General features: G+C 69.2%; 115 protein-coding genes and 1 riboswitch (2 of these 116 only partly in view). Of the genes, 53 read left to right on the top strand and 62 right to left on the bottom strand.

Annotated features, from left to right (window positions below; all coding sequences use genetic code 11):
• On the top strand, positions 1-708 hold the 3' portion of the coding sequence (locus ACFRAQ_RS09955) for a flavin monoamine oxidase family protein (RefSeq protein ID WP_379096827.1). Its footprint begins 687 nt before the window's first position; 708 of the gene's 1,395 nt are visible here — the last part of the coding sequence; its start codon lies beyond the left edge, outside the window; its stop codon occupies positions 706-708.
• A 12-nt stretch (positions 709-720) separates the two neighbouring features.
• Here the strand turns inward: ACFRAQ_RS09955 and ACFRAQ_RS09950 are convergent, their stop codons facing one another.
• Positions 721-954 (bottom strand): DUF3039 domain-containing protein, encoded by a 234-nt coding sequence (locus tag ACFRAQ_RS09950; protein WP_357283025.1) that lies wholly within the window; start codon positions 952-954, stop codon positions 721-723.
• 79 nt (positions 955-1,033) lie between these two features.
• Between ACFRAQ_RS09950 and ACFRAQ_RS09945 the strand changes: the two genes are divergently transcribed.
• Entirely contained in the window at positions 1,034-1,501 is a 468-nt protein-coding gene (locus ACFRAQ_RS09945; protein WP_379096824.1) for a DUF3099 domain-containing protein, read from the top strand.
• Here the strand turns inward: ACFRAQ_RS09945 and ACFRAQ_RS09940 are convergent.
• A complete protein-coding gene (locus tag ACFRAQ_RS09940; protein WP_379100185.1) occupies positions 1,482-2,759 on the bottom strand; it encodes an MFS transporter in 1,278 nt (425 codons plus the stop codon). The genes ACFRAQ_RS09945 and ACFRAQ_RS09940 overlap by 20 nt on opposite strands.
• A 224-nt stretch (positions 2,760-2,983) precedes the next feature.
• Here ACFRAQ_RS09940 and ACFRAQ_RS09935 point away from each other — a divergent pair, with 224 nt between their 5' ends.
• Both ACFRAQ_RS09935 and ACFRAQ_RS09930 read left to right on the top strand, forming a co-directional pair.
• Positions 2,984-3,967: a GlxA family transcriptional regulator gene (locus ACFRAQ_RS09935; protein ID WP_379096821.1), complete on the top strand. Its 984-nt coding sequence runs from the start codon at positions 2,984-2,986 to the stop codon at positions 3,965-3,967.
• Positions 3,964-4,707 (top strand): VOC family protein, encoded by a 744-nt coding sequence (locus ACFRAQ_RS09930; protein WP_379096818.1) that lies wholly within the window; start codon positions 3,964-3,966, stop codon positions 4,705-4,707. The genes ACFRAQ_RS09935 and ACFRAQ_RS09930 overlap by 4 nt, the downstream gene beginning before the upstream one ends.
• A gap of 91 nt (positions 4,708-4,798) precedes the next feature.
• Here ACFRAQ_RS09930 and ACFRAQ_RS09925 read toward each other — a convergent pair whose 3' ends face one another.
• The 7 genes from ACFRAQ_RS09925 to ACFRAQ_RS09895 form a co-directional block, all read right to left on the bottom strand.
• Positions 4,799-5,371 carry a hypothetical protein gene (locus ACFRAQ_RS09925; protein WP_379096815.1) on the bottom strand — a complete coding sequence of 191 codons (573 nt, stop codon included), beginning with the start codon at positions 5,369-5,371 and terminating at the stop codon, positions 4,799-4,801.
• A complete protein-coding gene (locus ACFRAQ_RS09920; RefSeq protein ID WP_357093465.1) occupies positions 5,368-5,874 on the bottom strand; it encodes a F0F1 ATP synthase subunit B in 507 nt (168 codons plus the stop codon). The genes ACFRAQ_RS09925 and ACFRAQ_RS09920 overlap by 4 nt, the downstream gene beginning before the upstream one ends.
• Positions 5,875-5,882: 8 nt before the next feature.
• Positions 5,883-6,140 (bottom strand): F0F1 ATP synthase subunit C, encoded by a 258-nt coding sequence (locus tag ACFRAQ_RS09915; protein ID WP_040810042.1) that lies wholly within the window; start codon positions 6,138-6,140, stop codon positions 5,883-5,885.
• A 68-nt stretch (positions 6,141-6,208) separates the two neighbouring features.
• Positions 6,209-6,973: a F0F1 ATP synthase subunit A gene (gene atpB, locus ACFRAQ_RS09910; protein WP_379096811.1), complete on the bottom strand. Its 765-nt coding sequence runs from the start codon at positions 6,971-6,973 to the stop codon at positions 6,209-6,211.
• Complete coding sequence (locus ACFRAQ_RS09905; RefSeq protein ID WP_213561291.1) at positions 6,970-7,329, bottom strand: hypothetical protein; 360 nt, start codon at positions 7,327-7,329, stop codon at positions 6,970-6,972. Before ACFRAQ_RS09905 ends, atpB begins: the two co-directional genes overlap by 4 nt.
• A 184-nt stretch (positions 7,330-7,513) precedes the next feature.
• A complete protein-coding gene (locus tag ACFRAQ_RS09900; protein WP_379096808.1) occupies positions 7,514-9,145 on the bottom strand; it encodes a cation acetate symporter in 1,632 nt (543 codons plus the stop codon).
• On the bottom strand, positions 9,142-9,480 hold the full coding sequence (locus ACFRAQ_RS09895) for a DUF485 domain-containing protein (RefSeq protein ID WP_357093453.1): 339 nt from the start codon (positions 9,478-9,480) through the stop codon (positions 9,142-9,144). Before ACFRAQ_RS09895 ends, ACFRAQ_RS09900 begins: the two co-directional genes overlap by 4 nt.
• A 234-nt stretch (positions 9,481-9,714) precedes the next feature.
• Here ACFRAQ_RS09895 and ACFRAQ_RS09890 point away from each other — a divergent pair, with 234 nt between their 5' ends.
• From ACFRAQ_RS09890 to ACFRAQ_RS09880, 3 genes are all read left to right on the top strand, one after another.
• Entirely contained in the window at positions 9,715-11,232 is a 1,518-nt protein-coding gene (locus ACFRAQ_RS09890) for a methyltransferase (RefSeq protein WP_379096804.1), read from the top strand.
• A gap of 439 nt (positions 11,233-11,671) precedes the next feature.
• Positions 11,672-12,640, top strand: a complete 969-nt coding sequence (locus ACFRAQ_RS09885; RefSeq protein WP_357093448.1) for a sigma-70 family RNA polymerase sigma factor — start codon at positions 11,672-11,674, stop codon at positions 12,638-12,640.
• A 223-nt stretch (positions 12,641-12,863) separates the two neighbouring features.
• Positions 12,864-13,238 (top strand): hypothetical protein, encoded by a 375-nt coding sequence (locus tag ACFRAQ_RS09880; protein ID WP_379096800.1) that lies wholly within the window; start codon positions 12,864-12,866, stop codon positions 13,236-13,238.
• Position 13,239: 1 nt separating this feature from the next.
• On the opposite strand, the gene ACFRAQ_RS09875 is transcribed toward ACFRAQ_RS09880, so the two are convergent.
• Positions 13,240-14,052 carry a helix-turn-helix domain-containing protein gene (locus ACFRAQ_RS09875; RefSeq protein WP_379096797.1) on the bottom strand — a complete coding sequence of 271 codons (813 nt, stop codon included), beginning with the start codon at positions 14,050-14,052 and terminating at the stop codon, positions 13,240-13,242.
• 86 nt (positions 14,053-14,138) lie between these two features.
• On the opposite strand from ACFRAQ_RS09875, the gene ACFRAQ_RS09870 reads away from it, so the two are divergent.
• Entirely contained in the window at positions 14,139-14,990 is an 852-nt protein-coding gene (locus tag ACFRAQ_RS09870; RefSeq protein WP_379096794.1) for an NAD(P)H-binding protein, read from the top strand.
• 7 nt (positions 14,991-14,997) lie between these two features.
• On the opposite strand, the gene ACFRAQ_RS09865 is transcribed toward ACFRAQ_RS09870, so the two are convergent.
• The 6 genes from ACFRAQ_RS09865 to ACFRAQ_RS09840 form a co-directional block, all read right to left on the bottom strand.
• Positions 14,998-15,441, bottom strand: a complete 444-nt coding sequence (locus ACFRAQ_RS09865; RefSeq protein WP_379096790.1) for an SRPBCC domain-containing protein — start codon at positions 15,439-15,441, stop codon at positions 14,998-15,000.
• Positions 15,438-15,806: an ArsR/SmtB family transcription factor gene (locus tag ACFRAQ_RS09860; RefSeq protein ID WP_379096787.1), complete on the bottom strand. Its 369-nt coding sequence runs from the start codon at positions 15,804-15,806 to the stop codon at positions 15,438-15,440. Before ACFRAQ_RS09860 ends, ACFRAQ_RS09865 begins: the two co-directional genes overlap by 4 nt.
• A 45-nt stretch (positions 15,807-15,851) precedes the next feature.
• A complete protein-coding gene (locus ACFRAQ_RS09855; RefSeq protein ID WP_379096784.1) occupies positions 15,852-15,989 on the bottom strand; it encodes a hypothetical protein in 138 nt (45 codons plus the stop codon).
• Between the two features lie 123 nt (positions 15,990-16,112).
• Positions 16,113-18,875 (bottom strand): phosphoenolpyruvate carboxylase, encoded by a 2,763-nt coding sequence (gene ppc / locus ACFRAQ_RS09850; RefSeq protein ID WP_379096781.1) that lies wholly within the window; start codon positions 18,873-18,875, stop codon positions 16,113-16,115.
• A gap of 30 nt (positions 18,876-18,905) precedes the next feature.
• Entirely contained in the window at positions 18,906-21,608 is a 2,703-nt protein-coding gene (locus tag ACFRAQ_RS09845; RefSeq protein ID WP_379100183.1) for a GNAT family N-acetyltransferase, read from the bottom strand.
• A gap of 46 nt (positions 21,609-21,654) precedes the next feature.
• Positions 21,655-22,911, bottom strand: a complete 1,257-nt coding sequence (locus tag ACFRAQ_RS09840) for an acetoin utilization protein AcuC (RefSeq protein ID WP_379096778.1) — start codon at positions 22,909-22,911, stop codon at positions 21,655-21,657.
• Positions 22,912-23,124: 213 nt separating this feature from the next.
• Between ACFRAQ_RS09840 and ACFRAQ_RS09835 the strand changes: the two genes are divergently transcribed.
• Positions 23,125-23,811, top strand: a complete 687-nt coding sequence (locus ACFRAQ_RS09835; protein ID WP_357093423.1) for an iron dependent repressor, metal binding and dimerization domain protein — start codon at positions 23,125-23,127, stop codon at positions 23,809-23,811.
• 3 nt (positions 23,812-23,814) lie between these two features.
• Positions 23,815-24,795, top strand: a complete 981-nt coding sequence (gene galE / locus ACFRAQ_RS09830) for a UDP-glucose 4-epimerase GalE (RefSeq protein ID WP_379096774.1) — start codon at positions 23,815-23,817, stop codon at positions 24,793-24,795.
• A 34-nt stretch (positions 24,796-24,829) separates the two neighbouring features.
• Here galE and ACFRAQ_RS09825 read toward each other — a convergent pair whose 3' ends face one another.
• Positions 24,830-26,119, bottom strand: coding sequence for a DUF4192 domain-containing protein (locus ACFRAQ_RS09825; protein ID WP_379096771.1), 1,290 nt, complete (start codon positions 26,117-26,119; stop codon positions 24,830-24,832).
• A gap of 326 nt (positions 26,120-26,445) precedes the next feature.
• Entirely contained in the window at positions 26,446-26,853 is a 408-nt protein-coding gene (locus ACFRAQ_RS09820; protein WP_379096768.1) for a VOC family protein, read from the bottom strand.
• Between the two features lie 94 nt (positions 26,854-26,947).
• Between ACFRAQ_RS09820 and ACFRAQ_RS09815 the strand changes: the two genes are divergently transcribed.
• Complete coding sequence (locus ACFRAQ_RS09815) at positions 26,948-27,895, top strand: helix-turn-helix transcriptional regulator (RefSeq protein WP_379096765.1); 948 nt, start codon at positions 26,948-26,950, stop codon at positions 27,893-27,895.
• Positions 27,896-28,018: 123 nt separating this feature from the next.
• Complete coding sequence (locus ACFRAQ_RS09810) at positions 28,019-28,573, top strand: hypothetical protein (protein WP_379096763.1); 555 nt, start codon at positions 28,019-28,021, stop codon at positions 28,571-28,573.
• Between the two features lie 67 nt (positions 28,574-28,640).
• Here ACFRAQ_RS09810 and ACFRAQ_RS09805 read toward each other — a convergent pair whose 3' ends face one another.
• Positions 28,641-29,366 (bottom strand): sensor domain-containing protein, encoded by a 726-nt coding sequence (locus tag ACFRAQ_RS09805; protein WP_379096760.1) that lies wholly within the window; start codon positions 29,364-29,366, stop codon positions 28,641-28,643.
• 181 nt (positions 29,367-29,547) lie between these two features.
• Here ACFRAQ_RS09805 and ACFRAQ_RS09800 point away from each other — a divergent pair, with 181 nt between their 5' ends.
• From ACFRAQ_RS09800 to speD, 4 genes are all read left to right on the top strand, one after another.
• Positions 29,548-30,501 (top strand): proteasome assembly chaperone family protein, encoded by a 954-nt coding sequence (locus ACFRAQ_RS09800; RefSeq protein WP_379096757.1) that lies wholly within the window; start codon positions 29,548-29,550, stop codon positions 30,499-30,501.
• 88 nt (positions 30,502-30,589) lie between these two features.
• Entirely contained in the window at positions 30,590-33,058 is a 2,469-nt protein-coding gene (locus ACFRAQ_RS09795) for a DEAD/DEAH box helicase (protein WP_379100181.1), read from the top strand.
• 222 nt (positions 33,059-33,280) lie between these two features.
• Positions 33,281-34,381, top strand: coding sequence for a type III PLP-dependent enzyme (locus tag ACFRAQ_RS09790; RefSeq protein WP_379100179.1), 1,101 nt, complete (start codon positions 33,281-33,283; stop codon positions 34,379-34,381).
• A gap of 12 nt (positions 34,382-34,393) precedes the next feature.
• A complete protein-coding gene (gene speD, locus ACFRAQ_RS09785) occupies positions 34,394-35,608 on the top strand; it encodes an adenosylmethionine decarboxylase (RefSeq protein ID WP_379100177.1) in 1,215 nt (404 codons plus the stop codon).
• Between the two features lie 102 nt (positions 35,609-35,710).
• Here the strand turns inward: speD and ACFRAQ_RS09780 are convergent, their stop codons facing one another.
• A complete protein-coding gene (locus tag ACFRAQ_RS09780; RefSeq protein WP_379096753.1) occupies positions 35,711-36,748 on the bottom strand; it encodes a beta-ketoacyl-ACP synthase III in 1,038 nt (345 codons plus the stop codon).
• 97 nt (positions 36,749-36,845) lie between these two features.
• Here ACFRAQ_RS09780 and ACFRAQ_RS09775 point away from each other — a divergent pair, with 97 nt between their 5' ends.
• The 3 genes from ACFRAQ_RS09775 to ACFRAQ_RS09765 all read left to right on the top strand — a co-directional run bounded on the left by ACFRAQ_RS09775 (position 36,846) and on the right by ACFRAQ_RS09765 (position 38,991).
• On the top strand, positions 36,846-37,430 hold the full coding sequence (locus ACFRAQ_RS09775; protein WP_379096750.1) for a TetR/AcrR family transcriptional regulator: 585 nt from the start codon (positions 36,846-36,848) through the stop codon (positions 37,428-37,430).
• A gap of 100 nt (positions 37,431-37,530) precedes the next feature.
• Positions 37,531-38,514, top strand: coding sequence for an aldo/keto reductase (locus ACFRAQ_RS09770; RefSeq protein ID WP_379096747.1), 984 nt, complete (start codon positions 37,531-37,533; stop codon positions 38,512-38,514).
• Positions 38,515-38,553: 39 nt separating this feature from the next.
• Positions 38,554-38,991: an RpiB/LacA/LacB family sugar-phosphate isomerase gene (locus tag ACFRAQ_RS09765; protein WP_379096744.1), complete on the top strand. Its 438-nt coding sequence runs from the start codon at positions 38,554-38,556 to the stop codon at positions 38,989-38,991.
• Here the strand turns inward: ACFRAQ_RS09765 and ACFRAQ_RS09760 are convergent, their stop codons facing one another.
• From ACFRAQ_RS09760 to ACFRAQ_RS09745, 4 genes are all read right to left on the bottom strand, one after another.
• Positions 38,992-40,587 carry an acyl-CoA synthetase gene (locus ACFRAQ_RS09760; protein ID WP_379096741.1) on the bottom strand — a complete coding sequence of 532 codons (1,596 nt, stop codon included), beginning with the start codon at positions 40,585-40,587 and terminating at the stop codon, positions 38,992-38,994.
• Positions 40,588-40,621: 34 nt separating this feature from the next.
• The gene (locus ACFRAQ_RS09755) at positions 40,622-41,080 is read right to left on the bottom strand and encodes a gamma-glutamylcyclotransferase family protein (protein ID WP_379096738.1); all 459 of its coding nucleotides are present in this window, start codon (positions 41,078-41,080) and stop codon (positions 40,622-40,624) included.
• Positions 41,077-41,853 carry an MBL fold metallo-hydrolase gene (locus ACFRAQ_RS09750; protein WP_379096735.1) on the bottom strand — a complete coding sequence of 259 codons (777 nt, stop codon included), beginning with the start codon at positions 41,851-41,853 and terminating at the stop codon, positions 41,077-41,079. The genes ACFRAQ_RS09755 and ACFRAQ_RS09750 overlap by 4 nt, the downstream gene beginning before the upstream one ends.
• A 91-nt stretch (positions 41,854-41,944) precedes the next feature.
• On the bottom strand, positions 41,945-42,853 hold the full coding sequence (locus ACFRAQ_RS09745) for a LysR substrate-binding domain-containing protein (protein ID WP_379096732.1): 909 nt from the start codon (positions 42,851-42,853) through the stop codon (positions 41,945-41,947).
• 107 nt (positions 42,854-42,960) lie between these two features.
• Between ACFRAQ_RS09745 and ACFRAQ_RS09740 the strand changes: the two genes are divergently transcribed.
• The 4 genes from ACFRAQ_RS09740 (at position 42,961) to ACFRAQ_RS09725 (ending at position 45,739) form a co-directional block, all read left to right on the top strand.
• Positions 42,961-43,548 carry a peroxiredoxin gene (locus ACFRAQ_RS09740; RefSeq protein WP_213556646.1) on the top strand — a complete coding sequence of 196 codons (588 nt, stop codon included), beginning with the start codon at positions 42,961-42,963 and terminating at the stop codon, positions 43,546-43,548.
• Positions 43,549-43,572: 24 nt separating this feature from the next.
• Positions 43,573-44,112 (top strand): carboxymuconolactone decarboxylase family protein, encoded by a 540-nt coding sequence (locus tag ACFRAQ_RS09735; RefSeq protein WP_379096728.1) that lies wholly within the window; start codon positions 43,573-43,575, stop codon positions 44,110-44,112.
• 163 nt (positions 44,113-44,275) lie between these two features.
• Positions 44,276-45,025, top strand: coding sequence for an HNH endonuclease family protein (locus ACFRAQ_RS09730; RefSeq protein ID WP_379096725.1), 750 nt, complete (start codon positions 44,276-44,278; stop codon positions 45,023-45,025).
• Between the two features lie 21 nt (positions 45,026-45,046).
• Positions 45,047-45,739 (top strand): PhzF family phenazine biosynthesis protein, encoded by a 693-nt coding sequence (locus tag ACFRAQ_RS09725; RefSeq protein ID WP_379096722.1) that lies wholly within the window; start codon positions 45,047-45,049, stop codon positions 45,737-45,739.
• Between the two features lie 4 nt (positions 45,740-45,743).
• On the opposite strand, the gene ACFRAQ_RS09720 is transcribed toward ACFRAQ_RS09725, so the two are convergent.
• On the bottom strand, positions 45,744-46,103 hold the full coding sequence (locus ACFRAQ_RS09720; protein ID WP_379096719.1) for a VOC family protein: 360 nt from the start codon (positions 46,101-46,103) through the stop codon (positions 45,744-45,746).
• Positions 46,104-46,225: 122 nt separating this feature from the next.
• Here ACFRAQ_RS09720 and ACFRAQ_RS09715 point away from each other — a divergent pair, with 122 nt between their 5' ends.
• Entirely contained in the window at positions 46,226-47,782 is a 1,557-nt protein-coding gene (locus tag ACFRAQ_RS09715; RefSeq protein WP_379096716.1) for an MFS transporter, read from the top strand.
• 12 nt (positions 47,783-47,794) lie between these two features.
• On the opposite strand, the gene ACFRAQ_RS09710 is transcribed toward ACFRAQ_RS09715, so the two are convergent.
• A complete protein-coding gene (locus tag ACFRAQ_RS09710) occupies positions 47,795-49,021 on the bottom strand; it encodes an aspartate aminotransferase family protein (RefSeq protein WP_379096713.1) in 1,227 nt (408 codons plus the stop codon).
• A 127-nt stretch (positions 49,022-49,148) separates the two neighbouring features.
• Positions 49,149-49,763, bottom strand: a complete 615-nt coding sequence (locus ACFRAQ_RS09705; RefSeq protein ID WP_379096710.1) for a DUF5134 domain-containing protein — start codon at positions 49,761-49,763, stop codon at positions 49,149-49,151.
• A 189-nt stretch (positions 49,764-49,952) separates the two neighbouring features.
• Between ACFRAQ_RS09705 and ACFRAQ_RS09700 the strand changes: the two genes are divergently transcribed.
• The gene (locus ACFRAQ_RS09700) at positions 49,953-50,147 is read left to right on the top strand and encodes a hypothetical protein (protein WP_379096707.1); all 195 of its coding nucleotides are present in this window, start codon (positions 49,953-49,955) and stop codon (positions 50,145-50,147) included.
• Between the two features lie 345 nt (positions 50,148-50,492).
• Complete coding sequence (locus ACFRAQ_RS09695) at positions 50,493-50,948, top strand: GNAT family N-acetyltransferase (protein ID WP_379096704.1); 456 nt, start codon at positions 50,493-50,495, stop codon at positions 50,946-50,948.
• A gap of 10 nt (positions 50,949-50,958) precedes the next feature.
• Here the strand turns inward: ACFRAQ_RS09695 and ACFRAQ_RS09690 are convergent, their stop codons facing one another.
• The gene (locus ACFRAQ_RS09690; RefSeq protein ID WP_379096701.1) at positions 50,959-51,588 is read right to left on the bottom strand and encodes a Pr6Pr family membrane protein; all 630 of its coding nucleotides are present in this window, start codon (positions 51,586-51,588) and stop codon (positions 50,959-50,961) included.
• A gap of 138 nt (positions 51,589-51,726) precedes the next feature.
• Here ACFRAQ_RS09690 and hrpA point away from each other — a divergent pair, with 138 nt between their 5' ends.
• Positions 51,727-56,070 (top strand): ATP-dependent RNA helicase HrpA, encoded by a 4,344-nt coding sequence (gene hrpA, locus ACFRAQ_RS09685; RefSeq protein ID WP_379096698.1) that lies wholly within the window; start codon positions 51,727-51,729, stop codon positions 56,068-56,070.
• 112 nt (positions 56,071-56,182) lie between these two features.
• On the opposite strand, the gene nrdR is transcribed toward hrpA, so the two are convergent.
• The 3 genes from nrdR to ACFRAQ_RS09670 form a co-directional block, all read right to left on the bottom strand.
• Positions 56,183-56,659, bottom strand: a complete 477-nt coding sequence (gene nrdR / locus ACFRAQ_RS09680) for a transcriptional regulator NrdR (RefSeq protein ID WP_357282979.1) — start codon at positions 56,657-56,659, stop codon at positions 56,183-56,185.
• Positions 56,660-56,764: 105 nt separating this feature from the next.
• Entirely contained in the window at positions 56,765-57,988 is a 1,224-nt protein-coding gene (locus tag ACFRAQ_RS09675) for a hypothetical protein (protein WP_379096695.1), read from the bottom strand.
• A 178-nt stretch (positions 57,989-58,166) separates the two neighbouring features.
• Complete coding sequence (locus ACFRAQ_RS09670) at positions 58,167-58,376, bottom strand: hypothetical protein (RefSeq protein ID WP_379096692.1); 210 nt, start codon at positions 58,374-58,376, stop codon at positions 58,167-58,169.
• A gap of 513 nt (positions 58,377-58,889) precedes the next feature.
• On the opposite strand from ACFRAQ_RS09670, the gene lexA reads away from it, so the two are divergent.
• Entirely contained in the window at positions 58,890-59,582 is a 693-nt protein-coding gene (gene lexA, locus ACFRAQ_RS09665) for a transcriptional repressor LexA (RefSeq protein WP_379100175.1), read from the top strand.
• A 68-nt stretch (positions 59,583-59,650) separates the two neighbouring features.
• On the opposite strand, the gene ACFRAQ_RS09660 is transcribed toward lexA, so the two are convergent.
• The 5 genes from ACFRAQ_RS09660 to ACFRAQ_RS09640 all read right to left on the bottom strand — a co-directional run bounded on the left by ACFRAQ_RS09660 (position 59,651) and on the right by ACFRAQ_RS09640 (position 64,299).
• Positions 59,651-60,115: a DUF2231 domain-containing protein gene (locus ACFRAQ_RS09660; RefSeq protein WP_379096689.1), complete on the bottom strand. Its 465-nt coding sequence runs from the start codon at positions 60,113-60,115 to the stop codon at positions 59,651-59,653.
• 87 nt (positions 60,116-60,202) lie between these two features.
• On the bottom strand, positions 60,203-60,982 hold the full coding sequence (locus ACFRAQ_RS09655) for a hypothetical protein (protein ID WP_379096686.1): 780 nt from the start codon (positions 60,980-60,982) through the stop codon (positions 60,203-60,205).
• 162 nt (positions 60,983-61,144) lie between these two features.
• Positions 61,145-62,818, bottom strand: coding sequence for an alpha/beta hydrolase (locus ACFRAQ_RS09650; RefSeq protein ID WP_379096683.1), 1,674 nt, complete (start codon positions 62,816-62,818; stop codon positions 61,145-61,147).
• Between the two features lie 80 nt (positions 62,819-62,898).
• Positions 62,899-63,207 carry a hypothetical protein gene (locus ACFRAQ_RS09645; RefSeq protein ID WP_379096680.1) on the bottom strand — a complete coding sequence of 103 codons (309 nt, stop codon included), beginning with the start codon at positions 63,205-63,207 and terminating at the stop codon, positions 62,899-62,901.
• 111 nt (positions 63,208-63,318) lie between these two features.
• Positions 63,319-64,299, bottom strand: coding sequence for an acyl-ACP desaturase (locus tag ACFRAQ_RS09640; protein WP_379096677.1), 981 nt, complete (start codon positions 64,297-64,299; stop codon positions 63,319-63,321).
• Between the two features lie 221 nt (positions 64,300-64,520).
• On the opposite strand from ACFRAQ_RS09640, the gene ACFRAQ_RS09635 reads away from it, so the two are divergent.
• Entirely contained in the window at positions 64,521-65,558 is a 1,038-nt protein-coding gene (locus tag ACFRAQ_RS09635; protein ID WP_379096674.1) for a YbhN family protein, read from the top strand.
• Between the two features lie 16 nt (positions 65,559-65,574).
• On the opposite strand, the gene ACFRAQ_RS09630 is transcribed toward ACFRAQ_RS09635, so the two are convergent.
• The gene (locus tag ACFRAQ_RS09630) at positions 65,575-65,829 is read right to left on the bottom strand and encodes a hypothetical protein (RefSeq protein WP_379096671.1); all 255 of its coding nucleotides are present in this window, start codon (positions 65,827-65,829) and stop codon (positions 65,575-65,577) included.
• 173 nt (positions 65,830-66,002) lie between these two features.
• Here ACFRAQ_RS09630 and ACFRAQ_RS09625 point away from each other — a divergent pair, with 173 nt between their 5' ends.
• Both ACFRAQ_RS09625 and ACFRAQ_RS09620 read left to right on the top strand, forming a co-directional pair.
• Complete coding sequence (locus ACFRAQ_RS09625) at positions 66,003-66,278, top strand: YggT family protein (protein WP_379096668.1); 276 nt, start codon at positions 66,003-66,005, stop codon at positions 66,276-66,278.
• Between the two features lie 43 nt (positions 66,279-66,321).
• Positions 66,322-66,834, top strand: a complete 513-nt coding sequence (locus ACFRAQ_RS09620) for a DinB family protein (RefSeq protein ID WP_379096665.1) — start codon at positions 66,322-66,324, stop codon at positions 66,832-66,834.
• A gap of 89 nt (positions 66,835-66,923) precedes the next feature.
• On the opposite strand, the gene ACFRAQ_RS09615 is transcribed toward ACFRAQ_RS09620, so the two are convergent.
• Positions 66,924-67,898, bottom strand: a complete 975-nt coding sequence (locus tag ACFRAQ_RS09615; RefSeq protein ID WP_379096662.1) for an oxidoreductase — start codon at positions 67,896-67,898, stop codon at positions 66,924-66,926.
• Between the two features lie 248 nt (positions 67,899-68,146).
• Between ACFRAQ_RS09615 and ACFRAQ_RS09610 the strand changes: the two genes are divergently transcribed.
• On the top strand, positions 68,147-69,406 hold the full coding sequence (locus ACFRAQ_RS09610) for a KasA/KasB family beta-ketoacyl-ACP synthase (RefSeq protein ID WP_379096660.1): 1,260 nt from the start codon (positions 68,147-68,149) through the stop codon (positions 69,404-69,406).
• 387 nt (positions 69,407-69,793) lie between these two features.
• Here ACFRAQ_RS09610 and ACFRAQ_RS09605 read toward each other — a convergent pair whose 3' ends face one another.
• Positions 69,794-70,570 carry a winged helix-turn-helix domain-containing protein gene (locus ACFRAQ_RS09605; RefSeq protein ID WP_379096657.1) on the bottom strand — a complete coding sequence of 259 codons (777 nt, stop codon included), beginning with the start codon at positions 70,568-70,570 and terminating at the stop codon, positions 69,794-69,796.
• 142 nt (positions 70,571-70,712) lie between these two features.
• Here ACFRAQ_RS09605 and ACFRAQ_RS09600 point away from each other — a divergent pair, with 142 nt between their 5' ends.
• The 8 genes from ACFRAQ_RS09600 (at position 70,713) to ACFRAQ_RS09565 (ending at position 78,358) form a co-directional block, all read left to right on the top strand.
• A complete protein-coding gene (locus ACFRAQ_RS09600; RefSeq protein WP_379096656.1) occupies positions 70,713-72,161 on the top strand; it encodes an ABC1 kinase family protein in 1,449 nt (482 codons plus the stop codon).
• A gap of 75 nt (positions 72,162-72,236) precedes the next feature.
• On the top strand, positions 72,237-72,803 hold the full coding sequence (locus tag ACFRAQ_RS09595; RefSeq protein WP_379096653.1) for a DJ-1/PfpI family protein: 567 nt from the start codon (positions 72,237-72,239) through the stop codon (positions 72,801-72,803).
• An 80-nt stretch (positions 72,804-72,883) separates the two neighbouring features.
• On the top strand, positions 72,884-74,029 hold the full coding sequence (locus tag ACFRAQ_RS09590) for a TDT family transporter (protein ID WP_379096650.1): 1,146 nt from the start codon (positions 72,884-72,886) through the stop codon (positions 74,027-74,029).
• Positions 74,030-74,153: 124 nt separating this feature from the next.
• Positions 74,154-74,726 carry an RNA polymerase sigma factor gene (locus ACFRAQ_RS09585; RefSeq protein ID WP_379096647.1) on the top strand — a complete coding sequence of 191 codons (573 nt, stop codon included), beginning with the start codon at positions 74,154-74,156 and terminating at the stop codon, positions 74,724-74,726.
• Positions 74,723-75,418, top strand: a complete 696-nt coding sequence (locus tag ACFRAQ_RS09580) for a Rieske (2Fe-2S) protein (protein ID WP_379096644.1) — start codon at positions 74,723-74,725, stop codon at positions 75,416-75,418. The genes ACFRAQ_RS09585 and ACFRAQ_RS09580 overlap by 4 nt, the downstream gene beginning before the upstream one ends.
• Before the next feature lie 108 nt (positions 75,419-75,526).
• Positions 75,527-76,024 carry a cupredoxin family copper-binding protein gene (locus tag ACFRAQ_RS09575; RefSeq protein ID WP_379096641.1) on the top strand — a complete coding sequence of 166 codons (498 nt, stop codon included), beginning with the start codon at positions 75,527-75,529 and terminating at the stop codon, positions 76,022-76,024.
• A gap of 53 nt (positions 76,025-76,077) precedes the next feature.
• Positions 76,078-76,980: a metallophosphoesterase family protein gene (locus ACFRAQ_RS09570; RefSeq protein WP_379100173.1), complete on the top strand. Its 903-nt coding sequence runs from the start codon at positions 76,078-76,080 to the stop codon at positions 76,978-76,980.
• 160 nt (positions 76,981-77,140) lie between these two features.
• Positions 77,141-78,358: an Ig-like domain-containing protein gene (locus tag ACFRAQ_RS09565; RefSeq protein ID WP_379096638.1), complete on the top strand. Its 1,218-nt coding sequence runs from the start codon at positions 77,141-77,143 to the stop codon at positions 78,356-78,358.
• On the opposite strand, the gene ACFRAQ_RS09560 is transcribed toward ACFRAQ_RS09565, so the two are convergent.
• Complete coding sequence (locus ACFRAQ_RS09560) at positions 78,331-79,626, bottom strand: lipopolysaccharide biosynthesis protein (RefSeq protein WP_379096635.1); 1,296 nt, start codon at positions 79,624-79,626, stop codon at positions 78,331-78,333. The two genes, ACFRAQ_RS09565 and ACFRAQ_RS09560, sit on opposite strands and share 28 nt — an antisense overlap.
• Before the next feature lie 199 nt (positions 79,627-79,825).
• On the opposite strand from ACFRAQ_RS09560, the gene ACFRAQ_RS09555 reads away from it, so the two are divergent.
• Positions 79,826-80,437, top strand: coding sequence for a DUF4126 domain-containing protein (locus ACFRAQ_RS09555; protein ID WP_379096632.1), 612 nt, complete (start codon positions 79,826-79,828; stop codon positions 80,435-80,437).
• A gap of 11 nt (positions 80,438-80,448) precedes the next feature.
• Here the strand turns inward: ACFRAQ_RS09555 and ACFRAQ_RS09550 are convergent, their stop codons facing one another.
• The 4 genes from ACFRAQ_RS09550 to ACFRAQ_RS09535 all read right to left on the bottom strand — a co-directional run bounded on the left by ACFRAQ_RS09550 (position 80,449) and on the right by ACFRAQ_RS09535 (position 84,289).
• On the bottom strand, positions 80,449-81,414 hold the full coding sequence (locus ACFRAQ_RS09550) for a DUF1152 domain-containing protein (RefSeq protein ID WP_379096629.1): 966 nt from the start codon (positions 81,412-81,414) through the stop codon (positions 80,449-80,451).
• A gap of 40 nt (positions 81,415-81,454) precedes the next feature.
• Positions 81,455-82,165 carry an alpha/beta fold hydrolase gene (locus tag ACFRAQ_RS09545; protein ID WP_379096626.1) on the bottom strand — a complete coding sequence of 237 codons (711 nt, stop codon included), beginning with the start codon at positions 82,163-82,165 and terminating at the stop codon, positions 81,455-81,457.
• Between the two features lie 29 nt (positions 82,166-82,194).
• Positions 82,195-83,160 (bottom strand): alpha/beta hydrolase, encoded by a 966-nt coding sequence (locus ACFRAQ_RS09540; RefSeq protein ID WP_379100171.1) that lies wholly within the window; start codon positions 83,158-83,160, stop codon positions 82,195-82,197.
• A gap of 106 nt (positions 83,161-83,266) precedes the next feature.
• Positions 83,267-84,289 (bottom strand): GlxA family transcriptional regulator, encoded by a 1,023-nt coding sequence (locus tag ACFRAQ_RS09535; RefSeq protein WP_379096623.1) that lies wholly within the window; start codon positions 84,287-84,289, stop codon positions 83,267-83,269.
• Positions 84,290-84,369: 80 nt separating this feature from the next.
• On the opposite strand from ACFRAQ_RS09535, the gene ACFRAQ_RS09530 reads away from it, so the two are divergent.
• Complete coding sequence (locus ACFRAQ_RS09530) at positions 84,370-84,972, top strand: TetR/AcrR family transcriptional regulator (protein WP_379096620.1); 603 nt, start codon at positions 84,370-84,372, stop codon at positions 84,970-84,972.
• A 57-nt stretch (positions 84,973-85,029) separates the two neighbouring features.
• Here the strand turns inward: ACFRAQ_RS09530 and ACFRAQ_RS09525 are convergent, their stop codons facing one another.
• Positions 85,030-85,725: a DUF2993 domain-containing protein gene (locus tag ACFRAQ_RS09525; protein WP_379096617.1), complete on the bottom strand. Its 696-nt coding sequence runs from the start codon at positions 85,723-85,725 to the stop codon at positions 85,030-85,032.
• A gap of 108 nt (positions 85,726-85,833) precedes the next feature.
• On the opposite strand from ACFRAQ_RS09525, the gene ACFRAQ_RS09520 reads away from it, so the two are divergent.
• A complete protein-coding gene (locus ACFRAQ_RS09520) occupies positions 85,834-86,847 on the top strand; it encodes an NADP-dependent oxidoreductase (protein WP_379096614.1) in 1,014 nt (337 codons plus the stop codon).
• Positions 86,848-86,850: 3 nt separating this feature from the next.
• Here the strand turns inward: ACFRAQ_RS09520 and ACFRAQ_RS09515 are convergent, their stop codons facing one another.
• Positions 86,851-87,507 (bottom strand): hypothetical protein, encoded by a 657-nt coding sequence (locus ACFRAQ_RS09515; RefSeq protein WP_357282939.1) that lies wholly within the window; start codon positions 87,505-87,507, stop codon positions 86,851-86,853.
• Between the two features lie 76 nt (positions 87,508-87,583).
• Positions 87,584-88,246 (bottom strand): hypothetical protein, encoded by a 663-nt coding sequence (locus tag ACFRAQ_RS09510; protein ID WP_379096611.1) that lies wholly within the window; start codon positions 88,244-88,246, stop codon positions 87,584-87,586.
• A gap of 144 nt (positions 88,247-88,390) precedes the next feature.
• On the opposite strand from ACFRAQ_RS09510, the gene ACFRAQ_RS09505 reads away from it, so the two are divergent.
• On the top strand, positions 88,391-88,816 hold the full coding sequence (locus tag ACFRAQ_RS09505) for a hypothetical protein (RefSeq protein WP_379096608.1): 426 nt from the start codon (positions 88,391-88,393) through the stop codon (positions 88,814-88,816).
• Positions 88,817-88,822: 6 nt separating this feature from the next.
• Here the strand turns inward: ACFRAQ_RS09505 and ACFRAQ_RS09500 are convergent, their stop codons facing one another.
• From ACFRAQ_RS09500 to ACFRAQ_RS09480, 5 genes are all read right to left on the bottom strand, one after another.
• Positions 88,823-89,668, bottom strand: coding sequence for a hypothetical protein (locus ACFRAQ_RS09500; protein WP_379096605.1), 846 nt, complete (start codon positions 89,666-89,668; stop codon positions 88,823-88,825).
• Positions 89,662-90,381, bottom strand: coding sequence for an HAD family hydrolase (locus tag ACFRAQ_RS09495; RefSeq protein WP_379096603.1), 720 nt, complete (start codon positions 90,379-90,381; stop codon positions 89,662-89,664). Before ACFRAQ_RS09495 ends, ACFRAQ_RS09500 begins: the two co-directional genes overlap by 7 nt.
• A complete protein-coding gene (locus tag ACFRAQ_RS09490; protein WP_379096600.1) occupies positions 90,378-91,166 on the bottom strand; it encodes an AfsA-related hotdog domain-containing protein in 789 nt (262 codons plus the stop codon). The genes ACFRAQ_RS09495 and ACFRAQ_RS09490 overlap by 4 nt, the downstream gene beginning before the upstream one ends.
• Positions 91,167-91,179: 13 nt before the next feature.
• Positions 91,180-91,289, bottom strand: a riboswitch (SAM riboswitch).
• Between the two features lie 38 nt (positions 91,290-91,327).
• The gene (locus ACFRAQ_RS09485) at positions 91,328-92,551 is read right to left on the bottom strand and encodes an MFS transporter (protein WP_379096597.1); all 1,224 of its coding nucleotides are present in this window, start codon (positions 92,549-92,551) and stop codon (positions 91,328-91,330) included.
• A gap of 142 nt (positions 92,552-92,693) precedes the next feature.
• Positions 92,694-93,260 carry a hypothetical protein gene (locus ACFRAQ_RS09480; RefSeq protein ID WP_379096594.1) on the bottom strand — a complete coding sequence of 189 codons (567 nt, stop codon included), beginning with the start codon at positions 93,258-93,260 and terminating at the stop codon, positions 92,694-92,696.
• A 165-nt stretch (positions 93,261-93,425) separates the two neighbouring features.
• Here ACFRAQ_RS09480 and ACFRAQ_RS09475 point away from each other — a divergent pair, with 165 nt between their 5' ends.
• The 3 genes from ACFRAQ_RS09475 (at position 93,426) to ACFRAQ_RS09465 (ending at position 95,328) form a co-directional block, all read left to right on the top strand.
• Complete coding sequence (locus ACFRAQ_RS09475; RefSeq protein WP_379096591.1) at positions 93,426-94,340, top strand: hypothetical protein; 915 nt, start codon at positions 93,426-93,428, stop codon at positions 94,338-94,340.
• Between the two features lie 85 nt (positions 94,341-94,425).
• Positions 94,426-94,758: a DUF732 domain-containing protein gene (locus ACFRAQ_RS09470; RefSeq protein WP_379096588.1), complete on the top strand. Its 333-nt coding sequence runs from the start codon at positions 94,426-94,428 to the stop codon at positions 94,756-94,758.
• A gap of 198 nt (positions 94,759-94,956) precedes the next feature.
• Positions 94,957-95,328 carry a hypothetical protein gene (locus tag ACFRAQ_RS09465; protein WP_379096585.1) on the top strand — a complete coding sequence of 124 codons (372 nt, stop codon included), beginning with the start codon at positions 94,957-94,959 and terminating at the stop codon, positions 95,326-95,328.
• A gap of 27 nt (positions 95,329-95,355) precedes the next feature.
• On the opposite strand, the gene ACFRAQ_RS09460 is transcribed toward ACFRAQ_RS09465, so the two are convergent.
• The 7 genes from ACFRAQ_RS09460 to ACFRAQ_RS09430 form a co-directional block, all read right to left on the bottom strand.
• Positions 95,356-96,084, bottom strand: a complete 729-nt coding sequence (locus ACFRAQ_RS09460; protein WP_379096582.1) for an enoyl-CoA hydratase/isomerase family protein — start codon at positions 96,082-96,084, stop codon at positions 95,356-95,358.
• Between the two features lie 49 nt (positions 96,085-96,133).
• Positions 96,134-96,331 carry an AMP-binding protein gene (locus ACFRAQ_RS09455; RefSeq protein ID WP_379096580.1) on the bottom strand — a complete coding sequence of 66 codons (198 nt, stop codon included), beginning with the start codon at positions 96,329-96,331 and terminating at the stop codon, positions 96,134-96,136.
• A gap of 308 nt (positions 96,332-96,639) precedes the next feature.
• Positions 96,640-97,785 carry an acyl-CoA dehydrogenase family protein gene (locus tag ACFRAQ_RS09450; protein ID WP_379096577.1) on the bottom strand — a complete coding sequence of 382 codons (1,146 nt, stop codon included), beginning with the start codon at positions 97,783-97,785 and terminating at the stop codon, positions 96,640-96,642.
• Positions 97,786-97,966: 181 nt separating this feature from the next.
• Positions 97,967-98,842 (bottom strand): lysophospholipid acyltransferase family protein, encoded by an 876-nt coding sequence (locus tag ACFRAQ_RS09445; RefSeq protein ID WP_379096574.1) that lies wholly within the window; start codon positions 98,840-98,842, stop codon positions 97,967-97,969.
• A 70-nt stretch (positions 98,843-98,912) separates the two neighbouring features.
• Positions 98,913-100,604 (bottom strand): AMP-binding protein, encoded by a 1,692-nt coding sequence (locus tag ACFRAQ_RS09440; protein ID WP_379096571.1) that lies wholly within the window; start codon positions 100,602-100,604, stop codon positions 98,913-98,915.
• Positions 100,605-100,641: 37 nt separating this feature from the next.
• Complete coding sequence (locus ACFRAQ_RS09435; RefSeq protein ID WP_379096568.1) at positions 100,642-101,193, bottom strand: nuclear transport factor 2 family protein; 552 nt, start codon at positions 101,191-101,193, stop codon at positions 100,642-100,644.
• 96 nt (positions 101,194-101,289) lie between these two features.
• A complete protein-coding gene (locus tag ACFRAQ_RS09430; protein WP_379096565.1) occupies positions 101,290-102,816 on the bottom strand; it encodes a PucR family transcriptional regulator in 1,527 nt (508 codons plus the stop codon).
• Between the two features lie 172 nt (positions 102,817-102,988).
• Here ACFRAQ_RS09430 and ACFRAQ_RS09425 point away from each other — a divergent pair, with 172 nt between their 5' ends.
• Positions 102,989-103,357 (top strand): hypothetical protein, encoded by a 369-nt coding sequence (locus ACFRAQ_RS09425; protein WP_379096562.1) that lies wholly within the window; start codon positions 102,989-102,991, stop codon positions 103,355-103,357.
• Positions 103,315-103,629, top strand: coding sequence for a hypothetical protein (locus ACFRAQ_RS09420; protein WP_379096559.1), 315 nt, complete (start codon positions 103,315-103,317; stop codon positions 103,627-103,629). The genes ACFRAQ_RS09425 and ACFRAQ_RS09420 overlap by 43 nt, the downstream gene beginning before the upstream one ends.
• Positions 103,630-103,658: 29 nt before the next feature.
• Here the strand turns inward: ACFRAQ_RS09420 and ACFRAQ_RS09415 are convergent, their stop codons facing one another.
• The gene (locus tag ACFRAQ_RS09415; protein WP_379096556.1) at positions 103,659-104,285 is read right to left on the bottom strand and encodes a TetR/AcrR family transcriptional regulator; all 627 of its coding nucleotides are present in this window, start codon (positions 104,283-104,285) and stop codon (positions 103,659-103,661) included.
• Positions 104,286-104,383: 98 nt separating this feature from the next.
• Between ACFRAQ_RS09415 and ACFRAQ_RS09410 the strand changes: the two genes are divergently transcribed.
• Complete coding sequence (locus ACFRAQ_RS09410; RefSeq protein WP_379096553.1) at positions 104,384-105,181, top strand: thioesterase family protein; 798 nt, start codon at positions 104,384-104,386, stop codon at positions 105,179-105,181.
• A 6-nt stretch (positions 105,182-105,187) separates the two neighbouring features.
• Here ACFRAQ_RS09410 and ACFRAQ_RS09405 read toward each other — a convergent pair whose 3' ends face one another.
• On the bottom strand, positions 105,188-105,973 hold the full coding sequence (locus ACFRAQ_RS09405; RefSeq protein ID WP_379096550.1) for an alpha/beta fold hydrolase: 786 nt from the start codon (positions 105,971-105,973) through the stop codon (positions 105,188-105,190).
• 653 nt (positions 105,974-106,626) lie between these two features.
• Between ACFRAQ_RS09405 and ACFRAQ_RS09400 the strand changes: the two genes are divergently transcribed.
• Positions 106,627-107,511: a helix-turn-helix domain-containing protein gene (locus ACFRAQ_RS09400; RefSeq protein WP_379096547.1), complete on the top strand. Its 885-nt coding sequence runs from the start codon at positions 106,627-106,629 to the stop codon at positions 107,509-107,511.
• A gap of 276 nt (positions 107,512-107,787) precedes the next feature.
• Here the strand turns inward: ACFRAQ_RS09400 and ACFRAQ_RS09395 are convergent, their stop codons facing one another.
• The gene (locus tag ACFRAQ_RS09395) at positions 107,788-108,678 is read right to left on the bottom strand and encodes a DUF1254 domain-containing protein (protein WP_379100169.1); all 891 of its coding nucleotides are present in this window, start codon (positions 108,676-108,678) and stop codon (positions 107,788-107,790) included.
• A 303-nt stretch (positions 108,679-108,981) separates the two neighbouring features.
• Here ACFRAQ_RS09395 and ACFRAQ_RS09390 point away from each other — a divergent pair, with 303 nt between their 5' ends.
• Together ACFRAQ_RS09390 and ACFRAQ_RS09385 are read left to right on the top strand one after the other, a co-directional pair.
• Positions 108,982-110,493, top strand: coding sequence for a DUF1214 domain-containing protein (locus ACFRAQ_RS09390; protein ID WP_379096544.1), 1,512 nt, complete (start codon positions 108,982-108,984; stop codon positions 110,491-110,493).
• Positions 110,494-110,605: 112 nt separating this feature from the next.
• Positions 110,606-111,335, top strand: partial view of a DUF222 domain-containing protein gene (locus ACFRAQ_RS09385; protein ID WP_379096541.1) — the start only. Its footprint extends 743 nt past the window's final position; the window shows 730 of its 1,473 coding nt (coding positions 1-730); the start codon lies at positions 110,606-110,608; its stop codon lies off the right edge, out of view.

Raw genomic sequence — 111,335 nt, 5'->3', positions numbered from 1 at the left:
CTCGACGCACCTGTCACCGACATCGATTGGGACGCAACGGGAGTCGTCGTCACAGCACGCGGGATGACGGTGCGCGCCCGCCGCGCCGTGGTCGCGGTGCCGCCGCCCCTGGCGGCCCGCATCCGCTACACCCCCGGCCTGCCGGGTGATCGCGACCAGCTCGTCCAGCGTATGCCGATGGGCCGCGTCATCAAGTTCAATGTCGTCTACGACGAGCCCTTCTGGCGCCGTGCGGGTCTGAGCGGCCAGGCCAACAGCGATCAGCGACCGCTGGGCACCGTCTTCGACAACACCCTGCCCGGAGACTCCCCCGCCGTGCTGGTCGGCTTCCTCGAAGGCCGCCACGCCGACCTCGGCGCCCGCCTCGACCCCGCCGCGCGCCGCACCCAGGTCCTCGACGACCTCGCCGGATACTTCGGCCCCCAGGCCCGCAACCCCATTGCCTTCATCGAACGCGATTGGGCCGACGAGGAATACAGCCGCGGCTGCTACGGCGCCTTCACCACCCCCGGCACGCTCACCCGCTTCGGCCCCGCCCTCCGAGCCCCCATCGGCCCACTGCACTGGGCAGGCACCGAAACCGCGACCCGATGGGCCGGCTACATGGACGGCGCCGCCGAATCCGGCCACCGCGTCGCCCGCGAGATCGGCGCGCGCCTGGCGCCCGCCGAAGCCGGGCTCGATCACCAGCCGGCCGCGCGCCGCTGAAGCGAGGAGAAGCTAGTCCTTCTTCATCTGCTCGTAGATGCGCTTGCACTCCTGGCAGACAGGGGAGCCGGGCTTGGCGGACTTGGTCACCGGGAAGACCTCGCCGCAGAGGGCCACGACGTGGGTGCCCATGACGGCGCTCTCGGCGATCTTGTTCTTCTTGACGTAGTGGAAGACCTTGGGGGTGTCGTTGTCGGTCGAGTTGTCGGTGGTCTCTTCCGGACGGACCAGGGTGTCAGTGCTCACGGGTTCAATGATGCCAGGTCGGCTTGCCACCGGGCGGGCGGCGTGTGCATCCGACGCGCTGTAGTGGAAGACTCGGGGTATGCAGCGTGACGGCGAATCCCAGGCCGACGGCGGTATCGGCGCGGGTCGCCCGGACGCCGAGTTCCACCCCGCCGGTTCGATCCCGAAACCGCCCCGGCCCTCCCAGGGGTACTTCCCGGGCGAGGGGAAACAGCATCCTGCCCTGATCACCGAGGCGCAGACCTCGCTCGAACAGCAGCATCGGGACCGGGTGCGGCGGTACATCACCATCATGGCGTTCCGCATCCCGTGCCTGATCGGCGCGGCGGCCGCCTACGGGCTGTGGCACAGCTGGTGGATCTCGCTGCTGATCATCGGCGTCTCGGTGCCGCTGCCGTGGATCGCGGTCCTGATCGCCAACGACCGGCCGCCCCGCCGCAGCGACGAGCCGAGCCGCTGGGACGGACGGCGCGATCAGACCGCCCTGGAATCAGGACCGCACAAGTCCATCGACGGAACGCCGACCCCTAAGGGCTTCCAGGGGTGAGCCCCGGCTCCCCCGCCGCCGTCCGGCGAGCGGGTATGGCCGCGGACAGCAGTGCCGCGATACCGCACAGGGCACCCGCTACGAACCACGCCGTCGTGTAACTGCCCTGCACGTCCCGGATCACGCCCGCGCCGAAAGCCGCCAGCGCCGAACCGATCTGGTGTGAGGCGAACACCCAGCCGAACGCCACCGGACCGTCCTCACCGAAGTGCTTGCGGCACAACGCGACCGTCGGCGGCACGGTGGCGATCCAGTCCAGGCCGTAGAAGATGATGAACGCCCACATGCTCGGCTGCACGTCCGGCCCGAACAGCACCGGCAGGAACAGCAGCGAGACCCCGCGCAACGTGTAGTAGGCGACCAGCAGGTAGCGCGAGTCCAGGCGGTCGGTGAGCCAGCCCGAGGCGATGGTGCCCGCGACATCGAACGCGCCCACCACGGCCAGCAGCCCGGCGGCCGTGGTCGCGGGCATGCCGTGATCGTGGGCGGCGCTCACGAAATGCGTGCCGATCAGGCCGTTGGTCGACGCCCCGCAGATGGCGAAACCGCCCGCCAGCATCCAGAACACGGGCTTGCGGACGATGGCGGCCAGCACCGTGAGCGCCCGCGCCGCACCACCGGGAGCCGTGGTCCGCACCCCGACCGCGCTGCCCGGCTCCGCGCCGTAGGCGCGCACCCCGACATCACCGGGGAAGTCGCGAATGAACAGCAACACCAGCGGAACCACCGCCAAGGCCGCCACCGACACCACGATCGACGGGGTGCGCCAGCCGTGATCGCGAGCCAGGCTCGCGATCAACGGCAGGAAGATCAGCTGCCCGGTCGCTCCCGCCGCGGTCAGCACACCGGTGACCAGGCCGCGCTGCTTCACGAACCAGCGGCCGGTGATGGTGGCCACGAACGGCATGGACATCGACCCGACCCCGACGCCCACCAGTAGGCCCCAGGTCGCCATGAGCTGCCACGGCCGGGTCATGAACACCGTGAGCCCCGCCCCGGCCGCGATCAGCACCAGCGCGCACGCCACCACCCGGCGGATGCCGAACCGGTCCATGAGCGCCGCCGCGAACGGCGAGATCAGGCCGTACAGCAGCACATTCACCGAGACCGCTGCCCCGATGGTGCCGTGCGACCAGCCGAATTCCTGGTGCAGCGGATCCATGAGCACGCCGGGCACCGAGCGGAATCCGGCCGCGCCCAGCAGCGCGATGAAGCCGACCGCGGCGACGATCCAGGCCGGGTGCAATCCCCCGCGCATCGGGAGGTCGCCTGTCTCGCCCGCCGCGCCTGTGCCCGAGCGGGATCCCGCCCGATCAACGGTGGACTCCGCCTCGGCCCAGACCGTGCCGCCGTCCGGCGATTCCCGGTCTAGGTCATCCTTCAGTTCGCTCACCGATCGAGCGTGACCGAAATCCCCTACCGGCACGAGTGGCCTGAATGCCACAATGCGTCAAGATCTAGCCAACCGTGAGGGAAGACACCGTGCAGGCACCCCACCTCGTCGCCGTCCTGGTCCTGGAACCCACCGTCGGCTTCGACATGACCATTCCGTCCATGGTGCTCGGCGCGGCCACCGGCGAGGACGGCGAACCGCTCTACGACGTGCGCATCTGCGGTCTCGGCAGCGGCGGCATCACAGCGGTCGGCGGATACACGGTCATCCCCGGGCACGGACCGGAACTGCTCGCGCTCGCCGACACCGTGATCGTGCCCGGCACCCGCATCCCAGGGCCGCGGCAGGACGGCACGCTGCCACCCGAGCTCGCCGACGCCCTCGCCACCATCCGCCACGGCGCGCGCATTGTGTCCATCTGCACGGGAGCGTTCGTGCTGGGCGCGGCCGGACTGCTCGACGGCCACCGCGCCACCACGCACTGGCGGTTCGCCGACCAGTTCCGCGCCCTGTATCCGCGGGTCGCCCTCGACGAGAACCAATTGTTCGTGCAGGACGGCAACCTCTGGTCCTCCGCCGGACTTGCGGCCGGAATCGACCTGTGCCTGCACCTGATCCGCACCGACCACGGCACCGCCGCCGCCAATGGCGCGGCCCGCTACTGCGTGGTGCCGCCGTGGCGGGAAGGCGGCCAATCGCAGTTCATCGAACGGCAGGTCCCCGAGGCCGGCAGCGACGGCACCGCGCCCACCCGCCGCTGGGCGCTGCACCACCTCGACGACGAACTCGATCTGAACGCCCTTGCCGCGCACGCCCATATGAGCGTGCGCACCTTCACCCGCCGCTTCAAGGCCGAGACCGGCATGGCGCCGGGCGCCTGGATCCTGCAGCAGCGCGTCCGGCACGCCCGGCATCTGCTCGAGACCACCGACCTGCCCGTCGACGAGGTGGCGCGCAACGCGGGCCTGGGCACCTCCGCCTCACTGCGCCATCACATGCGTTCCGAACTGGGCGTGCCGCCGTTGACCTACCGTAAGACCTTCCGCAAGCGCGAAACTCTGGAGACAGCATGACCATTCGCTGGGTATGGGCCTTTCTCGACCGGCCCGCCGCGGAATTCGACGACTGCGCCGAATTCTGGACCCGAGTCACCGCCACCACCCGGTCGGCGCCGCGCGGTGAACACGACGAATTCCTCACGCTGCTCCCGGACTCCGGCGCACCCACGCTCAAGATGCAGTCCACCGGCGGGCCCGGCCGCATCCACCTCGACCTCGATGTCGACAATGTCGTGGCCGCCACCGAACGCGCCGAACAGCTCGGCGCCACCCTCGACGGCGACTACATCCTCACCGAGCGCATCGGCTACGCCGTGCTGCGCTCCCCCGCCGGAATGCCGTTCTGTTTCACGCCGTTCCGCGACGCCACCGGCCCGCTCACGCCCACCGTCACCGGGCCGTCCGGCGATCGCAGCCGGCTGGATCAGATCTGCCTCGACATCGGGGCGAGCGACTACGACACCGAATCCCGCTTCTGGACCGAGCTGACCGGGTGGGCCTGGAAACCGGCCAGCCTGCCGGAGTTCTCCCGCCTCTCGGCCCGCCCCGGACTCCCCCTCGAACTCCTGCTGCAGCGCCTCGGCGAGGACCGGCCCACCTCCGCACACCCCGATATCGCCTGCACCGATATCGAAGCCACCGCCACCTGGCACGAGGGTTTGGGCGCGCGCCGCGTCGAGCAGGGCAAGCACTGGCTCGTCATGGCCGACCCGTCGGGCCTGCCCTACTGCCTGACCGGTCGCCAACCGGCATGAGCGAGCCCGGCGCCCCGGATCGGATCCGGGGTGCCGGGCTCGAGCTCGGGCAGGGCTCGGGAATCCCCGAGAGCCCCACCGAGGGTTGGTGTTACTTCCGTTCGGTCTGCGGCTGGCGCCGCGCCTCACCGGAATTGGCCAGTGCCTCCAGATCTTCGAGGAATCTCTCGATACTGTCGGCGCGGGACTGCGGTGATCCGATCTGCTCGCGCACCTTCTCCTCGGTGAGCGCGAGCATGGCGGCCGCCAGATCCTGTTCCAGGTCCCGGATCATCTGCCTGCGGTACTGCAGGATCTGATCGCGGCCCTGCTTGCGGACCCGCTCCACCTCCGCCGCGGCGGCCTCGCGCATCTGGAGAATGATGCGGTCGGCGTCGGCGCGGGCCTCCTCGCGCATACGCTCGAGTTCGGCCTGGGCCTCGGCGACGGCATTGTCGTAGGCGGCTTTGGCGGTGGCCAGCCGATCGGCCGCCGCCTCGCTCTCCTCGAGTTGCCTGCGGATCTGGTCCTGAGCGTTGTTCATGATCTTCTTCACCGGTGGCACAACGTATTTCATGATGAACCACACGATGACGGCGAAGCCGAACAGCTGACTGAGGAAGACGGGCCAATCGAAGGTGATGTGGTAAATACCCTCGGCGAGATGGGTATCGGTGAGGATCATGCAGACCCCCGTCCTCTCTGCTGGCCCGCACTGGTCCGGGCACGATCGTTCCCGCCCAGGACCCGGCCGGCCAGGTCCTGAGCGAGTGGTTCGACGGCTTCGCGTAGTTCGGCGGCGACCTGGTCGGCCTCGGCGCGCAGGTGCGCCGTGGACTCGGCCACGATCTGGTCGGCCTCTTTCTGGGCCTCGCCGCGCATTCCCTCGAGGATTGCCCGCCCCTCGGCCCGGGCCTGGTTGCGGATGTCGGCCGCTTCCAGTCGGGCCTTCTCGAGGGCTGCCTCGTAGCGCGCTTCGGCTTCGGCGAAGGTTTCGCTGGCTTCCTTGGCGGTCGCCGTCGTGACCTCGACACGTGCCTCCCGTTCCGCCAGCACCTTTCGGATCGGCGGAACCACGAAGAACCAGATGACTGCGAGCACGATCAGGAAGATCAATAACTCGGCGACGAAGGTGCCGTTGGGAACCAGAAAGTTCCCCGCGGCCTCCACATCCGTTCTGGGAGACATGATGACTTCTACTTACCGGGAGTAGCGAATACGAACAGTGCCATGAACGCTAGATTGATGAAGTAGGCCGCTTCGACCAGACCGACGGTCAGGAAGAAGTTCACGCGCAAGCGGCCTTCCGCCTCCGGCTGCCGGGTGACGCCGTTGATCAACGCCGCGCCGGCCAGACCGTCACCGATGCCCGCACCGATGGCACCGCCCGCCAGAATGATGCCGCCGCCGATGAGGGCGCCTTGAACGATACTCGCGGTTGCTGGGTCTGCCATTGTTCACTTCCTTGGTTTGAAAAATAGATGCAACCCAAATGGGCGCAACGCCGAACGGCCGAAGCCGCTCAGTGGTTTTCACTCTCCAGCGACATCGACTGGCTGAAGTACAGAATGGTCAGCAGGGCGAAGATGAACGCCTGAATCGCCCCGACGAACAGGTCGAAGAGTTTCCATACGGCATTCGGCCCCCAGCTGATCCAGAACGGGAACAACGTGATCACCGAAACCATGACGCCGCCCGCAAACATGTTGCCGAAAAGTCGCAAGGAGAGCGACAGCGGCTTGGCGATTTCCTCGACCACATTGATGAAAACCATGGGACCCCAGCCGGTGTGGCCCTTGAGCAACTGTTTCGCGTGCCCGCCCGCCCCGCGCCGCCACGCGCCCGCGGCGTGATAGAGCAGGAACACGAACAGCGCGAGCGCCAGCGTGAAGTTGAAGTCGGACGCCGGCGGCGCGATCAATTCGCCCGAACCGTACTGAACGGGCAGGACCGACAACCAGTTCGACAGCAGGATGAACGTGAACAGCGTGACCGCCAGCGGCAGCACGAACGGCGCGACCGTCATCCCGATGGCGGTCTCCACCTGGGAGCGCATCTGGACCGTGATGGTCTCGAAGAACAGCTGCACCCCGTTGGGCACGCCCGAGGTGATCTTCGCCCGCAGATAGAAGGCCAGGCCCAGCACGATCAGCGCGGCCACCGCGGTGGAGACGATGGTGTCGACATTGAAGGTCATGCCCAGCAGGTGCGCCTGGGCGTGATCGCCGACGTGGATCTTGGCCTCACCCGAGGGTTCCTCGGCGGCCAGTATGGCGTAGATGCTCATGACTGCTGTCGAAGCCCTTTCACCTCGGGCAGAGCCGTATGGAGAACCAGAATCAGCTGAAAGACCGCCAGCCCGAAGAAGATTCCGACGCCGTAGGGACGGGTCAGGAATGCCACCAGAATCGACAGCCCGGTCAGAATGATCAATCGAGACGCCGAGGACAGCGCCAATTTCTGTTTGCTAGGAGTTTCCGCATCAGTGATGCGCACGATGGACATCCACGTGAGCCGGGCATTAACCCAGCCGAGCGTCAGACCGGTAGCCATGAAAACACCCAGCAACAATCGATCCAACGCACCAGTGACCATCAATGCCAGTACGCCGAAAGCGATCGCAATTGCAGTCGCTCTCCGCATCCGGAGCCTGTTGAGGTCCAATACGACACCGCCTCGCCGTCATCCCACCTCGTAGTGGGGCCGTGCATGATCAATAGCATACACAGCCCAACCTCGTTGCGGGGCAGTATTTTTGATCTTCAAATTGTTGATCTTGAAATTCTGAAACGCTTTTCAGCGAACTTTCCGCCAATTAATTCGGACATCAGTGTTGTACAGCCTTTTCCGCTCCGATGCCGGTCAGCGACCGCACCTGCATCTCGGCGTACTTGCCGTCGTCGTGCTCCTTGGACAGCACGGTTCCCAGCCAGCCCAGAGCGAACGAAACCGGGATGGACACCAGGCCCGGGTTGGCGAGCGGGAACCAGTGGAAGTCATGGGATTTGATCATGGCGGTGGGCGCTCCGGAGACCGCCGGGGAGAACACGATCAGCACGATGGTGACGGCCAGTCCGCCGTAGATGCTCCACAGCGCGCCGGCGGTATTGAAGCGCCGCCAGAACAATGAATACAAAATGGTCGGTAGGTTTGCTGAGGCGGCCACCGCGAACGCCAGCGCCACCAGGAACGCCACATTCTGATTCTTCGCCAGAATTCCGCCCACGATCGCCAGCGCGCCGATCACCACCGCGGTGATCCGCGCGACCCGCACCTCGCCGTCCTTGCCCTCCCCCAGATCCGTGCCCTCACCACGGCCACGCCTGAGCACATTGGCGTACACGTCGTGCGCGAACGACGCCGACGCGGTGATGGTCAGCCCCGCGACCACCGCCAGAATCGTCGCGAACGCCACGGCCGCAACGAATCCCAGCAGCACCGGCCCGCCCAGCTCCAACGCCAGCAGCGGCGCGGCGGCATTCTCCTTGCCCGGCGCCTTGGCGATCTTCTCCGGCCCCACCAGCGCGCCCGCGCCGTAGCCGAGCACCAGGGTGAACAGATAGAAGACGCCGATCAGCCCGATCGCCCACACCACCGAACGGCGCGCCTCCTTGGCCGTCGGCACCGTGTAGAACCGCATCAGCACGTGCGGCAGCCCGGCGGTGCCCAGCACCAGAGCCAGTGCGAGCGAGAGGAAGTCGAGCTTGCTGGTACCGGTCTTGCCGTACTTCGCGCCCGGCTCGAGCAGCTTCGCGCCGGTCTTGCCACCGTGGTTCACCGCGTCCTGCAACAGGCTGGAGAAGTTGAAGTCGTAGCGGCCCAGCACCCACACGGTCATGGCGGCGGCCGCGCCGATGAGCAGCACCGCCTTCACGATCTGCACCCAGGTGGTGCCCTTCATCCCGCCGACGAGCACGTAGACGATCATGATCGCGCCGACCACGGCGATCACGAGATTCTGTCCCGCCGAGCCGGATACACCCAGCAGCAGCGAGATCAGCACACCCGCGCCCGCCATCTGCGCGAGCAGATAGAACAGACTCACCGCCAGCGTCGAGGTGGCCGCCGCGGCTCGCACCGGCCGCTGCCGCATCCGGAAGGCCAGCACGTCGCCGAGCGTGAATTTGCCTGTGTTGCGCAGCAACTCGGCCACCAGGAGCAACGCCACCAGCCAGGCCACCAGGAATCCGATGGAGTAGAGGAACCCGTCGTAGCCGTACAGCGCGATGGCCCCGGCGATGCCGAGGAAGCTGGCGGCCGACAGGTAGTCGCCGGAGATGGCGATGCCGTTCTGCGGGCCCGAGAAGGCACGGCCGGCCGCGTAATAGTCGGCGGCCGTGCGGTTGTCGCGGCTGGCCCACACCACGATGCCCAGGGTGATGGCCACGAAGATCGCGAAGATGGTGATGTTGAGGCCGGGACGGCTGCCCTCGACGGCGGCGGCCAGATAGGTGGTCATCGGGTCGGCCCTTCCAGTTCGGCGCGGATCCCCTCGGCGATCGGGTCGAGGGTGCGGTCGGCGTAGCGGACGTAGAGGCCGGTGATGACGAAGGTCGAGACGAACTGCAGCAGGCCGAAGATCAGGCCGACGGTGATGTTGCCGCCCACCTTGTGGGACATGAAGCCGTGCGCGTAGTCGGCGAGCAGCACGTACAGCGCGTACCAGGCCAGGAACAGGGCGGTCATGGGGAAGACGAAGCGGCGGAAGCGCCGCCGCAGGCTCTGGAACTCGGGGCTGTCGAAGACCTGGGGCCAGTCGGGATCCGGTCCGCCGGTCTGGGTTTCAGTTGTCAACTGCGATACCTCCTGGTGATGCCGGTCACAGTAGCAACGAAAGTGGTTGTAACAAGGTCGAATAACCGCAGGTGAGATCATGAATTCATCGGCAAGTGAGCCGGGATTCGGCGGGAACGGTGGCCAGCAACCAACCGGTTTCCTTGGGTCCGGGCGACCCGGTGGCCCGGCTCGAACGCCCGCAACCGGGCCCACTGCCGGATGCCCACGGGTAGCGGTGGCAGAGTTCCGTACATGCCGACGAACCAGACGACCACATCGTCACTGCTCGCCGACCTCGCGCCCGATCTCCGCGCGGCGCTGACCCGCGTCCGCTACAACGCGGACACCCTGCTCGAGGCGCTGGGCGACGCGGCCCACGCCGCCCTCGGCCGCGGCGAACCCGTCCCGGTCCGCCGGGCGGCCGCCGACCTCGGCGAGCTGGGCACCCTGGTGCGGCTGCTGCTGCTCGGCGATCCGGTCCCCGAACGCGAAGCGGCAGCGGCCCTTTCGCCGGTCGACCTGGACCGCGCCGTCGCCGCCGGGCTGATCGAGCGCGACGGCGGCGAGATCCGCGCCGCCTTGGACCTGCGTCCCCTCGACCTCGGCCACGGCACCCGCTGGGTGCTGTCGGACCTCGACGACTCCATGCGGCGCCGGGCCCTCGACGCCGACCACGTGCTCGGTGTGGGCCAGGCCTCACTCTCGTTGCTGCGCGCCACCCCGACCGCCGCCACCGGCACGGTGCTCGACCTCGGCACCGGCTGCGGCGTCCAGGCCGTGCACGCCGCCTCCTACGGCCGCCGCGTCACCGGCACCGACGTGAACAAGCGGGCCATCTGGCTGGCCGAGGCCACCGCCGCGCTCAACGACCTCGATATCGAGCTGCTGGAAGGCTCCTGGTTCGAGCCCGTCGCGGGCCGCCGCTTCGACCGGGTGGTGGCCAATCCCCCGTTCGTGGTGGGCCCGGCCCGGGTCGAGCACACCTACCGCGACTCCGGCCTGGCTCTCGACGGCGCCAGCGAACTCGTCATCTCCGGCATCCCGGAGCTGCTCAACCCCGGCGGCACCGCGGCGCTGCTGGCGTCCTGGGTCCACCACGAAGGCCAGGACTGGCGCAGCCGGGTCGCGAGCTGGCTGCCCGACCAGGGCATCGACGCCTGGATCGTGCAGCGCGATATCGCCGACCCCGCCCTCTACGTCGGAACCTGGCTGCGCGATGCCGGATTGGACCCGCGCGAGCCCGCCGCCCAGGCCCGCGCCGAACGCTGGCTCGACGCCTTCCGGGAATCCGAGGTGGAGGGCATCGGCTTCGGCTTCGTCTATCTCCGCGCCATCGACGGCCCCACCGAGCTGCTCGCCGAGGACCTCACCCACGGCTTCGACGACCCGCTCGGACCCGAGGCGCTGGCCTACTTCGAGCGCTCGGCCTGGCTGCGCGCCGCGGCCGCCGACCCTCACCTGATCCTCGACTCCCGATACCGGGTCGATCCGGCCGCCGCGCTCGAACGCGTCTATCTCCCCGGCGACGAGGGCTGGGCGCAGGCCGTGGCCCGGCTGCACCGCGGCGACGGGCCGCGCTGGCAGCACGAGGTCGACGACACCACGGCCGCCCTGCTGGCCGGCATGCGGCCCGACGGGCTCCCGCTGCGCGAACTGGTCGACCTGCTGGCCTTCAGCGAGACCGGGGACGCCGCGACGCCCGACTTCGAGAGCGCTGCCATGACCGTGGTCGCCGGACTGGTCCGGCACGGGCTCGTGCATCCGAACTGAGCCCCCTCGATCCACCCCGCGACGGCCGCCGGACTCCCCGGCGGCCGTCGGCGTTTCCGCAGGAAACCCGCGCTGACCGGCGGTGAGGTCGGTCACGATCGAATGTCGCGCGGATACCGATCCGGTCGGGCCGAGGAATGCGCTCGAACCCCGTTTCGTTCTATCGCGTACTCGCTTCACGACGCCCCCGGCAAGGGCCGTTCACACGTATTCGATTGCGGCATTGCGAAGTTCGGGTTCCGGCGGCGGCAACCACCCGGTCACCGAGGGCCCGTCCGCCGGCTGCCCGGGTTCCCGGCGATCCGCGCTTCTCAGGAACTTCTCAGCCGTGCACCGTAAAAACCGCAGCTCAGGTGCGGTTTACACCGGCTCCGGCGGGGAACTTTCCTGAAGTCGGGCCCGTTGTACGGAGCGAGACACCACCGACAGGAGGCAAGTCATGACAAGCCCCGCCACCACTGACGTGCGCACCAGCGAACAAGACCTCGACGCCGCAAGCCCCGCCGCCGACCTGGTACGTGTGTACCTGAACGGGATCGGCAAGACGGCGCTGCTCACGGCGGCCGACGAGGTCGAGCTGGCCAAGCGCATCGAGGCGGGCCTCTACGCTCAGCACCTGCTGGAGACGAGCAAGCGCTTGTCCGCCGCGAAGAAGAAGGATCTGGCGATCCTGGTTCGCGAAGGTCAGGCCGCCCGCCAGCACCTGCTGGAAGCCAACCTCCGCCTCGTGGTCTCGCTGGCCAAGCGCTACACCGGTCGTGGCATGCCGCTGCTGGACCTCATCCAGGAAGGCAACCTGGGTCTGATCCGCGCGATGGAGAAGTTCGACTACACCAAGGGCTTCAAGTTCTCGACCTACGCGACCTGGTGGATCCGGCAGGCCATCACCCGGGGTATGGCGGATCAGTCCCGCACCATCCGCCTCCCCGTCCACCTGGTCGAACAGGTGAACAAGCTGGCGCGCATCAAGCGTGAGCTGCACCAGCAGCTGGGCCGCGAGGCGACCGACGCGGAACTCTCGCGCGAATCCGGCATTCCGGTCGACAAGATCGCCGATCTGCTCGACCACAGCCGCGACCCGGTATCGCTGGACATGCCGGTCGGCAATGACGAAGAGGCTCCGCTGGGCGACTTCATCGAGGACTCCGAGGCCACCTCCGCCGAGAGCGCGGTCATCGCCGGGCTGCTGCACCGCGACGTGCGCGTCGTGCTCGCCACCCTGGACGAGCGCGAACAGCAGGTCATCCGGCTGCGCTACGGCCTCGACGACGGCCAGCCGCGCACCCTCGACCAGATCGGCAAGCTCTTCGGGCTCTCCCGCGAGCGGGTCCGCCAGATCGAGCGCGAGGTCATGTCCAAGCTCCGCAAGGGCGAGCGCGCCGACCGCCTGCGCGCCTACGCCAGCTAGTCCCGCGGTTCCGACCTCGTGGAGCCGGTCCCCCTGCCCGGCTCCACACCGGTCATCGGGCCATCTCGAGGCGCTGGCCCGATTTCGCCGGCCGATTCGCTCCCCCGTACGTCCCCCTCCGGGCGAGCCGAGTCGGCCGGCGTTTCCGTGTCCGGACCCCGTCGACACGCGGGACGAGTGGGATTGCGGGGCACCGGCTCTCGGGGATGGGAATCTGTCGCCCGTGACCGATTCGCTGACGATGATTGCCATCGACACCCTGTCGCAGCAGGTGAACACCTATGCGAGCCAGATCGCCGGTGAGCCGCTCCCGCCGGTGAGCTGGATGTGGGACTGCCGCGCCCGGCTGGACCCCACCGGCGCGGAGGCCGAGTTCTGCGGCATCGTCCACCCGGATCTACCCGCCGCCGAATCGAATATCCAGCTGGTCACCTGGGCGCGTGCGCTCGCCCTCACCGACGCCACCGAGCTGCGCGACGCCGCCGCGGGCCGCCGCGTCTTCACCGGCAGCCTCGGCAACTCCCGCATCCGGCTCACCGCCGTCATCGAAACACTGTGGCCCGCGGGCGACACCCAGCCGTTGATCACCCTGCCCTGAATTAGCGCCGGGTCAGCGCCTGGCACGGCGTCGGGGCCGGGACGTCGCCGCGGAAGTAGGCGGTCGGCGCGACGCCCATGAGCGAGCGGAAATCCGCGCTCAGGTGGGACTGGTCGTAGTAGCCCGAGGAGTGGGCCAGATCCGACCACGGGGTATTGCCGCCCGCCGCCAGCACCTGACGCAGCCGGGTGATGCGCGCGTAGTGCTTGGGCGACACGCCGATTCCGGCGGTGAACAGGTTGCGGAGCTGGCGTTCGGAGACCGCCAGCCCGGTCGCGAGCTCGCCGACCGGTGCGGTGGTATCCATGGCGGTCACCGCCGAATTCAGGAGTCGGCGGTGGTCGCGGCGCACCGGATCCTCGGTGACCCGGTGCGGGAGTTCGGCTTCCAGGAAGGCCGTCACCTCGTCCGGGTCGAGCTCCAGCAGCACGTCGGCCAGCTCGGCCGCCGGGCCGGGCAGCGCCGACAGCAGGGTGACCCGATCGGTCAGCTCGGCCGCCGGGACGCCGAGCAGCGGCTGGGCGGCGCCGGGGGCCAGTCGGATGCGGGTGCAGCCCGCCGGCCGCTCCGGGTGGGCGTAGGTGGCGCGGGTGCGCGGGCCCAGCACCCAGGCGTCGCGGCGGCCGGATGCCTCGCGGCGCAACACGATCGAGGTGGCGGCCAGGGGCAGGTGGCTGAAGGCGACCGGTCCGGGATCGGTGGTCGGGATGTGGGCGATCTCGGCGATCCAGGGGCGCAGACCGGCGGGCGGCGTCGTGCGGTGCTCGAGGTCCTCGGCGGACACGACGGAGGCCAGAGTTTGCGCGGTGGTCACCGAATCCACTCTAGGCAGCATCGGCCGATCCGGCTGTGCCGGTTTTTCCTATCTCGCGAGCCGGGCCCGGCGGCAGGGTGATGGACATGATCGTTATCACCGGTGCCACGGGCACCATCGGCAGTGAAGTCGTCCGGTTGTTGGCCGAGCGGGACGTGAAAGTCCGTGCGGTGACCCGGAATCCGGAGCAGGCGCGGGTTCCGGCAGGAGTCGAGGTGGTGCGCGGCGACTACGCCGACACCGACTCCATGGCCGCCGCCTTCGCCGGCGCGGAGGCGGCGTTCCTGGTCGGGCTGCTGGGCCCCGACTACGTGGAACTGGATCGGGCGCTGGTCGCGGCGGCGCGCGCGGCCGGGGTGCGCCGCCTGGTGAAGCTGTCCGCGATCGGCACCGGGGATCCGGAGCTGGGGCGCGTCGGCACCTGGCATCTGCCCGGCGAGCAGGCGGTGCGCGAGAGCGGGGTGGACTGGACCATCCTGCGGCCCAGCAGTTTCGCCTCCAATACCCGTAGCTGGGTCGCGCCGATCCAGACCGGTCAGCCGGTCCCGAACATGACCGGCGCCGGCGCGCAGGGCGTGGTCGATCCGCGCGATGTCGCGGCGGTGGCGGCCGAAGTCCTGCTTTCCGACGACCATGCGGGACGGATCTACACCCTCACCGGTCCCGCGGCGCTGACCACCCATGATCAGGCCGCCGTGCTGGCGGCGGCGCTCGACCGTGCTATCGAGGTCACCGACATTCCCCTGGATGTGGCCCGCGGATTCATGCTCGAATCGGGCATGTCCGAGGAATACGCGGACGGCGCCCTGGCCGGTCAGGCCTTCGTCCGCGACGGCGGGAACGCGATCGTCACCGGCGATGTCGAGCAGGTTCTCGGCCACGCGCCCCGCACCTACGCCGACTGGGTGCGCGACCACCGCACCGAATTCGGGGGCTGAGCCAGGGTCAGCCGGCTGTCAGGACCGAGCCGAGCCGGTCGTGCATGCCCCGCCAGCCACCGCCCATGATGCTGCGGGCGCGCTGCATGACCGGATCCTCGGGGTCGAAGCCGCTGTGGCTGAACAGGACTCGGGTGCCATGCCCCTCGGGACGCAGGGTCCAGCTGATCACCCAGCCCGTCTCCTGCTCGGCCTTGGCGTCGTTCCAGGTGAGAGTGAGCAGTTCCGGCTCGACGACCGCGAGCACCCGGCCGCGGATCTCGCCGGAGAAGTTCTGGCCGGGCATGGGCTGGGTGGTCATCTCGAAGACCGTGCCCACCACCGGCTCGAACCCGACCGGCCGCATCATCCACTGCCCCATGAGTTCCGGGGTGGTGAGCGCCCGCCACACCTTGGCGGGCGGGTGCGGATAGAACTGGTCGAGTTCGATTCTGGTGGTGTCGCCGGTCATCGTCGGTCCTTCTCGTCGGGATCGTGGGGATCGTCGGGCATGGCGTCGAGCACCGCGCCCAGGTCACGCAGCCTGGCCCGCCAGAACCGTTCGAACGGATCGAGCCAGGACTGCACGTCGTGCAAGGGGTCCGGTTCCACGCGGTAGAACCGTTGCCGCCCACGCTTGTCCTCGGCCACCAGGCCCGCGTCCCGCAGCACCTTCAGGTGCTCCGACACGCTGGGCCGGGCCATGTCGAAACGCTCGGCGATCACCTGCACCGACTGCTCACCCTCGAGCAGCAGCTCGAGGATGTCGCGCCGGGTCGGATTGGCCAGCGCGCCGAACACACGATCGGCGTCTCCGGATTTCAAGCGGTAGGGCACCCGACCACAATAGGTAGGAAATTACCTACGCGTCAAACCCCACCATCAGCCCTCAGCGGTGAGGGTCACGGCGACTTCCGACGCCGACGCGGTCGATGTCGCCAGCCCGGCCAAGGCGCCGGTCGCCATCAAAACCACTGCGCCTCTGCCGATTCCGCGGGCGATCGCATTGCCTGCGCCCATGCGCTACTCCTGTTCGTGAACCCCGTACGCGAGGTTCACGAACAGTAGCGTTCGCAGAGTGTGGAATTCAGACATTCCACCCACCGGGCCGCCCCAGGTTTCCGGGGCAGGGCCCTGGATCGATTAGCCGGAGTTGCGCAGGGCGGTGGCGAGACCGTTCATGGTGAGCAGGATGCCGCGCTCCACGAGTTCGGAGGTGTCCCCCGCACGGCGGCGGCGGAGTAGCTCCACCTGGAGTTGGTTGAGCGGTTCCAGGTACGGGAAGCGATTGTGGATGGACTCGGCCAGGGCCGGGTTGTCGGCGAGCAGTTCGTCGGCGCCGGTGATGGCGGCGTGCATCCGTGCGGTGCGGGCGAACTCGTCGCAGATCATGCGGAAGACGGTGTCGCGCAAGGCTTCATCGGGCACCAGGTCCGCGTAGCGGGCGGCGATGTCCATGTCCGCCTTGGCCATCACCTGAGCCAGGTTCGACATGACCGTGTTGAAGAACGGCCAGCGGCGGTACAGGTCCGACAGGGTGGCCAGGCGCTCGGGGTCGTCGCCGATCCACTGCTCGAACGCGGTCCCGGTGCCATACCAGCCGGGCAGCATGACCCGCGACTGACTCCAGGCCATGACCCACGGGATGGCGCGCAGGTCGTAGACGGAGTCGGTGGGTTTACGCGAGGCGGGTCGGCTGCCCAGGTTCAGGTCCGCGACCTCGGCCACCGGGGTGGAGGCCCGGAAGTACTCGACGAAGCCCGGGGTCTCGTGCACCAGCTTCGAGTACGCGATGCGCGCGGATTCGGCCAGCTCGTCGAGGATTTCGTAGGCGGGCTCGGCCTCCGCGCCCAGCCCCTCCACATCCAGCAGGGTGGATTCCAGCGTGCCCGCGACCAGCGCCTCCAGATTGCGATACGCGGTCCCGGAATCGGCGTACTTGGTGGAGATGACCTCGCCCTGCTCGGTCAGCCGCAGGGCGCCGCGCACCGCCCCGGCCGGCTGGGCCAGGATGGCGTCGTAGCTGCGGCCGCCGCCGCGGCCGACGGTGCCGCCGCGACCGTGGAAGAGCCGCAACCGGATTCCGGTCTTGCGGGCCACGTCCACCAGGTTCTGCTCGGCGCGGTACAGCGCCCAGTTGGCGGCCAGGTACCCGCCGTCCTTGTTGGAGTCGGAGTAGCCGAGCATGACCTCCTGCTGCATGCCGCGCGCGAACACCAGGCGGTGATAGGCGGGCACTTCCAGCGCGGCCGAGAGGATGTCGGCGCCGTGGCGCAGGTCATCGATCGTCTCGAACAGCGGCACCACGCCGACCGGGCTGGAGGGCGCGGTGTCCGCATCGCCCGGATCGAGAATGCCCGCCTCCTTCAGCAGCAGCGCGGCCTCGAGCATGTCGCTGACCGAGGTGCACATGCTGATGATGTAGTTGGGCACGGTGTCGGGGCCCAGGTCGTCGAGCGCGTTCCTGGCGGCGCGCACCACCGCGAGCTCCTTGGCGGCCAGGTCGCTCAGCCGCGCGGCGGGCCCGACCAGCGGTCGGCGCGTGGTCAATTCGGCCGACAGCAGCGCTACCCGCTGGTCCTCGTCGAGCGAGGCGTAGTCGGGATGCACTCCGGCCCAGGCGAACAGCTCCGCCACCACCTGCTCGTGGGTCTCGGAGTTCTGGCGCATGTCCAGGCCCTGGAGGTGAAACCCGAAGGTTTCCACAGCCGATCGCACCGAGGCCAGCTGATCATCGGCCAGCAGTCCGTCCCCGGACGCCCGCATGGACGCGTCGACGATGTCCAGATCGGCCAGCAACTCCCCCGGCCCGTCGTAGGGCAGCGCCCCGGCATCGACGCCGTCCGCGGGGAGCTCGCCCAGCGCCCGGATCGCGGTGGCGCTCAGCCGGGCCCGGATCGCGCGCACGGCCCGGCGATACGGCTCGTCGGCCCGCTGCGGCGACTCGTCGAATCCGGCGTCGGCCAGCGCCGCCAGAGCCGGTGTCACCGGCACCAGCCGCGCCGACTGCGACAGCGTCTTCTCCAGCTCGACCAGCGCGCTCAGGTACCGCTCGAACGCGACCGTGCCCGCGCGGTGGGTGGCGCGGTGCACCACGTCGGCGGTCACATTGGGGTTGCCGTCGCGGTCGCCGCCGATCCACGAGCCGGGCCGCAGGATCGGCCGGGCCAGCAGGTCGTGCCCCGGCCAGCGTGACCGCAACGCGGCCCGCACCTGGTCGTTGATGCGCGGGATGACGTCGAACAGCGTCAGGTCGTAGTACCGCAGCCCCACGTCGATCTCGTCCTGGATCCGCAAGCGCGCCAATCGGATCAGCGCCGCCCGCCACAGTTGCAGCACCTGGCGGCGGATGTCGATCTCGAGCTCGGCGAACTCGGGCTCGTACCTGTTGTAGCGCTGCCGCTGCCGCATCAGGTCGGTGATCTTGCCCTGCACGTCGAAGATGGTGCGCCGCCGCGTCTCGGTCGGATGCGCGGTGATGACCGGTGACACCAGCGCGTCCGACAGCAGGTCGGCGACCACCGCCCCGTCGGGCCCGGAGGCGTCGAGCTTCTGGTAGGTGGCGGCCAGGCTGGAATCCTGCGGCGGCTCCCCGGCCGCGACGTGCACCGCGCGCCGGCGATCGCGCTGCAGGTCCTCGGCCAGATTGGCCAGCAGCAGGAAGTGACTGAACGCGCGGATCACCGGGATGGCGGTGCGGATGTCGACATCGCGCAGCATGTCCGCGACCGCGCTGCGCTCCACCTCCGAGCGGCGAATCCGGAACGCCTCCACCCGGACCCGTTCGATCAGGTCGAAGATCTCCGGGCCCTCATGGTCGCGAATGGTGTCCCCGAGAATGCCGCCGAGGAACCGGATATCGTCGCGCAGCGGCGCTGTCGCTGTCTCGATCTGATTCGCCTGCACTACGTTCACCTCTCCGAGTTCGGCTACTGCTCAACCCATCCGGCGCGGCCCGATGTCGAACCGGTTGGGTTCCGGCCCGATTCGCACCCGCGCGTACAGCACCGCCGCGCCCTCGGGCGAGGCCAGCACCGGTTCGCACTGCAACTCTCGCACCTCCGGCAGGTCGTCGCAGAGCGCCGAGATCCGTTGCGCCAGTTCGGCCAGCGCGCCCTTGTCGACCGGCTTGCCGAGATCGCGCCCGCCGACGGTGCCCGACAGCAGCGGGGCCGCCCGCGGCGCGTCGATGAGATCGGCCGACTCCGCCTCGGTCAGCGGCAACGCCCGGTACACCCGGTCGCCGAGCAGGTCGATGATGGTGCCCGACAGGCCGAAACTGATGACCGAACCGAACGACGGGTCGTCCTGCACCCGGAAGGTGCAGCCCACGCCCTTGGTGGCCATGCGCTGAATGTGCACCGGGTTGCCGGAGATCTCGGCCAGGTCGGTGAAGGCCCGCCGGACGGCGTCGGGCCGCCACAGGTCCAGGCGCACGCCGGTGAGATCGGGCCGGTTGCGCCAGATCTCGCCGGTGGCCTTGGCCGCCACCGGGAACCCCAGTTCGTCGGCGGCGGCCACCGCGGCGTCGGCGTCACGGACCTCCCGGAACTCGACCACGTCGATCCCGTAGCAGCCCAGCAGGTCCGCGGCCTGCAGGTCGGTGAGCCACGCGGTGGTGTCGTCGGACATCCACCGCGCCACCAGTTCCCGTGCCCGCGCGGTGTCGGCGCCGCCGGGCCGGGCGATCGGCGACAGCGGCCGGGTACGCCACTCGGCGTAGCGCCGCGCCCGCCCCAGCGCGCGGGCGGCCCGCTCCGGATCGCCGTAGGAGGGAATGGAGCCGCGTTCGAGGATGCCGCCCAGGCCACGGGTGGCGAGCAGGTTCGGCATGCCCTGATCGGCGACGAAGGTGGTGAGCACCGGGGTCGCCGGATCCGATTGCGCGCCCGCGCGAATCGCCTCGGCGAAGGAGGCCACGGCGGCGGGCACCGGCGGCGAGTAGATGACGATCACCGCGTCCACCGCCGGATCGCTGGTCGCGGCGGCCACCGCGGTCAGGTAGTCCGCCGGACCGGCCTGCGGCCCGAGGTCGGTGGGCTCGTCCACGGTCAGGCCCTCACCGCGCGCCGCGTCGACGGCCAGCCAGCTCAACGCGGCGCTGTTGCCGATCACCGCCAGCCGAGGACCGGCCGGCAGCGGCTGATAGGCCAGCAGCATGGCGCAGTCGAACAGCTCGGTGATGGAATCGACCTGGATGATCCCGGCCTGCGCGAACAGGTTGCGCACCAGCGAGCGATCCAGATCCTGATCCCCGTCCACCCGCGCCGCGTTGCGGCCGCTGTTCACGGCCACAATGGGTTTGGTGTGCGCCACCCGGCGCGCGATGCGGGAGAACTTGCGCGGATTGCCGAAGGTCTCCAGGTAGAGCAGCACCACATCGGTGTCCGGGTCGCTGTCCCAGTACTGCAGCAGGTCGTTGCCGGAGACGTCGGCGCGGTTGCCGGCGGAGACGAAGGTCGACAGGCCCAGCTGCCGGGCCGCGGCCTCGCCCAGGATGGCCGCGCCGAGGGGGCCCGACTGGCAGAAGAATCCGATCCGGCCGCGCCCGGGCAGCACCGGAGCGAGGGTGGCGTTCAACGCGATCGCCGGATCGGTGTTGGCGATGCCGAGCGCGCTCGGCCCCACCACCCGCATGCCGTGCGCCCGCGCGGCGTCGACCAGATCGCGTTCGGCCTGATAGCCGTGCGGACCGGTCTCGGAGAATCCGGCGGTCAGCACCACCAGGCCCTTGACGCCCTTGGCCATGCAATCGTCGAGCACCGACCCGATCTCGGTGGCGGGCACCGCGATCACGGCCAGATCGACCTCGTCGGGGATGTCGCGCACGGTCGGATACGCGCGGACACCGCGCACCGCGGTGCGGTTCCGGTTCACCGGGAACACCGGCCCCTGGTATGCCCCCGAGAGCAGGTTGGCCAGCACCGCGCCACCCACCCGGCTGGTCGACGGGGTGGCTCCGATCACCGCGATGGACTTGGGCGACAACAGGTTCCCGACGCTGCGCGCCTCCGAGGCCCGCTCGCGTGAATCGCGCACCGACAGCAGCGCTTCGGTGGGGTCGATGGCGAATTCCAGGTGCAGCACCGACCCGTCGCGGCTGCGCTGCACCTGATAACCGGCGTCGCGGAACACCTGCACCATTGCGTTGTTCTCGGCGAGCACCTCGGCCACGAAGGTCTCGATGTCGTTCTCCGCGGCCGCGCCCGCCAGGTGTTCGAGCAGGATCGAGCCCAGCCCGCGGCCCTGATGCTCGTCGGCGACCACGAACGCCACCTCGGCCGCGCGCGGTCCCGGGCGGTCGGCCAGGTACTCGTAGCGGCCCACCGCGATGATCTCGTCGCCGAGTTCGGTCACCAGCCCGACCCGGTCGCGGTAGTCCACGTGCGTGGTCCGGTACAGGTCCTTGGGCGTCATCCGCGGGTACGGTCCGAAGTAGCGCAGGTAGCGGGTGCGGTCGGAGAGCGCGGTGTGGAAGCGCTCCAGCGCCTCGGCGTCGTCGGGGGTGATGGGCCGCAGCCCGACCACGCCGCCGTCGGAGGCCAGCACGTCGGCGAACCAATGCTCCGGCGGCGGAGGCGGATTCACCGGGGTGCCGGGGGTGTCCGGCGGCAGCGGCGGAGCCGGCGCCGGGGGCACGCTGCCGTTGCCGGACACCGCGGCCGGGTCGGCGGAGTGGGAGGGGTCAGTCACGGGGATCCTCCGGATCCAGGCCGAGCAGGCCGAAACTCGCCCGGCGCGTTGCCAATACGGATGTGTCGAGGGCCCGGCGGGCGCGGTCCACGCGCTCGTCGCCGGTGTCGCGGCCGCCGCCGGGGCCGTCCCAGCGCGCGAACGAGGTGTCGGCCCCGTCGCCCATGGTCTCGGGCACCGCCACCATGGGCGCGTATCGGCCGACCAGCTCACGCCATTCGGGCGGCGTGGCGGTCGTGGGGTCGATGGTGCGATCCAAGGCGGTGGCCAAGAGGTGGGTCCAGGCCCGCGGCACCACCCGGATCAGGCCGTACCCGCCGCCGCCCACCGCCAGCCAGCGGCCCTCGGCGTACCGGTCGGCGAGCTCACGCATGGCCAGGAAGGCGGCGCGCTGACCGTCGATGCTGAGTTCCAAGTCGGCCAGGGGATCCTCGCGGTGGGTGTCGACACCGCACTGGCTGATCACGATCTGCGGCCGGAACGCCGCCAGCGCGCCCGGCACCACGGCGTGGAACCCGCGCAGCCACAGCGAATCCCGGGTGCCGGGCATGATCGGCAGATTGATGGCGGTGCCCTCGGCCGCGCCCGCGCCGGTCTCCTCCGGCCAGCCGGTATTGGGCCACAGGGTCGCCGGGTGCTGGTGGATGGACACCGTCAGCACCCGCGGGTCACCGTAGAACACCCGCTGCACCCCGTCGCCGTGGTGCACGTCCACATCGAGATAGGCGATGCGGTCGAAACCGTTGTCGAGCAACCACGAAATCGCCACCGCTACATCGTTGTACACACAGAACCCCGCTGCCGAGGCCGGCATGGCGTGATGCATACCACCACCGATGCTCACCGCCCGGCGGGTGTGCCCGGCCGCGATCGCCTGCGCGGCGGCCAGCGTGCCGCCCACGATCACCGACGCCGCCTCGTGCATGTGCGGGAAGACCGGGTTGTCGGCCGAGCCGAGTCCGTAGGGCGGGGCGGTGGGCGCCGAGCCCAGCGGTTGCCGCGCGTGCTTGACGGCCTCGATGTAGTCGTGGGTGTGCACGCGCAGCAACTCCGATTCACCCGCGGCGTCCGGTGTGAGTTGCTCCACGCCGTCGAGCAGGCCCAATCCGTCGGCCAGCGCCATGGTGAACTGCAGGCGCACCGGGCGCATGGGGTGCTCGGGGGTCCAGGTGTAGTCGAGGAATCGATCGGTCCATACGACCGTTCCATCCACTGCGAGGTTCGGTTCACCACCAGCTCGGCCAGGCATACCTGCCACGCTAATGCGTCGCGCCGGTTCGTAGGCTTGGCACACCGCGGTGCCCGCCGGGCTGTCGTACCGGGATGGCAGGCTGCCACCGAGCAAACCTGCTGGGAACACGCTGCCCGTCCTGGCTGTTGACCGTGCGTTCGCGAAATAAGCTGTCGCCCGGTGCAGCCGCCGTGCATGGGTAGAATTCGTGCCGACGAAGGGGTTTAACAGGTGAAGGATCTGGTCGACACCACGGAGATGTACCTCCGTACCATCTACGACCTCGAGGAGGAGGGCGTCACGCCGCTGCGTGCGCGCATCGCCGAACGCCTCGAGCAGAGCGGCCCGACGGTGAGCCAGACGGTCGCGCGGATGGAGCGCGACGGTCTGCTGAACGTCGCCGGTGATCGCCACCTCGAACTGACCGAGAAGGGCCGCGCCATGGCGGTCGCCGTGATGCGCAAGCACCGGCTGGCCGAGCGTCTGCTGGTCGACATCATCGGTCTCGAGTGGGAGAACGTGCACGCCGAGGCCTGCCGCTGGGAGCACGTGATGAGCGAGGAGGTCGAGCGCCGTCTGGTCGAGGTGCTCAACCACCCCACTACCTCCCCCTACGGCAATCCGATTCCGGGCCTGGACGAACTGGGCATCGATCCCGCCGCCGGGTCCGAGGAGAAGCTGGTCCGGCTCAGCGACCTGCCCGCCGGGCAGGCCCAGGCCGTGGTGGTGCGCCGGCTGTCCGAGCACATCCAGACCGACCCGGAGACCATCAACCAGCTCCGCCAGGCCGGTGTGGTGCCCGACGCCCGCGTCACCGTGGAGAACAAGCCGGGCGCGGTGGTCATCTCGGTGCCCGGGCACGAGGGATTCGAACTGTCCGACGAGATGGCGCACGCCGTCCAGGTGAAGTTGGTCTGATCCGTGAAGCTTCTGGTAACTGGCGGCGCCGGCTACGTGGGTGGCGTGTGCGCGCAGGTTCTGCTCGAGGACGGCCACGAGGTCGTGGTCGTCGATGATCTGTCCACCGGCAACGCCGACGGCGTCCCGGCCGGGGTCAAGTTCGTCGAGGGCGATATCGCCACCGTCGGCACCGAACTGATCGCCGCCGAATCCTTCGACGGGGTGCTGCATTTCGCGGCCCAGTCGCTGGTCGGCGAATCGGTGGTGGCGCCGGAGAAGTACTGGCACGGCAATGTGGTCAAGACCCTGGCCCTGCTCGAGGCCATGCGGGCGGCGGGCACGCCGAAGCTGGTGTTCTCCTCCACCGCAGCGGTGTACGGCGAGCCGGAGCAGGTGCCGATCGTCGAGGACGCCCCCAAGGCGCCGACGAATCCCTACGGCGCGTCGAAGCTGTCCATCGACTACGCGATCACCTCGTACGCGGCCGCGCACGGCCTGGCCGCGACCAGCCTGCGCTACTTCAACGTGGCCGGCGCCTACGCCGGGCTCGGCGAGAACCGTGTGGTGGAAACCCATCTCATCCCCCTCGTATTGCAGACCGCGCTGGGTCATCGTGAGTCGATCTCGGTGTTCGGCACCGACTACCCGACGCCGGACGGCACCGCGGTGCGCGATTACATCCACATCCGCGATCTGGCGCAGGCGCATCTGAAGGCGCTCGAGCAGTCGCAGCCGGGTGCGCATCGCATCTTCAATCTGGGCAGCGGCACCGGTTTCTCGGTGCGCGAGGTCATCTCGGCCTGCGCGCGGGTGACCGGGCTGCCGATCAACGCGGTCGACGCTCCACGGCGCGCGGGTGACCCGGCCGTGCTGATCGCCTCCAGCGCCAAGGCCATCGCCGAACTCGGTTGGACGCCCGAGCACACCGATCTCGACGAGATCGTCTCCGACGCCTGGGAATTCCTGCGCTCTCTCGGCGACCGCGCGCACAGCGCCCGCTGAGCCCTTCCGGACCGGTCCGGGGTCCGCGGTGTGATCACCGCGGCTCCGGCCCGAGGCGCACACCCAGATCGGCGGCGGTCTCACGACCGGAGTCCGTGAGCCGCCGCAACCGCTCCGGCGGCATGCCGGTCTGCAAGCCCAGTTCCAGCAGGCTCGCCATACGGTGCTGCGGATCCGCGGTCAGCGCGGCGTCCAGCGCCACGCCGGCCAAGGGGCCGTCGCCCCGCGTGTACGCGCAATAGCCCAGCAGCGCTGCCGCTTCGGCGCGATCCGGATCGGGCAGCGCGCGGGTCAGCTGGGTCCACAGCGCTTCCGCGCCGTCGGCGTGCGGGCCCGGGGCCAACCCGAACATGATGTCGCGCAGCGCCGGATCCCGGAGCGCCACGGCCAGATCCGCCAGCTCGACCGGGGTGAGCCGGAGCCCGGCCTCGACCCGTTCGAGATAGCCCAGCGCCCGGCACAATTCGAGCCGCAGTCGCACCCGCGGATCGCCGTGCTGCACCAGCCGGGCCGGCCGCCGGGCCGCGGCGGCGGCCGCGATCTCGAGGGCGGCGGCGGTCGCGTCCCGCGCCACGGGGTCGATCGCGAGCAGGTCGGTCAACTCCCGGCGGGAGCCGCGCAGCGGGCGGCCGTCGAGGACGTGGCGCAGGGTCACCATGGAGGTCGCCGGATCGTGCTGGAGCCCGCGCGACCACGGTCCCGACAGCGTCCACCAGGGCAGTTCCGGCCCGATGGCCTGCACGGCCCACGCTCCGGCCAGCGGCACCGCGTCCGCGTCGAGCCGATGTTCGAGGGCGGCGACGAGGTCACCGTATTTACGTGCCCGCACCCCCGCATGCCGCCCGGTGGGTTCGGTCGCGCGGTCGTCGATCACGAGGGCCAGCGCCGCGACGGCCCGGTGCCGCACACAGATTCCGGCGACCCGCTCGACCAGCAGTCCGGTCGCGGATCGGCCCCGATTGTCGAGATCCATGCGGGTCACCACCTCGACCGCCGCGGCCTCCGGCGACTCCGGGTCCGCCCTCAGCACGGTCACCACCAAGGACCGCGCGGGCATGAAGCCGAGCATCGCGGGGACGGCCGCGATCAGGTCACCGGGCTCGCGCAGCCGCGGCCCGCACTCCCCCGGATCCTCGAACGGCGGGTCGGTCGCGGTATCCGGGCGATCGGACAGCCCCGATGCGGGGCGCGGCGTGAACTCGGCGAGCGGAGCCGGTTCGACGGGCAGGGTGGGCTCGACGGGCGGCGTGGGCTCGACGGGCGGGGTGGGCTCGACGGGCGGGGTGGGCTCGACGGGCGGCATGGGCTCGATGGGTGCGTTCATGCCGTCGAGCGTGCGCCCGGCCGCCACCCGCCCCCGATCGCCGACCTCGGGTTTCGCTGGGGCTGTGGATGATTCATCGCCCCGATCGCGCGTCGTGGAGTACTCGGCGTGGCCCGGGAGCCGCAGCGCGGACTGTGTCGGTGCCCGTTGGTATCGTCCGCCGGCCCGCGCGGCCGCCGGCCCGGGCACCCGCGCCGAGCCCTCGGCACGCAAACCTGAAATGCAATCATTTCATTTTGCCCGCCCGGCCAGGTTTCCGCTGCTAGTGTCCGCCTGGCACTGCCCCGCGGCAGCGCCGGAAGGAGACCGTGTGCAACGAAAGACGCCTAGGCGGGCCGGGACTCGGCCAGGATCGCCAGGTAGTGCGGATTGGACATGATCCCCAGGACATTGCCGAACGGGTCCACCACCGAGGCCGTCACGAAACCGGTGCCCTCACCGCGCTCGATGATCGGCTCGTGCTCGGTCGCCCCCATGCCGAGCAGCCGCCGGAAGGTGGCGGCGACATCGTCGACATGCCAGTTCACGATCTGACCACCCGGGACATCCGGGTGCGAGGGCGCGAACTTGCCCGCGATGATGCCCAATTCGGCCTGGTAATCACCGATGCGGAACTCGTAGTACCCGCCCGGCACGGCGAAATACGGCTGCACGCCGAGCAGTTCGCTGTACCAGTCCTTGGCCGCCTCGAGATCGTCGGCGAAGTAGTTGACGGTGGCCATTCCACGCAGCATGGCGGTTCTCCTCGGTCGGTTCAGCTGGTTACCACACCATCGTCGCGCGCAAAGTGCTCACCAAATGAGCACTTTTCCGGGCAGACTTCCAGCCATGCGCGCGGATCGATTGGTGGCGACCCTGCTGTTCATGCAGACCCGGGGCCGGGTGACCGCGGCCGAGGTGGCGGCCGAGCTCGAGGTGTCGGTGGCGACCGCGCGCCGGGACCTGGAAGCCCTGTCGACGGCCGGTGTCCCGGTCTACCCGCAGCCCGGACGCGGCGGCGGCTGGGCACTGGTCGGCGGCGCGCGCACGGACCTGAGCGGCCTCACCGGCCCCGAGGCCCAGGCGTTGTTCCTCCTGCTGGGCCCGGTCGCCACGGCGAGCCCGGCCACCAAGTCCGCACTGCGGAAGCTGTTGCGCGCCTTGCCGCCCACCTTCCGCGACACCGCGGAGGCGGCGGCGGGCGCGATCGTGGTGGACCCGGCCCGCTGGGGCGAACCCGACGACCGGCCACCGGCCCTGGTGGACGAGCTGCAGCGGGCAGTGGTGCGCCGCAGCCGGATCCGGCTGCGCTACGACCGCGCCGGACAGCGGACCGAGCGGCTGGTCGATCCGTGGGGCCTGGTCGACAAGGACGGCATCTGGTACCTGGTCGCCGGAACCGAGCACGGGCAGCGGACCTTCCGCGTGGACCGGATCGCGAGCGCCGAGCCGACCGGCGAGATCGCCTCCCGGCCGGAGGATTTCGACCTGTCGACAGCCTGGTCGGAGGTGGTCGAGGAGGTCGAACGGCAGCGTTCCTCACTCGCGGCGACGGTCCTGATCACCGCCGAGCTGGCCCCGGTGCTGCGCAAACAGCAAGGGCGGCACTGCGTTCTGGGCGGCCCCACCGGCGACGGGCGGGTCCGGGCCACGGTCACCGCGCCGACGGCGCTCATGATCGCCCAGCAGTTGGCCGGCTGGGGCGCGGCCGTGGAGGTGGTGGAGCCGGAATCGGTGCGTGCGGAACTGGCGCGCTTGGGCGCGGAGCTCGTCACCCGCTACCGTACCGGCGAGTAACCGCTTCCCTGTTATGCGAAAATCGAATGATGTTGCAGCACTGGCGATTTCGTGAACTTTCACAGTCCGCCACTGTTACAGTCCGCCCGGCGCGACCCCTTCAACGCGCCGAAAGGATTCTCCGTGAGTAAACAGCTCTACCCAGATCTGCGACGGCCCGCCGCGGGTGCGACGGCGGCCGTCGCGCTCGCCGTGGTGGCCGGTTCCATGCTCGCCGCCCCGGCGGGCGCCGCCATCTCGGACGTCAATGTCGCGGGCCTCACCAGCGACAAGCCGTGCAGTGTCGCCGACGGTTGCGTCATCCAGGCCTCGCTGACCGGCGCCGACCAGCTGACCCCGGTCGACTTCCTGGTCAACGGCGCGGTCATCGGCACCCTCACCCCCGTCTCCTACGGCGCCGGCGCGGCCGCGAACCTGGCCTGGCACCCGACCAATGACGGCACCTATACCGTGGGCGTCCGCCAGGGGCTGAGCACCTCGCAGACCGTCTACATCGTCGGCAAGGGCGGAACCTGCCCGCCGATCTCCTCGCTGATCCCGGGCTCGTCGGGTGGTTCGGCGGGCACCGGTTCGGGCGGCAGCGGCTCGGCCTCCGGCTCCGGCGACAGCGGCTCGGGCACCGGCTCGGGCGGCAGCGGTTCCAACTCGGGTTCGAACCAGCCGCTTCCCGCCTGCTGATGGGGTCCGGGAGCCGAGCAGGCAGGGTCGGCTCCCTTTCCCGCGGCTTCCCGGGCCCCCGGGACGCTCAGCCCTTGCGCACCTTGCGGACGGCCGCGGTGAACAGGGTGTCGAGCGCCTCGGTATCGGAGGTGGACCCGGAAGTCATGTACGTCACAGCGACCCGCACCTCGCCGACCTGACCGATCAGCGTCTGCATGCTGCGGGTGAGGCCATCGCGGTTCTCCGGGCCGCCCGGCCGATTCTCCGGTCCGACCGTCCGGCGCAGGGCGAGCGAATCGTCGGCGATGACCGGCGGCGGCGGATCGAGCTGCGTGGTCACCACCGACGTCACCCCGGTATGCCCGACCTTCACGGTCCCGCACTGCCGCAACTGATCCCGCAGGGTCGACAGCGGCTTGCCCGGGCGGGTCAGCACCACCGTGAGCGTCGCCTGGCCGTGGTCGTCGGTCCCGACCGACACGGCCGGACCGGTCTTCGGCGCGACCGGCACGCACGTACTCGGATCCACCTGCGCCCCCGGCAGATACCCCTCGAGGTCGTACGCGGCCTGGGCGGCGGTCTCCGGCGACAGCACGACCGCGGTATAGCGCGACGGGAATTTCGAGGGATCGGGCAGCATCGCGGTGAGCGTCTGGTCGACGGTGGCGACCGGCGCCGGATTGCGCACGGCGGTCGGATGCCCGGTGACCGTGGTCGCGCAGGCCGCCAGCACCGTGCCCAGCGTGACGATCCCCACCATCCGCGCGGTCCTGCGGGTGCTGCGTACGGGGGGTGCGGAGGGCTCGGTCACTCGGCCCACTATGCCGAAAATCGGCTGTTCACACCGAATGCCACGCCGCGCGCCGGGACGGCGGGAATGCGGGTCCGGGGTCGGCGTGTTGCACAGCGGGTGCGGGTGCTGCGCGCCTGTCATGGGCATGAGGGACAATGGGGTTGGTCGCGAAAGTGGGCCACGCAGGAAGGAGTACGCGATGGACTACGAGTCGCGAATGTACGAGCTGGAATTCCCGGCTCCGCAGCTGTCCTCTCCCGACGGCTCGGGCCCGGTCCTGGTGCACGGCCTCGAGGGTTTCACCGACGCCGGACACGCGGTACGCCTGGCCACCTCGCATCTCAAGGACAGCCTCGAGCACGAACTGGTCGCCTCGTTCGACATGGACGAACTGCTCGACTACCGCTCGCGGCGTCCGCTCATGACCTTCAAAACCGATCACTTCGCCGACTACACCGAGCCGGAACTGAGCCTGTGGGCGCTCAAGGACACCGCAGGCACGCCGTTCCTGCTGCTGGCCGGGCTGGAACCGGATCTGCGCTGGGAGCGGTTCGTCACCGCCGTCCGCCTGCTGGCCGAACAGCTGGGCGTGCGCCGGACCATCGGCCTGAGCGCGATCCCCATGGCCATCCCGCACACCCGCCCGCTCGGCGTCACCGCGCACGCCTCGGACTCCGACCTGGTCGGCGAGCATCAGCGCTGGCCCGGTGAGCTGCAGGTGCCCGGCAGCGCGTCCTCGCTGCTGGAGTTCCGGATGGCCCAGCACGGACACGAGTCGGTCGGCTTCTCGGTGCACGTGCCGCACTACCTGACCCAGACCGCCTACCCGGAGGCCGCGCAGACGCTGCTGGAGAACGTGGCCGAGAACGCGGGCCTGGAACTGCCGCTGGCCGCGCTCACCGACGCCGCCGCGCGGGTGCGCGAACAGGTCAACGAGCAGATCGCGGGCAATTCCGAGGTGGAGACCGTGGTCGCCGCGCTCGAGCGGCAGTACGACAGCTTCGTCACCGCCCAGGAACGCCAGTCCAGCCTGCTGGCCAGTGAGAACGATCTGCCCACCGGCGACGAGCTGGGCGCGGAGTTCGAGCGCTTCCTGGCCGAGCAGGCCGGGTTCGCCGACGGCGACGGACCGGAGAACCCGCCGCTGCGGTAGTGGTCGTTGCGGGATTACCCGGCGCCGACCGGTAACGTCTGTCGGCGTGCAGCTGTCCGAATTGGTTCCCGACCGTGCCGTCTCCGACGTGGACCCGGACTGGTTGTACGAGACCTTCGCCGACTGGGCGGGCTCGGAGGGCCTGAACCTCTACCCGGCCCAGGAAGAGGCGCTGCTGGAACTGGTGACCGGGTCCAACGTCATCCTCAACACGCCGACCGGGTCGGGTAAGTCGCTGGTCGCGATCGGCGCGCACTTCGCCGCGCTCAACAAGGGCGAGCGCAGCTACTACACCGCGCCGATCAAGGCGCTGGTGAGCGAGAAGTTCTTCGCGCTGTGCGAGGTGTTCGGCGCCGACCGGGTCGGCATGGTGACCGGTGACGCGGCGGTGAACCCGGACGCGCCCATCATCTGCGCGACCGCGGAGATCCTGGCCAATCTGGCGCTGCGTGAGGGCGCGGCGGCCGATGTCGGCCAGGTCATCATGGACGAGTTCCACTACTACGCCGATCCCGATCGCGGCTGGGCGTGGCAGGTGCCGCTGATCGAGCTGCCCAAGGCCCAGTTCCTGCTCATGTCGGCCACCCTCGGCGAGGTCGACTTCTTCGCCGAGGACCTGACCCGGCGGACCGGGCGCGAGACCGCCATCGTCGCCGGTTCGGAACGGCCGGTGCCGCTGAGCTTCTCGTACGTGCGCACCCCCATCACCGAGACGCTCGAGGATCTGGTGACCACCAGCCTCGCGCCGGTGTACGTCGTGCACTTCACCCAGGCCGCGGCCATGGAGCGGGCGCAGGCGCTGATGAGCGTGAACATGTCCTCCAAGGCGGAGAAGGAGGCGATCGCCGCGGCCATCGGCGAATTCCGTTTCGCCACGGGCTTCGGCAAGACGCTGTCGCGGTTCATCCGCCACGGCGTGGGCGTGCACCACGCGGGCATGCTGCCCAAGTACCGCCGCCTGGTCGAGAAGCTGGCACAGGACGGACTGCTGAAGGTGGTGTGCGGCACCGACACCCTCGGCGTCGGCATCAACGTCCCGATCCGCACGGTCATGCTGACCGGGCTCACCAAGTACGACGGCGTGCGCACGCGGCGGCTCAATGCCCGCGAGTTCCACCAGATCGCGGGCCGCGCCGGGCGCGCGGGTTACGACACCATGGGCACCGTCGTGGTGCAGGCCCCCGAGCACGAGGTGGAGAACGCGCGCCTGATCGCCAAGGCGGGCGACGACCCCAAGAAGCTCAAGAAGGTCCAGAAGAAGAAGCCGCCCGAGGGTTTCGTGTCCTGGTCGGAGGAGACCTTCGACCGGCTGGTGGCGGCCTCGCCCGAACCCATGGTGTCGCGGTTCAACGTGACCAACTCGATGCTGCTGAATGTGATTGCGCGCAAGGGCAATTGCTTCTACGCCATGCGGCACCTGCTGGAGCAGAACCACGAGCCGCGCGCGGCGCAGCGCAGGCACATCCTCAAGGCGATCCGGCTGTACCGGGCGCTGCGCGACGCGGGCGTGGTGCAACAGCTCGACGAACCCGACGCCGACGGCCGGCACGCCCGGCTGATGGTGGATCTGCAGCGCGACTTCGCGCTCGATCAGCCGCTCTCGCCGTTCGCGCTGGCCGCGCTGGAACTCCTGGACAAGGAGTCGCCGACCTACACCCTCGACGTGATCTCGCTCATCGAGTCCACCCTCGAGGATCCGCGCCAGCTGCTGATGGCCCAGCAGCACAAGGCGCGCGGCGAGGCGGTCGCGGAGATGAAAGCCGACGGGATCGAGTACGAGGAGCGGATGGAGCTCCTCGAAGAGGTCACCTGGCCGAAACCTCTGGCCGCCGAACTCATCGAGCCCGCGTTCGAGACCTACAAGGCCGGGCATCCCTGGGTGTCGGAGTTCGAGCCCTCCCCCAAGGCCGTGGTGCGTGAGATGGTCGAGCGGTCCATGACCTTCGCCGAACTGGTGTCGGGTTACGAGCTGGCCCGCTCCGAGGGCGTGGTGCTGCGGTATCTGGCCGACGCCTACCGGGCGCTGCGGCGGACCGTGCCCGAGCAGGCCCGCACCGAGGAACTCGACGACATCACCGAGTGGCTGGGCGAGCTGATCCGGCAGGTCGACTCCAGCCTGCTCGACGAATGGGAGCAGCTCACCAATCCCGGCGCCGAGGGCGACGAGCAGCAGGTGGCGTTCGGGGCGGAGACGGTGCGGCCGATCAGCGCCAATGAGCGGGCGTTCCGGGTCCTGGTGCGCAATGCCATGTTCCGGCGGGTGGATCTGGCCGCGCTGCGACACTGGGACGCGCTCGAGGACATGGGCGACGACGTGGACTGGGCGGCCGAACTCGCACCCTATTTCGACGAATACGACACCATCGGGACCGGTCCGAACGCCCGGGGGCCACAGCTGTTCCGGGTCGAGCAGCGGCCGGGATTCTGGGATGTCCGCCAGGTGCTCGACGACCCCAGTGGCGACCACGGCTGGTCAATCGACGCCATCGTGGATCTGGCCGAGTCCGACGCCGCGGGCGAAGTGGTCTTCGACGATCTGTCGATCACCGCGGGCTGACTCCGGCGGCCGCCGATCGAGTGCGGGCCCGGGCCGTCCGCCGTCACACTCTCGTCAGACGCCGCCTCGGGCAAATGAACGAATCCCGGCGTTAGAGTGACGTAATCGATCGTCCACCGGTTCGTTTTTCGAGGCTCAACGCGTGTATTGTCTCGCAGGTTGCCTGAGTCCCTGCCGCCCTGGCCGACAGAAAAGAGTTCCCTTAGATTGCCCGGTCGAAACATGCCCGAGTCGCCCTGTCTGGTCATCGACCTCGACAAGGTCCGCGCGAACTATCGCGCACTGCACGCCGCCCTACCCGCGGCACGAATTCGCTTCGCCGTCAAGGCGAGTCCCGTGCCGGAGATCATCCGGCTGCTGAACGACGAGGGCGCGGAGTTCGACGTCGCCAGCGTCGGTGAGATCGAGCTCTGTCTCGCGCAGGGCGTGGATCCGGCCGTCATGTGCTACGGCAATCCGATCAAGAAGGCCTCCCAGATCGCCACCGCCTACGCGGCGGGCGTGCGACGCTACGCCTTCGACACCGAGGACGATCTGGAGCGCATCGCCGAGCATGCGCCGGGCTCCGAGGTCGAGTGCCGGTTCCTGTCCTCGGCCCCGCAGTCGCAGACCCCGTTCGGGACCAAGTTCGGCTGCGCGCCGGGTGAGGCCAAGCGGCTGCTGGTGCGGGCGCACGATCTGGGCCTGACGGTGGTCGGCCCATACTTCCACGTCGGCTCGCAGCAGCTGGACCCGAAGGCCTGGGGCATCGGGATCGAGCAGGCCGGCGCCATCGCGGAAGCGTTGGCGATCAAAGACATTCCAGTGACGGCGGTGAATATCGGTGGGGGACTTCCGATTTCGTACGCCGATCCGGCTCCGGGGGTCTCGGAGCTGGGTGCGGCGATCGCCGATGCGGCGGCCCGCTATCTCCCGGAACACACCGCCCTGGTAGTGGAGCCCGGTCGCGCCCTCGTGGGCAACACCGGTGTGATCCACGCCGAAGTGGTGAATGTTCGCCGAGCGCCGGACGGGCGGCGCTGGATATACCTCGATATCGGCCGCTACAACGGCATGGCCGAAACCGAGAACGAGTACATCGCCTACCGATTCGAAACCGATCGGGACGCGGATCCGAAGGACGAGGCGGTAGTCGCTGGTCCTACGTGTGATGGCGACGATGTACTCTATCAACGCACGCGTGTCCTCCTTCCGACCACGTTGCGAGCCGGTGATCCCGTTCGGATCCTCGAGACCGGCGCCTATACGGCGAGCTATTCGTCGGTGTCCTTCAACGGTTTTCCGCCACTGACAGTCCATGTCACTGGCGCTGAGCGAGAGTGAGTTTTAGCCATGATCACGGCAGAATTCACCGGCTGGCACGTGCTGGCCGAGTTCGGTGGTGTCGACGCTGCCCTCTGCGACGACCTCGAACGACTCGAAACCGCGCTTCGAAAATCGTTGGTCGCCGCGGGGGTGACCATCTGCGATGTCGTGCGCAAGAAGTTCGAGCCGCAGGGTGTCACCATCCTGGCCCTGCTCGCCGAGTCGCACGCCTCGATCCACACCTACCCTGAGTCCGGCGACATCTTCGTCGACGTATTCACTTGCGGCAGTATCGGTTCCGGCGCCACCAAGGCCGTCGAACTGCTGCAGCAGGAGCTGTCCCCGGGGTCGGTCAACATCGAGGTCATCCAGCGCGGCCACACCGCCCGCCGGATCCACGAGCCGGTCGGCGAGGGTCTGACCCGGGTGTGGAACACGACGGAAACCATCGTCGACACCAACACCCCGTACCAGCACATGGTCATCGCCAAGACCGAGCAGGGCATCTCCCTGTTCTCCGACGACGACCGCCAGTCCACCGAGTTCTCGCAGCTCACCTACCACGAGGCCATGCTGGTCCCGGGGTACGCGCTGGCCGCGAAGCTGGACAAGGTGCTGATCATCGGTTCCGGTGAGGGTGTCGCCTCGCAGATGTCGGTGGCCGCGGGCGCCTCGCTCGTCGACCACGTCGACATCGACCAGCTGGAGGTGGAGCTGTGCGCCGAGCACCTCCCCTACGGCTACTCCCAGGCCGACCTGGCCGAGGCGGTCGCGCAGACCGGCCCGATCAAGATGCACTACGCCGACGGCTGGGACTTCCTGGCCAAGGCCGAGGCCGCGGGCGTGCGCTACGACATGATCTGCATCGACCTGCCGGACGAGCGGGTCGAGGACGCGCAGCACAACCGCCTCTACGAGGACGACTTCCTCAACCGCTGTAAGGCGCTGCTGGCCGAGGGCGGCGTGCTCGCCGCGCAGGCCGGCTGTCAGACCATGTGGCGCAACGAGACCCTGAAGCGTTCGTGGACCCGTTTCCACAACCTGTTCGAGACCGTCGTTCCGTACGTCAGCGACGAGCACGAGTGGACGTTCATCTTCGGCACCCCGGCCGCCATCGCGGACCCGGTCACGAAGATGACCGAGACGCTGTCGACCCTGCCCTACAAGGCCGAGACCATCGACGAGCGGGCCCTGGTCCGCGGCGCGATCGAGCCGCACGCGCTGCGTGCGAGCGTGACCGTCTAGTCGATCCGCTCCGTAGCGAAGCGCCCCGCACAGCCAGGCTGTGCGGGGCGCTTCGTTTTTCGTCGTTTCACACAACGGATTTCGTTGTCCGCGGGCCGTTCGTCACGCGATCGCGGGGAGCGTGACGACCTGACCGGCGTAGGCCAGGCCCGCGCCGAAGCCCAGCAGCAACGCGGTGTCGCCCGGCTTGGAGGCGCCCGAGCGCAGCAGTTGCTCCATCGCCATCGGGATCGACGCGGCGCTGGTGTTGCCCGCCTCCGCGATATCCCGTGCGACAGCGATGTTTTCGGGCATGTGCAGCGCCCGCACCAGCGCGTCGGTGATGCGCCCGTTGGCCTGGTGCGGCACGAACGCGTCCAGATCCTCCACGTTCACGCCGGCCTGGTCCAGCGCGGCGCGGCAGGCCTTCTCCAAGAACGTGACGGCCCAGCGGAATACGGCCGCGCCGTTCATCCGGATGTAGGGCCGCTCGGTGGTGCCGCCGGTCGCCTCCGCCGCGGCGACCTCGGCGAAGTAGGTCTTGAAGTCCTTGTCCTGCTTGATCGCGGCGGTCTGGCTGCCGTCCGAGCCCCAGGCCACCGGCCCGATGCCCTCGACGTCGGAGGCGCCCACCACGACCGCGCCCGCACCGTCGGCGAAGATGAACGCGCAGGTGCGGTCGTCCTGGTCGAGCAGGTCCGAGAGCCGCTCCACGCCGATCACCAGCACGTGGCGGGCCTGACCGGCGCGCACCAGGTTGGCCCCGTTGGCGAGCGCGTAGCAGAAGCCCGCGCACCCGGCCGAGACGTCGAAGGCGGCGGTGTCGTGCATGCCGAGTTCGGTCGCGACCACGGCTCCGGCGGACGGTCCCAACACCATCTGCGAGGAGGTGGCCAGGATGACCGCGTCGATCTGCTCGGCGGTGACCCCGGCGGCGTCGAGCGCGTCGCGGGCGGCGGCGGTGCTCATGCCGACGATGGTCTCGTCGTCATCGGCCCAGTGACGGGCCTCGATGCCGGAGCGGGTCCGGATCCATTCGTCGGAGGAGTTGATGCGGTCGACGATCTCGGCGTTGGGGACCACCCGGCGTGGCCGGTACACGCCCAGGCCGAGCAGGGCGGCGTGGGCTACCGGGGTGGCGGTGGCGATCTGGGCTGACATGCGCGGATTTCCTCTTTTCCCATATGAACCGATCGGTCCACATGGGTTAGGTTTAACATGGACCGATCGGTTCACACAAGGGCTGGAGGAAATTGCAATGACGGCGGGACCACGCGCCCGATTGATCGCGAGCACCATCACCACCGTCCAGGAACACGGCGTGCACGCGGCCGGTCTCAACGAACTCCTCAAACGCAGCAACGCCTCCCGAAACTCGCTCTACCAGCACTTTCCTTCGGGCAAGGGGGAGCTGGTGGCCACCGCGGCCCGCATCGTGTCGCGCATGGTCTACTCCCACGTGAGCCGCATGTCCGACGCGCTGCCGGTCGCGCCCTCCCTCGACGGCTGGGTCGACGAGTTACTCGGCTTCTGGCGCGGCCAGCTCGAGACCAGCGAGTTCCGCGCGGGATCGTTCATGATGGCCGCGGCCCTCGACGAACTCGACCCGACCCTGCAATCGGCCGCCGGTCAGGCCTTCTCCGAATGGACCGCCCGGCTGGCCGACGGCCTGGTCGACGCGGGCATCGAGCGCGCCACCGCCTGTTCCCTGTCCGGCTTCGCCCTCTCGGTCATCGAGGGCGCGATCGTGCAGAGCCGCGCCCTGAAATCCGCCCTTCCCTTCACCGACGCGGGCACCCAGCTCACCGTCCTGCTGCATCACCACCTGCCCAACCGCCGCTGATCCCGCGACACGGTTGACTTGGAGCGCACTCCAGGTCGTAGCGTCGTGGGCAGGCGGCGAACCGCCGCGAATTCCATTCCTACCGAGGAGGATTCATCGCATGATCGCGACCAGGAAGCTCGGCGAGCTGACCGTCGGCGCCCAAGGCCTCGGCTGCATGGGCATGAGCGGCGCCTACGGTGTCCAGGACAACGACGCCGAGTCCATCGCCACCATCCACCGGGCCCTGGACCTCGGCGTCACCCTGCTCGACACCTCGAACGTCTACGGCCCGGAGACCAACGAGCGACTGCTCGGCCGCGCCATCGCCGACCGCCGCGACCGCGTCGTGCTGGCCACCAAGTTCGGCATCGTCTGGGGTGAGCAGGGCACGCTCGGCGCGCGCGGTGACGCCGCGTATGTGAGGCAGTCCTGCGACGAGTCCCTCGCGCGGCTGGGCGTCGACCACATCGACCTCTACTACCAGCATCGCGTGGACCCGAACGTGCCCATCGAGGAGACCTGGGGCGCGCTCTCGGAACTCGTGCAGGCCGGCAAGGTCCGCTACCTCGGCATCTCCGAGGCCTCCGCCGACACCATCCGCGCCGCCCACGCCGTCCACCCGGTGACCGCGCTGCAGAGCGAATGGTCGCTGTGGACCCGCGACATCGAGGCCGAGATCGTGCCCGCCTGCCGGGAACTCGGGATCGGCATCGTGCCCTTCTCGCCGCTGGGCCGCGGCTTCCTCACCGGCGCGATCACCTCCACCGCCGACCTGCCCGCCGATGACATGCGCCGCCGCCTGCCCCGGTTCGCCGACGGCAATATCGACGCCAATCTCGCCATCGTCGCGGCCCTGCGGGAACTGGCCGACGAGAAGGGCGTCACCGCGGGGCAATTGGCCCTGGCCTGGGTGCAGTCCCGCGGCGACGACGTGGTCCCGATCCCCGGCACCAAGCGCCGCGCCTACCTCGAGCAGAACGTGGCCGCGACCGAGATCGTGCTGTCTCCGGAGGATCTGGCCCGTATCGAAGCCACCGCACCGGCCGAATCGGTGGCCGGGGCGCGCTATCCCGAAGCGCTCGCGCGCGTCACCAACCGCTAGGTCCCCCCGATCCCGGCCCTCGATGAGGAGAATGACCGCATGAGGATTTCGGTTGCCGCAGACGAGGACACCGGGGTGGCCATGGCCGTGGTCGAGGAGCTGCGGACGCGCGGGCACGAGGTGACCGTGCACGGGGCTCTCGATCCCGACGAGCGCGACGGCTGGGCGTGGGCCTGCGAGGCGGCGGCGCGCGATGTCGCCGACGGCCGGACCGAGCAGGCGATCGTGTGCTGCTGGACCGGCACCGGCGCGTCCATCGCCGCCAACAAGGTCGCCGGTGTCCGGGCGGCGCTGTGTGTGGACGCCTATACCGCTGAGGGAGCACGGAAGTGGAACGACGCGAACGTGCTGGCGCTGAGTCTGCGCCTCACCTCGCGCGCGCAGCTGAGCGAGATTCTCGACGCCTGGTTCGCCGGGGCCCCGAGTGCGGACCCCGGCGATCGGGCGAACATCGCCCATGTGGATCTGATCGGGTGATCAGTCCTGCGCGGCCAGATGCGCGTGCCGCGTGCGCAATTCGCGCTTGAGGATCTTGCCGCTGGGGTTCTTGGGCAGCGCGTCGACGAAGGTCACGTATTTGGGGACCTTGTATCCGGCGAGGCGCTGCTTGCAGTGGGCGAGGACGGCGGCCGCGTCCGGCTCGATTCCGTTGCGCGCCACCACGATCGCGGCGACCGCCTCGATCCAGCGCGGATGCGGGATGCCGACCACGGCGGCCTCGGAGACGTCCGGGTGTTCGTAGAGGACTTCCTCGACCTCGCGGCTGGCCACGTTCTCGCCGCCGGTCTTGATCATGTCCTTCTTGCGGTCGACCACGCTGAGGTAGCCGTCGGCGTCCAGCACGCCCAGGTCGCCGCTGTGGAACCAGCCGTTGCGGAAGGCTTCCGCGGTCTTGGCGGGATCGTTCCAGTAACCGAGCATGGCCTGCGGGGACCGGTGCACGATCTCGCCGACGACACCGACGCCGACCGGATTGTCGTCATCGTCGACCACCCGGGTCTCGACATTGAGCGCCGGGCGTCCCGCCGACCCGGGCTTGGCGAGCTGATCCTCGGGTGCGAGAACCGTTGCCAGCGGCGAGAGTTCGGTCTGGCCGTAGAAGTTGGTCAGGCCGACGCCGGGCAGGCGCTCGGCCAGTTCGTGCAGCACCTCGACGGGCATGATGCTCGCGCCGTAGTAGCCCTTGCGCAGGGACGACAGGTCGTAGCTGTCGAAGTCGGGGTGGCGCAGCAGCGAGACCCACACCGTGGGCGGGCAGAACAGTTTGGTGGCCCGTTCGGTCTCGATGGTGCGCAGCACCGTGGCCGGATCGGGGCCGGGCAGCAGGATGCTGGTCGCGCCCAGCCACAGGTCGGGGGTGAGGAAGCAGTGCAGCTGCGCGCAGTGGTACAGCGGCAGCGCGTGCACCTCGATGTCGTCGGCGCTCATACGGCCGTCCACGACGACGCTGGTGTACTGCGCGATCAGCGCGCGGCTCGACAGCACCGCGCCCTTGGGGCGCGACTCGGTGCCGGAGGTGTACATGATTTGGATGGGGTCGTCGTCGTCGACGAACACCTCGGGGGCGGAGGCGTCGGAATGGGTTTCCCAGGCGCTCACGTCCTCCCATCCGGTCGTCGTGGGCAGGTCGCCGAGGCCGATGCGGCCGAGCAGCCGGATCTGGCCGTCGCCCAGATGTTTCACCGCGGCCTCGGCCTGCTCGGCGAGGCCGTCCTCGGCAATGAAACCGACCGCCCCGCTGTGTTCGAGGATGAACGCCACCTCGTCGGCGGTGAGCATGAAATTGATCGGCACCGAGATCGCGCCCAGCCGGGCCAGCGCGACGTAGAGGAGCACGAACTCGCGGCAGTTGTGCGAGTAGATCGCGACCCGATCCCCCTGCTCCACACCGCGATCGGCCAGGCTGTGCGCGACCCGGTTCACCGCCGCGTCCAGATCCGCGTAGCTCTCGCGCCGATCGCGCCACACCAGCGCTGTCTTGTCCGGGACCCGGGCGGCGCTGCGCCGCAGCAGATCTCCGAGCGCCTGCGAGCGCGCACCCGTCACGGTCCGATCAGTGCCCTGTGCATCCATGCGACCAACTTCTACCGCACGAGTGTGCCCCGTGTCATACAGTCTCGCTGAGCAGGACCAGATCCCGCCGCCACGCAGCACATTTCGACTCGTAATACGGCAGGTGCCCGGTCTCGAAGTCGGCGGCCGACCAATCGGCCTCGGCGACCTCGGCGGTCCAGGTGTAGGTCCACGCGGACCCGACGCGCTCCCCCAGATGCACCGACACCGGGGTCAGGTCGTACTCGTCGTCCTCGAAGGCGTCGAGCACCCGCCAGTCGTCGGCGGTGAGCCCGGTGAGCACGAAGCCCGCCGTCACGGCGTCGGTCGCGGTGACCAGTCCCGGATACGCCCGCCCGGGCAGCGCGGCGGCCCGCCGCCCGATCAACCGCGCGGGCTCCATCCGCGGGACGCGGCCTATCAACGCGGTCAGCACGGCTTCGAACCGCAGGGTGCCGTAGACGAACAGTGGATCACTCGCGGCCGGAAGCCTCCGTGCCCACCGGTCGTTCATCGCCCGGCGATTCGCGCGAACAGCCCCGCGTCGTGGGAGTTGACGACGGTCACCGTGTCCCCGTGCAGCTTCCGCAGTTCCCGCAATCGCCGCTGGTTCAGCCGGTACGCCTCCCCCGCGATGGACCCGGTCTCGTACACCTTCCACCAGAACGGCGTGAACGGCTCCTCGGGGTGGATGCTGGATTCGGTGAAGAACGAGTCACCGGCGTGCAGGAGCCATCCGTTGCCGTGATCGATGGCCACCCCGGCGTGACCGCGGGTGTGACCGAGCAGCGGCACCACCAGGATCTCCGGCGGCAGCCCGGGCAGGTCGCGCACCGCGGTGAAGCCGAACCAGTCCTCGCCGCCCTCGACCTCGTTCACCATCCACTTGGGTCCGTGCGCCCACTGCGCGGCCCGGTAGCGCAGCTTCTCGGACAGGGTGGGTGTGGCGGTGGCGGCCCGGAATTCGGGTCCGTGAATGTGCACGGTGGCTTCGGGGAAGTCCGAGAGTCCGCCGGAATGGTCCAGGTCGAGGTGGGTGAGGATGATGTGCCGGACGTCATGCGGGTCGTAGCCCAGCGCCTGGATCTGGCGGATCGCGGTCTCGCCCTCGGACGGTTTCGCGCCCATCAGGAAACGGCTGGCACCCAGCATCTTTCCGGGCTGCCGCACGGTCTCGAGCCCGAACCCGGTGTCGACGAGCACGAGCGCGTCGCGAGTCTCGACGAGCAGGCAGTGATCGATGACGCCGAATCCCATGGTGCCGCAGTTGAGGTGATGGACGCGCATGGCTCGAGCGTTTCAGACGCCCCAGAGTGACGCAACCGCGCAGGTTGTCGGAATTGTCGTGGCGCCCGGCGAGCCGGTCCGGCGCGAGAGCTCAGCGCGGACGGCCCTCGCGGATGATCTCGGCGAGCAACTCGTAGTCGTCGCCGCGCGCGGTGGAGGACCGGAACGCCAGCCCGACCGTGCGGCCCGGCGCGGGCGCGGCGAAGGTCGCCACCTCCAGGGTGCCGCGTGAGGTCTCGGCCGGGACCGCCATGGCCGGGATCAGGGTGACGCCGAGATCGCCCGCGACGAACTGCACCACCGTGGCCAGCGACGCGGCGCGGGTGTCGCCGACCGCGCCCGGGTGCGCGTCGTGGGTACGGCACAGGTCCATGGTCTGATCACGCAGGCAGTGGCCTTCGTCGAGAAGCAGCAGCGGCAGCGCGTCGAGGTCGGCCGGGGTCAGGTCGGAGCGGCCGGCCAGCTCGTGGCCGCGCGGCACGACCAGCACGAACTCCTCGGTGTAGAGCGGTATCTCGACGAGGCCGGGCGCGTCGGCGGGCAGCGCCAGCATGGCCACGTCGAGCACGCCCGACCGCAGGCCGTCGAGCAGTCGGGCGGTCTGGTCCTCGATGACGTGCGGCGCGAGAGCGGGTACCCGCCTGCGCAATTCGGGCAGCAGGGTGGGCAGCACGTAGGGGGCGACGGTCGGGATGATCCCCAGCCGCAGGGTGCCGCGCAGCCCCTCGCCGGCGGCCGACGCGACAAATCGGTCAGCGGCCTCGAGGGTCGCGATGGCTTGCGGCAGCAAACGTTTGCCGTCGGCGGTGACCAGCACACGGCGCGTACTGCGCTCGATCAGCAACAGCCCCAGTCCGTTTTCCAGTGATGCCAGCGCCTGGGATAACGTGGGCTGGCTCACGCCGAGCCGGGTCGCCGCGGTACCGAAGTGCCGGTACTCCGCGACGGCCACGAACGCACGCAGCTGTGACAGGGTGGGCTGATAAGTTTGATCAGTCACGCCTATGAGTGTAGTGCGACCGATCACCTTTACCTCTCACCGCTGTTCGGCCAGGATCGTATACAGAAGTCTCGACACAATCGGCATGACTACAACGAGGAGCATTCATGGCACTGCTGACCATCGGCGATCAGTTCCCCGCGTACAACCTGAAGGCTGTCATCGGCGGTGATCTCTCGAAGGTGAACGCTCAGCAGCCCGACGACTACTTCACCCAGATCTCGAGCGACGACTACGCCGGCAAGTGGCGCATCGTCTTCTTCTGGCCCAAGGACTTCACCTTCGTGTGCCCGACCGAGATCGCCGCCTTCGGCAAGCTGAACGAGGAGTTCGCCGATCGCGACGCGCAGGTGCTGGGTGCCTCCGTCGACAACGAGTTCGTCCACTTCCAGTGGCGCGCCCAGCACGAGGAGCTCAAGACGCTCCCGTTCCCGATGCTGAGCGACCTGAAGCGGGAACTGGCCGCGGCCACCGGCGTGCTCAACGCCGACGGCGTCGCCGACCGCGCCACCTTCATCGTCGACCCGAACAACGAGATCCAGTTCGTGTCGGTCACCGCCGGTTCGGTCGGCCGCAATGTCGACGAGGTGCTGCGCGTGCTCGACGCCCTGCAGTCCGACGAGCTGTGCGCCTGCAACTGGAAGAAGGGCGACCCGACCATCCAGGCCGGCGAGCTCATGACCGCGTCGGTGTAAGCAAGGCTCGTAAGGAATTTCGTCGTGACCATCGATAATCTGAAGAACTCGCTGCCCGAGTACGCCAAGGACCTCAAGCTCAACCTGTCCTCCATGGCGCGCAGCACCGTACTCAACGAGCAGCAGCTGTGGGGCACCCTGCTGGCCTCGGCCGCGGCCACCAAGTCCGCGACCACGCTGCGGGAGATCGCCGAGGAGGCGGCCGACGTGCTGTCGGCCGAGGCGTACAACGCCGCGCTGGGCGCCGCGTCGATCATGGGTATGAACAATGTGTTCTACCGCGGCAAGGCATTCCTGGAGGGCCGCTACGACGATCTGCGCGCGGGCCTGCGCATGCAGATCATCGGCACTCCCGGCGTGGACAAGGTCGATTTCGAGTTGTGGTCGTTCGCGGTCTCCTCGATCAACGGCTGCCAGCACTGCCTGGAGGCGCACGAGCACACGCTGCGCGAGGCGGGCGTGTCGCGCGAGGTGATCTTCGAGGCGCTGCGCGCGGCCGCGATCGTGGCGGGCGTGGGCCAGGCCGTGGCGTCGACCGAGGCGCTGGCCACGGCCGCCGTCTAGTCGATCGCGGGCGTTGTTGCCCGGGACGCGGATTCTCGGCGAGGGGCCGGACACCACGGGGTGTCCGGCCCCTCGCCTTATCTGCCTGCATATTTGCCAGTAGATTGCTGCAATCCGGCAACAATGCCCGAAACATCCGAATTGCCCACCTAGACTCCCCCGCATGCCTCCGCGCTCCCGGACCCCAGCCCGGCGTCGCCGGCGCAGACTCTTCGCCTCCTCCGTGCTTCTCATCGCGCTCTCCGCGGGTGGCCTGGCGCTCTATCTGAATCGCCACGAGACCCCCGCCGCCGAATCGCCCCCGCCGCCCGAGCAGGCGGGCACCCCGATCCTCGACGCCGCCCGGGCGCGGGCCGGACTGGACCGCCTCCCCGTCGCGTGGAACCGCAACTGGGAGACCTACGACCGCAACGCCTTCGGCCCCGGCTGGTCCGGGCGCGGCGGCGAGCCGGCGCTCAGCGGCGGGTGCACCGCACGCGAACAGGTGATGAAGCGCGACCTCACGGAAACCCTTGTGGGCGACAGCAATTCGTGCCTAGTGCTGTCGGGGACACTCGACGATCCCTACACCGGGGAGCGAATTCCCTACGACCGCTTCACATCCTCGGGTATCGAGGTCGACCACGTGGTCGCGCTCGGCGACGCCTGGCGCTCGGGGGCCTCGCAGTGGCAGCCCGAGCAGCGCGAGAAGTTCGCCAACGACGTCGGCAATCTGCTCGCGGTCCAGAAGCAAGCCAATCAGGAGAAGGGCTCCAAGTCACCGGATCAGTGGCAGCCGCGGCAGGCGTACCAGTGCGAGTACGCGCGCCGCTGGGTCAGCGTCAAGGAGCGCTGGGGATTGAGCGTGCAACCCACCGAGAAGAGCGCCCTGGTCGACATGCTCGATACCTGTGGGCCTCCCGCGAATCGATAACTGTCGGTAAGCTCGCGTGACATGACCGTTCCGGAAAGTGATAGCGCCCAGATCGAGGTCGTGCGTGTGTTCACCGACGCGGCCGGTCGATTCGGCAGCCCGCTCGGCATCGTCCGCCGCTCCGCCGTGGAGCACATCGACCATCAGGCGCTCGCCGCCCGCGTGGGCCAGGCGCTCACCGCGGTGGTCGACGACCCGGCCGACGGGCGGGCGGCGATGCGCATCTACACCCCGGCGGTCGAGTTGTCCTTCGCCGGGCTGCCCAGCATCGGCGCCGCGTGGTGGCTCAACGAGCAGCGCACGCCGGTGAAGGTCATCGATGTCCCCGCCGGGCCGGTCGAGGTCGCGCTCACCGAGGGTATGGCCTGGGCCCGCGCCCGCGCCGCCTGGTCACCGTCGTTCGAATTCCACCAGTTCGAGGATCCGGCGTTGCTCGCCACCCTCGACCCGGCCGACTTCCCCGGCGGCCAGCACTACTGCTGGGCCTGGACCAACGAATCGCGTGCCGGCGTCCGCGCCCGAATGTTCGCCCCGGGCCTGGGAATTCCCGAGGACGAGGCCACCGGCTCGGCGGCCATCGAGCTGACCGCGCTGCTCACCCGCGGCCTGCACATCACGCAGGGGCAGGGCTCGCAGCTGTTCACCGAATGGGACTCCGACGGCTGGGCCCGGATCGGCGGGCGGGTAGTCGCCGACCATCCCATCGTGATCTAGAGACTCACCGAGCGATGCGCTGACCGAAGGCGAGCCGGTGGCCGCCGGGAATGCGCAGCACGAAATCGCGCAGCCCCCAGGGGTGCTCGGTCAGTTCGGCGGTGATCTCGCCGCCGTGCCGCAGGCAATGCGCGTACAGCGCGTCCACATCGGCCACGCCGACATATCCCGCGGTGGTCTCGTTGACCGCCGGATTCGGCGTGCGCACCACCCCGAGCCCGACCCCGCCGCGCCGCAGCAGCGCCAATCCCATCGCGGGCTCGTCCACCTCGACCTCGAAGCCCAGCACATCGCGCAGGAATTCGACGGTGGGCGTGAGGTCGGCCACCTCGAGATTGGCCCGGTAGCTCTCGAATTCGACCATTTCCGCAGCATACTGCCGCTGCCGGGCCGAAATTCGGTTGCGCGTCGGTCGGTGGGCGGTGAGATGGTGGAGGGCGCGCCGTCGCCCCCGCGGCCACACCCCCACCGGAAGGACGATTCGTCGTGGATACCGCCCTCGTCACAGCCGCCCGCGAGCGGCCGGAGCTGGCGGGGCGCCGCGAATGGATCGGCCTCGGCGTGCTCGCGCTGGCCTGCCTGGTCTACGCCATGGATCTCACGGTGCTGCATCTGGCGGTGCCGCAGATCAGTTCGACGCTGCATCCCAGCAGCGCGCAACTGCTCTGGATCATCGACGTCTACGGCTTCATGCTGGCCGGTCTGCTGATCACCATGGGCACGCTCGGCGACCGGATCGGGCGGCGACGTCTGCTGCTGGCCGGCGGCGTGTTGTTCGGAACGGTGTCGGTGGTGGCGGCTTTCTCCCCCACCGCCGAGTTCCTGATCGGGTGCCGGGCGCTGCTCGGTGTCGCCGGTGCGACCATCGCGCCCTCGACACTGTCGTTGATCTTCACCATGTTCCGCGATCCCCGGCAGCGGTCGCTGGCCGTGGGCACCTGGGTGAGCGCGTTCTCCGCGGGCGGCGTGGTCGGCCCCTTGCTGGGTGGTGTACTGCTGGAACGGTTCTGGTGGGGGTCGGTGTTCCTGCTGGCCGTCCCGGTGATGGCGCTGCTGCTGGTGCTCGGTCCCCGGGTGCTGCCGGAGTTCCGCGATCCCGAGGCCGGGCGGCTCGACTTGACCAGTGCCGCACTGAGTGTGGTCACCATGGTGTCGCTGGTGCTGGCCATGAAGACGGTCGCGCAGGACGGCCTCGGCCCGGTGGCGCTGGTGGCCGTCGCGGGCGGCCTGGTGGCGGGCGCGCTGTTCGTGCGGCGCCAGCTCACGCGACCCGATCCCATGCTGGATCTGCGGCTGTTCCGGCTCGGCGCGTTCCGGACGGCGCTGGGCATCAATGTGATCGCCATCTTCGTGGCGTTCGGCTACTTCCTGTTCGTGGCCCAGTACTTCCAGCTGGTGCTGGACATGACGCCGATGGCGGCGGGTGTCGCCATGGCGCCGTCCAGTGTCGGGTTCATCATCGGCTCGCAGGCGGCCCCGCGCATCGTGCGCGTGGTGCGGCCCGCGTATCTGATCGGGACCGGAATGGTGCTGGCCGCCATCGGTCTGGCCATGCTCACCCGGCTGACGGTGGACGGCGGACCGGTCGCGGCGGTGGTCGCGTCGCTGCTCATCGCACTGGGGCTGGCGCCGGTCTTCGGCATCACCACCGAACTGATCGTCGGCTCCGCGCCGCCCGAGCAGGCCGGAGCCGCCTCGGGCGTGTCCGAGACCGGCGCGGAACTCGGTGGCGCGCTGGGCATCTCGATCCTCGGCAGCATCAGTCTGGCCATCTATCGGGCCGATCTCGCCGACTCGCTGCCGCACGGTCTGCCCGGCGCGGACGCGGTGCGCGAGACCCTCGGCGAGGCGGTACAGGTGGCGGCGACGCTGCCCGACAGCGTCGGCGCGACGGTGCTGGTCGCGGCACGCACGGCCTTCATCCACGGGGTGCACGTCACCGCGGGGGTGGCAGCGGTCGGCGCGCTGCTGGTGGCGGTGCTGGCCGTGGCCCGGCTACGCCACGTGCCCGCCGGAGAGCTGTCCGGCGGGCACGATCACTGATCCGGTCGCCGCTCAGCCCAGAGCGGCGGCGAACCGGGTGGCCATCTGCACGACCTCGGCCTCGGTGATGACGAACGACGGCGAGATCTGCAGCGCGCCCTGACCGGCCGCGCGGGTCGAGACACCGTGCGTGCGCAGGGTTTTCACCATCCCGAGCGCCTCGGCCGGATCGGCGAGCTGGACCGCGGCGACCGCGCCCAGGCCGCTGCGGACCTCGGCCACGCGCGGGTGGTCGGCCAGCGGCGAGAAGTGCTCGTGCAGTAGCGTTTCCAGGTTCTTGCTGGCTTCCAAGAGGTTCTCGCGCTCGAAGATCTCGAGATTGGCCATGGCCGCGGCGGCCGCGCCGGCGTGACCGCCGTAGGTGTAGCCGTGCCGCCACCACACGCCGCCGGAGAAGAACGGCTCGGCGATGCGGGGTGCGACGAAGACCGCGCCCATCGGGACATAGCCCGAGGTGAGGCCCTTGGCGGTGGTCATGAGATCCGGTTCCAGGCCGAAACGCGACGAGGCGAACCAGGATCCGCCGATGCGGCCGAAGCCGGTGACGACCTCGTCGGCGACGAACAGGATGTCGTTGTCACGGCAGATCTGGCGGACCTCGGCCAGATAGCCCTCCGGCGGCAGGTAGACGCCGCCCGCGCCGATGATGGGTTCGGCGAAGAAGGCCGCGATGCGCTCCGCGCCGAGCTCCTCGATGAGCGCGGTCAGCGCCTTGGCCTGATCCCATTCGATGGTGCGGGTGTCGGGCATGAAGACCCCAGTGTAGCCCTCGCCGTTGACCGGAATCCCGGCCAGCGAGGTGCCGCCGACGTGCATGCCGTGGTACGCCTTCTGCCGTCCGACCAGGATGGTCTTCTCCGGGCGGCCCATCTCCTGCCAGTAGCGGCGGGCCAGCTTGGCGGCGGTGTCGATGCCGTCGGAGCCGCCCGAGGTGAAGAAGATCTTGCTGCCCGGCACCGGGGCGAGCGCGGAGAGCCGCTCGGCCAGATCGCGGGTCACCGGCGAGACCAGGTCACCGAAGTTGGAGTAGTGCGCGACCTGGGTCAGCTGCGCGGCCACCGCGTCGGCGATCTCGCGGCGGCCGTGGCCGACATTGGCGAACCAGAGTCCGCCGGTGGCATCGAGATACTCTGTGCCACCCTCGTCCCAGATGCGGGCGCCCTCGCCCCGCGCCACCACGAACGACCCGTCCCGCTCGACCGCACCCATATCGGCGAAGCCATGCCACAGCGAACCCATCCAGAGCACCTCCATCACCCGATACCGGCCACCCCCAACCGGGCGAACCGACCTTTGCTCGCTATCTAACCCCGTAGGACGGTGAACAGGTCGAACGGCCCCCGGCTGCGCCGGAACGGGCGGCGGCTCATCCGGCGGCGGCCGCCACCAGCATGTAGGCGGTGCCGAGGTCCATCACCAGGTGCGGCACCACGGCCGGGGCTCCGGCCGTGGTGACAGGGTGCGGGAACACTCCCGGCAAACGGCGGCGCAGGCCCGGCATCAGCATGACGACGGCGTCGAGTGCGAACAGCGCCGCGAGCGCCAGCAGCGGGGCGGGCGCGGGTCCCCCGTGCCCGGACACACCGTGCTCGTGCGCCCCGGGCCCGCTCATCGCGTACAGCATGGCCGCGGCCGCCAGCACGTGATAGGCGAACGCCCCGGCGGTACCCGCCCCGGCGTCTCCGATCCCGTTGCGCCACCGCAGGATCCGTTCCCCCAGCACCAGCGTGTACACGACCACCATGGCCGTCAGCACCCCGCGCATCGCGTGCGCGTCGACGGCGGTCGGGAACACCAGCATTCCCACCATGACCAGGCACATCACCAGATGCGCGGCATCGGATTCGCGATCCGCGCGCGGCCCGTCGCACCCGACCGGCCGCACCCGTGCCAGCCTGGCGACGACCAGGGCGGCGGCCGAGCAGAAGGCGATCACCGCACTCCACCGCACCAGCCCGTACTGCTCCACGAACAACCCCACGCCCCACCACCTCTCACCGCGGCGACCGGCTCCCCTTCCATGCTGACATCCCCGGCGCGCGCCGCCCGGAACTTGCGCTGCCGAATCCCCCGCCCCCGCACCGCCACTCGTGACCGATTACCCAGCCGATTCACTCGCCCGGCTCCCCTGAAACGTTCGTATCGAGACAATGAACAGAGGAGTCACTCCATGCGTCACAGTCGAGCCGAGCGCCCGCGCCGAACCGACGATCCCGTCGACCCGATCGCCGATCTACGCGCGAACCTGAACGTGCTGCGCTATTCCGTCGAGCAGATGACCGAAGCCATGAAGGGCATCCTGCAGGAGATGCGCAGCTTCGACGCACGCCTGAGCGCCCTGGAGGCTGGTGTCGCCGAGCGCTGACCGCAGGTATGGCCGAGCGCTGATCGGACCTGCGGGCGCGGACATGGCAACGGCCCGGAGCCTTGCGGCTACCGGGCCGTCTTCAAGCTTCGGGCCGCCGTGCACGTATCCGACGCCCCGCGCCGGCACTCTCGGAAATGTGCACCTCACGGTTCGCCCCACGACGCTCCGAATACCGGCGGAGTAACCCGACAAGATCACGAAACCCTTCCGGCCACACCGAGTGTCGCCCGTCGGGCGGCTGCGCACAGGGCACACGGGGACCGACGGCACGCCAGGTCGGCGAGTTGGCGCTCCAGGTCAGTCCGCTCAGGGCCCGGGACGGCGGCTCGCTAGCCTGACGACATGCGGATTGTGGTCGATGATCTGACCGGGCCCGAGGTGGTCGGTTTGCTAGAAGCGCATGTCGCCGAGATGCTGGCGAACTCGCCGGAGGACAGCATGCACGCGCTCGACGTAGCGGCGCTGCGCAAGCCGGAGATCACCTTCTGGTCCGCGTGGGACGGGACCGAGCTCGCCGGATGCGGGGCGCTCAAAGAGCTGGATCCGACGCACGGGGAGATCAAATCCATGCGGACCACGGCCGGGTATCGCGGGCGCGGAGTCGCGTCACAGTTGTTGCGGCACATCCTCGCCGAGGCCGAGGCTCGCGGATACGCGCGGTTGAGCCTGGAGACCGGATCGTCGGAGTTCTATCGGCCCGCGGTGCGGCTGTACGAGCGCTACGGGTTCGAGCACTGCGGGCCGTTCGCGGACTACACCGAGGACCCGCACAGTGTGTTCATGACCCGCGCGCTCTGAGCCCGCGGGGTCAGCGGCGGGCGACCGCCCGGGGTACCACGCCGGTCACCGCGGCCACGATGACGCCGAGGATCGCGAAGACCACGGCCATCACCACCAGGCCGATGGTCAGGGAGCCGTAGCCCTGCTCGCGGGGGTCGATGAACGGGTAGGGGTACCAGTCGGCGAAGGGGCCGCGGATCAGGACGTACGCGCCGTAGGCCAACGGATAGGCGAGCCAGCCCAGGACCAGCTTGACGGTCGGCTTGACGCCGGGAGCCAGCACCAGCAACCAGTCCGCGATCAGCACGACGGGGATCAGCCGGTGCAGGATGTCGTTGATCCATTTCTCGGTCAGCTGGACGTCGATGTCCGCCAGCAGCAGCGCGTAGATGATGAGGGTGATCGTCAGATAGAGGGTGGCCGCGCCCCGCAGCAGTTCCCACCGGCGGCCATCGGGGTCGCGCAGGCCGCCGACCAGCAGCACGACAATGCCGATGATGTTGGACTGGATGGTGAAGTAGCTGAAGAAGTTCAGGTACGAGTAGTTCGGATTATCCAGGTTGCGCAGCGGGATCCAGACCAGCGCGACAATGCCCACGACGGCGAAGACGACCCGCAGCGCCCGGATCCACAAGGGCGTACCACCTCTGACGACCATGGCCCAGATCGTCGCATGACGAACCACTCGAATGCGGACGATACGCCGATGCGGCACACTTCCGGCAAGCGTGCGACCGGGCGATCCGAGACCGCGGCGACCGGCACGGACCGACTCTTCGCTATCGTTGACAGTGCAATGACCAGGACCGCCGCCACCTCTCGCGAGCTTCGTTCCCGCCTGGCCGATCTCTCGATCCGCGACGAACATCGCTTGCGTCGCCGGCTCGACAAGGCCCGCGGCGGCGATCTCACCTCCCTCGAAGCCGAATTCGACGCCGCCCAGCGCCGGGTGGAATCCCGCCGCGCCGCCATCCCGGCCATCGCCTACCCCGAGCAGCTACCGGTCTCCGCGCGCCGCGACGACATCGCCGCGGCCATCGCCGCACACCAGGTCGTGATCGTGGCCGGTGAGACAGGTTCGGGCAAGACCACGCAGCTGCCCAAGATCTGTCTGGAGCTCGGGCGCGGGATTCGCGGCACCATCGGCCACACCCAGCCGCGGCGGCTGGCCGCGCGCACGGTGGCCGAGCGCATCGCCGAGGAACTGAACACCGAACTGGGCGACGTGGTCGGTTACACGGTGCGGTTCACCGATCAGGCGTCCGATCGCACGCTGGTGAAGCTGATGACCGACGGCATCCTGCTCGCCGAGATCCAGCGCGACCGGCTGCTGCGCCGCTACGACACGATCATCATCGACGAGGCGCACGAGCGCAGCCTCAATATCGACTTCCTGCTCGGGTATCTCAAGCAGCTGCTGCCGCAGCGGCCGGATCTGAAGATCGTCATCACCTCGGCGACCATCGATCCCGAGTTGTTCGCGCGGCACTTCAGTGACGAGAACGGCACGCCCGCACCGATTGTCGAGGTCTCGGGGCGGTCCTATCCGGTGGAGGTCCGGTATCGGCCGCTGTCGCTGGAGGTTCCGGTCACCTCCGCGGATCCCGACGACGAGGACACCGCGATCGTCGACCGCGACCCCACCGACGCCATCGGCGACGCGGTGCGGGAACTGCAGGCCGAGGGCGACGGCGACATCCTGGTCTTCCTGTCCGGCGAACGCGAGATCCGCGACACCGCCGACTCGTTGCGTGATCTGCGCCTGCCGCGCACCGAGATCCTGCCGCTGTACGCGCGGCTCTCGGCGGCCGAGCAGCACCGGGTGTTCGAGGCGCACACCGGGCGGCGCGTGGTGCTGGCCACCAATGTGGCCGAGACCTCGCTGACGGTGCCGGGCATCCGCTACGTGATCGACCCTGGTACGGCGCGTATTTCGCGCTACTCCATGCGCACCAAGGTGCAGCGGCTGCCGATCGAGTCGATCTCGCAGGCCTCGGCGCGGCAGCGGTCGGGCCGCTGCGGCCGTGTCGCCGACGGTATCGCCATCCGCCTGTACTCCGAGGACGACTTCGAATCCCGGCCGCAGTTCACCGAACCGGAGATCCTGCGCACCAATCTGGCCGCCGTCATCCTGCAGATGACCGCGCTCGGACTCGGTGACATCGAGGGCTTCCCGTTCGTCGAACCGCCGGACGGCCGCGCCATCCGCGACGGCATCGCCCTGCTCGAGGAGCTCGGCGCGCTCGCCCGCGCCGAGGCCGACGCCTCCGCGCGGCGCGAGATCCCGGACGCCGGACTCGTCCTCACCCCCATCGGCCGCGAGATGGCGCAGATTCCCGTCGATCCGCGCATGGCGCGCATGCTGGTGGAGGCCAACCGCGGCGGCTGCCTGGCGGAGGTCCTCATCATCGTGGCGGCCCTGTCGATTCAGGACGTCCGCGAACGGCCCGTCGAGCACCAGCAGGCCGCCGACACCAAGCACGCCCGCTTCACCATCGAGGGCTCGGACTTCCTGTCCTCGCTGCGGCTGTGGGACTACCTGCGCGAACAGCGCAATGCCCTGTCCTCCAACCAGTTCCGCCGCATGTGCCGCGACGAGTTCCTGCACTACCTGCGCATCCGCGAATGGCAGGACCTGCACGGCCAGCTCCGCACCATCACCCGCGGCCTGGGCTGGAACACCGAGGGCTCCGACGCCCAATTCGACCGCACCGCAACCGGATCCGACGGCGGCGGCGAGTCCACCCGTGGTCGCCGCGGCCGCGGGGCCGGCGCAGCGGATGACGCGAGGCCGGTTGCGAACCCGGGCCGTACCCCGGAAGCCAAGCGCGGCAACGACTCCCGGCAGTCCGGGGGGACACAACGCGCCGATGGCGAGCGCGGTCGTGACGCTGGGCGCGGTGGGCGCGCGGGCGACAGGACCGTGGGCGATTCGCCTGCCGCCGGCAACACGGCTCGTGGCGCGCGGTCCGGGCGCGGCGGTGGCTCGGGCAGCGGCGCATCCGGCTCAGGCGGGCGCGGACTCTCGGAATCGCTCGCGGCCAAGGCCGGGTCGGCGGATGACTCGCTGCCGTGGGATGTGACGTCGATTCATCAGGCGCTGCTGGCGGGCATGCTGTCGCATATCGGGGTGCGGGAAGCGGAGAGCCGGGAGTTCCTCGGGGCGCGCAATGCCAAGTTCATGATCTTCCCCGGGTCGTCGCTGGCCAAGAAGCCGCCGCGGTGGGTGATGGCGGCCGAGCTGGTGGAAACCTCACGACTGTGGGGTCGGACGGCGGCGAGGATCGAACCGGAGTGGGCCGAGCGGCTGGCCGGTGATCTGGTGAAACGCACCTACTCCGAACCGCATTGGTCCGCCAAGCGAGGTGCGGCGGCCGCGTACGAGCGGGTCACCCTGTACGGGATTCCGCTGGTGACCCAGCGCCGGGTGGATTTCGGCCGCATCGATCCGGAGCTGTCGCGGGAACTGTTCATCCGGCATGCGCTGGTGCAGTGCGAGTGGCAGACCAAGCACGACTTCTTCGCGCGCAACCGCGAATTGCTCGAGGATGTCGCCGATCTGGAGCATCGGGCGCGGCGTCGCGACATCCTGGTCGACGACGAGGTGCTGTTCGAGTTCTACGACAAGCGCGTCCCCTCGGACATCGTCTCGGTACGGCACTTCGACAGCTGGTGGCGCAAGACCCAGCGCACCGATCCCAGCCTGCTCGACTTCACCGCCTCCACGGTGGTGAACGAGGACGCGGCCCTGCTGGATCCGACCGCCTACCCCGACAGCTGGCGTCAGGGCGAGCTGACCTTCCCGCTCACCTATCAGTTCGAGCCGGGCCAGGCCGACGACGGTGTCACCGTGCACATTCCGATCGCCCAGCTGGCGCACGTGCGCTCGGTCGGCTTCGACTGGCTGGTGCCGGGTATGCGCGAGGAGCTGGCCGCGGCGTTCATCAAGACGCTGCCCAAGCAGCTGCGCCGCACCGTGGTTCCGGCCCCGGACTTCGCCAAGGCCGCGCTGGACCGTCTCACCCCGCGCGCCGAACCGCTGCGCACCGGCCTGGCGCGGGAGCTGTCCCAGCTCGGCTCGGTGACCATCGCCGCCGCCATGCTGGACCCGGCGGGCCTGCCCGACCATCTGCGCATGACCTTCGCCGCCATCGACCCGTCGGGCACGATCGCGGCCCGCAGCAAGAGTCTGGCCGAGCTGAAAACCCGTCTCGCCGAACAGGTCTCGAAGTCGGTGGCGCGCGCCAACAATGCCGCGGAGCGGGCCCCGGCCGCCGTGTGGACCTCCGAATCCCTGGGCACCCTGCCGTCCGCGGTCAAGCGCCAGGTCGGCGGGCAGACCATCACCGGCTATCCGGCCCTGGTCGCCGAGTCCGACGGCGTGGCCGTGCGGGTGCTCAGCTCCCCCGCCGAGCAGGCCACCGCCATGCGCACCGGCACCCGCGCCCTGCTGCTGGGCGCGATCACCACCAGTACCCGCGCCGTCACCGCGGGCCTGCCGCCCACGGATCGGCTTGCGCTGAGCCAGAATCCGTACGGCACCCTCGACGCCCTGGTGGAGGACTGCCGAGCCTGCGCCGCCGACGAACTGATCGCCGCCAATGGCGGGCCGGTGCGCAGCCCCGAGCAGTTCCAGGCCCTGGTGGAGAAGGTCCGCCCGCGGTTCACCACCGCGGTGGCGAATATCGTCCGCTCGGTGGTTCCGGTGCTGGCCGAGGCGCATCGGGTGCGCGCCGCCCTCGCCGACTCCCGCGACCGCGACGCCACCGACGACGTCACCCATCAGCTCGACGATCTGATCTTCCGAGGCTTCATCTCCGAGTGGGGTAGCGCCCGATTGCGGGAACTGCCACGGTATCTGGAGGCCGCCCGGCTGCGGCTGGAGGCGCTGCCCGCGGCCGCCAATCGGGACCGTGCGGGCATGAGCGAACTCGATCGCGTGCACGCGGCCTACGACCGGCTGGTCGCCAACCTCCCGGAGGGCCGTCGCGGCGGACGCGACATCGTCGAGATCTGGTGGATGATCGAGGAACTCCGGGTCAGCCTGTTCGCCCAGCAGCTGGGCACCCCGTACCCGGTCTCGGCGAAGCGGATCGAGAAGGCGATCGACGCCGCGCGCCGCCCACCGCAGCAGCGCTGACGGATCCCGATCGGCAGCGCCGTCGGATACTGATCGGTCCGGCTCCGAATTGCTCGGGGCCGGACCGTGAATCAGTGGGACGCGGGGCGCAGCGCCCGGTGGGGACGCTCTGCTACTCCGCGGTCGCCCCGACCGCGTGCTCGTCGCGGTGCTTGCGAAGATCGGCGATCTCGCGCTCGAAATCCTCGGCGGAGCTGAAGGATCGGTACACCGAAGCGAAACGCAGATAGGCGACCTCGTCCAGGTCGCGCAGCGGTCCGAGGATGGCCAGGCCGACCTCGTGGCTGGGCACCTCCGGGGAACCCTTGGCCCGCACGGCATCCTCCACCTGCTGGGCGAGCAGGTTCAGGGCATCGGAGTCGACCTCGCGGCCCTGGCAGGCGCGGCTGACGCCGCGGATCACTTTCTCGCGGCTGAACGGCTCGGTGACACCGCTGCGCTTGACCACCGACAGGATGGCGGTTTCGACGGTGGTGAACCTGCGCCCACATTCCGGACAGGCACGTCGCCTCCTGATGGCGGTGCCTTCCTCGGCCTCACGCGAGTCGACCACCCTCGAATCGGGATGGCGGCAGTACGGGCAATGCATCCGGGATCCTTCGTCGATGCCTGGGTTCCACAGCAACCTCGAGCAATCTCGAGGATACCGTGGCGGACGCGGTCGGCGGCGTCCGCCCGGGTCGGCGTGCCCGAATCAGGCCGTCAACCGCCATTGCGAGGTCATGTCGGCCAGCAGGTCCGGCAGCCGCTGGACGAGCCGCCCCTGGACCAGTTTGGCGGAGAAGGGTTCGGCCAGAACCGGTCTCGCGACGGCCGGGTTCGCGCACAGTTCCAGATAGCGGGGCAGCAGGTCGTTGGTGATGTAGTTCCACCGCGTGTCGCGGTCGGCCCAGTTGAAGTCGGGCAGCGGGGCCCGGAGCGACATGGTTCCCGACGTCAGGGTGGTGGGCGCGAACACGCCGGGCGCCCGCACGCCGGGGACGGCGGCCTTCCCGGCGATGGTGCTGACGTAGGTCAGCACCCGCCCCATGGCCCCGCGACCGTGCGACGTGACATCCCACTGGTCGGCGATGATCTGGTTCTGTTCGCGGTCGGTCATGCGCAGCGCGGCGTCGGCCAGCCCTTCCGGCGTGCCACCGGCCAGTTCCCGCCAGGCCGTGATGGCGTTCTCGTCGAGCACCCCGGCCTGGTACATCTCCTCGACCCCGGCCGCGCCCGCGGCGGCGTACGCCTCGTGCATGGGCACCTGGTCGATGAAGATGTGCTTCTGCATGATCATCAGCCGGGTCTGGTACCAGGCCAGGTCGTCGGCGGTGAGCCGCTCTCCCTCGGTCCCCAGGGCGCGGATGTCGGAGGGCAGGACGTCCAGCAGCGGCCCGGGCGTGCCGCGCAACAGGTCGGCGACCGCGTCGCCGAGTTGATGGATGCCCGGCACGCTGACGATCGCGGACACGTCGCCCATGTCGAAGAAGCCCGAGGCGAAGGAGCCGCCGGCCAAGCCGGCCAGGCCGGTCCACCAGTATTCCGGGTGAGAGTTGTTCAGCCGCAGGTAATTCACGTACACCTGGGCGAAGGTGGCGGTATTGGCCGCGACGCCACGTCCGGGATCCCACCCGGCCAGGTCGATCTCGGCATTGCGGGTGGCGACCACCAGCCAGTATTGGTGCAGCAGTGTGGCGTAGCGCCGAGGCTGCACCCCCGCCGCACGCGCGGCGTCGAGCGCGCCGCGCAGGGTGTCGGGGTCCAGGGGCAGGGCGGGATTCAAGCCGCCGCCCGCCGCGCCGTCCCCGTTCACCGATGGCAGGTCCAGATATTCGGCATATCCGGTTTCGGCGTGCACCGCCGGTGCGGTCACCAACCCGATCATCAGGCAGGTGAGCACTCCGGCCACCCGGACCAACCCTCGAACTCTCGGCATTACGCCCCCTGTCGCTCGCGCGCCGCGATGCGGCCGCGCGGATGTAGCCTCTGTCACATTCAGGGGGACGGTAGCAACACGTTTCAGTTTTCAATCTGCAATTTCGGCCACGTCGTGGCCGAGGATCCCTATCCCGGAAACCGGCTACGACCGGGCAACCGGCCGAGCATCACCACTGCTATCGAACTGCGGGCTGCACCGTCTGCACCGTGGGCGGCGTGGTCTGCGCACCGAAGTCACCGGAGCGTAATTGCGCGAGGCCGATCAGTCCGGCCACGGCCAGAGCGCTCAGAAGCGCGGTGATCGCCAGCACGGCGAGGCCGGTCTGGGCGCGCTGCACCCGGTCCAGTGGATGCGTTCCGCGGGCGCGTCCCACGGCGTGTCGCACGACGACATGATCGGTTCGAACACCCGGGCGAGGCATAGGACGCACTCGCGCACGGCAGGGCCGGCGGTTCAGGGCGGGGTGTGCCGAGACCCCGGACGGAGTGACCGGGGACCGATCGGAACGCAGCCCCGAGGGGAGGCTGTCGAATCCCAAATCGCTTTCCAGAGTGTCGATCTCGCTGACCATGGCGCGCATCGAAGTAACCTCCAAGGTAGGGCGGGCCGCAGAGTGCTGGACAACTGACTCGATCATGTGTTCGATGAACTGATGTTCGAATTTCTACCACGGCGGCCCGACAATGTCACTGATTTCCGCGACATGCGTCGAACAGATGTTTGATCACACGCGTCACACGGTCTACAGTCGAGTCACGAGTTGCCCGGACGTACGACACGGCGCGTGCGGGAACGAATTCCGGTGAGCGACAGCAGTGAACGGAGGACGGCGGCGGTGAGCGAACACGGCGGCGTGGACGGTGAGAACGGACCCCTTGGTCCCGAAGGTAACGGCCCCCTGTCCGAATCGTCCGGCGTCGGCGCCGATCTGACCGTGCGTCAGCGCCGGGTCCTGGAGGTCATCCGCACCTCGGTGCACGACCGCGGCTACCCGCCCAGCATCCGCGAGATCGGCGATGCCGTCGGCCTCACCTCCACCTCCTCGGTGGCGCACCAACTCCGGGCGCTCGAGCGCAAGGGCTACCTGCGCCGCGATCCGAATCGGCCACGCGCCGTGGACGTCCGGGGCCTGGACGAGACGGCGGTGCGCGCCACCGCCGGGGTGTCGCAGCTCCGCGCGGTCAATGCCGAGGCGGAGTCCTCGGACGACCACCCGATCCCGACCTACGTCCCGGTGCTGGGCCGGATCGCCGCCGGTGGCCCGATCCTGGCCGAGCAGGCGGTGGAGGATGTCTTCCCGCTGCCGCGCGAACTGGTCGGCGAGGGTTCGCTGTTCCTGCTGAAGGTCGTCGGTCAGTCCATGATCGACGCGGCCATCTGCGACGGCGACTGGGTGGTCGTGCGCCAGCAGAACGTCGCCGACAACGGTGACATCGTGGCGGCCATGATCGACGGCGAGGCCACCGTGAAGACCTTCAAGCGCACCGGTTCCCAGGTGTGGCTGATGCCGCACAACCCCCTGTTCGAGCCGATTCCGGGCAATGACGCCCAGGTTCTCGGCAAGGTCGTCACGGTCATCCGCAAGATCTGACCGTGCCGCACTGTCGTGACTCGGTGGCCGCCCCGCAGACCGGCCGCCGGGTCACGACAGTCGCTTTCTCAGTGATTCACCACGCCGTTCCACACCGCGTGCGCGCCCGAATCCCCGGCCCGGAAGGTCTGCCAGGTGGCGGCCCCGCCCGCGGCCAGCGCGAGCACCGCGATCACCGCCACCAGCGCACGGCCCAGCGGCCGTTCCCGCCGGGACCGCAGCTGCGCGAAGGCGAGCAGAGCGGCCGGAACCAGTAGTGGCGCAACGAAGTACGGCATCTGCCGCCCGAGCCGGGCGTGTTCGTCGAGCAGCGGCGGCATTCCCAGCTGACGCTGGAACCACTCCCCCGCGTCGACCGTGATCGGGGTCAGCACGGTCACCAGCACGGCCAGCACGACCACGAGCCAGATCAGCCGGGCGCGGGCCGCGGGCCACACAGCGCACAGGATCAGCAGGCCCGCCGTCAGCGGGACCAGTATCACTACCGCGTGCACCAGCAGGACATGGGCGGGCAGCCCATTGATTGTCGACATATATCGGCTCTTTCGAACTCGGTGAATGCCCGGCGTAATCGGTACAACGTACGCCGGGCCCGACCGGTTCGATCGTGAGCCGCGCGGTCAGTCGGTTTCGGCCGGCTCCACGATGCGAGTCAGCAGCTGGGTGGGCGCTTCGTCGGCCGGGGCCTCCGACTTCGCGGCGACCGGTTCGGTGGCTCGCGGCGCGGCGGCTTCCGGCTCCGGGGTGGGCGCGACGGCCGGCTCGGGGGCCGGGATCACTTCGGTGACCTGGGGGATCGATAGATCCGGCACCGCGGCGGCGGCAGCCAGATCGGGCGTGCCGGCGAGAGCGGCGGCGGGGGTCAGATCGTGGACGGCCACCACCGCGGGGGCGTGGACGATCCGGCGGGTCGGCACTTCTTCGGCCGGGCCGGCGTCGACGGCGCCGGGCAGGCCCGCGCCCGCCACGAAGCCGAGCACCTCGTACTGCGTGCCGAGGGTCATGACGGCCGAGCTCTTGTCGTGCGCGATGTAACCCTGATTGGCACCCAGGACCCGGCGCAGGGATTCGAGCCAGCGGTGGTCGAGCACGCGGCAGTCGGCCCACGGGAAGTACTCGAGTCCGGTGCGGAGGTAGAAGCGGTCACCGATGCGGGCGCCGCGCAACAGCTCCAGCAGCCAGGCGTCGATGAGATTGGGCTGGGCATTGCGGTAGATGCGCGAGCGCGGCGGGATCGAGCCGTTCGCGAATTCGCCGAAGTAGTTCAGCAACTCGCCCGGAAACTCATCGGGTTTCCCAAATCCGACAACATCCAAACCAACAAGTTGCTCGGGAAGTTGGGCGGCGATCCTGCGCTCGTCATGCAGTTTGAACTTCCTATTGATGTTCTCAGTGCGCATTTGTCTCCGACTTCCCATTCCAACTTCACGAAACCCTAGCATGAACCCAACCGTTTCAAACTAGTTTGGTCGGCCGCCCACAGTAGTGGTACGGCATGGTCCGCAACGAATCCGCTACCCGCAGTTGCGGCTATCTCGGCGCAACGAACAGGCCGCTCGGCCTCATTGGCGATAGCGGCCCGCAATGACGTCGCCCTGGGTGCGAAGGCCCGGATTGCCCGGCTCCCAGTAGTTTCCGTGCGACAGCACATCGAATGGCAAGGCCCGCAACACGGGCAGGTCGAGAGTTGCCCCCGACGATGTGAAAACCGTTGCGCGGAATTCGCGATCGACCGGGTTAACACCGTGTACTAATTGACCGAACACGGGAACCGGGTCAGCGGGGTCGGCAGTGGCATAGACGTGCGCGCTGTTGTGGCCCGCCGGAATACCCATCAAACGCAATTCTGAAACATTGTCAACTTCTATCCCAGGACTTCCCACCAGTACCACGTCGTCGGCGGCCAGCGTGTTCGCTCCACTGGCGGCCGCCCCGATCACCGTGCTCCCGTAGCTGTGGCCGAGAACGGTCTGATGGCACGCGAGGCCCAGATGGCTTGCGCGCAGTCCGGATTCGAACCGATCCAGCGCGAGCGCCCCCGCGTGGGCTCGCCGATCCCCCAGCGCCCCGGCCAGATCCGGTGGTGCGTCGTAGCCGTACCACGCGATGACCGATGTCCGGGCCAGCGGATCGGACCGTTCGGCGGCGCCCAGCAGCGCTCGGACCCGTCGCACCCCGGCCCCGATCGCGGTGAGCGGTGAGCCGGTGCCCGGCACGAAGGTCGCCACATTCGCGGCGGTGTCCGGATTGTTCAGCGCGATCGCGCCGTGCCCGGCGGTGTCGACCGCGAGCAGAAGGCGGCCACGCGGCGCCGGACCGAGCTGCGCCTCCAGCGCCTCGTATCCCGCGACCCTGGTGAGCGACTCGGCTCGCGCCGCCTCCCATGCCCGCAGCCGCGTCCAATCCCCGCTGCTGGTAGGCAGATTCTCACCCTGATACCAGTCGGGGTGCCGGTCGACCAACTGTCGGTCCTCCGCCACCGCCGCCGCGCGCAGCTTCCGCACGACGAGCCGGTTGTAGTGGTCGCGGGCGAGCGCGGGCAGGCCGTCCCGATTCCCGATCAGCGGATCGGCCGCGAACAACTCGTCGCGCTCGGCGGGGCCGAGCGTCTTCCACAGCGCACCCAGCGCTTTCGGATCCTCCGGCAGCAGCGCGGCGCCCTCGAGGAACCCGCTGATCCGGGTACTCGGCCCACCACCGCTCGGATCCGCCCGCAATTGCGCCAACGTCATTGCGGCCGCGGCGAGCCGGGCGGCGACCCGCTCGTCGATCTCCCCGGCGGTGTCGAGCAGCGGCACCAGCCGCGCCTGCAAGGCCAGCGCCTTCGCGTCGAACCCGGCCTGGAAGATGAAGTCCAGCGCCAGGTCTCCGATCTGGGAGTGCGGGCCGGTGACCGTGCCGTCCTCGGCGATCCGGCATCCATTGTCGTGTGCCTCGTCGCGGATGTGGCCGACCAGCGCGCACACCCGATCGAGTGCGCCGGCCTCGGCGAGCGCGTCCGCGACCTCGATGAGCGCCGCGCCCAGATGGTTCGCCGCCAGCTGGGATTCCACGGCCCGCACTGCCGCCGCGGTCGCCGCCGCTCCCCGCCACCCGGCAACGGCGGTGTCGACCGCTCGCGCCACCCGTGTCTGCGCCGCGGAGAACTCCGAATCGGCTTCCACCACAGCGGTACTCGCGCGGTCGGCGGCCGTGGGATCCCACCCGCACACCTGGGACAGGCTCGCTCGCGCCACCGCCCCTCCCGCCCGTGACCGGATCGCCGACCGAACCTGCTTCCTGGCATCGCGTGCCGGTCGAGGCTGGACGCCGCCGGTCAGGAGGTGGCGTGCAGGTACCCGTCCAGCTCGGCGGATAGCGCCAGCTGCGTGGCCTCGTAGGTGGTGGCTCCGTGATCGGCCGCGGCAGCGAAGGATCGGAGCCGATCCGCCAGGTGCCCGAGCGAGGCGAGCAGCGGCTCGCCGACGGTGACCGCGGCCGCGCCGATAGCCGAATTGGGCATGGCCTGCCCGACTTTCGCGATCAGATCCACCGGGTCGATATTCGTGACGGCGTCGGCCTCACCCCTGAGGCCCGCCGCCATGATGCGCAGCGCCGTGATGTCGGCGCGCAGCATGTCCGCCATGGTTCCCCCTGTCGTCGTGCACCACACCCTAGCGGCGGTCGGCCGGGTGGGCTCGGTGAGAACGGCGCGGTGTGGACAACGCGGTGGCTGTTCACATTTCGGCGCCGGGGTTCACTCCTCGCGGCGGGCGGCTTCGCGCGCCAGGGCGCGGTCGCGCTGTTCCTCGAAGCGCAGGACGTCGTTTCCGAGGCGCTCCACGTAGGCGGCCAGGTCGTCGCGGATCCGCTCGCCGCGGCCGGAGTAGTCGGTGCGATCGAAGATGTTCCAGCGGCGCAGCACCGGCATGACCACCTCGTCGAGGTGCTGGCGCAGGTCGTAGATCCCGTACTTGGCGATGAGGACGCTGTTGCGCCGGAACTCGGGCATGCCGGCGCCGGGCATCCGGAAGTTCTGGACGACCGCCGCGACGGCCGCCAGCGCGTCGTCGGGAACCAGGTCCAGGGCGGCCGCGCAGATATTGCGGTAGAAGACCATGTGCAGGTTCTCGTCGGCCGCGATGCGCGTGAGCATGCGGTCGGCGCGGGGTTCGTGGCAGGCCTTGCCGGTATTGCGGTGCGAGACGCGGGTGGCCAGCTCCTGGAATGTCACGTACGCGACGCCGTGCAGGATGGTGTTGTCGCCGGTCCCGGTGGGGTCGTCGATGCCTTGGGAGAGGCAGATCATGCGCGCGTTTTCCAGCGCGACCGGATCGACGGCGCGCGTCACGATCAGATAGTCGCGGATCACGATGCCGTGGCGATTCTCTTCGGCGGTCCAGCGGTCGACCCAGGCGCCCCACGCGCGGTCGCGGGAGAAGGCGTGGGAGATCAGCCGATGATAGGAGGGCAGATTGTCCTCGGTGAGCAGGTTGGTGACCATGGCTGCGCGCGCGACCGGACTGAGCCGAGATTGATCTTGTTCCCAATCGATTCCGCCCATGGCGGCGAAATTGCGGCCTTCGTCCCACGGGACGTAATCGTGCGGGTGCCATTCCTTGGCCAACCCCAGATGCCGGTTCAGATTCGCTTCCGCCACGGGTTCGAGTTCCGCCAGCAACTCCACCGGAGTCATCGAGCCGGTCCCGCGGGTCTCGGTGATCATGGATTTCGTCATGTCGTGTCCCTGTATTACGACTTGTCTCCCCATCCGTTCGTGAGCCTACTCGGGTATACGGCGTATCACCGGGGCGCGTTCACAAGACGACCGTTCCGTTGCCGATGGCGCACAGGACTATTCGGACAACCCTGGTCACGGCCCTCCGATCGCGTTAATGTTGACCCCCGCGTATGCGATTCACCGGGGAAATTTCGTCTGCGATACCTGAGGAGAGGCGGATGGCGGCCGTTCCCGCAACAGCGAGGAAGGCCCTGCCCACCGTCGTGTGCACCCTGCTGGTGTCGGCCGCGGCCGTCTGGCAGCGGGACGCGGTCCTGACGGGAGTGCACGCCCTCGCCGGAGCGGACCCGCGCTGGCTGCTGGTCGCCGCGCTGGCCACCCTCGCCCTGTGGCCCACCTCGGTTTTCATGTTGCGCGGCTCCATACCCGCGCGGCCGACCACCGGGCAGTTGTTCGCCCTGCAGCTCGCGGTGCCCGCTATCGGGCTGGTGCCCGCGGCCTCACTGTTGCTGCGCCTGCGATTCCTGCGCCGGACCGGGCTCAGCCGTACCGGGGCGATGGCGTCCATGGGATTGATGGGGTTCGCCGCGCTCATGGTCCGGGTGCCGCTGGTGGTGGTCGCGGTGCTGGCCGCGCCGAGTTTGATGAGTCGCCATGGCGCACAGCCCCCGTGGCACGACCTCGGTGCGCGAACGTCGGGTACGTGGCATCACTTCGTGGGCGAGAACCCCTGGCGCACAGCGCTGATCATGGTCGCGATGCTGATCGCGGCAGGCGTCGTGGCGGCCGTGGCGGGTCTGGTCCTGCATCGGCGGGTGACCGCGCAGGGCGGTTGGCGACGGCTGCCCGAACGGCTGCGGCATGCCCGCTCCGATGCCGAGTTCGCGTGGAAGTCCGTGGCCACCACCGCTTTCCGGCCGCGGCGGGCGGCGGCGTTGTGGATCTGCGCGCTGTTGCAGCCGCTGCTCATGGTGGTGGCGTTGTGGGCGGTGTTGCACGCGGTCGGGGCGGATCTCAGCCTGCCGGACACCTTCGTGGTGGAACTGGTGACCGTGGCGCTGGCTCCGCTGGCACCGTCCCCCAACGGCGTGGCCACCAAGGAGATCACCATCGCGGCGGGCCTCACCGCGGTCGCGGGCCTGACCGCCGGGGTGGCGGTGGGCGCGGCCCTGGGGTTCCGGCTCCTCACCTTCTGGTGCCAGATCCCGCTGGGCCTCGCCTCCTTCACCTATCTGAACCACCGTCGCGCCATCTGACGCGACGGGTCCGGGCTCAGTTGTTGGGCTTGCAGTCGATGGTCGCGTACTTGGCGATGCCGCCCCATTTGGTCTGCGCGACGCCCGCGGCCTGATGCTTGCCACGCTTGGCGTCGACGGTCAGGGTGGGCAGGGTCTGGCCGTCCCAGGTCTGGGCGTTGCAGGTCCAGGTCGGCGCGGCGGCCTGGGCGGTCGCGGCGTCGACGGCGGCGACGACCGGGGTCAGCGAGAGGACGGCCACCGGCAGGCCGACCAGATACTTCATGCGCACGTGGACTCCTTGTGCGGTCGCGGGCGAGCTGAGCGAACAGCAGCCCAGATTCTCGCACGGCTCCGGCGAGCCCGCCCGCGAACCGGACGGTCATGGTCGACGATGGGGGCACTTTCGACCGACGCCGGGCGTTGATCGACGTAAGGCCGGCCACGAAGAAGGAGTCCGCCGCCATGTCATTCCTGGGTTCACTGATCGGGCTCGCCCTGACGCTGTTCATGCTGCTGCTGATCGCCCGCCTGATCATCGACTGGATCGGCGTCCTCGGCGACACCCCGCCCGCGCTGCGCAAGGCCCGTGATGTCGTGCACCGCCTGACCGAGCCGGTGATCGCCCCGGTCCGCCGGATCCTCAAGCCGATTCGCCTCGGCGGCGTCCAGATCGACCTGGCCTTCACCGTCGTCTTCATCGCCGTGCTGGTGCTGCGCGCGATCGCTTTCAGTCTGTAGCAAGCCCGGAACATCCTCCGTCCCTCGACGATCGGATCGAACCATGACAAGCGCTGACCTGCTGGTGGACGCCTTCGGCCGGATCAAGGAGAACGTCCACGGCACCGTCGCCGACCTCACCCAGGCCGAGCTCGGCATCCAGCCCGACGGCGACGCCAACTCCATCGCCTGGCTGATCTGGCACCTCACCCGGGTCCAGGACGACCACATCGCCGACGTCGCCGGCACCGAGCAACTCTGGACCGCCGGCGGCTGGTCCACCCGCTTCAACCTCCCCTTCGACGCCACCGCCACCGGCTACGCCCACAACCCCACCGACGTCGCCGCCCTCGCCGACGTCCCCGCCGACCTCCTCCTCGCCTACTACGACGCCGTCCACGCCGCCACCATCACCTACGTCTCCACTCTCACCGACGCCGATCTCCCCCGCATCGTCGATACCCGCTGGGATCCCCCGGTCACCCTCGGCGTCCGCCTCGTCAGCGTCATCGACGACGACATCCAGCACGCGGGCCAAGCCGCCTACATCCGGGGAATGCTCCTGCGCCGCCGGTGAGCGTTACCAATGCAGTTCTGCGGCATATTGTTTCGCGACGACGCGGACTCAGTAGTGGATGGGGCCGTGGGCTGGGGAGCGCGTGACGATCAGGACCAGGCGTAGGTGACGCCGGTCAGCTTCTCACTCAGCTCCCAGAGCCGCCGCGCCTGGAAACGGCTGTAGGCCAGCGGATTCCGCAGCGTCCGGCGCGGATATCCGAACGCTTCGAACGCGGGCCCGCAGTAGGAGTTTCCGGCCAGCCCCGGCGTGGTGGCGGCATAGAGCTGCGGCAGCGCGCCCTTGGCGTCGGATTGGGCCAGCGAGAACAGCATTCGCTGCTGCATCGCCGCGATGACCGCCGCCACACCCCTTTCCGGCGCGGACGTGTAGAGATTGGTCGCCGACAGACCCGGATGCGCCGCCACCGCGGTCAGATGCACCCCCGCCGCCCCGGCCCGGCGGTGCAGTTCCGCGGTGAACAGGAGATTGGCGAGTTTCGATTGGCTGTAGGCGGGCCAGCGCACGTACACCCGCCGCCAGTTCGGATCCAGCCAGTTGATCATCCCGCCCCACGCCGCGATGGACGACACGGTCACCACCCGCGGTTCGGGGGCGCGCAGCAGCAGCGGCAGCAATGATCCGGTCAGCGCGTAGTGGCCCAGGTGATTGGTGCCGAACTGGGCGTCGAACCCGTCGGCGGTGCGCTGATCCCGCGGCAGGGCCATCACTCCGGCGTTGTTGACCAGGATGTCGATCGGCGTACCGCGGACATCGAGGTGGTCGGCGGCGCGGCGGATGGAGGCCAGGTCGGCCAGATCCAGTGGCAGCACTTCGGGTTTCGGTCCGGTGGCGGCGGCCCCGACCTGCTCCAGGGCGGCCGCGGCCTTGATCTCGTTGCGGCAGGCCAGCAGGACGTGCGCGCCCTTGGCGGCCAGGGCCTCGGCGGTGCGCAGGCCGAGTCCGCTGTTGGCGCCGGTGATCACGGCGGTGCGGCCGGTCTGATCGGGGATGTCGTGGATGGTCCAGCGGCGGGCGATCACGGGCGGGCTGGTCACGGTGGGCCGGTGCGGGGCCTCGGTCATGCGATCGGTCTCCTTGCAGCGAATCTCCGTCTGAGACAATGTACCCGGAGCTGCCGAACCGCGACAGTCGAGCAGGCGGCCGAAGAACCCGCCCGAATCCGGTCGGTCGCATTTCCACCGGAGGCCGCGCAGGTTACCAACCATTTCTGAGTGTCGGTGCCGCACTTCGGCGATTCTCGGGTTAACCTCGCAGGCGCTCGCGAATTCTCTGCAGGACTTGCCAATTGGCCGAAAAGGACACGCGAAAAGTGAATAGCCTCGCAGAATTCTCCACCCGGAATGGCGGATTCCAAAATGTCGTGGTCACCGCCGTGGAGATGACGACCTCGATCGCCCCCGACACCGAGGGCACCTGGCAGGGACTTTTGTCCGGAGCCAGTGGCATCAGCACCCTCGACGACCCGGAAATCACCAAGCTGAACCTGCCGGTAACCATCGGTGGCAAACTCGCGGCTGATCCGACCGACGAACTCGATCGGGTCAAGAAGCGCCGCATGTGTTACGTGCAGCAAATGTCGTACGTGATGGGAAAACGCCTGTGGAACACGGCGGGCAACCCCGACGTCGACAAGGACCGCCTGGGCGTGTGCATCGGCACCGGGCTCGGCGGCGCGGACACCATCGTGGACGCCAATGACGCCATGCGCGACCACGGCTACCGCAAGGTCTCGCCGTTCGCGGTGCCGATGTCCATGCCCAATGGCGTCTCCGGCGTGGTCGGCCTGGAGATCGGGGCGCGCGCGAGCCTGGTCACCCCGGTCTCGGCGTGCGCGTCCGGCAACGAGGCGCTGGTGCACGCCTGGCGTTCGATCGTGCTCGGCGAGGCCGACATGGTGGTGGCGGGCGGCGTCGAGGGCTACATCAATCCGGTGGCCATCGCCGGATTCTCGATGGCGCGCGCCCTGAGCACCCGGCTCGACGAGCCCGAGCGGGCTTCCCGCCCCTTCGATCGGGACCGTGACGGTTTCGTGTTCGGCGAGGCGGCCGCGCTGCTGCTGGTCGAATCCGAGGACCACGCGCGGGCGCGCGGCGCGAAGCCGTTGGCGCGCTTGCTGGGCGCCGGTCTCACCGCCGACGGCTATCACATGGTCGCCCCGGATCCCGAGGGCGCGGGCTGCGCGCGGGCCATGCGCCGGGCCATCGAATCCGCGGGCGTGCGGCCCGAGGAAGTGGATCACGTGAACGCGCACGCCACCGGAACCAGCATCGGGGATCTGGCCGAGGCCAAGGGGATCACCGCCGCGGTGGGCACGCATCCGTCGGTGTACGCGCCCAAGTCGGCGCTGGGGCATTCGGTGGGCGCGGTCGGCGCGCTGGAGGCGATCATCTCGGTGCTCACGCTGCGTGATCAGGTGATTCCGCCGACGCTGAACCTGGAGAATCAGGATCCGGACGTGGAGCTGGATGTGGTGCACACGCAGCCGCGCAAGACCGGAGTGGAGTTCGCACTGAACAATTCGTTCGGATTCGGCGGGCACAATGCGGCGGTGTTGTTCGGTCGTTACTGACCGGTACAGTCGGGCGCCGCGGGCGCCCGGCGGACCGTAGGTCAGCGGGTCGTGCGTTTCGTATTCGGCCACCCCGGTTTCCCCGGCGTGGCCGGGGAAATGGCAGTGTTTATGCCGGAACCCGGGGGACACCAAACATCTTGGGAGCCGCCGGAATACGATAGCCGCGCACGACCCGTTACCTACGAGGGAGATGAACGCATGGCCGACCAACCGCCCGCCGAACCACCCACCCAGAGCGCCCGGGTGATCCTCGCGGTGCTGGCGCTAGCCATTATCAGCGCGCTCGTGGCGGCGGCCATGCTCGCCGGAGGCTGATCGTCTGAGACATCTGCCCGAATTGCCCGAGATATCGGCCCGTTTCGTGGGTCCCGTGCAGCGCGACGCCTAAGCCGTCGCGCTGTGCGGACGGGTCCCCGAATCCGGGTCCAGGCCCGCCAATTCGTCGAAGCGGGCCCGCACCTTTTCGTGGTACATCGCGAACAGGTCCTCGAACAGCGCCAATTGCGCCGGTGAGGGCCCACCCTCGGCTTCCCAGACCGCGAGCAGGGCGCGCCACACCAGGACGTGCAGATCGGCGGAGACCGCGAAGTACGCTTCGACCGCTTCGGGTACCTCGAACAGCATCTCCCCCACCGAGTTCAGCACCGCGCGCTGCATGGTGTGGCCCAGGTCGGTGAGAATCGCGCGCACCAGACCGAGCTCGATGCCGAGCAGGCGGGTGTGGTCGGGTTCCGCGCCGCGGGCCTCGGTTTCGAGCGCGTCGACCCGGGCGGTCAGTTCCCCGGGTGCGATGCCGCGCTCCGCGGCGGTGTAGTCGAGCAGGGCGTCGAGCACGATGGCGCGTTCGGCGGCCACGATATTGCCGAACATCTCCGAGGCGACCTCGGGCGCGTGCAGGCTGAGCCGGAACAGCCGCCGGTACACGTCCACCCCACCGGCGCGGCGCACGTCACGCACGCTGAACCCGCGGCCGCGGTGGGCGTCGACGAAACCATAGGACTCCAACCGGCCCAGCACCAATTGCGCCGTGGCCCGGTTCATCTCGAATTCCTCGGCGACCTGGCGCACCGACGGCATCAGGTCACCGGGTGCGTATTCCCCGGTCGCGACGCGGCGAGCGAGCTCGTCGGCGACATCGGCCACGACCGTCTGGGCACCCATCCCGTCACCTTTCGACAACTTTCGGATACGTCCCAGACAGTTTAGGCTCTGGTGTGCCAAACTGCACGTGCATGGGCTATTCCGCAGACCCTGACGCTGCCGTGCACCCGATGGCCCTGCCGCGCACACAATGGGGTGAGCAATGTCGATTCGGCGAATCCGGGAACGGACAGCGGGTGACCCCGGCGGCCCGCCGATCCGCGCTGCCGTCCGCAATGCCCGGATCGCCAGTCTCCCGGTCGCATTCGCGGGCCGCCAGGCCGCCGGCGTCGGCAAACGCGCCCTGGGCCGCTCGGCCGCCGAGGTGGATTCCGAGATCCGGCTGCGCACCGCCCAGCACATCTTCGAAGTGCTGGGCGAATTGAAGGGCTGCGCAACCAAACTCGGCCAGCTGCTCTCGCTCTACGAGCTGGCCCTGCCCGCCGAGATCGCCTCGCCCTACCGGACCGCGCTGACCCAGCTGCAGGAATCGGTGCCCACCATGCTGCCGGCCACCGTGCACGAGGCGATGATCGCGGGCCTGGGCGCTCAGTGGCGTTCGCGGTTCACCGAATTCGACGACCGCCGGGCGGCGGCCGCCTCGATCGGACAGGTGCATCGCGCGGTGTGGAACGACGGCCGCCCGGTGGCGGTGAAGGTCATGTATCCGGGCGCGCACGCGGCGGTGCTCGCCGATCTCGAACAGCTGCGCCGACTCTCGGTGCTGGCGACGGTGTTCGCGCCCGGGGCGGACGTGCCCGCGGTGACCGAGGCGATCTGCACCTGCGTCGCCGACGAACTCGACTACGTCGCCGAGGCCGAACATCAGCGCCGGTTCGCACTGGCCTACGCGGGCGACCCGGACTTCGCCATCCCGGACGTGATCGTCCAGCAGGGCGATGTGATCGTCACCGAATGGCTCACCGGCACACCGGTTTCGCGGATCATCGAGTCGGGCACGCCCGCCGAGCGCAGCCGGGTCGGCCTGCTGATCATCCGTTTCCTGCTGTCGGCGTGGACCCGCACCGGCCTGCTGTACTGCGATCCCCACCCGGGCAATTTCCGGATCCTCCCGGACGGGCGGCTGGGCGTGGTGGATTTCGGGGCCTGCACGCCCTGGCCGCCCCCGGGGTTCGAGGAGCTGGTCGGCGAGGTGATGGACGCGGCGTTCAACGGCGGCATCCCGGAACTGGACGCGGCGGTCCGCCGCCACGGCTTCGTCCGCCCCGGCCGCGACTACGACGTGGCCGCGCTCGCCGAGGGGTTGGACGCCGTCGGCGAGCCGCTCACCGTGCCCACGTTCCGCCTCACCACCGCCTGGCTGCGCGGCCACGTCCGCTCGGTTCTGGCGCCCCGGCTCTCGAACGTCCACCGCCAACTGGACATGCCCGCCTACTTCACCCCCTTCGCGCGCTGTTTCCTCACCGCCCTGGGCGTGGTCTGCCAGCTGGAGACCGAGGGCCCGATCCGCGCCGAATTCGCCCGCTGGTCCCCGGAATTGGCCGCGGTGTTCGACCGCTACGACACCCTCCACGCCGCGCCTGCCGACCTGGCGGTGGTGCGCCACCTGCGGCCGGTGCCGAACGATCGGCGCGCCTGGATCGTCGGCTGAACCGAGAACCCTCCGCTGAACCGAAAACCCGCAGTCGCGCAGCCGATCCCGATACCATCGACTGGGAGGTGCGCCATGACGAAGGTGCTCTTGATCACCGGCGATGCCGCCGAAGACCTCGAAGTCATGTACCCGTACCAGCGCCTGCTGGAGGAGGGGTACGAGGTCGACATCGCGGCTCCCGCACGCAAACAACTCCAGTTCGTGGTCCACGATTTCACCGCGGGCTTCGACACCTACACCGAGAAGCTCGGCCGCACCTGGCCCGCCGATCTGGCGTTCGGCGAGGTCGATCCGGCCGAGTACGCCGCCCTGGTGGTGCCCGGCGGCCGCGCGCCCGAGTATCTACGCGGCGACCCGGACTGCCGCCGCATCGTCCAGCACTTCGCCCAGGCCGACAAGCCGATCGCCGCCCTGTGCCACGGCCCGCTCATCCTCGCCGCGGCCGGGGTGCTGCGCGATCGCTCGTCGAGCGCCTACCCGGCCCTGGAACCGGATATCGCCGCCGCGGGCGCCCGCTGGGTCGACAGCCCGGATCACGTCGACGGCAATCTGGTCACCGGCCGCGCCTGGCCCGACCATCCGCAGTGGATGCGCGCGTTCCTGGAGGTCCTGCGCAAGGCGGCCCCATCGGTTCACTGAACCAGGGCATAGACCGAGTCTATGCATCCATCGGAATGTGCCTGCTACCGGCGGAAGTGCGGTCGGGCCAAGGTGGAGGCATGACCACCGTGACCTTCCGCCGAACCGTTCCCGCCGCGACCGCCGCCCGCGTGGATACGACGACCTCGGAACGTTCGGGCGGCCGGGAGCCGCTGCGGTACCTGGCGCCGAACTGGTTCGCCGTGGTGATGGGGACCGGGATCATCGGGAACGCGGCGGCGACCCTGCCGATGCGGTTCCCCGGATTGCGGGGCGCCGCGACTCTCGCGTGGGCGCTGGCCGCGCTGATCCTGATCGTCCTGGCCGGGGCGTGGGTGCTGCACTGGCGGCGCTATCCCGAGGAGGCCCGCGGGCACGGGATGCATCCGGTGATGATGCAGTTCTACGGCGCCGCGCCCATGGCGTTGATGACCGTCGGCGCGGGCACTCTGATGCTGGGCAAGGACGTCATCGGGTTGTCCGCCGCCGTGACCGTCGACTGGGTGTTGTGGTCGGCGGGAACGGTTCTCGGATTGCTGACCGCGGCGAGCATCCCCTTTCGGATGATCACCCGGCACCACTTCGATCCCGATTCGGCGTTCGGCGGCTGGCTCATGCCGGTGGTGCCGCCCATGGTGTCGGCGGCGCTGGGCGCGTTGCTGGTGCCGCACACTCCCGCCGGGCAGGCCCGGCTGACCATGTTCGTGGCGTGCCTGGCCATGTTCGGCCTGAGCCTGATCGCCTCGCTGGTCACCATCACCCTGATCTGGTCGCGGCTGCTGCATCACGGGCTGCCGCCCGCGGGGATGGTCGCGACCGTGTGGCTGGTGCTGGGCCCGCTGGGCCAGTCGGTGACCGCCGCGAGTGCGCTGGCCGGTGTCGCCCCCGGCGCGGTGGATGAGCGCACCGCCGCCGGCATGGATGTCTTCACCGTGCTGTTCGGTGTTCCCGCCTGGGGATTCGCCATGCTGTGGCTGGCCCTGGCGGTCGCGGTCACCTGGCACGCCCGCACCTCGATGCCGTTCAACCTGACCTGGTGGGGCTTCACCTTCCCGCTCGGCTGCTGTGTCACCGGCAGCACCGCCCTCTACGGCCACACCGGCGCGGATCTGTTCGCGGTCACCGCCGTGGCCCTCTACGCGCTGCTGGTCGCCGCCTGGCTGGTCGTGGCCGCGAAGACCGTCCGCGGGCTGGTGCTGGGCGAGCTGCTGCGGCCCGCCCGCTAGGGCACGGTCCGGGACCGATCGTGGCCGATGCGATCGAAACGGCCGCGCTGTAACCCCGCCCGCTATCTACTGACAGACGTGAACACGCGTCGAGCTCTTCGATGGATGCGGGAAGCGGCGGTTCATGGTGCGACGGGTCGAATCCGAGCGCCGGACGCAGCCGGACGCGAGTTCCGGCTCGGGTCGGGAGTTGCGGCTGGTGTCCGGTGACAGCTACCCCGGCTGGGAAGCGGTGTACCGCGACAACGCGACGTGGGTGTACGCGTTGATGTTCGGCAAGGTCGGCAACCGGCCCGATGCCGAGGATCTGACCGCCGAGGTGTTCACCGCGGCATTGAAACCGCTGCGCATGACGGCCAGCGTCCCCGAGGTGCGGGCCTACCTGCGGGCCACCGCCCGCACCGTGCTGGCAGCGCACTGGAAGGCCCGCATGGGCCGGGAGATCACCACCATCGACGGCGACATCGCCGACGATCCGCCGGAGGAGTTCCACGACTCGGGCGCCGAGGCGCGCGCGAAGGCGGTGTTGTCCGAACTCCCGGACCGCTACCGCCGGATCCTGGAACTGCGTTTCCTGCAAGGTCTCTCGATCCGGGAATCGGCGCAGACCCTCGGGGTGACGGTGGCGAATGCGAAGGTGTTGCAGCATCGGGCGGTGCAGAGGGCGGCCCAGCTGACTGAGCGAGGTGTGCGGTGAGCGGGCGGGATGTGCGGCGGTTCGTCGACGAACTACTGGCGGGCAAGCGGTCCACGGGATTCACCCCCGGCGAGGCCGAGGCCGAGGAGATGCGCGCGGCCATCGAGCTGCGCGCCGCCCGGCTGGGCAGTGACGCGCCCAGCGAGGAGTTCCTGAGCGGCCTGCACCGGCGGCTGGCCGCCGAGATGGAGGAACCGGAGCCGGAATCGGCGGCGCCCACCGGGTATCGCCGCCGCAATCTGCTGATCGGGACCTCGGCTGCCGCGGCCGCCGCCACGGTCGGCGCGGTCGTGGATCGCACCCTGCTCGGACACGGCCAGGAGGGTTCGCCGCCCGCCGCTCAGCAGACGCCGCTGTCGCCCAATTCCGGTGCGTGGCTGCCGATCGCGCGGTCCGCGGATCTGCCGGAGGGCGCGACGGTGGCCTTCGACGTGGGGACGGTGAACGGATTCGTGCGCCGCGACAAGGGGAATCCGGTCGCGGTGTCGGGCGTGTGCACCCATCAGGGCTGCAAGCTGTGGCTGGACGCCCCGGCCGAACGGCTGCGCTGCCCCTGCCATTCGACGTCGTTCTCGATCGAGGGTCAGGTGGTCACCCATCAGCTGCCGGTGGCGCCGGCGCCGCTGCCGCTGCTCCAGGTGCGCGAGCACCACGGCACCATCGAGGTGTTCGCGCCCACCGAGCCCGCCTGAGGGTCAATGGCGTTCAGGCGCAACGGTTCCCGTGTAACCCGCTCCCCTATCCATGGATGACCGGTTCGCAGCAGCGAACGGACCCATCCCGGACGGAGGACCGGATTCATGAGACCCACCCGCAGCCCGCGACGCGTAGCCGTCGCCCTCGGGGTCGCCGCGGCGGCCCTGCTCACCGCGACCGCGTGCGGCTCCCCCGGCGGCGGAAAAGCCGCGGATCCGGCCGCGCCCGGATTCACCTTCGCTTCCGGCACCGCCACGCCCGGCATGGTGCCGGACGGCGGGGGCCCGGCCATGCCCGGGATGACCTCGGCGGCGGGCACCTCCGCCGCCGGGAAACCCGCGGCGCCGGCCGGGCCCGATGCCGTCGCCATCGACAATTTCGCGTTCGGACCCAGCTCGCTGACCGTCACGGCCGGGACCACCGTGACCTGGACCAACAAGGACGAGGAGCCGCACACCGTCGTGGCGAACGACGGAAGCTTCCGCTCGCCGACGCTGGGGACGGGCGCGACCTACACATTCGCTTTCCCCAAGCCGGGCACCTTCGCCTACGTCTGCTCGATCCACCCGTTCATGCACGCGACCGTGGTGGTGACGCCGTGAGCACCGATCTCCCCGGCGACGACTACGAGGAAGACTCCCGCGATCCGCAGCGGATGACCCGCCGTCAGCTCATGCGGCACAGTGCCTGGTTCGGCGCGGCGGTGGGCCTGGCGGTGGTGGGCGGCGAGGTGGTGTCGCACGTGGCGGGCAGCGCGTCGGCCGCCCCGGCCCGGCCGACGCTGCGGTTCGCACAGGTCAGCGACAGCCACATCGGGTTCACCGGGACCGCGAACACCGGTGTCACCGACACCTTCTGCGAGGCCATCTCGCAGGTGAACTCGCTGGGCTATCAGCCCGATTTCGTGATCCACACCGGTGATCTGACCCACCTGGCGACGGCGGAGCAGTTCGATCAGGTCAAGCAGATGATGGGCGGGTTGTCGACGCCGCACGTGTTCACGGTTCCGGGAGAACATGATTCGAGTGATGATGGCGGCTCTCGATACCGGTCCGTCTTCGGTAACGGCGCGCGCGGTGACGGCTGGTACAGCTTCGACATCGCGGGCGTACACGTGATCGGGTTGGTCAATACGCTCAACCTGAAGGACCTCGGCCATCTCGGGCAGGATCAGCTCGACTTCGTCCGGAATGATGTGGCCGGGTTGTCCAGCGACACACCGATCATCGTGTTCAGCCACATCCCGCTGTTCGCCATGTACCCCCAATGGGGCTGGGGCACAGACGATGCCACGCAGGCGCTCAGCTACCTGCGGCGGTTCTCGTCGGTCACCTGCCTCAACGGCCATGTGCACCAGCTGTTCACGAAGACCGAGGGCAATGTCACCTTCTACAGCGGCACCACCACCGCCTATCCCCTACCCAAACCCGGCGACGGGCCCGCGCCCAAACCGGTGACGCTGCCCGCGGGCAAGCTGCACCAGGCGCTGGGAATTCGCGAGGTGACCTTCCAGAAGGGGCGACAGCAACTCGCTATCAAGGAACAGGCGCTGAAATGACCACTGCCGACCGGCGTGTCGCTCGCGGGTCTCACATCGGTGTCATTTCTCAGGGATGACCTCGTGCTGGAAGATCGAAAACGGCGAGTAATCTACTACGCTGGGCAGTAACAAGATGCTGTGCAGCGATGCGGCGCACGGCGATTACAGGAGGGAAGCCATGCCACCCCGCCGTTTTCGGACGAACGCCGCAGCGAGCGTATTGGTCACGCTCACGCTGGTGCTGGCGGCGTGCTCGTCCAATCTCCCGAGCGGGAAGGTCGGTCCGCGCACGCCGGTCGAGCAGTCCATCGTGGTGTCGCCCGCGCCGGGCTCGGACAAGGTGGATCCGTCGGCGCCGGTGAAGGTGAGCACCACCGGGGGTGTGCTGACCGACGTCGTGCTCACCAACGACGACGGCAAGGTCATCGAGGGCACCTACACGCCGGACAAGACCGCGTGGAAGCCCAACGACCAGCTCGGCTACGGCCGCACCTACACACTGAAGGCTTCCGGCGTCGATGTGACCGGTCCCACCGGGCCGATCACCTCCACCTTCACCACCATCAACCCGAAGAACCAGACGAAGGTGTACCTGAACACCACGGGCGGGCAGGCCATCGTCGACGGCAACAGCTACGGCGTGGGCATGGTCATCGTCGCGCACTTCGACGAGGACATCCCGGACCGGGCGGCCGCGCAGAAGCGACTGGTCGTCACCACCGATCCGCCGGTGGAGGGCTCCTGGTACTGGCTGGACAACCGCAATGCGCACTGGCGGCCCAAGGAGTACTGGAAGACGGGCACCAAGGTGAACGTGGCGGCCAACCTGTACGGCGTGGAGGTCGGCAACGGGCTGTTCGGTCAGGAGGACGCGAAGTCGCGCTTCGTGATCGGGCCCTCGCATGTGTCCATCGCCGACGACAACACCAAACAGGTGCAGGTGTTCGAGAACGGTCAGCTGATCCGCACCATGCCCACCTCCATGGGGCGCGGCGGATCGGAGACCGTCGCGGGCAAGACGTTCACGTTCTGGACCATGCCCGGCACCTACACGGTGATGGACAAGGCGAACCCGGTGATCATGGACTCCTCGTCGTACGGGCTGCCGATCAACTCGCGGCTCGGGTACAAGGAGACCATCGGCTGGGCGACCCGCATCAGCACCGACGGCATCTACCTGCATCAGCTGGACTCCACGGTCTGGGCGCAGGGCAATACCAACCTCTCGCACGGCTGCCTCAACCTCAATGCCGAGAACGCGCAGTGGTTCTTCAACTTCGCGCAGCCCGGCGATGTGGTGGAGGTGCACAACACCGGCGGGGCGACCCTGGAGGTGTGGCAGAACGGCGACTGGACGCTGCCGTGGGATCAGTGGCTGGCCGGTAGCGCCGGCTGACGCCGCTCGCGCGCGGCCAGTTGCCCGGTGCGCGCGAGATACCAGGCCGCGACACAGAATTCGGCGGCCACCGTGCCCCACACCAGTGTCCACACCGAGTGCGTGCGCAGGGTGAGCAGCAGGGCGGTGGCCGCCACCGCGGTCCCGATCACCGCGCCGATCATGATGCCGACGGTGTCCTGGCGGACGGGCAGGATCGCGGTGGTGACGAACGAGGTGGTGGCGGTGGCGACCAGGATGCACACCTCGACCCGCAGCATCGGTACCACGGCGCGGAATTCGTCGTCGTAGATGACCCGCACCGCGAGCGGCGCGGCGATCCACATCCCCGCCACCGCAACGGCTGCCACCATCACGCAGGCGGCCAGGGCGCGCAGCTCGTGCCGCCAGAAGCCCGGGTCGGTGCGCTCGCGTGCCATCCGGGGCAGTAGTGCCAGCCCGATCGGATCCAGCAGGGACTGGGCGGCGCGCACGAGTTTGTCGCCCGCCGAATACAACCCGAGCGAGGCGGCGTCGAGCACCGACGAGTACACGGTGGCCGTCCCCTGCCCGTAACTGGTCACCAGCAGCCGGGAGGCCAGCACGGGCGCGCCCTTGCGCAGGATCATCGCCACCTTGCTCGGCCGCCCGGGTTTCCCGAACCGCTTGTTCGCATCCCACCAGGTCAGCGCGACCGTGACCGCGGACGACAGCAGCAGGCACACCAGGACCACCTCGGCGTGCGGCAGCCGTGGCAGCACCCCGACCAGCAGCACGAGATACACCACCCGCCCGGCGATCTGATACGACATCGAGGCCCCGAATCTGGCCTGCCCCACCAGCAGCCAGTCCTCGGACATCGACAGGAACCCCCCGACGAACAATCCGAGCAGGATCATCCGCAGATGTGCTCCGGCACCGAACGACAGTCCAGCCGCCAGCGCCACCCCGAGCGCACCGAGCCCGGCCGCCCGCACCGCGAGGTAGCTCCCCCGCAGTTCATCGAGTCCTTCATCCCCGAGCAGCGCGGCCAGGAAGGTGTTGATCCCGAGATCCACGACCAGCGATCCGAGGAAGTACGCCGACATCCCGATGGCCAGCAGCCCGACGCCGCTCACCCCGAGCATCCGCGCGGTGAGCGGCACCGTCACCGCGGTCACCAGGAACTGCCCGTACTTCCCGAGGCTGACGAACCCGATGTCCCGCAGGACCGGCAGCAGCCCGTCCTCGGCCACCTTCGCCCGCACGCGTCCGACCAACGCGCCACCCAGGTATCGCCGATCCGCCATAGCGGTCCCTCTCTCCCCGACCGCACACCCCGGGCGGACGACGAAATTCTCCCGCCGCGCCACCCACCCCGCCACTCGATGCCGCCCGGAGCGGGGAAACCGTAACGCCCTGTTCAAATGAACCGTTCAGTCCCGCAACCGGACCCGCGACCGCCCCAAATACCGGCCGCCCTCCCCCGCTGCCTGCACACTGGTCCCCATGGAGATCACATCGGCCGTCGGAGCGATCCTCGGCGCGTTCGGATTGTCGGGCGCGGCGGGGCTCAATGCCTGGCTTCCCCTGCTGGTGGTGGGCGTCGCCGACCGCATGGGCTGGATCGACCTCGGCTCCTCCTACGGCTGGCTCTCCTCCACCCCGGCCTTGATCGTGATCGCCCTGCTGCTGGTCTTCGACCTCATCGGTGACAAGATCCCCGCCATCGACTCGGTCCTGCACGCCATCGGCACCCTCGTGGCGCCCGCCTCCGGCGCGATCCTCTTCACCGCCGAGACCAGCATCTCCGCGAACCTCCCGCCCGCCGTCGCCGCCATCCTGGGCGCGGTCACCGCGGGCAGCGTCCACGCGGGCCGCACGGTGGCGCGCCCCTTCGTCACGGGAACCACCGCGGGCGTGGGCAACCCGGTGGTCTCCACCGCCGAGGACGGCACCTCCCTGCTCCTGACCGTCCTGGCCCTGGCAGTCCCCGTCCTCGCCTTCGCCGCCATCCTGCTGCTGCTCATCTTCCTGGGCTGGTTGGCTTTCCGAGCCCGGCGCTGGCTCCGCGCCCGGCGAGCCCGCAAGGACCGCGAACCGGACCGGCTCCAGCCGTGACCCCCGCTTCGTCAGCCGGGAATCGCGCGCCTGGCCCGTAGCGGGATCCGATCGCGAAACGCCTCGGTGGCGGCCGCGACGTCGTACGGTGTCGCCGCATCCTCGATCTCGTTGCGGTACAACACCCGTCCCGCGACGGCGTCCAGGTCGAACCCCCACACCATCGACATGAGCGGGTTGATGAACAGCTCGTAGTCCCCGCTCCGAGTCCGCGGCACCGACCGGTGATCCCCGAACTCCCCGCGCGCCGCATCGGTGATGGACGCACACACGATGCTCTCCCGATCAGGCGTGTTCCCCTGCACGTACGCCACCGCGTCGAGCCACTCGTCCACGGCCCGAATCCCCGGCGTCAAACCGAAAACACCTTGGTAGGCACCCATTGTGGCCAGCGCTGCCACGTTCTCGAGGAAATGCGCGTGGCACAGCCCGTGATGCGCGTCCACCCCGAACCCGACACACGCCACCGTCTTCACCGGCACATCCAGCGCATGCACCGCCAGCAGACTGGTGATGTCCTCGACCGGCGTCCCCAGCCCGGCCTCGTCCCCGGTCATCAGCAGATCGGTCCCGCCATCGACCAATACGACCCCGTCGACGCCCAATTCGTCTGCCAGCCACCGATAAGCGGCGCGAACCGCCTTCGTCCCACCCTTCTTGATCAGGTACACCCGGTCCCCATATCCCCGCCCGGCCAACCACGCGGCGAGATGCTTCTCCGGGAAATAGGGCCGCGGCCCATCGGAATCCGGCCGCGTGTCGAAAACCCCTGGTCCGACCTCCACCGCCGATGTGCGCTTCGCGGCGGTGAAGGTCAGATTCGCCAGGAACACCGTGCGCCCCCGCTCGATCAGGGACAGCGCGATCGGCAGCCCGCTGAGCACGTCGAAACCTCCACCGGCCCCGGCGATCAGAACCCGCTCACAGTCCCGCAGTCGATGCAGGACCGGAGTATCGAACAAGGTAGGCGCTGACACCGGGCCCAGTGTAGGCACGCTTCGTGTCGGGAAAGGGGGCTCAGAGGTTGTGGCGGACCGCGCGCAGGATGAGGTCGGCGACCGCGTCGGGGCGGGAGACACTGACGGCGTGGGAGGCGTCGACCTCGGTGGTGTCGGCCCCGGCGCGTTCGGCCATGAAACGCTGGGCCTCGACGGGGATGTTCTTGTCGGCGGTGGTGAGCAGGGCGAAGGCCGGGATGGTTCGCCAGGCGGCGGCCGCGGCCGGTTCCTCCAGGGCGGCGACGGCGACCGGGCGCTGGGTCACCGCCATGGTGGCGGCGGTGGGGACGTCGGCGGCGAACTGCTGGGGGAACTCTTCCCGGCGGATGTAGAGTTCGGTGGCTTCGCTGCCGTCGGCCCGGCGGTAGGTCGCGGGGCGGGTGGTCGGGCCGAGGGTGGAGCCCGGGAACTTGCCGGTCAGTTCCAGTGCGCTCTCACCGATCTCGGGAATGAAGGCCGCCACGTAGACGAGCGCGGTGACCTGCGACTTCCCTTGGGCGGCAACGCTGATGACGCTGCCGCCGTAGGAGTGCCCGGCCAGCACCACCGGGCCGTCGACGCTGTCGACGACCGAGGCGATGTAGTCGGCGTCGGAGGTGAGTCCGCGCAGGGGGTTGGCGGCCGCGAGGACCGGGATGCCCTCGGCGGCAAGGGTGTCGATGACGCCGTTCCAGCTGGAGGAATCGGCGAACGCCCCGTGCACGAGGACGACGGTCGGGGTTGTGGTCATACGGTGTGCTCCTGAGCTGAGATCGATGGTCAGGCCGGGTACAGCGCCGCGCGCAAGGTCGCGACGGCCTGGGCCACAGCGGCTTTCGCGGCGTGCGTGTCGTGCAGGGCGTTGACCATGACGAAGTCGTGGATGATGCCGCCATAGCGGACCTGGGTGACGGGGACGCCGGCGGCGCGCAGGTTCGCGGCATACGCCTCGCCCTCGTCGCGCAGCACGTCGGCCTCGGCGGTGATGACCAGGGCGGGCGGCAGTCCGGCGAGCTGGTCAGCGGTGGCGCGACGCGGCGAGACGTCGATGCGGGCGCGGTCCTCGGCGCTGGTCGTGTACTGGTCCCAGAACCACTTCATGCCGTCGAGGGTCAGGAAGTAGCCCTCGGCGAACTGCCGGTAGGAGCCGGTGTCGAAGTTGGCGTCGGTGACCGGGTAGAACAGCACCTGCTGGGCGAAGGTGACGTCGCCGCGTTCCTTGGCCATGAGGGTCAGCGCGATGGCCATATTGCCGCCGACCGAGTCGCCGGCGACGGCGAGCCGGGTGGCGTCGAGGCCCTTGCTCGCGCCATCGGTGGTGACCCACTGCGCGATTCGATACGACTGCTCGTTGGCGACCGGGTACTTCACGTCCGGCGAGCGATCGTATTCGGGGAACACGACGGCCGCCCGCGCGCCGACCGCGAGGTCGCGCACCAGCCGGTCGTGGGTGTGCGCGTCGCCGAAGACCCAGCCCGCGCCGTGGGTGTAGACGATGACCGGCAGCGGCTCGGTCACGCCCTGCGGCTTGACGATGCGGGCGCGCACCGACCCGGTGGGACCGCCCTCGACGGTGATCCACTCCTCGTCGATCTCGGGCTTGAAGATGGGCGAATCCTGCACCGAGTCAACGGCTTTGCGACCCTCCTCGGGGGGCAGCTGGTACAGGAACGGCGGCTGGGAGGTGGCGTCCACGAACTCCTGGGCGGCCGGTTCGAGCGAGAGGTGGTGCGGGTTTCCGGACATGATGATCCTTTCCGCGACGCCGGGAATGGGGGCAGGCGCCACGGTAGTCATTTTCGTCCGGAAACACCTCGCGCCGCCCCGCCCTACCGGCCGCGAAATCCACGATTCAGGACACGGCCGCGACCGCCGATTCCTGGTCATCCGCCCAGCTAGCGGACCCGGTCGTCCGGAACCGCTGCTGGTAGCTGCGCGGCGAAACGCCCAGGCGCGCAACGAAGGCCCGGCGCAGCGCCTCACCACTGCCGTAGCCCGCGATCATGGCCGCTTCGGTCACCGTGGACCCGGCGTGCAGCAGGTCCCGGGCGACGCCGAAGCGGATGAAGGCCACGTATTCGGCCGGGGAGCGTTCGAGTTCGGTCCGGAACAGCCGGGTCAGATGCCGGACGCTGACCTGTGCGTGCGCGGCCAGGGTCTGCACGGTGTGCGGGAAGGCCGGATCCGCGCAGATCAGATCGACGACCCGGCGCACCAGCGGGCTGCGCGGCACCGGACCGGTCAGCGAGGCCGAGAACTGCGACTGTCCGCCCGCCCGCTGCATGTAGACAACGAGCAGTTGCGCCGTCCGCCGCGCCACATCCGCGCCGTGATCCTCCTCCACCAGCGCGAGCGCCAGATCCACGCCCGCGGCGACTCCGGCCGAGCTGTACAGGTTTCCGTCGCGCACGAAGATGGCGTCGGCGTCCACCTCGACCGCCGGGTATCGGCGGGCCAGGTCCGGTGCGAACTTCCAGTGCGTGGTCACCCGTCGCCCGTCCAGCAGACCCAGTTCGGCCAGCACCGCGGTCCCGCTGCAGATCGATACCAGCCGCCGGGTGCGCGCGGACAGATGCCGGGTCGCCGCCCGCACTTCCGGCGTCACGAACACCGAGGCGGGCAGCTCACTGCCCGGGATCACCACGGTGTCGAAGGTTCCGGCCTCGGCCGCGGCCCCGTTCACCGCCACCTTCGCGCCGATCGAGGTCTGCACCTCCCGCCCGTCCGGGGACAGTAAGACCACGTCGTAGCCGTGCACCGCCTGATTGGCCTCCATGAAGACCTCGGCGGGACCGGCGAAGTCGAGCATCTTCACACCATCGAAGACGAGGATCCCCACCCTGCGGCGGTTCGTATCGGAAGATTTGGCTGACATGTCCACCAGTATTCTGGAGGCAAGCCTCCAGAACAAGTCGAGTGTGCGAGATCGCAGATTGATATTGATACGGTGACCCCATGGGCAGACCACGGCAGTTCGACGAGCAGGCATTGCTCGCCGCCGCGGTGGAACTCTTCTGGGCGAAGGGTTTCGACACCACGTCGGTCGAAGACGTCTCCCGCGCGACCGGTATCGGCAACGGCAGCATCTACGCCGCCTACACCAGCAAGCGCGGGCTGTTCCTGGCCGCCTTCGAGCACTACTGCGAGCAGCGCGCCCACTTCGTGCGCGAGACCGTCGAGTCGGCTCCCGGCTCCGCGCGCGACGCCGTCCGCACCCTCTGCCGTGCGGTCATCGACGACTGCGCCGCCCACCCCGACCACCGCGGCTGCCTGATGATCAACAGCATCGCCCACCTCGCCACCCGCATTCCCGAGGTGGCCACCATCGCCACCCGCACCACCACGGCCATGGAAACCGCTGTGGCAGACCGGCTCCGCCCGGCCATGCCCCATCCCGACGAGGCCCTGCTCTCAGCCCTCGGCGCCAGCGTCATCATGACCACCCAGGGCCTCATCCAGCTGAGCCGGATCGGCGTCCCCGCGGCCCGCCTCGGCGAAATCGCCGACGTGTCCTGCGAAATCCTCCCGCCGGACTGGGCCGACCTGCCCCGGAGCTGAACGCTCCGGACAGGCGGCGCGGCCGCCGCTGTTCGGCCGGTGACTCCGGGCAGCGGCTCAGGACAGGTCGGAGAACCGAACAGTGCGGGCGACGGCGGTGACGTGAAGGCCATCCGAAGCGGGCGTGATCGACGTCAGGCGGGCGCCCAAGGGGAGCTTCTCCAGCGGGATGGTGAAGGTCAGGGACTCGCTGAGCGCCGCCAGGGACAAGGTGGGGCCACCCGCCGCCGCTTGGATGGACGTCGGGGTCACGACGATGCCGGTGTCGGCGAGAGCCACAGTGACGAAGACCGTTGCGGGAACCGGGATACCGGCCACGGTGAAGGTTCCGGCGACGCGGAGGCCCTCGGGGCTGTCGGAGATGGACTCGACGCCCGCCGGGGCATAGCGCTGGACCGTGTCGTAGGGGACGCGGGCCGTGGCGGTGGCGGTTTCGGCGGTGAGGTTCTCGGTGCGCTTGTTGACGACATCACCCAGCGGCGCCGAGACATTGGTGAGCTCGACGTCCAGGTCGCGGACGGAGATGTCGGGGTCGCTCCAGTCACCGATCCGGATGCCGATGTCGGAGTAGGTGCCATCCAGGGCTTGGGTGAGGAAGGGAAATCCGCCGATGGTGACCTTGGGCTGCTCGGGCAGCTTGTAATCGGCGGCGATCTGGCGGGCGATCTCGTTCTGGGCCATGCCGACCGCGACGCGGTCACCGACGATCAGCGCGATCGCCAGCACGACCAGCAGGATCAGCAGTCCGCGCATGTGTTCATCTGTTCAGCCATGCCACCCATCATGCTGGCGAATCCCGGTGACGAGGACGGGCACACCGAACCCGGGCGCGAATCCCCACGAAATCGCCACAATGTACGCATGAAATCCACCCGCATAGTGCTCGCCTCCCGCCCGGTCGGGATGCCCGAGCAGGAGAACTTCCGGACCGAGACCGTGGAGCTCGAGCCCCCGCGGCCGGGCGAGGCGCTGTTGCAGACGCTGTATCTGTCGCTGGACCCCTACATGCGCGGGCGGATGAGCGACGCGCCGTCCTACGCGCCGCCGGTCGAGGTCGGCGACACCATGTGCGGCGGCGCGGTGTCGCGGGTGATCGAATCCACCGATCCGGCACTGCAACCCGGCGATATCGTGCTCGGCTGGGCCGGATGGCAGACGCATTCGGTGGAGAACGTGCAGGCGTTGCAGAAGCTGGATCCGGCGGCCGCGCCGCTCACCACCGCGCTCGGCGTGCTCGGCATGCCGGGGTTGACCGCCTACACGGGGCTGCTCACCATCGGCCGTCCGAAGCCGGGCGAGACGGTGGTGGTCGCGGCCGCGACCGGCCCGGTCGGCGCGACGGTCGGCCAGATCGCGAAGATCCAGGGCGCACGGGCCGTCGGCATCGCGGGCGGCCCGGAGAAGGTGGCGCTGCTGCGGGACCGCTTCGGCTTCGATGCCGCGATCGACCATCGCGCACCCGATTTCGCCGAGCAGCTGGCCGCCGCCACCCCGGACGGCATCGACGTGTACTTCGAGAATGTCGGCGGCGCGGTGTTCGACGCGGTGCTGCCGCGGCTGAACACCTATGCCCGGGTTCCGTTGTGCGGCTTGGTCGCCAACTACAACGACACCGATCTGCCGCCCGGCCCGGACCGGCTGCCGCTGCTCACCTCGAACATCCTGCGCAAGAGCCTGACCGTGCGCGGCTTCATCGTGTCGGAGTTCTGGGATCAGATCGGCGAGTTCCGGCCGACCGCGGCGCAGTGGATCGCGGAGGGCAAGCTCACCTACCTCGAGGACATCGTCGACGGTCTGGAGAACGCGGTCGAGGCCTTCCAGGGTCTGCTCACCGGCAAGAACGTCGGCAAGCTGATCATCAAGGTCGCGGACTGACGGCTAGCGCATGGCGGTGATGTAGGGCCGCAGCCCGAGCGCGATGTCCACGCACACCCCCAGCAGCACATCGCGTTCCACGGGGTCGAGCGGGTGCTTCAGCCACAGCCGGGTGCCCAGGATCGGCACCGGCAGCGGCTGTCCCGCTCGATCCCACCAGAACGACTCGTTGTAGACGTCGTTCACGAGCCGGCGCACGGTCCAGCCGCCCGCGGTGCGCACCACGTCGAGTCGGCCGACCTCCGCGCCCATGCGGTCGAGCACGAGCAGCCGGAACAGTTCGGGTGTGCGGGGCTCGTCCGGGTCGGGCACGAAATGGAAAAGCGTTCCCGCCGTGGATCCGACGGCCGTGGAGGTGTCGGCGCGCTGGATCGAGCCGATGGAGGTGCCGTCACCGCGGCTGATGACGGTGGGCGCGGAGTCCTTGGACTCCACCCACACCACCGAGCCGTCGGCGTAGGTGATGCGATGGCGGCCGGTCCCGCCGTTCTTGAAGCCGAACAGGATGGCGGCCTTGGCCGCGAGCCCGTTGCCCGCGCCCTGCACCCCGGTGGCCAGCGCGTCCTCGGGCCCCACACTGAAGGTGATCTCCAGGGCGTTGTTCAGCTTGTGCACGACCCGGCCCTCGATCATGGTCGAGCGGTCCTGCGACGCCGGCATCGTTCGATCGTAGGCCGGTGGCATCAGCGTGAGGTGGTTTCGCGGCGGCACGCCGGGGCCGACGCGCGCCCCGCACTCACTTGCCGGCAGGGAAGCCCACCGTGGCCAGTGCGGTCGTCCAGTCGGTCGCGATGGCGACCTGCGCATCGCTGAGGGCGACCTTGCCGTCGCAGATCAGCGTGTGCAGCTTGGACTCGACGCCGTCCTTGGGGTTGTTCGGCCCCGCCCCGTCCTTGTGCCCCGGGGACGGCGGCTCGACCCACAGGTTGCGCGCGTCATTGGGGTCGCCGCCGAGTTCGAGGGAGATGAGGTGGTCGTACTCGCCGTCGCGGGGGTCGCCGTTGTAGCCGTAGGACTTGATGTTCTCGGTCTTCTCGCGGCCGGTGATAGTGCTGTTGGGCCGAATCGAAGCGGTGTATCCCGACTTACAGATGGTGTCGGCCAGATTGGCCGCTGTCACTGTGGGATTCAGCGCGCCGGGCGTGCAGGCCGGGTCGGGCAGCGGCTGGCCGTCGGCGGTCTTGCGGTAGTGGCAACTGCCGGGCGCGGGCTGCGCCTGCACGGTGTAGGTGCCCTGGGGTCCGGGTCCGACCGGGATCGCGGAATTGTTCTGTTTGGGCGCGGGCTGCGGAACCGCCTGGGCCGGCGCGTTGGCCGGATGGGTGGCGGCCTCCTTCGAGCATCCGATCGTCATGCTCAGGACCAGCAGGGCCATCGCAAGCCCTTTGTGCGCCTTCATAACATCCCCTGCTCGACCCGGACGGCAGCCTAATTGTGCGCTATCCCTTGGTGATCGGCCACTCACCGACGACGACACACCGCCCGGAAACGCGGATCCCCGCCGCCCTCCAAGCAATACATACCAACCGGTTATGCTGCACCAATGACAGCAGATCTGTCGCACTCTCCAGCGACAATCCACCCCGTCGGCACCAATGGAATTCGGGGGCGCGCCCTCGCGCTCGCCGGCCTGCTGCTGGGTGTGGGCACCCTGCACTTCCTCATGCCCAAACCGTTCGACACCCTGATCCCGCCCCAGCTGCCGGGCGAACCCCGCACCTACACCCACGTTTCGGGCGCGGCCGAGCTGACCGTGGGCGCCCTGCTCGCGATCCCGGGCACCCGCGGCCTGGGCGCGCGGCTCGCCGCCCTGCTCTTCGTCGCCGTCTTCCCCGGCAACCTGTACATGGCCTACGACTGGCTGAGCAGCGACCGCGCCCTGCCGTTGAAAGCCGGTGCCCTGCTCCGCCTCCCACTGCAGATTCCGCTGGTGCTCACCGCGCGACGGGTGTACCGCGCCGCGCGGTGACCGGCCTCAGTCGGTGGTCAGGAACTCGTCGAAGGACGGGTCCGGCAGTTTGAGCTGGGCGTGGATATCACCGCCCAGCCCGAAATGCCCTATCGCGCCGCCGTAGTTCTGCTGGTAGCTCTGCCAGAGCACGACCACGCTGATGATGCGGTTCGCGCCCGGCAGCGCCGGATCCGGGAACGGGTTGGGCAGCACCGCCCGGTAGCTCGCCGTGCCGTGCTCGTCGGTGACGAACACATTGGGCACGCCCAGCGGCCCGGGCCGGGTGGGCGCGTCCGGGTCCAAGTCCTTGGCCCGCAAGGACATCACCGTGTACAGCGAATCCGGAATGAGCCCGGTGAACTCGAACCGGAACTCCGCCTGCCGCGCATCGTCCAGGTCCACGGTCACGTCCAGGGTGCCGCGTGCCCGCAGCCAGTCCCCCAGGGTCACCGGGCCGGTCAGCTTGCGTCCGTCCTCGGGCCGGAAATCCGGGATGGGCGTCTCGTGGAACGGGTAGCTCGGCCGCGTCACGCTCGCGGCCTCGGGGAGCTGATCGGGAGCGAACACCACCGGATAGTTGTTGGCGGGCAGCGGAAGCGGCAGCGTGTGCAGGACCCCCGCCGCGTCCTCCGCCGACAACTCGTCGGGCAGTTCCCGCACGATCGTGTAGGCCGCCAGCCCACCGAAAGCGGGCACGGGGGTGCCGGCCGCGACGATGGCCCGCCCCCAGCGTCGGGTGACGGTGCCGCCGGACCCCGGGACGGTCAGGTATCCCACGACGATGAAATCGCCGTCCGCGTCGAGCACTTCGCTCGGCGGGTAGAGCGGCCCCTGCGTGGTCGGGGTGAGTTCGTAGCGCTTGGTCACCATACGGAGAGCACCTCCTGGTCGGAGAGAAGGCGGCCCGGGTCGTCGACGGACGCGCCGACCCGGTCGGACAGGTGGATCCAGCCGGTGCCGTGGACGGCGAGCACCGCGTCGTCACCGCGATAGCCGGGGTGCGCGACGGCCCGCAGGAACGGCAGGTCGCTGGCGTGATCGCCGTAGCCGTAACTGTTCTCCCGCGCGATCGCGTGTTCGCGCAGGAACTCGGTGACGGCCGCGGCCTTGGCCTCGCCGATCATGGGCCGCCACACCTCGCCGGTGAGCACGCCGTGCTCGTCGGCGACGGGCACGGTGGTGATGACGTGGTCGGCCCCGACCGCCGCCGCCACCGGTGCGACGGCCGCGCCGAACGAGCCCGACAGCAGCACCGTGGCGTGCCCGGAATCGCGGTGTGCGCGCAGCCTTTCCACCGCATCGGTGTAGTAGACGGTGTCGCTCGCGGCGAATTCCGCGAACCAGCGCCGCCCGGCCGCGTCCAGCGCCGCGGCCTCGACTCCGCGATAGGCGCGGTAGTAGTGCCGATTCACCTCCTCCCGCGTTGTGCCCGCGGCGGCCCGTTGCTGGATCTCCCCGGTCAGGCGCGCGTATTCGCCGCCGTCGTCGCCGTTCTCGGCCAGCCAGAACCGCAGGAACGCGAACATGCTCTTGACGGTGATCAGGGTTTCGTCGACGTCGAAGAACGCCGCGCCCGCGCTCATGCCACCTCGTCGAGGTAGGCCGCGATCGCCTTGGCCGCCTTGTGCCGTTCGATCTGCGAGATGCGCTCGCTGGGCAGTGCGGCGTAGCCGATGCGGGTGGTGGCGACGGCGCGGCCGAGCTGGCGCACCTCCACCTCGATGCTGAATTCCAGCTTCCCCGGATCGTCGATGGACACCGGGGTCAGCGTGGCGTGCAGGGTGGCCGGCAGCGGGAACAGGAAGGACTTGAACTCCAATTCGATGCTGTTCCAGACGATGTAGAAGTGCTGTTCGGGCCAGCGGCGGCCGTATTCCAGTTCGAACGCGCCGAGGAACAGCTGGCGCACGGCCTCCACGATCACGATCCCCTGCACGTGCTCGCCGGTCTGATGGTCGAGCAGTAGTTCGTTGTCGCCGTGGATCCGCAGATCCGCCCGGAACGCGGTCTCCGATTCCCGGACCAGCCCGGCCAGCAGCACATTCGAGTGCTGATACTTGTGCACCTGGTGGCGCGGGGCCGGTTCGGCGACCGCCCCGGCCACCCGCAAACCCGCCGGGGCGTGCACGATCGCCACGTGCTCGACGTAGTCGAGATCGTGGCGGGTGACCCCCTGCCCGAGCCGCACGGTCAGCGGCTCCTCCGCCGTCCGCCAGCGACCCGCGCGCAGCGCGGCCACCAGACCGGACACGGTGAAGGCGCGATCGTCCGCGGCGATCCCACGGAACCGATCGGCCACCAGCAGCACCTCGCCGACGGCCGCCTCCGCCACGGTCGCGGACGCCGAATCGAGCTGAGCTACAGACATTTTCCCTCCGAGAACAAGACGCTTATGGCGACGCTCGCCGCCATCCGGTCGTCACCCGGAGCACCCCACCGCCCGGAGGGTTGCCGCCCAGCGAGCCGGGGCTTCGCGCTGGAACTCATGACCGTGAGCGAAACAGTATGGGGGGCAGATACTTTCGAGAATCATTTCAACCACGCCGATCGAAACCCGGCCGCGGCGGCCAGAACGGCGCCTGAAGCCGAGAGCGCCGCGACCGCCAGGGCCACCGCCGAATAGCCGTGCCGGGCCACGAGATTGGCCAGTTGCGGGCCCGCGCTCGCGCCGACGAACAGGGCGAAGGTGTACAGCGCGGTGGCCGCGCCGCGGGCCGCACCCGCGCGGGCCGTGATCGTCTGGACGGCGGCGGGGGCGGCCACCGCGATGGCGGCGACGAACACGAACAACCACACCGCCACCCAGAGCCCGCCGAGCGGCACCGCGGTCACGGCCACGGCGAACGCGGCGGTCCCCAGCGCGGCGACCAGCCGGGTGGCCGGGGCGATGCCGCCGAGCCGCCCGGCGAGCAGCGGAATCGCCACCATGGCGGGAATCGCGCTGGCCCGCAGGGCGAGCAGCGCGCCGTTGCCGGAGCCCACACCCTCGGGCGGGGCGAGCTGGATGCCGGTGTAGACGCCCACGAAGGAGCCCAGGATCGCCAGGCAGCTCAGATACAGCAGGGCGAGGCGGGATTGCCGGAGCAGATCCACGAACGGCGCGAACACCGACCGCGACGGCGCCACACTGGTTCCCGAATCACCGTCGCCCGCCAGGGGATCCGCCGACCGGATCGGCGGTTGCAGCACCACCCGCAGCACCACGGCCGAAACCGCGAACGCGATCGCCCCGGCCACGAAGATCGCGTGCCAGCCCAGCGCGTTCCCGATGAGCTGCGCCAGCACCTGCGCGACCACCCCCGCCCCGAGGAACGAACTCGTCAGGCAGGTGAGCGCGAAGATCCTGCGCTCCGGCGCGATCCGCTCCGACAGATAGGCGAACGCCGCGGGGGCGAAGAACGACGCCGTGAGCCCCTGCAGGATTCGCGCCGACAGCCCGGTCACCAGCCCTGGCGCGGCCGCCACCAGCAGGGTGCTGACCACGGTGGCCGTCAGCCCGCCGACGATGACCGGCCGCCTCCCCCACCGGTCCGACAGCGGTCCGGTCACCAGGAAGCCCGCCCCGTAGGCCAGCCCGAAGGCCGTGGTCGTCCAGGTTGCCGCGGATTTGGACGTATCCCAGTCCGCCGCCAGCCGATTCAGCACCGGCAGCACCACGTACAACTGCCCGACCACGAGGATCCCGACCGCGCACACCGCCCCCACGGTGCGCCCGACCGGCGCCCACACCTCGGTTTCCGCCGGCGCGCTCATGACCGCACGACCCGGACGCGGGCAGGAAGAAGCAGCGAGGTGGTCATCGAATTCCTTTCGTGGACAACGAAGTCCACGTCTATCAATCCGAGACCACCGCGCACGACGGTTACGTGCGCGCTGATCCGAAGCCGCCGGCGGCTCAGGCCAGGACGAAACTCAACTGCGGTACGAAGTCGCCGCCCAGGCGGAACCACGTGTAGCCGAGCCACACGCCGGGGGTGACCTGGCGGATCTCGTCGTACACGTTCGGGGTCGGGGACGGGGCGTAGTCGAGGATCCAGGCGGGCCCGCCGTCGACGACGGACGGCCCGGCATAGACCGTGGCGGGCCAGGCTTCCAGACCTGCGGGGGTCAGGCGGTTCTGCACGTATCCGCCGGTGGGACCGGTGTAGAAGTCCTTGCCGATCCAGACCAGCGGTGTCCAGGACTGCCTCTGGAGGGGTGCGGCGACCCAGCCGTCCTTCGCGCCGACCGGGACGTCGCCGCGCGGGGCGTCCCGATAGATCGCGTCCAGCTGCTCGGGCGCACACGTGAATCGGAGCGAGTCCACAGTTGCTGATGTGTTGTCGGAGTCCAGAGCACAGCCGTTTCCATAGTCCGCGTCGGCGTGTGCGAACACCGGGACAATCAGCGCCAGCACCCCGAATCCGACCGGGGCGAGACTTCTTATGAGGACATTTCGGAAGATCTCACGGTATGCGCTCATGGTTGTCTCCACCGGAATGGTTCCCAACCCAGCGATTATCTTAGTTCGCCACAAAATAGCCGGTCAGCGCCGTCGCCGAACCGAGATCAGATCGACGCGTGCTTAACAGGAAATTGACAGGTTTCCGCTGGCAATGTCTCGAGCTTCGTGTCGATGTAATGGAGCATGAGCTCGATTCAGGCCCGCACCCCGCGCGCACGGTGGTCGTGGATCGCGACCGGAGGCCTCGTCGCCGTGGTCGCCTTGTCGGCGCTGGGCGCGCCCGCCGCCTTCGCCACCTCGCACGACCAGGCCGGTCCGGGTCGGGCGCCGGAGGCCACCGCGGCGATGGCCGCGCCGCATCCCATCTCGGTGACCGCCATCGCCCAGCAGATGCAGACCGCCATCCAGGCGGCCTCGCCGGGCACCACGGTCGGGATCGACGTGGTGGACACCGCCACCGGGACGGCCATCGCCAGTCTCAATGCCGACCAGCAGTTCTACACCGCGTCGGTGGTCAAGCTCCTGATCGCGCTCGATACCTTGGGAAGCCAAGGCGCGCAATCGGATCCGGATACCGCGACGAAGGTGACCCAGATGCTCTCGGCCAGTGACGACGACATCGCCGATCAGCTCTGGGAGGCCGGCGGCGACAACGCGATCATCGATCGGATGGTCGCGGCGATCGGGCTGACCGCCACCACCGCGCCCGAGGACACCGCGCAGTGGGGCGAAACCCTCACCACCCCACGCGATGTCGTGGCGATCTTCCGCTACATCACCACCACGGCCCCGGCCGCGACCCGCGATCTGATCCTGGGCGCGCTGCGCGACGCCGCGCGGACCGCCGCCGACGGCACCGATCAGTTCTTCGGCATCCCCGACGCTCTCGCCCGCAAGAGCTGGGCGGTCAAACAGGGCTGGATGGGCCTGAATTCGTCGACCACCCTCGACACCACGGGCCTGGTCGGTACCTCGCCGGATCAGCCGTACCGGTACGCCGTCGTGGTGCTGTCGACCCAACCGGCGGGCACCAGCTGGCCGGTCGCCGGCGCGGCGTTGACCGCCGGGGTGACGCTGCTGGACGCGGCGCTGAAGTAGTCCGAGCCCGTCACCTTCGACAACGAGGCCATCGGCCGGGCGCGCGGTACGCTCGCCGGGTTCATTCGATGTTGAAGGAGAGTTCGTGGGTAAGAAGAGCCGTCTCGCTTCGGGTTTCGCACTGGTTGCCGCCGCTGCCGCCACGATGGGCGCGACCGCCGGAGTGGCCGCCGCGGAGCGCGCGCTCACCGGGCAGGAGCAGGTGTTCGTCAGCTACCTGGAGGAGCACGGGGACATCCTGGTCGATCTGGACCAGAAGCTCGCGGCCGTCGATCTGGGCAAGGCGTACTGCTCGGCGCTGGCGGCCGGCGTGCCCCGGGAGCACCTGTCGACGCGGCTGCCGGGTGGCGCGGGCGAGGACGCGGAGGCCGCGCTGATTTTGGAGGCGGCCACGGCCCCGGGCAGCCTCTGCGGCTGACCTGTTGAGGTGATGCCTGCGGGCGCAACCGGAAACGGTTGCGCCCGCAGTTTTTTCATGCCCGCCCGTTCTATCTGATTGCGTAAGTTGTTAATTGCGTACCTTGCGGAATTCTTCAGCAAACCACATACCGTGGGGCCCGTACGGGCGTAGCGTCACCGATCGCGAGAACCCGTCACGGCTAGGAGAGGAAAACCCATGGCGGACTTGGAAGTTGCCCTGAAGGACATGATGATGCTGGACGGCGCCATCGGCGCCGCCGTCGTCGACTACGGCAGCGGCATGCCCCTGGGCATGCTCGGCGGCTCGAAATCCCTGGATCTCGAGGTGGCGTCGGCCGGCAATACCGAAGTGGTGCGGGCCAAACTGCGCACCATCGAGCAACTCGGCCTCAATGAGGAGATCGAGGACATGCTCATCACCCTGAACAACCAGTACCACCTGGTGCGCCCCCTGCGCGGCCGCCGCTCCCGCGGCCTGTTCCTGTACGTGGCGATCGACCGCACCCGCGGCAACCTGGCCCTGGCCCGGCATCGCCTGCGCGACATCGAGGAAACCCTCGAGGTCTGATCCGGAGCGCCGCCGGGGGCGGCGGCGTCAGCGCCGGGTCAGGCGCTCCATGGCGTCGTCGGGCATGCCGAAGGGGAGGTCGGTTTCGGTCTGCAGGGCCTCGGCGCGGGGCAGGTCGCGGGAATTGGCGTAGAGGGACTTGTAGATTCGGTTCGAGCCCGCTGAGTTGGCGGCGATCTGGGCGGCCAGGCGGGCGACGAACTCGTCGAGGCCGACGTCGGAGACGCAGTGGTTCACCAGGCCGATGTCAGCGGCCTCGACACCGCTGATGCGGCGGGCGGTGAAGCTGAGTTCCTTGGCGCGGGCCATGCCGACGCGTTCGGGGAGCCGGACCGACATGCCCCAGACCGGGGCCAGGCCCCACTGGCTGTGGGTGTCACCGAACTGCGCGGTGTCACCGGCCACCAGGAAGTCACAGGCCAGGGCGAGTTCGAGGCCGCCGGTGAAGCAGTGGCCGCGAATCTTGCCGATCACCGGGACCGGGAACTCCTCGAGCATGGTGACGGTCTTGGCCTCGTCGTAGCGCGATTCCACGGCGTCGCCCGCGGCGAGCGACTCCAGGTCGTGCCCGGCGCAGAAGGAGCGCCCCGCGCCGGTGAGGACGATGCAGCGCACGTCCGCGCCGGACAACGCGTCCAGGTGGGCGCGCAGCTCCTCGAAACTGCCCGCGGTCAGGGCGTTCAGCTTCTCGGGCCGATTCAGGGTGAGGGTGGCGACGCCGTCTTCGAGGGTGCGGACAACCAGCTCTGAACTCACGCGACACGCCTTTCCTCGGTGATCCGGCCCGCCGCCGGTCCCGATGGGATCATGACAGATCCGAGGGCCCAGACAGGGCAAATGGACGCTTGGTGACCGCCAGCACCCATTCCGGCGAGCACGGCATGCCGACCGCGAGCACCGCATCGGGCACGACCCGCAGTTCGATGAGCAAGTGCGCCAGCTGATTCGAGCGCCGATCCAGGTCACGGTAGGTGGTCCGGCGGTCGCTCCGTGATCCCTGCATACGCCCGGCTCCTCCAGGATGCTCTGCTGACGCCCCGGAACATCAGCAGCTACCGACCGTGGAGCCTGCGCTGACGAGGCGAAAGTCCAGCCATAAGACAAGGTCCGGACCATTTTGACAGAGCCCCTCAGCGGCAGGGCAACATTAGAGCAACCCATCGCGTGTCGGCCGGTGGACCACTCGGGCCCACGGCGGATCGGAGGAGTCTCCGATGCCGGGCGTCGCCACACTGCATCGGGCCCGGCCGCCGCGGAAACCGGTGACGCGGAACATATTCCGGTCACCGGCCGCGGCGGCCGTCACCCGGGTCAGGTCAGCTTCAGGCTGCGGCCGATGATCTCCTTCATGATCTCGGTGGTGCCGCCGTAGATGGTCTGGATGCGGGCATCCATGTAGGCCTTGGCGATCGGGTACTCGCGCATGTAGCCGTAGCCGCCGTGCAGCTGCAGGCAGCGGTTGATCAGGTCGAGCTGCTCCTCGGTCGACCACCACTTGGCCATGGCGGCCTCCTCGACGCTCAACTTGCGATCGTTGAGCAGTTCGATGCAGCGGTCGACGAAGACCCGGACCGCGGTGGTCTTGGTGGCCAGCTCGGCCAGCACGAAACGGGTGTTCTGCAGTGCGCCAATCGGTTTGCCGAAGGCCTTGCGGTCGCGCACGTACTGGCAGGTCAGCTCCAGGCAGCCCTCCATGGCGGCGGCCGCCATGACGGCGATGGACAGGCGCTCCTGCGGGAGGTTCTGCATCAGGTGGATGAAGCCCTGCCCCTCGGTGCCCAGCAGGTTCTTGCCGGGGACTCGGACGTCGACGAAGGACAGCTCGGCGGTGTCCTGCGCCTTGAGGCCGATCTTGTCCAGATTGCGGCCGCGCTCGAAACCGGCCATGCCGCGCTCGACCACCAGCAGCGAGAAGCCCATGGCGCCCGCGGCCGGGTCGGTCTGGGCGACCACGATCACGATGTCGGCATTGATGCCGTTGGTGATGAAAGTCTTGGAGCCGTTGAGGATCCAGTCGTCGCCGTCCTTCACCGCGCGGGTCTTGATGCCCTGCAGGTCCGAACCCGTGCCGGGCTCGGTCATCGCGATCGCGGTGATGATCTCGCCGGAACAGAAGCCGGGCAGCCAGCGCTGCTTCTGCTCCTCGTTCGCCAGTTCCAGCAGATACGGCGCGATCACGTCATTGTGCAGGCCGAAACCCAGGCCCGAGTACATGCCCTTGGTGACCTCCTCGGTCACGATGGCGTTGTAGCGGAAGTCGGACTCGCCCCCGCCGCCGTACTGCTCCGGCACCGCCATGCCGAGGAATCCCTGCTTGCCGGCCTCGAGCCAGACCGAGCGATCGACGACGCCGTCGTGCTCCCACTGCTCGTGGTTCGGGGCCACATGCTGATCGAGAAACTTACGGAACGACTCCCGGAACAGCTCGTGTTCGGGTTCGAAAAGGGTGCGCTCCACGCCAACCTCCTACAGTGACCACATCGGCACCATCGCCTGTGCTCAATACCGTACTCGAAAGTCGAACGGAGGTTAACTTCACGGGCCGAGAAAGTGGTCCGAACTGCGACAGTCGCCGTTGACGTCGCGGAACGGAGGCCCTGAACCCGGGTAAACCTACCGGGGATTCAGGGAGTCGGATCTAGAGGCCGAAGCGGCCCAGGGCGCGACCCAGCAGGCTGCGACCGCGGTCCCGGTCGCGTTCGCCGAGCAGGAAGTCCAGTTCGCCTTCGAGGGCCTTCTTCACCACGGCCTGCAGTTCGTTCGCCGCGGCGTCGGTGTCGGGGATATCGCGCCAGGGGCTGGTGTCGATCGGCGTGCCCAGCGAGAAGTAGAAGCGCTCCGGCTTGGGGACCAGGGTGGGACCCAGCCCGCGGATCAGCGGCGGGGTCAGGGTCGAGCGCAGGCCCAGGCCCTCGACGGCCTTGCGCACCGGGAACATGGCCGGGTGGTCGCCGTCGAAGACGATGTCGAACACATCGTCGCCGCCGACCATGGCGATCGGGACGATGGGCGCGCCGGTCGCGATGGCCATCTTGGCGAAGCCGGTGCGACCCTCCCACACCAGCTGATACTTCTGGCCCTTGCCGCGCATGGCCTCGCGCCCGCCGCCCGGGAACACCGCCACCGCTTCGCCCTGCTCGAGCAGCGTGGTGCAATTGCGGCGGTTGCCGCGCACGATTCCCCAGCGGTGCAACACATCTCGCAGCCCCGGCACGTCGATGAGGACGTTCTCGGCGAGCCCCCGCACCAGCCGATCGTGGCGCACCAGGATCTCGTGCGCGAGCAGTGGCGCGTCGGTGCCGCCCGCCAGGCTGTGATTGCCGACGAGCAGCACCGGGCCTTCGAGCGGGAAGTTCTCCATCCCGTAGAAGCGCGGGCTGAACCAGGCCCGCGACGGCGCGATGATCGCGTCGATAATCCGGCGATCGGTATCGGTGAGATCGACGTGCAACGGCGCGCCGTCGGTGAGCCCCTTCGGCGTTTGTTCTTCGGACCCATGACTGTCGTGAGACAAGGCAACCCTCCCTGCAGAACCTTCGATAACTTCATGGTAACGAAAGTCCGCGCAGGTCACCGAATCAGGGCTAGAACAGGTTCCCTCTACCGAATGAGACGAACTCGGCTTCGAGTTCCAATTTGCCGGAATCGGTCAGGGGTTCGTATTCGGGCTTCCCGCGGCCGAACCAGCGGAAGAGCAGCTCGCCGGTGTGCCAGCGCTGTTCCTGGAGTTCACGTTTGAGCACCTTGTTCGATCCCGTGACCGGGAGGCTGCCGGAGACACGGAGCAGGCGCGGCGCGCCCTTGGAGCCGAGATCGTCCTGGGCCGTGAGGAATTCGGCGAACTCGGCGGCGTCGAAGGCGTCCGGGTCCGCGACCTCGATGGCCGCCATCACGCGGTCGCCCGAGCGCGGATCGGGCACACCGTAGACCGCGGCGGCGATGACCGCCGGGTGCCGCCGGATGACCTGTTCGATGGACAGTGTCGAGGTGTTCTCGCCGTCGACGCGCAGCCAATCGCCTTTACGGCCGCCGAAATACAGGAATCCGGCTTCGTCGATATAGCCCAGGTCACCTGTCCAATACCAACCGTTCCGCAAACGTTCGGCATCCGCGACATCGTTTTTGTAATAGCCCTCGAATACGATCGCGCCCGCCTTGTCGACCATCTCGCCGACCGATTCGTCCGGATTCAATACACGACCGTATTCATCCAATACCGCGCGCGGACAATCCTCGAGTGTGTCCGGATTCACGACCGCCACGCCCGGATGCGCCGGACGGCCCAGCGCGGCGGCCGGAGCCTCCGGATCCAGCGCCGCCAGGGCCGGGCCCTCACTCGAGCCGTACCCCTCGAACAGTTCGGCGCCGAAGCGGCGGCGGAACTCGGCCTGGTCGGCCACCGACGCCTCGGTGCCGAAACCGCGGACCAGGGTGGTGTCGGCATCCTCGGGGGTCGCCGGGGTGGCGAGCAGATAGCCCAGCGCCTTGCCCACGTAGGTGAAGAAGGTCGCGCCGAAATACCGCACGTCGGAAAGGAATCCGGTGGCGGAGAACTTCGGGGTCAGACACACCGTCGCACCGTTCACCAGCGCCGGAGCCCACAACGCCATGATCGCGTTGCCGTGGAACAGCGGCATGCAGCAGTAGTCCACGTCCTCGCGGATGTGCCCGAACTTGTCGCTGGCCGCGTAGCCGAGGATGGCCAGGCGGCGCTGGGTGCACTTGACCGCCTTCGAGGTGCCGGTCGTGCCCGAGGTGAACAGCAACAGCAGCAGGGCCTCGGCACCGGCGTGCGCGACCGGCTCGGCCGCGTGCGCCGCCACCCGCTCGGCATAGGCCGGGTCGTCCACCAGCAGGAACCGGTCCGGTTCCAGGCCCAGGTCCAGCGCGCCGAGCCGGGCCATGCCGGCGGTGTCGGTGACGATCAGCTGGCAGTCGACATAGCGGATGTCGGCCTCCAGCTGAGCGTTGCCACGTGTGGGATTGATGCCGACCACGGTCGCGCCCGCCAGCGCGGCCGCACCCAGCCAGAAGACGAAGTCGGGCACATTGTCCAGCAGCACACCGATGTGGAACGGCCCGTCGCGCCGCAGGTCGCGAGCCAGTTCGGCGCGCGCCGCCGACTCCCGCACCACCGCGTCCCAGCTCCAGTCCCGCTCCCGGGTGCGCAGGCCGAGCCGCTCGTCACCGAGCCGGTCGAGCAGCAGGCTCGCGATGTCCGCGCGCCGCTCGACCGGGGCCGGCGCCGCCGGGGTCGCCACTTCTAGGTCCGTCATGTCCGATTCGCCTTCCATCTGCCGAGTCTCGCCGTTGTCACATACCCGGGTACACGAGTTCGACGTATTCGCTGGGCAGTTCGTCGAACGACAGCTTGCGGATCTCCACCGGACCCGAGTGGTAGGAGTCCTCGCCGATGATCAGACCCGCCTCGTCCACCGGCCACAGCAGCAGCTGACGGAACGAGATCAGGTAGTCGGCCTCGGGGTCCTCGACCGGGAGGCCGATCTGGGCGGCGTACGCGCCGGGGTAGATCTGGCGCAGGTAGCCCTCGGTGACCACGCAGTCGTCATCGACCAGCAGGCGGTCCAGCTCGAACTCCAGGATGTTGGACTTGCTCTCCACGAACGCCGCGTAGTAGTCGCGCACGCCGTCCCAGCCCTTCGGGCCGACATCCTGGCCGAACTGCCAGAAGTGGTAGTCCGGCTCCGCCGTCAGGGTCTTCATCAGACCGTCGAGATCCGGCACGGCCTCGGCCTTCATGTGATCGATGACGATCGAGAGCACCTGACGGTGGCGCTCGTTGGTGGTGACGGCCAGCCGCTCCTCGAGCAGCTTCCAGGTCTTGGTGGGTTCCACGATGGCCATGCTGTGAATCTCCTTCTCCCGCAACGGCGGCGGTGCCGTGCCCATCGATCGTCGGCCATCGACGTGACCCGGATCACCCGCCGCCCGTCGCCGGTATCACCGCCGGGACCCGACGCTTGTCGGGTCGACCGCGGACGGACCCGCCAACTGCGCGGACGACAGCGCCATCCGGCGCACGAACAACACCAGCGTGGCCGTGAACCGGTCCAGCGCGTCGTCGACATCCCAGCCCATCACGGCCTCCACCTGGGCGATTCGCGCGGCCACCGTCGAGTGATGCAGATGCAGCTCGGTCGCGGTGCGCCGCAGCGTGCCGAAGACACAGAACGCTTCGAGGGTGTCGACCGCGAGCGCACCCGCCTCGGTCGCGGCGAATTCGTTGATCCGCGTCACATCCGCGGTTCCCAGCAGGCGCTGCACCGGCAGATCCGCGAGCAGCTCGAGCGCCCCCAAGCGCTCGAACGCGATCACCCTGCGCCCGTGCCACGTCGAGGACGCGAACCGCAAGGCCCGCCGCGCCTGCTCCCACGATGCGGCCGCCGCCAGCGCGGGCAACCGCTCGCCCACCCCGATCCAGGGACCGGCCGCGCCAGTTTGAGAGGCCGGAAAGGCCTGTACCACAGCAGCATTCAAGGTGTCCGACAGACCGCGATCCACCATGGAGGGCCGCCCGGGGCCGGACGCGGAATCCTCGCCGCCGCGGGGCGTCGCCGCGGAACCCGCCGCACGGGGGACGGGCTGCCGCGTCGAGCTGGCCGCCCCGAGAGCAGCGGCCTGATGACCGATCGCGCCGCGACCGTCGAATCCCCCCAGGGCGGCCAGATCCTGGACCAGCACGGCCGTCGTCGCCCCGATCACCGCCTGCCGCAGGATCGGCACGTGCTCGCCGATGATCCGCACGGCCTCCGCCGCCCCTGGCCCGGTCACCGCGAGCACTCGCGTGGCGCGGCCGGGATCCAGACCGAGCAGCCGCATCGCCCGCACCCGATCCTCCCGCCGCTCCTTCTCCGACAGCACCACTTCCAGCAGCGCCGGATCATCCATCCGCAGCGGATCGGCCACCTGCCGCGCCGCCACCACCCGCAGGCAATGCCGGAGGCGATCGAGCACCACGCCGTCCAAGGGATGCGGCCGGGCCGACGTATCCGCGGGCCACTGCCGCGGCGGCGACTCCTGCGCACCCGTCCGGACCTCGTTGCCGCGCAGACGATTCCGCGTGCCGTCGACATCCGCACCGCAATCGCCGGGTCGGCCATCGACTCGGAGAGCGGTCCCTTCGCGCGCACGATCCGCGTCCTGCGCGTGGCCCCCGTCCGCCACCGGAAGCGAGGTCGGCGGGTGACGCTCCAGCCAGACGGCCGGGTCCGAGCCGGATGCGTCGGCGGGGGCGGCCGTGGCGGGGAGCAGACGGCCCGCGGCGTCGTAGCGGATCACGGTGCCGGAGGGCCAGCTCGCGCCGGCCGGGCATTCGGCCAGGAGCGCGGCGGCGCGAATCACCGTGTCGGCGTTCGCGGCGGATTCGTCGAAGGCGTCGAAATGGGTGATCAGCCGCAGCACCGCCGCCGGGTCCGCACCGAGTTCGGACAGCCGGAGCGGATTCGCGGGCGGCGCGGGCTCGGTCACGCTGCTCCCTCCACACTGATGGGCATCCGACCAGACTGACGAGCCGCCGGGTCGGCAGGAAGAGGAACGGGCGAATCGTCCAACTGGGTGAGACAACCCGGCGGTGGCGAGGCTCGTCGATCCGCCCGATCCGAATACAACCGAACGGAAGGAATGACCGTAGGTTCTGCGCATGAGCACCGCCGATGCCACCCGTGTCAGCCCCTCGGCGACTCGCCCGCCGTTCACCTACGGGCTGTTCGCGGTCGCGGTCGTCGCCTATCTGGCGATCATCCAGGGCCTCGGCCTCATCCTGAAGAACATCACCGGCGAGAGAGACTTCTACTCCAGCCGTGGCGTCTTCTTCGGAATGATCATCCCGCTCGCGCTGGCACTGGCCTTCGTCTACGGCGTCACCACCTACCTGGGCCGGCTCCGCCCGGTACTGCGCGACGACCGCCCGACCCGGCGGTGGGTGTGGGTGGTGCCGATCGCGAGCACGGACTCACCGAGGGCCGCGTGGCGCTGTGGTCGTCGATCATCTTCGGCGCGGTCCACCTGACCAATGTGGTCGGCCACGGCCTCAGCGCCCTGCCCCAGGCCATCATCGTCAGCCTGGCGGGCTACTTCTTCTACCTGATCCGCCGGGTCAGCCGCGGCAATGTGCTCAACTCCGTGCTGCACGGCCTGTTCGACTTCTCGCTGCTGACCGGCGCCGCCATCACCGCGGGCCAGACGTTCTACCCGGGCACCATGCTGCCGATCCTGCTCTACCCGGTGCTGGCGATCATCCTGCTGGTCAAGCGCCACAAGATCGAGCCCGTCGCGGGTTAGCAGCACCACCCGGGAGTGACCTGTCGCGATCAGCCCCGGGTGAACAGCCGCAGCGATTCGCCGACCACCGCGTCACGCATGCGGTGGTCCGGGTCGGCCTCGGGACGCAGCCAGATCGAGGCGTGATTGAGAATGCCGTGCAGGCAGTGCAGGGCCACCGCGGGATCGGGGCAATCGAATGCGCCCGAATCCATGCCGCGGTCGATCACCTCGCGGAACATGCGGTCGTGGCGGCGGCGCATGGTCTTGATGGCCTCGCTGTGCCCGGCGGGCCAGGGGGCGGGGAAGGAGAACAGCTTGCCCACCTCGGGGTAGAGCACGGTCAGGATGTGCAGCTGTTCGGCGATCAGAATCCGCAGCTGCTCGGCCGGTGACCGGTCGGCCGCGGCGTCGAGCGCTTCGCGCAGGCGGGTCAGCACATCGGTGGTGAGCTTCTCCAGCGCGGCCGAGACCAGCGCGTCCTTGCTCGGAAAGTAGTGGTAGAGGGTGGCTTTGGCGATGTCGGTGCGTTCCGCGACGTCCTCGAAGCGCATGCCCTGGTAGCCGCTGCCGGACAGGATCTGCAGCGCGGTCGCGATCATCTCCGCCTTGCGGCGATCACGTCGGCGGGCCGCGCGCCCGGTGGGGGCGGCTTCCTCGTCCACGGTCGTACTCATCGCCCGATCATATCCGCCCGGCGGGTCCGTTAGATCAACCACAAAGCTGGTCTACCGACTGGCCAGATCAAAACTCGACCCGTAGGTTGAGAAACGTGATGGATACGACCGCACCCGAGACCGCCTACTTCCGGCGCGTCGGCGACCACCGCTTCGTCCCCACTCACCACGCGGGCGGCGCCTGGTCCTCCGGCGAACAGCACTTCAGCCCGGTGGCCGGGCTGATCGTGCACGAGATCCTGCGCGCCCGCACCGATCGCCCCGACCTGGTGCTGAGCCGCATCGGCTTCGACATCCTCGGCCGGATCGCGTTCGAGGAGTTCGAGATTCGCGTCGAGACCATCCGGCCGGGCCGCACCATCGAACTGGTGGAGGCCACGGTGATCATCGGCGGCCGCGACACCATCAGCGCGCGGGCCTGGTTCCTCGGCGCGCAGGACACCGGCATCGTCGCGGGCGGCGAACCGGACCGGCTGCCGGCCCCCGACTCGCTCGCACCGTGGTCCCTCACCCCCGTCTGGCCCGGCGGCTACATCGAATCGATCGAGGCCCGGCAGGTCGGCGTCCCCGAACCCGGCCGCGCCACCGCGTGGATCACCACCGCGGTGGACCTGATCGAGGGCGAGGACGTCGATCCGCTGGCCTCCTACATCGCGCTGGTCGACACCGCGAACGGCATCGCCGTCCGACAGGAACCCACGAAATGGATGTTCCCGAACGTGGACATGACCATCCACCTGTACCGGCAGCCCGAAACCCCGTGGGTCGGGATGGACACCTCCGTGGTGTTCGGCCACAGCGGCCAGGGCCTGACCACCACGGTCCTGCACGACCTGCGCGGCCCGGTCGGCTACGCCCAGCAGAGCCTCACCCTGCGACCGCAGCCGACCAGCTGACCCCGGTCAGGCGATGAAATCGCTGACCAGCTTCACGAATTCGCGCGGCCGCTCGACCATCACGACGTGACCGGTATCGATTTCCTCGTACACCGCGCCCGGGATGGCGGCCGCCAGCTCCCGGGCGTTCTCCACGGGCAGGAACCCGTCCTGGGCCGCCCCGATCACCAGCGTCGGCGCTTGGACGCGAGGCAGCAGGTCCCGAATGTCCAGGCGCAGAGCCAGTTCGATCTGGCGACGGCGGTCCGGGGTGGACTGGAACCGGACGGCGAGCTCCTCCACCGCGGCGTGACCGATCGATCGCAGGTGCGCGCGGCTGAACGCCAGCAGCATCGAATACCGCGCGAAAGCAGCCGCGTCACCGAGGAGATCGCGCCACACGGTCAGCGAGTTGCGCAGATACTCGTCACCCGGTCCGGCGAAGCCCGCGACCGGCACGAGGCTGCGGACCAGCTCCGGCCGCCACGCCGCCAGCGCGGCCGACACCACCGCCCCCAGTGAATGCCCTACCAGATCGACCGGCCCCGCACCCAGATCCGCGACAACCGCGGCCAACTGCTCGGCGAGCAGCTCGACGGTGAGCTCACCGCCATCGTCGCGAGCCGGATCACTGCCCGAAAGATTCGGCAGCACAACCAGATTGGTGGTGGCGAACGCGCCCGCCACACCCTCCCAGGCTCGCGCGCCCGCACCGCTGCCGTGCACCAGCACCAACGGATGCCCCGCACCCAGCACCTGATACGGCACCCGCGCGTCACCCACCGTGACCTCCCGCATTTCCACCTCACCCATATCCGGCTCCTCTCGTATCGCTCGACGTGATCGACCTTCTCGCGAACTCGGAGCGGTGAGGAGCGGAGAGCTTTCCCTAGGAGCGGCGCTCCCAGCCTCGAGGAGGGCGACCTCAGCCTCCGCGCACCCGAGCGTCGTGGGCGCCGCACTCAGCGCGGCCGACGCGGACTCGTCGGCGGGCGCACCCGGTGCGCGAGACGCTCGCGCAGTCGCACGCCATCGGCCCGACCCGCGACGCCGGCGGCTGGTCAGCGCCGCGGCAATGCCGAAGCGCTGCCACACGACTCGCAAGAATCCGGCCCCGCCGGCGGCGGGATGCGTTCCGACGGGCCAGGGTCGAGGATAAAACGCGCCGATGACGCGCATGTTCGCGATCCAGCAGATTGCCGGCCGAGCAGCCGCTCGACGACGGGCCGGCCGAGGAACGGGCGCACGCCGGATTCGGCGCGGATAGTTCCACGGCGAGATGACCGCGACCACGCCCTTGCCCGCGATGTGGAGGAGCTGAAGCGGCAGGACTGGCAGCGGGTGGTGCTGCGGCGCATGCTCAGCTACAGCTTCCCGTCCGGCGCACGCCGCCGGGCAGCAGTCCGATGACCGCGGGCGCTCCGGGGCGGTCGAGGATCGACTTCGGGTCGCGCAGGATGGAGGGCATGACGATGGACCGCGACAAGCTGGCGGACTTCCTGCGCCGGTCCCGGGAACGACTACAGCCGGGGGAAGTGGGTTTGGCCGGTGGACCGCGGCGGCGCACGCCGGGCCTGCGGCGCGAGGAGCTGGCGCACCTGTCCGGGGTGTCCGCGGACTATGTGATGCGGCTCGAGCAGGCGCGCAGTTCCCAGCCGTCGGTCCAGGTGCTGGCCGCGCTCGCGCACAGCCTGCGGTTGAGCCTGGACGAGCGGGACCACCTGTATCTGCTGGCCGGTCATCGCCCGCCCGAGGGGGTGCGCGCCGGGAACGCCGTGCGGCCCGCGCTGCGCTACCTGCTCGACCGGTTGAGCGACACCCCGGTCCAGCTCATCACCGACCTCGGCGACCTGCTCGCCCAGAACGCCTTGGCCGAGGAGCTGTTCGGATGCGTGTGCACCATCGCCGAATCGGACCGCAATATCGCGTGGCGCTGGTTCACCGAACCGTCGGTCCGTGAGGCCTATCCCGCCGAGGAACACGACCGGCTGGGCCGGCTGCGCGTCGCGGACCTGCGCGCCGCCGCGACCCGCCGCGGCTACGACCGGTCCTCGACCGCTCTGATCGAACGCCTCGAGACCGCGAGCCCCGAGTTCACCGACCTCTGGCAACGCCACGAGGTCGCCGTCCGCCGCGAAAGCCATGTGCGCGTTCGCCATCCGGACATCGGCACGATCGAATTCGACTACGAACTCCTGCACACCCAGGCCGAGGACCAGCGTCTGCGCGTGTTCACCCCGCCGCCCGGCTCCCCCGCCGTCGAGGCCCTCGAAGTTCTGCGCGCCCTGGGACCCGACACCGCCCACCGTTCCCACCGTGGCCAGGAGCCGGGCGCAACGACTTCGTCTTGATCTCCTCGCGGGAACGAACGTGATCGATCCCGATGATCATGATCTCCCGGTCGTCATCGGACACCGCGAACAACCGCTGCACCACGAACAACACCGCGGCCCCGGTCAACGACAGCCCCGTCGTCCAGGCGGCGCCGAACTCGTCGGAGCCCGAGTCGCCCTCCGGATCCTGGCAATCCGTCTGGCCGGTCACCTCGCCTCTACCGCGGGAAGCCATGCCGCGCAACATAGCCGCAGTTCACAGCCTCCAACCCGGGGCATGTCGCGGCGCTCCGACTACTGGATCGGCTGGACCTGGGGGAAGGTCCAGGTGCCGTCCAGGATGTTCTGGTGCGGGCGGTAGAGACGGACCATGTAGTTCCAGCCGGGCTCGATGGGCAGGCAGTTGGGGATCTGACCGTCGCAGCCGCCGAACTGGATGTCGTAGGAGCCGTCCGCGTTCTTCTTGGCCGTGGTGTTGTTGACCGAATAGGCGTTGAGCGGGTTGGCCTCGTAGTAGCCCTGGGCGTTGTAGACGCTGATCGACCAGAAACCGTCGACGGGAACGTCTTTCACGTGCAGCTTGTAGTTGACCCGACCGGAGTTGTCGGGCGGCGTGACATTGAGGTAGAGGGCGTCCTTCTCGGGGTTGCCGCCCCAGGCGGAGGCCGAGGTGATCAGGTGGCGAACCTCGTCGACCTGCCCACGAGGACCGAAGGAGTTCCTGGTGTCGGGCAGCGTGGTGGCGAGGGCCAGCAACGCGTCACGCACCTTGTCCTGGCTGGGCTTGTCCCATTGGGGAATCTCGAAGACTCCCTTGCTGTCCTGCTTGATGGTGATCGCGTCCTGCAGCTTGTGGACGGCGTCGACATCGGCGGGATTGTTCGGGTCTACGAAGGTGCGGACCGCGGCGATCATGTACCGAGTGCCGATCTTGTCGCGGTCGTAAGTGTAGGTACCGGCCTTGTAGACGACGTCAGGGGTGTATTCGTCCTCGTCGATGATCTGCAGAGACATGAAGCGGTCGCCGGCGTCGGGAAGCGTGATCGAGACCGGACCGGCATCGAGGTCGATCACCGCCGAGGAGTACAGGGTGTCGCGGTTGGCGCGGACGACCGTCTGACGGTCGATCGGCATGGGCTCGCGGATGTGGTGGAAATTGCCGATTCCGCCATCCTGCACCGACATCGCGAACTCACGGTCGGTTTCGGCTCTGGCGAAGTTCTCGACGGTGACGATCGCCGGTTGGTTCGGCGGATAGTCCGCGGCCTTGGCCTTGGTTCCGGACGCCGCCGCACTGGTGGTGGTCGAGCTCGAGGAATCGTTGCCGCAGGCGGCCGCGGTGGCGCACACCAGTAGCGCACCGATAACCATGGCACCGGATCGCATCGCCTTCATGTACCCACTCCTTCACTGGAGACGTTGCAAGAGCCTCGATATCGGTTGCGTGGCAATCCGCGATACCCGATTGGCCAGCGCTAGTTTCACACCATGCCATCAGATAGCGACAAAGTAGCCAAAGCAAACCAGTCCGGGCCCACCGTGTCCCGGCGCGCAGCAATTCTCGGCGCCACCGCCACCGCGATACTCGGAGCCGCGATCGGCGGCGGCGCGGTCGCGGTGTCCAAGCGCGACGACGATGACTCGAAGTCCGGTTCGTCCTCGAAGCCAGACTCAGGCATCGACCGCGACGTGGTCTCGTCGCGGGCGTTCGAAGCGGTCGTGTGGGGTATGCCGGCGGTCAACTACGACCGGATGCTGCAGGCCGCGATCGCGGTCGGCGCCGAGCCGAACCAGATCGTGTACTGGTCGAAGCTGCTGGATTGGAAGAACCAGACGCTGACCCCGAACCCGAACGCCATCTATCTGATGCCGTTCTACGACACGACGTCCGGGCCCGTCGTGATCGATGTCCCACCCGCCGAGGGGGACTCCACGATCACCGGTTCCATCGACTCGGTCTGGCAGACCCCACTCGCCGATGTCGGCCCCGCGGGGACGGACAAGGGCGCGGGTGGTCGATACCTGATCCTGCCGCCCGGCTTCACCGGCGAGATCCCGGACGGGTTCATCCCCCTGCGCTCGGAGACCTATGCCGGGTTCGCCATCATGCGCTCGAATCTGAAAAGCGGCAGTGACGCCGATATCGCGGCAGCGGTGAATTACGGCAAGCGGATCGGCATATATCGGCTCGACGCCGCCGGAAACCCGCCTCCGACACCGTATGTCGACGCCTCGGGCAAGGAGTTCGACTCCACCATTCCCTACAACCGGGACTTCTTCACCAACCTGAATCGGGTGGTGCAGGCCGAGGTGTGGCTGCCGCGTGATATGGCGATGATCGACCAGCTGTCGAGCCTCGGCATCACGAAAGGCGCTCCGTACAAGCCGGACTCGACAACGCTCTCCCGGTTCGACAACGCCGCCGCCGACGCGGGGAAATGGCTCGAACAGCTATATGTCAAAGGGTTCACGCCCCCGTACTTCGACAACACGCATTGGGCACTCCCGGCCAACCAGCAGCTGATCACGGCAATGCAGAGCGGGTTCGCCGACCCCTCCAGCTACCCCGTCGACGCTCGCGGCATGGCCTACTCGTTCGCCTATTTCGCCGCCAAGAACCTCGGCACCGGACAGTTCTACCTGGTCGCCATTCACGACGCCGACGGTAAAGACCTCGATGGCGGAAAGAACTACAAAATCAACGTTCCCGCCCACGTCCCGGTGTCGCTCTACTGGTCCGCCACCGCCTACGACCGCGGCACCCATACCCTGATCCGCGATGTCAACTGGGCCAGCCGCGCGTCCAATACCCCTGAACTACAGACCAATTCCGACGGATCGGTCGACCTTTACATGGGCCCCAGCGCACCCGAGGGCAAGAAGTCCAACTGGATTCCCACCAAGTCCGGCCGGAACTTCGAAATCATGTTCCGGTTCTATGGACCGCAGCCGCCACTGTCGGAGAAGACCTGGAAGCTGCCCGATATCCAAACCGCCTGAGACATGGAAGCCGGGGCGGTTGGTCCGCTCCGGCAATTGGAAGAATCTGAAATTGACTGTGCGACAATCTAATTCGTATGTCTCGATGGGGATTCCGCGATAGAATAGAGGTATGAATTCGGCAGGTCAGGTTCTCACGGACGACATCACGGTGGCGGATGCCATCGATATGATGCGCGTCGCGACCGAGGTCCTGATCGCCGAATCCCTCGACCCGATCGAGGATGACGACCTGGTGGATGTGCTGCGGGATTGGGAGAGCATGCGGCGCAGCACCGCCGCGTTCGAGCACAAGATGATTCGGGAAATCGAGAACCGGGGGCTGCCGGAGAAGGCCGGGGTGAAGCGGACTTCGAAATATCTCGAGCAGACTTTGCGTCTCGGGCACGCCGAAGCCTGTGCGCGAGTGCGGGCCGCGGAGTTGCTGGGGATGCGGCGGGAAGCCGGGCGGGTGGTCAAGCCGTGGCTGTCGTGGACGGCAGCGTTCCAGGAAATGGGTTTGGTGTCAGCCGATTCCGCGCGCCACATCGCGAAGATCATGGACAAGATTCCGGGGAAGGTCGACGCCGATACCCGCGACCGCGCCGAATTCCAGCTCGCGCACTTCGCCACCGAATCCACGCCCGATGATCTGCCCAAGATCGGGGACCGGATCCTCGGCTACCTCGACCCCGACGGGCGTCTCACCGATGATTGCGACCGGCAGCGTCGGCGCGGGATCAGCTTCGGCAAGCAGGGCGTCGATGGCATGTCGGCGATCGCCGCGCAGGTGACCCCCGCGCTGCGGGCGGTGCTGGACCCGATCTTCGCCAGCCTGGCCCGGCCCGGCATGTGCAACCCCG

Origin of the sequence: Nocardia sp. NPDC056611 (assembly GCF_042792755.1) — a bacterium.
Taxonomy (GTDB): domain Bacteria; phylum Actinomycetota; class Actinomycetes; order Mycobacteriales; family Mycobacteriaceae; genus Nocardia.
The sequence above is the reverse complement of the archived record's forward strand: the minus strand, read 5'-3'. Positions and strand labels throughout refer to the sequence as shown.

Bases quoted from the DNA above. Each gene is read 5' to 3' on its own strand.
- ACFRAQ_RS09945 (WP_379096824.1), top strand. From the start codon at position 1,034: ATGCAGCGTGACGGCGAATCCCAGGCCGACGGCGGTATCGGCGCGGGT.
- ACFRAQ_RS09940 (WP_379100185.1), bottom strand. From the start codon at position 2,759: ATGCGCGGGGGATTGCACCCGGCCTGGATCGTCGCCGCGGTCGGCTTC.
- ACFRAQ_RS09930 (WP_379096818.1), top strand. From the start codon at position 3,964: ATGACCATTCGCTGGGTATGGGCCTTTCTCGACCGGCCCGCCGCGGAA.
- ACFRAQ_RS09925 (WP_379096815.1), bottom strand. From the start codon at position 5,371: ATGATCCTCACCGATACCCATCTCGCCGAGGGTATTTACCACATCACC.
- ACFRAQ_RS09920 (WP_357093465.1), bottom strand. From the start codon at position 5,874: ATGTCTCCCAGAACGGATGTGGAGGCCGCGGGGAACTTTCTGGTTCCC.
- ACFRAQ_RS09915 (WP_040810042.1), bottom strand. From the start codon at position 6,140: ATGGCAGACCCAGCAACCGCGAGTATCGTTCAAGGCGCCCTCATCGGC.
- atpB (WP_379096811.1), bottom strand. From the start codon at position 6,973: ATGAGCATCTACGCCATACTGGCCGCCGAGGAACCCTCGGGTGAGGCC.
- ACFRAQ_RS09905 (WP_213561291.1), bottom strand. From the start codon at position 7,329: ATGCGGAGAGCGACTGCAATTGCGATCGCTTTCGGCGTACTGGCATTG.
- ACFRAQ_RS09900 (WP_379096808.1), bottom strand. From the start codon at position 9,145: ATGACCACCTATCTGGCCGCCGCCGTCGAGGGCAGCCGTCCCGGCCTC.
- ACFRAQ_RS09890 (WP_379096804.1), top strand. From the start codon at position 9,715: ATGCCGACGAACCAGACGACCACATCGTCACTGCTCGCCGACCTCGCG.
- ACFRAQ_RS09885 (WP_357093448.1), top strand. From the start codon at position 11,672: ATGACAAGCCCCGCCACCACTGACGTGCGCACCAGCGAACAAGACCTC.
- ACFRAQ_RS09870 (WP_379096794.1), top strand. From the start codon at position 14,139: ATGATCGTTATCACCGGTGCCACGGGCACCATCGGCAGTGAAGTCGTC.
- ACFRAQ_RS09865 (WP_379096790.1), bottom strand. From the start codon at position 15,441: ATGACCGGCGACACCACCAGAATCGAACTCGACCAGTTCTATCCGCAC.
- ACFRAQ_RS09855 (WP_379096784.1), bottom strand. From the start codon at position 15,989: ATGGGCGCAGGCAATGCGATCGCCCGCGGAATCGGCAGAGGCGCAGTG.
- ACFRAQ_RS09840 (WP_379096778.1), bottom strand. From the start codon at position 22,911: ATGCCTGGCCGAGCTGGTGGTGAACCGAACCTCGCAGTGGATGGAACG.
- ACFRAQ_RS09825 (WP_379096771.1), bottom strand. From the start codon at position 26,119: ATGAACGCACCCATCGAGCCCATGCCGCCCGTCGAGCCCACCCCGCCC.
- ACFRAQ_RS09820 (WP_379096768.1), bottom strand. From the start codon at position 26,853: ATGCTGCGTGGAATGGCCACCGTCAACTACTTCGCCGACGATCTCGAG.
- ACFRAQ_RS09815 (WP_379096765.1), top strand. From the start codon at position 26,948: ATGCGCGCGGATCGATTGGTGGCGACCCTGCTGTTCATGCAGACCCGG.
- ACFRAQ_RS09800 (WP_379096757.1), top strand. From the start codon at position 29,548: ATGGACTACGAGTCGCGAATGTACGAGCTGGAATTCCCGGCTCCGCAG.
- ACFRAQ_RS09790 (WP_379100179.1), top strand. From the start codon at position 33,281: ATGCCCGAGTCGCCCTGTCTGGTCATCGACCTCGACAAGGTCCGCGCG.
- ACFRAQ_RS09780 (WP_379096753.1), bottom strand. From the start codon at position 36,748: ATGTCAGCCCAGATCGCCACCGCCACCCCGGTAGCCCACGCCGCCCTG.
- ACFRAQ_RS09775 (WP_379096750.1), top strand. From the start codon at position 36,846: ATGACGGCGGGACCACGCGCCCGATTGATCGCGAGCACCATCACCACC.
- ACFRAQ_RS09770 (WP_379096747.1), top strand. From the start codon at position 37,531: ATGATCGCGACCAGGAAGCTCGGCGAGCTGACCGTCGGCGCCCAAGGC.
- ACFRAQ_RS09765 (WP_379096744.1), top strand. From the start codon at position 38,554: ATGAGGATTTCGGTTGCCGCAGACGAGGACACCGGGGTGGCCATGGCC.
- ACFRAQ_RS09760 (WP_379096741.1), bottom strand. From the start codon at position 40,587: ATGGATGCACAGGGCACTGATCGGACCGTGACGGGTGCGCGCTCGCAG.
- ACFRAQ_RS09755 (WP_379096738.1), bottom strand. From the start codon at position 41,080: ATGAACGACCGGTGGGCACGGAGGCTTCCGGCCGCGAGTGATCCACTG.
- ACFRAQ_RS09750 (WP_379096735.1), bottom strand. From the start codon at position 41,853: ATGCGCGTCCATCACCTCAACTGCGGCACCATGGGATTCGGCGTCATC.
- ACFRAQ_RS09740 (WP_213556646.1), top strand. From the start codon at position 42,961: ATGGCACTGCTGACCATCGGCGATCAGTTCCCCGCGTACAACCTGAAG.
- ACFRAQ_RS09730 (WP_379096725.1), top strand. From the start codon at position 44,276: ATGCCTCCGCGCTCCCGGACCCCAGCCCGGCGTCGCCGGCGCAGACTC.
- ACFRAQ_RS09725 (WP_379096722.1), top strand. From the start codon at position 45,047: ATGACCGTTCCGGAAAGTGATAGCGCCCAGATCGAGGTCGTGCGTGTG.
- ACFRAQ_RS09720 (WP_379096719.1), bottom strand. From the start codon at position 46,103: ATGGTCGAATTCGAGAGCTACCGGGCCAATCTCGAGGTGGCCGACCTC.
- ACFRAQ_RS09710 (WP_379096713.1), bottom strand. From the start codon at position 49,021: ATGGGTTCGCTGTGGCATGGCTTCGCCGATATGGGTGCGGTCGAGCGG.
- ACFRAQ_RS09700 (WP_379096707.1), top strand. From the start codon at position 49,953: ATGCGTCACAGTCGAGCCGAGCGCCCGCGCCGAACCGACGATCCCGTC.
- ACFRAQ_RS09695 (WP_379096704.1), top strand. From the start codon at position 50,493: ATGCGGATTGTGGTCGATGATCTGACCGGGCCCGAGGTGGTCGGTTTG.
- ACFRAQ_RS09690 (WP_379096701.1), bottom strand. From the start codon at position 51,588: ATGGTCGTCAGAGGTGGTACGCCCTTGTGGATCCGGGCGCTGCGGGTC.
- hrpA (WP_379096698.1), top strand. From the start codon at position 51,727: ATGACCAGGACCGCCGCCACCTCTCGCGAGCTTCGTTCCCGCCTGGCC.
- nrdR (WP_357282979.1), bottom strand. From the start codon at position 56,659: ATGCATTGCCCGTACTGCCGCCATCCCGATTCGAGGGTGGTCGACTCG.
- ACFRAQ_RS09675 (WP_379096695.1), bottom strand. From the start codon at position 57,988: ATGCCGAGAGTTCGAGGGTTGGTCCGGGTGGCCGGAGTGCTCACCTGC.
- ACFRAQ_RS09660 (WP_379096689.1), bottom strand. From the start codon at position 60,115: ATGTCGACAATCAATGGGCTGCCCGCCCATGTCCTGCTGGTGCACGCG.
- ACFRAQ_RS09655 (WP_379096686.1), bottom strand. From the start codon at position 60,982: ATGCGCACTGAGAACATCAATAGGAAGTTCAAACTGCATGACGAGCGC.
- ACFRAQ_RS09645 (WP_379096680.1), bottom strand. From the start codon at position 63,207: ATGGCGGACATGCTGCGCGCCGACATCACGGCGCTGCGCATCATGGCG.
- ACFRAQ_RS09640 (WP_379096677.1), bottom strand. From the start codon at position 64,299: ATGACGAAATCCATGATCACCGAGACCCGCGGGACCGGCTCGATGACT.
- ACFRAQ_RS09635 (WP_379096674.1), top strand. From the start codon at position 64,521: ATGGCGGCCGTTCCCGCAACAGCGAGGAAGGCCCTGCCCACCGTCGTG.
- ACFRAQ_RS09625 (WP_379096668.1), top strand. From the start codon at position 66,003: ATGTCATTCCTGGGTTCACTGATCGGGCTCGCCCTGACGCTGTTCATG.
- ACFRAQ_RS09620 (WP_379096665.1), top strand. From the start codon at position 66,322: ATGACAAGCGCTGACCTGCTGGTGGACGCCTTCGGCCGGATCAAGGAG.
- ACFRAQ_RS09615 (WP_379096662.1), bottom strand. From the start codon at position 67,898: ATGACCGAGGCCCCGCACCGGCCCACCGTGACCAGCCCGCCCGTGATC.
- ACFRAQ_RS09605 (WP_379096657.1), bottom strand. From the start codon at position 70,570: ATGGGTGCCCAGACGGTCGTGGCCGATGTCGCCGACGAGCTCGCTCGC.
- ACFRAQ_RS09600 (WP_379096656.1), top strand. From the start codon at position 70,713: ATGTCGATTCGGCGAATCCGGGAACGGACAGCGGGTGACCCCGGCGGC.
- ACFRAQ_RS09595 (WP_379096653.1), top strand. From the start codon at position 72,237: ATGACGAAGGTGCTCTTGATCACCGGCGATGCCGCCGAAGACCTCGAA.
- ACFRAQ_RS09590 (WP_379096650.1), top strand. From the start codon at position 72,884: ATGACCACCGTGACCTTCCGCCGAACCGTTCCCGCCGCGACCGCCGCC.
- ACFRAQ_RS09585 (WP_379096647.1), top strand. From the start codon at position 74,154: ATGGTGCGACGGGTCGAATCCGAGCGCCGGACGCAGCCGGACGCGAGT.
- ACFRAQ_RS09575 (WP_379096641.1), top strand. From the start codon at position 75,527: ATGAGACCCACCCGCAGCCCGCGACGCGTAGCCGTCGCCCTCGGGGTC.
- ACFRAQ_RS09570 (WP_379100173.1), top strand. From the start codon at position 76,078: ATGACCCGCCGTCAGCTCATGCGGCACAGTGCCTGGTTCGGCGCGGCG.
- ACFRAQ_RS09565 (WP_379096638.1), top strand. From the start codon at position 77,141: ATGCCACCCCGCCGTTTTCGGACGAACGCCGCAGCGAGCGTATTGGTC.
- ACFRAQ_RS09560 (WP_379096635.1), bottom strand. From the start codon at position 79,626: ATGGCGGATCGGCGATACCTGGGTGGCGCGTTGGTCGGACGCGTGCGG.
- ACFRAQ_RS09555 (WP_379096632.1), top strand. From the start codon at position 79,826: ATGGAGATCACATCGGCCGTCGGAGCGATCCTCGGCGCGTTCGGATTG.
- ACFRAQ_RS09545 (WP_379096626.1), bottom strand. From the start codon at position 82,165: ATGACCACAACCCCGACCGTCGTCCTCGTGCACGGGGCGTTCGCCGAT.
- ACFRAQ_RS09540 (WP_379100171.1), bottom strand. From the start codon at position 83,160: ATGTCCGGAAACCCGCACCACCTCTCGCTCGAACCGGCCGCCCAGGAG.
- ACFRAQ_RS09535 (WP_379096623.1), bottom strand. From the start codon at position 84,289: ATGTCAGCCAAATCTTCCGATACGAACCGCCGCAGGGTGGGGATCCTC.
- ACFRAQ_RS09530 (WP_379096620.1), top strand. From the start codon at position 84,370: ATGGGCAGACCACGGCAGTTCGACGAGCAGGCATTGCTCGCCGCCGCG.
- ACFRAQ_RS09525 (WP_379096617.1), bottom strand. From the start codon at position 85,725: ATGCGCGGACTGCTGATCCTGCTGGTCGTGCTGGCGATCGCGCTGATC.
- ACFRAQ_RS09520 (WP_379096614.1), top strand. From the start codon at position 85,834: ATGAAATCCACCCGCATAGTGCTCGCCTCCCGCCCGGTCGGGATGCCC.
- ACFRAQ_RS09515 (WP_357282939.1), bottom strand. From the start codon at position 87,507: ATGCCGGCGTCGCAGGACCGCTCGACCATGATCGAGGGCCGGGTCGTG.
- ACFRAQ_RS09510 (WP_379096611.1), bottom strand. From the start codon at position 88,246: ATGAAGGCGCACAAAGGGCTTGCGATGGCCCTGCTGGTCCTGAGCATG.
- ACFRAQ_RS09505 (WP_379096608.1), top strand. From the start codon at position 88,391: ATGACAGCAGATCTGTCGCACTCTCCAGCGACAATCCACCCCGTCGGC.
- ACFRAQ_RS09500 (WP_379096605.1), bottom strand. From the start codon at position 89,668: ATGGTGACCAAGCGCTACGAACTCACCCCGACCACGCAGGGGCCGCTC.
- ACFRAQ_RS09495 (WP_379096603.1), bottom strand. From the start codon at position 90,381: ATGAGCGCGGGCGCGGCGTTCTTCGACGTCGACGAAACCCTGATCACC.
- ACFRAQ_RS09490 (WP_379096600.1), bottom strand. From the start codon at position 91,166: ATGTCTGTAGCTCAGCTCGATTCGGCGTCCGCGACCGTGGCGGAGGCG.
- ACFRAQ_RS09485 (WP_379096597.1), bottom strand. From the start codon at position 92,551: ATGAGCGCGCCGGCGGAAACCGAGGTGTGGGCGCCGGTCGGGCGCACC.
- ACFRAQ_RS09480 (WP_379096594.1), bottom strand. From the start codon at position 93,260: ATGAGCGCATACCGTGAGATCTTCCGAAATGTCCTCATAAGAAGTCTC.
- ACFRAQ_RS09475 (WP_379096591.1), top strand. From the start codon at position 93,426: ATGAGCTCGATTCAGGCCCGCACCCCGCGCGCACGGTGGTCGTGGATC.
- ACFRAQ_RS09465 (WP_379096585.1), top strand. From the start codon at position 94,957: ATGGCGGACTTGGAAGTTGCCCTGAAGGACATGATGATGCTGGACGGC.
- ACFRAQ_RS09455 (WP_379096580.1), bottom strand. From the start codon at position 96,331: ATGCAGGGATCACGGAGCGACCGCCGGACCACCTACCGTGACCTGGAT.
- ACFRAQ_RS09440 (WP_379096571.1), bottom strand. From the start codon at position 100,604: ATGACGGACCTAGAAGTGGCGACCCCGGCGGCGCCGGCCCCGGTCGAG.
- ACFRAQ_RS09435 (WP_379096568.1), bottom strand. From the start codon at position 101,193: ATGGCCATCGTGGAACCCACCAAGACCTGGAAGCTGCTCGAGGAGCGG.
- ACFRAQ_RS09425 (WP_379096562.1), top strand. From the start codon at position 102,989: ATGAGCACCGCCGATGCCACCCGTGTCAGCCCCTCGGCGACTCGCCCG.
- ACFRAQ_RS09415 (WP_379096556.1), bottom strand. From the start codon at position 104,285: ATGAGTACGACCGTGGACGAGGAAGCCGCCCCCACCGGGCGCGCGGCC.
- ACFRAQ_RS09410 (WP_379096553.1), top strand. From the start codon at position 104,384: ATGGATACGACCGCACCCGAGACCGCCTACTTCCGGCGCGTCGGCGAC.
- ACFRAQ_RS09405 (WP_379096550.1), bottom strand. From the start codon at position 105,973: ATGGGTGAGGTGGAAATGCGGGAGGTCACGGTGGGTGACGCGCGGGTG.
- ACFRAQ_RS09400 (WP_379096547.1), top strand. From the start codon at position 106,627: ATGACGATGGACCGCGACAAGCTGGCGGACTTCCTGCGCCGGTCCCGG.
- ACFRAQ_RS09395 (WP_379100169.1), bottom strand. From the start codon at position 108,678: ATGTCGGTGCAGGATGGCGGAATCGGCAATTTCCACCACATCCGCGAG.
- ACFRAQ_RS09390 (WP_379096544.1), top strand. From the start codon at position 108,982: ATGCCATCAGATAGCGACAAAGTAGCCAAAGCAAACCAGTCCGGGCCC.